Genomic DNA, 113,846 nt, shown 5'->3' on the forward strand with positions numbered 1-113,846 from the left:
GGGCAAAGCCCGCCGGTGCCCGGGCGTCAGTTGCGCCCATGATCACCACCAGGAACATCGCCGTCATCACCACTTCACTGACAAAACCCGCGCCCAGCGAGTAACCGCCTGGCGAGTGGTCGGCGTAGCCATTGGACGCCAGGCCCGCCGACAATTCGAAGCCGGCCTTGCCGCTGGCAATGAAGTAGATCACCGCTGCCGCGATGATCGCACCGATCACCTGAGCGATGACGTATGGCAGCAACTCTTTGGCCGGAAAACGCCCGCCCACTACCAGCCCGAAGGAAACGGCAGGGTTCAGGTGGCAACCGGAGATGTGGCCGATGGCGAATGCCATCGTCAGGACGGTAAGACCGAAAGCGAAGGCGACACCGAGAACGCCGATGCCGAGGGGAGAGCTGGCTGCGAGTACCGCACTGCCGCAGCCGCCGAGTACCAACCAGAAGGTGCCGATCAGCTCGGCACCCATACGTTTACCCAGAGACATGGTCATGGACCTTTCCTCAAGAAGTGGAACGCAACGGATGCGCAAGCCCAACTGCTTGATGAAGGTTTGCCCACAAGAATTTAGCAGACGTTTGAACAATGACCAGCAACAACGAGGGCCGCTTGGCGCCCATCGCCGGCAAGGCGACCCCCGCACAACCTCACGGGAGCCGAATTGCCGGCGACAGGCCGCGAAGCGGCCCCTCATTCAGCCAGGCAAACGATCAACCCTTCAGCGAGACCTTGGGCTTTTTCAGCAGGTGCGAAAACACCGCATGCAGGTCGTCCGAGGCGCTCTCCTCGTCCAGGTTGAGCTTGCTGTCGATATGGTCCATGTGATGCATCATCAGGCTGACCGCCTGCTCGGCATCACGCGCCTCGATGGCATCGATCAGTTGCATGTGCTCGTCATACGAGCAGTGCGAGCGGTTGCCGCTCTCATATTGGGCAATGATCAGCGATGTCTGCGACACCAGACTGCGCTGGAAACTGACCAGCGGGGCATTGCCGGCCGCCTCGGCCAACTTCAGGTGAAACTCCCCGGACAGCCGGATGCCGGCACCCCGATCACCACGCGAGAAGCTGTCACGCTCTTCACGGACCATATGCCGCAGTTCGTTGAGCTGCTCGACGGTGGCGTGCTGCACGGCCAGTTCGGTGATGGCGCGTTCGACCATGCGCCGCGAGAAGAACACCTGACGGGCTTCTTCGACCGTCGGGCTGGCCACCACGGCACCACGGTTGGGGCGCAGCAGCACAACGCTTTCGTGGGCAAGGCGCGACAGGGCACGGCGGATGATGGTGCGGCTGACGCCGAATATCTCGCCCAGCGCTTCCTCGCTCAACTTGGTGCCCGGTGCGAGTCGCTGCTCGAGGATCGCCTCGAAGATGTGCGCATAGACGATATCGTCCTGGGTACCGCTGCGGCCAGCCTTGCCGGCACGCGCAGGTTTCTTCAGAGGTTGCAGCTGTTCGTTCATGGGCTCTCGAGGCACGAAGGAAAGTATGGCGGCATTGTACACAAGCTGAGCCGTTTCTGCAGGTGGGGTTTTATCTATATAGCTGATGTGCGGCATATGATGCGTACAAAAAATAAAACATTATTTGCTTTCTTTGTACACAAAAGCATAATCCATCGGGCAACTTCTTGACCCGTAAGTCAACAAAGCGGCGTCAGACGTCTGCCATCCCTCGCGGAGCCGCCAAGTGCATTGCGCAGGTCACTGGCTCCAAGAACAACAAGAAAGACTTGAGGAGTATCGCTGTGGAAAGCCGCAAATCCGACGCACCTACGCTGGATCTCGCTCCACCGCTCGAAACGAGCTGGCTGGAGCGGATTTTCAAACTCAAGCAACACGGCAGTACCGTCAAAACCGAAATGATCGCCGGGGTGACCACCTTCATCACCATGGCGTACATCATCTTCGTCAACCCGAACATCATGGCTGACGCCGGCATCGATCACGGCGCAGCCTTCGTTGCCACCTGCATCGCCGCGGCGCTGGGCTGCCTGCTGATGGGCCTTTATGCCAACTGGCCAGTGGGGCTGGCGCCAGGCATGGGGCTCAACGCCTTCTTCACCTACACCGTGGTCGGCACCATGGGCTACAACTGGGAAACGGCACTGGGCGCGGTATTCGTCTCGGGCGTGCTGTTCATGTTCCTGACCTTGTCGAAAGTGCGCGAATGGTTGCTGAACAGTATTCCGGTCAGCCTGTGGCATGCCATGGGGGCCGGCGTCGGATTGTTTCTCGGGCTGATCGGCCTGAAGACCGCAGGCATCATCGTCGACAGCCCCGCCACGCTGATCAAGCTGGGTTCGCTGCATGAGCCTGGCCCTTTGCTGGCGGCACTGTGCTTCCTGTCGATTGCAATCCTCAGCTACAAGCGCGTGTTCGGCGCCATCCTGATCAGCATCATCGGCGTCACCCTGGCCGGCTGGGGCCTGGGCCTGGTGAAGTTTGGCGGGGTGATGTCGATGCCGCCGAGCCTGGCACCCACCTGGATGGCCATGGACGTGGCCGGCGTGTTCAACGTGAGCATGATCAGCGTGGTGCTGGCGTTCCTCTTCGTGCACATGTTCGACACCGCCGGTACCTTGATGGGCGTCGCCCAGCGGGCCAACCTGGTGGCGCCGGACGGCCGCATCGAAGGCCTGTCGAAGGCTTTGAAGGCGGACAGCGCGTCCAGCGTGTTCGGTGCCGTGGTTGGCGTGCCGCCGGTAACCAGCTATGTGGAAAGTGCCGCGGGCGTTGCCGCAGGCGGCCGTACTGGCCTGACCGCGGTGGTGGTTGGCCTGTTGTTCGTGGCGGCGATGTTCTTCGCACCGCTGGCCGGGATGATTCCAGCCTACGCGACTGCGGGTGCGCTGATTTACGTGGCCATGCTGATGATGGGCAGCATGGCGCACATCCATTGGGATGAAGCCACCGACAGCATTCCGGCGATCGTCACGGTGATCATGATGCCGCTGACCTTCTCGGTCGCAGACGGTATTGCCCTGGGTTTCATCACCTACGTGGCGCTGAAGGCCGGTACTGGCAAGTACAAAGAGATCTCGGCCAGCCTGTGGGTGCTGTGCGCGATCTTCATTGCCAAGTTCGTGTTCCTCTGAACTGACACATGCACCAGATCAGGGCGCTTCGGCGCCCTTTTTGTGCTGTCGGCTTGCCGGCGATGGGCCGCAAAGCGGACCCAGATGCTCGCGGGTCCCGCCGAGCGCGCTTGGGCTAATACAGGTCTGCTAAGGGGGCTGCTGCGCAGCCCATCGCCGGCAAGCCGGCTCCCACCACGACCGCGGTGTTCTTCAGGTCAGCGTTTTACCTGTGCAAGCAACGGTATTATCCATTTCTACAAGCCGCCGCAATCCAGGTGGGAGTCGGCTTGCCGGCGATGGGCCGCAAAGCGGACCCAGATGCTCGCGGGTCCCGCCGATCGCGCTTGGGCTAATACAGGTCTGCTAAGGGGGCTGCTGCGCAGCCCATCGCCGGCAAGCCGGCTCCCACCCCGACCGCGGTGTTCTTCAGGTCAGCGTTTTACCTATCGAAGCAACGGGCTTACCCATTGCTAAAAGCCGCCGCAATCCAGGTGGGAGCCGGCTTGCCGGCGATGAGGGCGCAGGGGAAAACACAAAATAGCAGACGAAAAAAAGCCCGCCAGTGTGAGAGCGGGCCAAGGACCTACTAAGATTCTTCTAGCGACCAACTAGCTCCCGCGATAGGTCGAATAGCTATACGGCGAGATCAGCAGCGGCACATGGTAGTGCTCCTGCTTCTCGTCGATGCCAAAGCGCAGCACGACAACATCCAGAAACGCCGGCTCCGGCAGTTGTACGCCGCGAGCACGGTAGTAGGCGCCAGCACTGAACTGCAGCTGGTAAACGCCAGTACGGTAATCGTCACCCTGCAGCAGCGGCGCGTCCACGCGGCCGTCACTGTTGGTCAGGGCGGTGTTGACCAGCTCAAGCTGCTGGCCTTCGACACGGTACAGCTCGACCTTGATCGCGCTGCCCGGGCAACCGTGAGCTGCATCCAGTACGTGTGTAGTCAAACGTCCCATTGCTTGTCGCCTCTTGTTCAATCTGTGGGCAAAAAATACACAGCCATCCGCACGGCAAACAACCTGCGACGGGCGGGAATAGCGTTATTAAGACATTTCATCGAAAGATTGTACACAATTTTTTGAGCCCTTCCGCTAAGGCCCGGTCAAACCGGTCAATAGTCGCAAAATCAAGCGCTGTGCCGTTGCCAATCTGATTAACTGACCAATCAGGCAGGTTTCTTGCAACAGTTTCTCAGGCGACAAATGGGAAGAAATGCGGAAAAACAGGCTTACAAATGATTTCAGAAGTTGTATACAATCAGCCCATCCGGTGGTGCGACATCCCGACGCGGCCCGCCCACACCCCGCACTAACGCACAAGAAGGAAGACTGCAGTGAGCGCTGACTACCCTCGCGACCTGATCGGTTACGGCAACAACCCACCTCACCCGCAATGGCCGGGCAATGCTCGCATCGCGCTGTCTTTCGTCCTGAACTACGAAGAAGGTGGCGAGCGCAACATCCTGCACGGCGACAAAGAGTCTGAAGCCTTCCTGTCCGAAATGGTCGCGGCCCAGCCACTGCAGGGCCAGCGCAACATGAGCATGGAGTCGCTGTACGAATACGGCAGCCGTGCCGGCGTATGGCGCCTGCTCAAGCTGTTCAAGGACAGCGGTGTACCGCTGACCGTGTTCGCCGTGGCCATGGCCGCCCAGCGCCACCCGGACGTGATCCGCGCCATGGTCGAGGCCGGCCACGAGATCTGCAGCCACGGCTACCGCTGGATCGACTACCAGAACATGGATGAAGCCCAGGAGCGCGAGCACATGCTCGAGGCCATCCGCATCCTCACCGAACTGACCGGCGAGCGCCCAGTCGGCTGGTACACCGGCCGCACCGGCCCCAATACCCGTCGCCTGGTCATGGAGGAAGGTGGCTTCCTCTACGACAGCGATACCTACGATGACGACCTGCCCTACTGGGAACCCAACAACCCGACCGGCAAGCCGCACCTGGTGATCCCTTACACCCTGGACACCAATGACATGCGCTTCACCCAGGTACAGGGCTTCAACTGCGGCGAGCAGTTCTTCCAGTACCTCAAGGACGCCTTCGATGTGCTGTACGCCGAAGGCGCCGAAGCCCCGAAAATGCTGTCCATCGGCCTGCACTGCCGGCTGGTCGGCCGCCCGGCGCGCCTGGCCGCGCTCAAGCGTTTCGTCGACTACGCCAAGAGCCATGACCAGGTCTGGTTCGCCCGTCGCGCGGACATCGCCCGCCACTGGCACACCACCCACCCGTACAAGAAAGAGAACGCCTGATGACCGCCTTCAAGACCCTCAAGCCATCGACCCTGGACCGTAACACCTTCGTCAAGGTCTTCGCCGACATCTACGAGCATTCGCCGTGGGTCGCCGAAAAAGCCTACGACCTGGGCCAGCTGGAGGAACTGAACGAGATCGAAGCGCTGCACCAGCGCATGAGCGACGTCCTGCTCAGTGCCAACCACGCCGACCAATTGGCGCTGATCAATGCTCACCCGGACCTGGCCGGCAAGGCCGCCATCCAGGGCGAGCTGACCGAATCGAGCACCAACGAACAGGCCGGCGCCGGTATCCACCAGTGCACCGCCGAAGAGTTCGCCCGGTTCACCGAGCTGAACGATGCCTACAAGGCCAAGTTCCAGTTCCCGTTCATCATGGCCGTCAAGGGCAGCAACCGGCACCAGATCCTCGCCGCTTTCGAAAAACGCATCCACAACGACAGCGATGCCGAATTCAAGGAAGCCCTGGCGCAGATCAACCTGATCGCCCTGTTCCGTCTGCTGCAGCTGTAACCGGCGCGGCAACGTCACAGCTTTATCCAGAACAACGAACATAGAAGAGATAACCGCATGCGCACCCTGATGATCGAGCCCCTGACCAAAGAAGCCTTCGCCCCCTTCGGTGACGTGATCGAAACCGATGGCAGTGACCACTTCATGATCAACAACGGCTCGACCATGCGCTTCCACAAGCTCGCCACGGTCGAGACCGCCGAGCCTGAAGACAAAGCGATCATCAGCATCTTCCGCGCCGACGCGCTGGACATGCCGCTGACCGTGCGCATGCTGGAACGCCATCCGCTGGGCAGCCAGGCTTTCATCCCGCTGCTCGGCAACCCCTTTCTGATCGTGGTCGCGCCCGTTGGCGATGCACCTGTATCAGGCTTGGTCCGTGCCTTCCGTAGTAATGGCAGGCAGGGCGTCAATTACCATCGCGGCGTTTGGCACCACCCGGTGCTTACGATCGAAAAGCGGGATGATTTCCTGGTGGTTGATCGCAGTGGTTCCGGCAACAACTGCGATGAGCATTACTTCACCGAGGAACAGATGCTGATCCTCAATCCCCACCAATAAGAAAAGGTCGATCATCGTTCGGTGATCGGCAGAGGTACATACTGTGGAAGCACACCTTCACGAATGGCTGAACCTGAGCATTCGCTGGGTTCACATGATCACCGGCGTGGCCTGGATCGGTGCATCGTTCTACTTCGTCTGGCTGGAAAACAACCTGAACCGGAGCAATCCGCGTGACGGGCTGTCGGGTGACCTTTGGGCCATCCACGGCGGTGGTATCTACCACCTTGAGAAGTACAAGCTGGCGCCGCCGAAAATGCCCGAGAACCTGCACTGGTTCAAATGGGAAGCCTACTTCACCTGGATGTCCGGTATCGCCCTGCTGTGCGTGGTGTTCTACTGGAACCCGACCTTGTACCTGCTGGCCCCTGGCAGCACCCTGAGCGGTGCCGAGGGTGTGGCCATCGGTATCGGTTCGCTGGTGGCCGGCTGGTTCATCTACGACCTGCTCTGCGATTCGCCACTGGGCAAACGCCCGGCACTGCTTGGCGCCGTGCTGTTCGTCCTGATCATCGCCGCCTGCTGGGGCTTCAGCCTGGTGTTCAGCGGCCGTGGCGCGTACCTGCACACGGGTGCGATCATCGGCACCATCATGGTCGGTAACGTGTTCCGCATCATCATGCCGGCCCAGCGCCAGCTGGTGGCTGCGATCGAGAGCAACACCACCCCCGACCCGCGCCTGCCGGCCAAAGGCCTGCTGCGTTCGCGTCACAACAACTACTTCACCCTGCCGGTGCTGTTCATCATGATCAGCAACCACTTCCCGAGCACCTACGGTAGCCAGTACAACTGGCTGATCCTGGCCGGCATTGCGGTAGCTGCGGTACTGATCCGCCACTACTTCAACACCCGCCACGACAGCAACAAGTACGCCTGGACCCTGCCGGCCGGTGCCCTGGCGATGATCTGCCTGGCTTACGTCACCGGCCCGAAACCGATGGCCGTTGACCCAGAGCAGGCCGCGGCGAAGATCGAGTACCAGCCGCTGCCCGCGACTGCAGTGGGTGGCAAGACCGCTGCCGAGCAGCGCGCCGAGGACGCTGCCAAGGCGGCCGAAGCCCCTGCCGCACCGGCTCAAGCCCCAGCCCAGGCGACTGCTCAGGCCGGCGGCGGCGCCTTCGACAAGATCCACACGGTCATCCAGGAACGCTGCACCGTGTGCCACTCGTCGAAACCCACCAGCCCGCTGTTCAGCACCGCCCCTGGTGGCGTGATGTTCGACACCCCGCAGCAGATCCAGGCTCAGGCCGCGCGCATTCAGGCGCAAGCGGTCGCCAGCCAGATCATGCCGCTGGGCAACATCACCCAGATGACCGTCGAAGAGCGCAAGCTCGTCGGTGACTGGATCGCCAAAGGCGCCCAGGTCAACTGATCGAAGCCGCACGCTTCAAGCCTCAAGCTGTAAGTCGTAGGTAACAAGCAAGCATCGAGCGTCAGGCTCCACGCGGACCACCAACCTTCTTCCTGAAGCTTGCCGCCTGGGGCTTGCCGCTTGGATCCGAGAATAAAAACAAAACTCGAGGTGCTGCATGTCCGAGTCACGCAAGGCGTACATTCCTGTGGCGCCACCGCGAGAACCTCTGCCCCTGTTCCAACTGATCCTGGTAGGCCTGCAACACGTTCTGCTGATGTACGGAGGCGCGATTGCCGTGCCTTTGATCATCGGCCAGGCAGCCGGATTGTCCCGTGAAGAAGTCGCTTTCCTGATCAACGCCGACCTGCTGGTCGCCGGCGTCGCCACCATCATCCAGTCGTTCGGTATCGGCCCGGTGGGGATCCGCATGCCAGTGATGATGGGGGCCAGTTTCGCTGCCGTCGGTAGCATGGTGGCCATGGCCGGCATGCCTGGCGTTGGCCTGCAGGGGATATTCGGTGCGACCATCGCCGCCGGGTTCTTCGGCATGCTCATCGCACCGTTCATGTCCAAGGTCGTACGCTTCTTCCCGCCGCTGGTCACAGGTACCGTGATCACCTCGATCGGGCTCTCGCTGTTCCCGGTCGCAGTCAACTGGGCCGGTGGCGGCCATGAGGCACAAGCCTTCGGCTCGCCGATCTACCTGATGGTCGCGGGCCTGGTGCTGGCCGTGATCCTGCTGATCAACCGCTTCATGCGCGGCTTCTGGGTCAACGTGTCGGTGCTGGTAGGCATGGGCCTGGGTTACATCCTGGCCGGCTCCATCGGCATGGTCGACCTGTCCGGCCTGAGCCAGGCACCGTGGCTGCAAGTGGTAACGCCACTGCACTTCGGCATGCCGACCTTCAGCCTGGCGCCGATCCTGTCGATGTGCCTTGTGGTGGTGATCATCTTCGTCGAGTCCACGGGCATGTTCCTCGCCCTGGGCAAGGTGACCGATCGTGAAGTCACGCCAGGGATGCTGCGCCGCGGCCTGCTGTGCGATGCCGGCGCGTCGTTCATCGCCGGCTTCTTCAACACCTTCACCCACTCCTCGTTCGCCCAGAACATCGGCCTGGTGCAGATGACCGGCGTACGCTGCCGCTATGTCACCGTGGTCGCCGGTGCGCTGCTGATCCTGCTCAGCCTGCTGCCCAAGGCGGCTTACCTGATCGCCTCGATCCCGCCTGCAGTACTGGGTGGTGCGTCCATTGCCATGTTCGGCATGGTCACCGCCACCGGGATCAAGATCCTTCAGGAGGCAGACATCGGCGACCGTCGCAATCAGCTGCTGGTTGCGGTCAGCGTCGGCTTCGGCCTGATCCCGGTGGTGCGTCCGGAGTTCTTCGCCCAGATGCCGCAGTGGATGGAACCGATCACCCACAGTGGTATCGCCATGGCCACGGTCAGCGCCTTGGTGCTGAACGTGCTGTTCAACATCCTCGGTGGTGCCGACCGCGCAGCGCACAACGACGCCTGTCACCAGCATTGAGCCAAGCGGGGCGGCGCCTGCGTCGCCCCGCGCCTATCCGTTGCAACTGCCACACCGTCGGCCCGCCGGAATGGGCCGCCCGGGGCGCCTGCGCGCCGAACAATCCGCCAACAAAAACAATAAGTCCGGGAATCACAACATGAAGCGCATCGCATCAACCCTGTTGCTGGGCAGCAGCCTGCTGGCCACCCTCCCCTCGCATGCAGGCGAATGGCTGCTGTGGCACGGCGAAAGCCTGACCTATCTGTATGGCAAGGACTTCAAGGTCAACCCAGACATCCAGCAGACCATCACGTTCGAGCACGCCAACAAATGGAAGTACGGCGACACCTTCCTGTTCGTTGACAAGATCTTCTACAACGGCAAGCCCGATGCTAGCAAAGGCGTGACCACCTACTACGGTGAGTTCAGCCCGCGCCTGTCGTTCGGCAAGATCTTCGACCAGAAGCTCGCTTTCGGCCCGATCAAGGACGTGCTGTTGGCCATGACCTACGAGCGTGGTGAAGGTGACAACGAGGCCTACCTGATCGGCCCGGGCTTTGACCTGAACATTCCCGGCTTCAATTATTTCACCCTCAATTTCTACCTGCGCAACACCGAAGGCGGCCGCCCTGGCGACGACGTGTGGCAAATCACCCCCGGTTGGTCCTACACCATTCCTGTGGGCAGGTCGGACATTCTGATCGACGGCTACATGGACTGGGTGCCCGACAACGACCAGAACCGCCGCGGCACCTATCACGCCAACCTGCACTTCAACCCCCAGGTCAAATACGACCTGGGCAAGGCCCTCAACCTGGGCGCCAAACAGCTGTATGTGGGCTTTGAGTACAGCTACTGGAAGGACAAGTACGGCATCGACAGCCGCGGCAATCTTCAGAGCAACCAGAGTGTCGCCAGCGCGCTGATCAAGGTCCATTTCTGAAAACCTGATCAAACGCCCAAGTTTGATACACACTGCTCCAGGAAGGAGCACTTGAGGCCAGGCGCGCAAGCCAGTAATCTGCGCGCCCCCTCGAACAGGGCAGGAGGGATTCTGCCCGCGTTTACTGACCGCTCAGTCAATGAATTCGGGCGGTTGGCCAACGTGTTGCCAGCCGGAAATACCCATTTTCAGCCGTTCAGAACGAGTCGAGCAGGCAGGTTGTAGCCAATCCGGAAAGTTGGCGCAGCTCTTGCCAAACAACTGTGGCCAATCGAAAAAAGCTGACTCAAAAGACAAAAAAGCGCCAATACCGAGCGCTGACAACAGACCAATCAAGGGAGCGACACTCGCAATGCGTACCATCAATAGCCTGATTCTCGCGGGCGGCCTGCTGGCCTGCGGCACCACCTACGCCGATGACCTGCTGCAGTGGCAGAACAACAGCCTGACCTACCTGTGGGGCAAGAACTTCAAGGTCAACCCAGCGATCCAGCAAACCGTCACGTTCGAGCACGCCGATGGCTGGAAGTACGGCGACAACTTCATCTTCGTCGACAAGATCTTCTACAACGGCAAGAAGGACTCGGGTAACGGCGACAACACCTACTACGGTGAGATCAGCCCACGCCTGTCGTTCGGCAAGATCTTCGACCAGAAGCTGGCGTTCGGCCCGGTCAAGGACGTGCTGCTGGCAATGACCTACGAGTTCGGCGAGGGTGATACCGAGTCCTACCTGATCGGCCCTGGCTTCGACCTGGACGTCCCGGGCTTCGACTACTTCCAGCTGAACTTCTACCAGCGCACCACCGACGGCAGCCGTGCCGGTGACAATGTCTGGCAGATCACGCCGGTGTGGTCGTACACCATTCCTGTGGGCTCCTCCGACATCCTCATCGACGGTTTCATGGACTGGGTGGTCGACAACGACGAGAACCGCCGCGGCACCTACCAGGCCAACCTGCACTTCAACCCTCAGGTCAAATATGACCTGGGCAAGGCGTTGCACCTGGGTGAGAAGCAGTTGTACGTAGGCTTTGAGTACGACTACTGGAAGAACAAGTACGGGATCAAGGATTCCGACGGGTTCACCACCGACCAGAACACGGCAAGCTTCCTGGTCAAGGTCCACTTCTGACAGCGGGCTGCGCTGCAGCCCAGCGCCGGCAAGCCGGTCCCACAGAAATGGCGCCGCGCCTGAGACAGGCGGGGACAATGTGGGGCGGCTTGCCGGCGATCCGGGGCTTAGCCCCGGCCCGGCACATCAGGTGGCAGGCTTCACCGCCCGCCACAACTTGCTCGCCAGCGCCACGACAGCGAGCACAACGGCACCCGCCACAATCCCCACACCACCATTGAGCAACGCGCCAGTAAGCGCCCCGCCCCGCCCTTCGCTGAAGGCCTCGATGGCATGATGCAATGGCGCAACACCGTGTACCAGAATCCCGCCACCGACCAGGAACATTGCCGCCGTCCCGATCACCGACAGGCTCTTCATCATGTAGGGCGCCGCCCGCAGAATGCCATTGCCCACCACCTGGGCCGTTTTCGAGGCCTTTTGAGTCATCCACAAGCCCAGGTCATCGAGCTTGACGATACCGCCCACCAACCCATAGACACCCACGGTCATGACGATCGCAATACCCGACAGCACGATGATCTGCTGAGTCAACGGCGCATCGGCCACGGTGCCCAAGGTGATGGCGATGATTTCTGCCGAGAGAATGAAGTCGGTGCGCACCGCCCCTTTGATCTTGCTCTTCTCGAACGCCACCAGGTCGACATTGGTATCGGCAACGGCCTCGCTACGCGCACTGTGCTCGGCAGCATCCTCTTCCTTGCTGTGCAAGAACTTGTGCGCCAGCTTTTCGAAGCCTTCGAAACAGAGGTATGCGCCGCCGATCATCAGCAGCGGAGTCACCGCCCATGGAATGAACGCGCTGATCAGCAGCGCCGCCGGCACCAGGATCGCCTTATTGACGAACGAGCCTTTGGCCACCGCCCACACCACCGGGATCTCGCGCTCGGCGCGCACACCCGTGACCTGCTGCGCGTTGAGTGCCAGGTCGTCGCCCAGCACACCTGCGGTTTTCTTCGCCGCGACCTTGGTCATCAGCGAGACGTCGTCGAGTACCGTGGCAATGTCGTCGATCAGTACCAGTAAACTGCTTCCTGCCATGTCTGCCTGTTTCCCGTGAAATGAATGGGCCGCAGTCTAGCCCAAAGTCGCTGCCTTGAGCCCCCATCGAGCCCGGTGCTACCATGCTCGATCCCTCTTAGAGGTGGCCAGACACGAGGAAGATCCCTGACCATGAGCACCATTCGCGAGCGCAACAAGGAACTGATCCTGCGCGCGGCCAGCGAGGAATTCGCCGACAAGGGCTTCGCTGCCACCAAGACCAGCGATATCGCGGCCAAGGCCGGCCTGCCCAAGCCGAACGTGTATTACTACTTCAAGTCCAAGGACAACCTCTACCGCGAGGTCCTGGAGAGCATCATCGCGCCGATCATGCAGGCCTCCACGCCGTTCAATGCCGACGGCGACCCCAAAGAAGTGCTCAGTGCCTACATCCGCTCGAAGATTCGCATTTCGCGCGACCTGCCCCATGCTTCGAAGGTGTTCGCCAGCGAGATCATGCACGGTGCACCGCACCTCTCGCCCAACCAGGTGGAACAGCTCAACGAGCAGGCCCGCCACAACATCGAGTGCATCGAGCGCTGGATCGAGCGCGGGCAGATTGCCAAGGTCGACGCGCACCACCTGATGTTCAGCATCTGGGCAGCGACTCAGACCTATGCCGATTTCGATTGGCAGATTTCAGTGATCACCGGCAAGGCCAAGTTGGCTGACAGTGATTACGAAGCAGCAGCCGAGACCATCATCCGGCTGGTGCTCAAAGGCTGCGAGCCCGAGGCAGCCTGATAGGGCGCAAGGGGCTGCTCTGCAGCCCTATCGCCGGCAAGCCGGCTCCCACATGGATTGCGCCGGCTTTAAGAAATTGGGCAAGACGGTTGCTGCCACAGATACACCACAGTTAACAGATCGTGGAGTACCTGTGGGAGCCGGCTTGCCGGCGATGAGGCCGGTACAGCCAACAGAAATTCAGGCCGCTACCCCGGCATCCGCCGTCAACCCCACCTCTTCGATCGCACTGATCGCACACTGCTCGTCGATATCCGACGTATCGCCGCTGATCCCTACCGCACCCAGCACCTTGCCATCCTGATCACGGATCAGCACGCCACCTGGCGCCGGCACCACCGGCCGCTCACCCACACCATTCAACGCGGCAAAAAACGCCGGCCGCTGCTGCGCATCCAGCGCCAGCAAGCGCGAACCCTTGCCCAAGGCAATCGCACCCCAGGCCTTGCCCGTGGCCACCCCAGGGCGAATCAGGCTGGCGCCATCTTCGCGCTGCAGCGCCAGCACATGCCCACCGGCATCCAGCACCACCACCGTCAACGGCGCAGCATTGATCTTGCGGCCCGCCGCCAGCGCCGCGTTCACCAGGCTGACAGCGACTTTCAGGTTCAAAGCGTTCATGGAAAGGTCCTCTTCTTGTTGTGAGAAGCCCGTAGGGCAGTTGAAAAACGATCCATCAAATAGAACACAAGTAAGATTGTTTTTGTATACAATAAATTGAAACGATCGTATGCGGTGACGCAAATCGCCGTTTTCATGGGCGCTCGGACGAAAGCAACCTCCCCCGATGAAAACCCATTGACCTAAACCGCCAGCCGTGAATACACTCTGGCACAAAGCAAGTTGTATACAATTACAAAATCGATGAGGCACAACCCATGAGCAAAATGAGAGCAATCGATGCAGCCGTTCTGGTCATGCGCCGTGAAGGTGTAGATACCGCGTTCGGCATCCCAGGGGCTGCCATCAACCCGTTGTACTCGGCCCTGAAAAAAGTCGGTGGCATCGATCACGTCCTCGCTCGTCACGTTGAAGGCGCCTCGCACATGGCCGAGGGCTACACCCGCGCCAACCCAGGCAACATCGGCGTGTGCATCGGCACCTCGGGCCCCGCCGGCACCGACATGGTCACCGGCCTGTACAGCGCGTCGGCCGACTCCATCCCGATTCTGTGCATCACCGGCCAGGCGCCACGTGCCCGCCTGCACAAGGAAGACTTCCAGGCAGTCGACATCACCAGCATCGTCAAGCCCGTCACCAAGTGGGCGACCACTGTGCTGGAGCCAGGCCAAGTGCCTTATGCCTTCCAGAAAGCCTTCTACGAAATGCGCACTGGCCGCCCAGGCCCGGTGCTGATCGATTTGCCGTTCGACGTGCAGATGGCCGAAATCGAATTCGACATCGACGCCTACGAACCGCTGGCCGTCAACAAGCCGTGCGCCACCCGCGTGCAGGCTGAAAAAGCCCTGGCCCTGCTCAACGACGCCGAGCGCCCACTGCTGGTGGCCGGTGGCGGCATCATCAACGCCGACGCCAGCGACAAGCTGGTAGAGTTCGCCGAACTGACCGGCGTGCCCGTGATCCCTACCCTGATGGGCTGGGGCACCATCCCGGACGACCACGCCCAGATGGTTGGCATGGTCGGCCTGCAGACCTCGCACCGCTACGGTAACGCCACCCTGCTCAAGTCCGACCTGGTGTTCGGCATCGGCAACCGTTGGGCCAACCGCCATACCGGTACCGTTGACGTCTATACCGAAGGCCGCAAGTTCGTCCACGTCGACATCGAGCCCACCCAGATCGGCCGCGTGTTCACCCCGGACCTGGGTATCGTCTCCGACGCAGGCCTGGCGCTGGACGTGTTCATCGAAGTAGCCCGCGAGTGGAAAGCCGCCGGTAAGCTGCAGTGCCGCAGGGCCTGGCTGGAAGACTGCCAGCAGCGTAAGGCGAGCCTGCAGCGCAAGACCCACTTCGACAACGTGCCGGTCAAGCCGCAGCGCGTTTACGAAGAGATGAACCAAGTGTTCGGCAAGGACACCTGCTACGTCAGCACCATTGGCCTGTCGCAGATTGCCGGCGCGCAGTTCCTGCACGTGTACAAGCCACGCCACTGGATCAACTGTGGCCAGGCCGGCCCGCTCGGCTGGACCATCCCGGCGGCACTGGGCGTGGTCAAAGCCGACCCGAAACGCAAGGTCGTGGCACTGTCGGGCGACTATGACTTCCAGTTCATGATCGAAGAGCTGGCCGTGGGCGCGCAGTTCAACCTGCCGTACGTACACGTGCTGGTGAACAACGCTTACCTGGGCCTGATCCGTCAGGCGCAGCGTGGCTTCGACATGGATTACTGTGTACAACTGGCGTTCGAGAACATCAACTCCACCGACGCCGCCACCTATGGTGTCGATCACGTCGCCGTGGTCGAAGGCTTGGGTTGCAAGGCCATCCGGGTATTCGAACCAGGTGAAATCGCCCCGGCCCTGCTCAAGGCTCAGAAGATGGCCGAAGAGTTCCGGGTACCGGTCGTGGTGGAAGTGATCCTCGAGCGCGTGACCAACATTTCCATGGGCACCGAGATCAACGCGGTCAACGAGTTCGAAGACCTGGCCCTGGTCGGCAACGACGCGCCAACCGCCATCTCGATGCTGGACTGATCGCCTGACGCCCCCGCGCTGCGCCCTGACCGAGGGCGCCGGGGGCCTTCATCGCAAGGAGACACATCATGCCTCGCTTCGCTGCCAACCTGTCCATGCTGTTCACCGAACAGGACTTCCTGGCCCGCTTCAAGGCTGCCGCCGATGCTGGTTTCAGCGGCGTCGAATACCTCTTTCCCTACGACTTCAGCGCTGCCGACATCAAGCAGCAACTCGACGCCCACGGCCTGACCCAGGTGCTGTTCAACCTGCCGGCCGGTGATTGGGGCAAAGGTGAGCGCGGAATCGCCTGCCACCCCGACCGCGTGGAAGAATTCCGCGCGGGTGTCGACAAGGCCATCGAATACGCCAAGGTCCTGGGCAACACCCAGGTCAACTGCCTGGCCGGCATTCGCCCGCAAGGCCTGCAGTGCGCCGACGTACGCAAGACATTCGTCGACAACCTGAAATTCGCCGCCGACAAGCTCAAAGCCGCTGGCATTCGCCTGGTCATGGAAATGATCAACACCCGCGACATCCCGGGCTTCTACCTGAACACCACCCAGCAGGCCCTGGAAATCCAGGCCGAAGTGGGCAGCGACAACCTGTTCCTGCAGTACGACATCTACCACATGCAGATCATGGAAGGTGACCTGGCTCGCACCATGCAAGCGAACCTGAACCTGATCAACCACATCCAGCTGGCCGACAACCCGGGCCGCAACGAGCCGGGCACCGGCGAGATCAACTATCGCTTCCTGTTCGAGCACCTGGACCGCATCGGTTACCAAGGCTGGGTAGGCGCGGAGTACAAGCCGCTGACCACCACCGAAGCGGGCCTGGGCTGGCTGAAAACCCATAACGCACTCTAAGAACGCCCGCAGAACCTGCGGGCTGCAGATCAGCCCTGGCAGGTTCCTGCGCCACTGAGACCGAGGGGCCGCTGCGCGCCCCTTTCGCGACACCCGGCCACTCCTGGCGGGCCCGGGTCGCCTGCTCACATAACAATGAAAGAGGTAATTTCTCATGGCTAAAATCGGATTCCTCGGCACCGGCATCATGGGCAAGCCCATGGCTCAGAACCTGCAAAAAGCAGGTCACAGCATTTTCGTTTCCACCCACCACGAGGCCGCACCGGCTGACCTGATCGCCGCTGGCGCCGTGGCGCTGGCCAACCCGAAAGAGGTTGCCCAGGAAGCCGAGTTCATCATCGTCATGGTGCCGGATACCCCGCAGGTCGAAAGTGTCCTGTTCGACCAGAACGGCGTCGCCGAAGGCGTGGGCCCGAACAAAGTCGTGATCGACATGAGCTCGATCTCGCCGACCGCCACCAAGGCCTTTGCCGAGAAGATCAAGGCCACCGGTGCCGCCTATCTGGACGCCCCGGTGTCCGGTGGTGAGGTCGGTGCCAAGGCCGCGACCCTGAGCATCATGGTCGGTGGCTGCCCGAAAGCCTTCGAGCGCGCCCTGCCGCTGTTCGAGGCCATGGGCAAGAACATCACCCGCGTCGGCGGCAATGGCGACGGCCAGACGGCCAAGGTCGCCAACCAGATCATCGTCGCCCTGAACATCCAGGCCGTCAGTGAAGCCCTGCTGTTCGCCGCCAAGAACGGCGCGGACCCTGCCAAGGTACGTGAAGCACTGATGGGCGGTTTCGCCTCGTCGAAAATCCTCGAAGTGCACGCCGAGCGCATGATCAAAGGCACCTTCGACCCAGGCTTCCGCATCAACCTGCACCAGAAGGACCTGAACCTGGCCCTGCAAGGCGCCAAGGAACTGGGCATCAACCTGCCCAACACCTCCAATGCCCAGCAAGTGTTCAGCACCTGCGTGGCACTGGGCGGCGGCAACTGGGACCACTCGGCGCTGATCAAAGGCCTGGAACACATGGCCAACTTCTCGATCCGCGGCGAGAAATAAGCTTCAAGCTGTAAGCCTCGAGCGGCAAGCAAAAGCAGGTCTGCTTTTACTTGTGGCTTGTAGCTTGAAGCTTGCAGCTCTGGGGACCGCCCCTGGTTCGGCCTGCACGGAGGCAGTTCCAGGGGCGTTTTCGATTCTGCAGAACAACAATAATTGGGAGCCTGCCATGTCGGTCGATCCGCAAAAACTTCTCCGCGACCTGTTCGACACAGCCATCGCTGCCGCCCACCCCCGTCAAGTCCTCGAACCCTACCTGCCCGCCGACCGTAGCGGCCGGGTCATCGTCATCGGCGCCGGCAAAGCCGCTGCAGCCATGGCCGAAGTGGTCGAGAAGAGCTGGCAGGGCGAAGTGTCCGGGCTGGTTGTCACACGTTACGGCCACGGCGCCAACTGCCAGAAGATCGAAGTGGTCGAAGCCGCCCACCCGGTCCCCGACGCCGCTGGCCTGGCTGTGGCCAAACGCGTGCTGGAGCTGGTCAGCAACCTGAACGAAGACGACCGTGTCATCTTCCTGCTCTCCGGCGGTGGTTCTGCCCTGCTGGCGCTGCCAGCCGAAGGCCTGACCCTGGCCGACAAGCAACACATCAACAAGGCGCTGCTCAAATCCGGCGCCACCATCGGCGAGATGAACTGCGTGCGCAAGCATCTCTCGGCGATCAAGGGCGGCCGCCTGGCCAAGGCTTGCTGGCCCGCCACGGTCTACACCTATGCAATCTCCGATGTCCCTGGCGACCTGGCCACGGTCATCGCTTCCGGCCCTACCGTGGCCGACCCAAGCACCTCGGCCGATGCCCTGGCGATCCTCAAGCGCTACAACATCGAAGCGCCCAAAGCGGTCATCGACTGGCTCAACGACCCGGCCTCGGAAACCGTCAAGGCCGATGACCCGGCCCTGGCCCGCAGCCACTTCCAGCTGATCGCCAAACCCCAGCAATCGCTTGAAGCCGCTGCAGTCCAGGCCCGCCAGGCCGGCTTCAGCCCGCTGATCCTCGGCGACCTGGAAGGCGAGTCACGCGAAGTGGCCAAGGTGCACGCAGGTATAACCCGGCAGATCGTCCAGCACGGGCAGCCGCTGAAGGCGCCCTGCGTGATCCTTTCTGGCGGAGAAACCACTGTCACCGTACGCGGTAATGGCCGTGGCGGGCGCAATGCCGAGTTCCTGCTCAGCCTCACCGAAAGCCTCAAGGGCCTGCCGGGCGTGTATGCACTGGCCGGTGACACCGACGGCATCGACGGCTCGGAAGAAAACGCCGGCGCCTTCATGACGCCAGACAGCTTCGCCCGCGCCGAGGCACTGGGCCTGTCGGCCAGCGACGAGCTGGACAACAACAACGGCTACGGCTATTTCGCGGCACTCGATGCGCTGATCGTCACAGAGCCTACCCGCACCAACGTCAACGACTTCCGCGCCATCCTGATCCTTGAGACTGCACAATCATGACGCCTGATAAGAAAGTCAAAATCCTCGCCACCCTGGGCCCTGCGATCAGCGGCATCGACGACATCCGCCAGCTGGTGGAAGCCGGGGTGAACATCTTCCGCCTCAACTTCAGCCACGGCGAACACGCCGACCACGCCCTGCGTTACCAGTGGATCCGTGAAGTCGAGCAGCAACTGAACTACCCGCTGGGTATCCTCATGGACCTGCAGGGGCCGAAGCTGCGCGTGGGCCGCTTCGCCGAGGGCAAGGTGCAATTGCAACGCGGCCAGGCCCTGCGCCTGGACCTGGACAAGACCCCCGGCGACAGCCGCCGGGTCAACCTGCCACACCCTGAAATCATCGCAGCCCTTGAGCCCGGCATGGACCTGTTGCTGGACGACGGCAAGCTGCGCCTGCGCGTCACCGCCAAGCACGACGACGCCATCGACACTGAAGTGCTCAACGGTGGCGAGCTGTCCGACCGCAAGGGCGTCAACGTACCGCAAGCAGTACTCGACCTCTCCCCGCTGACTGAAAAGGACCGCCGCGACCTGGCCTTTGGCCTGGAACTGGGCGTGGACTGGGTGGCCCTGTCGTTCGTGCAGCGCCCTGAGGACATCGTCGAAGCACGCCAGCTGATCGGCGATCGCGCCTACTTGATGGCCAAGATCGAGAAGCCATCGGCAGTCGAACAGCTGCAAGCCATCGCCGAACTGGCAGACGCGATCATGGTGGCCCGCGGTGACCTAGGCGTGGAAGTGCCGGCCGAGAGCGTGCCGCAAATCCAGAAACGCATCATCGGCACCTGCCGTCAGCTGGGTAAACCGGTGGTGGTGGCCACGCAGATGCTCGAATCCATGCGTTTCTCGCCGGCCCCGACCCGCGCCGAAGTCACTGATGTGGCCAATGCCGTGGCCGAGGGCGCCGATGCGGTGATGCTGTCGGCTGAGACCGCCTCGGGTGATTACCCACTGGAAGCGGTGCAGATGATGAGCAAGATCATCCGCCAGGTGGAGAACGGCCCGGACTACCAGGCCCAGCTCGAAGTTGGCCGGCCCAAGGCTGAAGCGACGGTGTCGGACGCCATCAGCTGCGCGATCCGCCGCATCAGCGGCATCCTGCCGGTGGCGGTGCTGGTCAACTACAGCGAGTCGGGCGCCTCGACCCTGCGCGCCGCACGCGAGCGGCCACGGGCGCCGATCCTCAACCTGACGCCGAACCTGGTCACTGCCCGCCGCCTGAGCGTGACCTGGGGCGTGCACTCGGTGGTCAATGACCGTTTGCGCCAGGTGGATGAAGTGGTCACCACCGCACTGGAAATCGCCCAGGCGCAAGGTATGGCAAGCCGTGGTGACACCTTGCTGATCACTGCCGGTGTGCCGTTCGGCAAGCCGGGCTCGACCAACAGCCTGCGGATCGAGACCTTGATCTGAGGGTGTCGGGGGCGCTTTGCGCCAGTTTCGCTAGCAGGGCTGCTACGCAGCCCATCGCTGGCAAGCCAGCCACCAGGTACGCGCAGGCCTCAAGAACTGCGCGGCCCTGGTGGAAGCTGGCTTGCCGGCGGCGGGCCGTGAAGCGGCTGCAAAGCGCTTGACTGAGTGGCTTCAAGCAACGCCCTCCCCTGGCACTGCAACGACAGACACGCGGAAAACCGAGGCCCAAAGAGGCCCACCGCTCTTCCATCAACCTTGCCGACTGCCCATGTACACCAAAAATTTCGTCAACCCGTGCCCCGACTGGGCCACGGCGCTGCTCAACGGCTTCAGCCAGGTGCTGCTGCTGCGCAATCCCCTGTGCGGGCTGTGCTGCCTGCTGGCCATTCTGCTGACCGCGCCCCACCTGGTCGGCGGCGCCCTACTCGGCGCCCTGGCCGGCCTGCTCACCGCCCAGGCCCGCGGCTACGACCGCGCTGACCGTCAGGCCGGGCTGTACAGCTACAACGGCGTGCTCATCGGCCTGCTGATCAGCGCCGTGCTGCCCTGGTCGGCCATTCTGCCGCCACTGATCATCGCTGCTGGCGGGCTGTCCAGCATCATTACCCACCAGTGGCGCAAGCGCGGCGGCAAGCTGCTGATTGCCTATACCGCACCGTTTGTGCTGCTGGGCTGGGCCGTGCTGCTGTTCGCCAGCCCCTCGCCCGGCGGCTTCGTCGAAGCCGACCCGCTATATGCCCTGGCGCGGGGAGTAGGTCAGATTTTTCTGCTCGACCAGCCATTGGCCGGCGTACTGATCATTGTCGGCATGTTCGTCGCCAATCCCTATGCCGCAATGTGGGCTGTCATCGGCTCGGCCATCGGTGGCAGCGTGGGCTTGTTCGCCGAAGCGCAATCTGCCTGGCTGGGTCTGCACGGCTTCAACGCCGCACTGGCCGCGCTGGCCTTCAGCAGACAGGGTGAAAAGCCCTGGGTGACCCTGCTGGCGATTGCCTTGGCGGTAGTGCTGCAATCGCTGTTCAAGCTGCTACCGGCTCCCGGCCTGACCGCACCGTTCGTCGCCGCCTGTTGGCTGATGCACTTGGGCAGCCACCTGGCACAACCCAGGCAACGCAATGCCAGCCGCTTGCACAGCTGAAACGCAACCCCTAGGCTCACCCCATTGCTTTTGTGGAACGAGCCCATGAATAACCCTATGAGCCTGCGCGAGCGGCTCTACGTCATCGTTTTCCAGACCGACACCGTCGCCGGCCGGCGCTTCGACAAGACGCTGCTGCTGATCATCCTGGCCAGCCTGGTCACCGTCATCCTCGACAGTATCGATGAAGTGCACCAGAACTACGCAGGCCTGTTGGCGGGTATCGAATGGGGCTTTACCGCGATTTTTCTGGCCGAGTACATCACCCGCCTGTACTGCTCTCCCAAGCCCATGCGCTACGCCTTCAGCTTCTATGGCCTGGTCGACCTGCTGGCGATCGTGCCCGGGATCCTCGCCCTGTACTACAGCGACGCGCAGTACCTGCTGATCATCCGGGTAATCCGCATGCTGCGGATTTTCCGGGTGCTCAAGCTCGGCCAGTACCTGAACCAAGCCAATTACCTGATGGCGGCACTGCGCGGCAGCAAGCAGAAGATCATCGTGTTTCTGCTCAGCGTATCGACACTGGTGACTGTGTTCGGCACCTTGATGTATGTGATCGAGGGGCCGGAGCACGGTTTTACCAGTATCCCCAAAGGCATCTATTGGGCGATCGTCACCCTCACCACAGTGGGCTTCGGCGACATCGTGCCCAAGACGCCGCTGGGGCAGGTGTTGTCTTCGCTGGTGATGATCACCGGTTATTCGATCATCGCCGTGCCCACCGGGATTTTCACGGCCGAACTGGCCAATGCCATGCGTGGCGAACAGTTGCACCATGACTGCCCTAACTGCCAGAAAAGCACGCATGGCCACGACGCGGCATTCTGCTCGCGCTGTGGTCAGGCACTGTTCGGCAAGCGCGACTGATCCTGCGCCAGCGCCTCGCGTGTCAACGCCAGCAGCACGTCGCTGCGCGCTGCCTGGCGCTCGGCGTGGACGACCCCGACCCTGGCCAGGTATTCGGCCTCGGGTACCGAATCGGCGCTCTCCAGCAATGCTTGCATGCGCGTGTGGAAGGGCGCATCGGCCGCCTCCAGGCGTGCTGCCTGCGTGCGTTGCAGATGCTCCTGCCAGAATTCGCGCTGAGCCAGTGAGACGGCGATCTGCTCATCTGTCTCGTTTGCCTGCACCCGCGCTCGCGCCGCCTCCACGCGTTCAGGCCCCACGCCGGCCACTGCGGTAAACAGCATGCTCCCAGGTTGGGCGGGCAGATCGAGTGCATCACGCAAGGCCACGCGATAGGCCAGGCCCACTTCGATCTCATCCGGATCGGCGCCTGCGGCGCGGCGAGCTTGAATGTCTTGCACAACGATGCGATCGACCTCATCCAGCCGCCAGAGTTGTCGGCCCAGGTGCAGCAAGGCGCCCTGCTGATCGCCACTCCCGGCCTCGATACGCGCACGCCAGACCAGCATGCTCAGTTCCAGGTTGCTGAAACACAACGCCACGCTGTCCTGGCAAGTGAGTTCCTGGTTGACCTGATGGAACAACATCTCTCGCAGGCTGGCGTGGTCCTGCATGGCCTGTAGCATGATGAACACCCGCTCCGCCAATGCTTCGCCGTTCTGCCTGAACTCTGCGGTGTCCAGCAAGCGGCCCAGCAACCGGAAGAAGTCGTCGCCACCGGGCTCCATCTCCAGCGCCTCCCAGCACGCCGACAGTTCGTCACGTGCCAGCACGTTGGCGCTGTCCAGCCAGCGCTGACGCAAGAACGTGGTCCCCGGTTGCGCTTCCATGTTCAGGTGTGGCATCGACGTCTGCAGGCCCTCAAGGTCGTGATCGTTCAACGGGTTGCCCCAGAGCATGAGCATGCGCCGGCTCCATACCGGTGCCCGATAATAGCTTGCAGGCAATGTGGCGATACGGTTGTCGCGCAAGTCGGCTTGCAGCAGGTCGGGGCAACGCAGTACCCCGGGCGGCAACTCCGTCTGGCCGGTATTGCGCAAATACAGCCGTCGCAGCCGAGGCAGCGCGCGCAGAGAAAAACCGCGGCCCAAAGGGTTGAACGACAGGTTGAGGTACTCCAGGGACTCGCAATGGGCGAGGATGCCCGCCTGTTCCGGGTCGAGCACGATGCGGTTGTTGAACAGGTCCAGCTCGTTCAGGCTGGGCATCTGGGCGATCGCCGCCGGCACGCGGCTCAGGCGATTGCCACTGAGCTCAAGGATGCGAAGCTCTGGAAAAGCGCCCAGGAATGCCACGGGAATGTCCTCTAGCTGCATCCCCAGCAACGCCAGTTCAAAAATATGGGAAAACCTGACGTGGGAGGGCAGTTCGGGCAACTGGCCAGGCATGGCAGCGAACATGGCAAAGCGGAAACTCTGCGGCGCCTGGATATCGTTCACCCCCGCAGTGATCCGCCGCTGCCAGCAGTCGATCAGGCAACGCCGGAAATAACGGCGCTCTTCTCGCAGGCCCCGTGATGTTGCCTGACGCTCCCACTGCTGCAGCCGTTCGCGCAACGCCGCAAGCTCGTTGCCCAGCCGGGTGATTTCCCCATGGACATCGCTGCCTGAGGTGCGCAGGCCTTCAATCCAGGCCAGTATCTGCTCGTCGGAGAAGCCTGGGTACAAATTGCGCACTGAGGCAAACAATCCTTGTGGAGGCCTTCCACGCCGCCCGCTCAGCGGGTACCCCAGACGCCCATCGGGCTGGCGCTGCGGCAGGCGAAACCAGCCGCGCGAGGGTGGCTCACCCAACAGCTGAGTGACCTCGGCGCGATGCGCTACGGCCTGGCGGCTGAGCAGTACGCGCAAGTTGTGGGCGAATGGCTCGCCGACCCCCAAGGTATCGCGCAGCTGATCGTCATAGGCAGAGGCCATGACCTCGAACAGCTCGCCAGCCTGGCCCAGCGGCTGGCCTGCGCCATCCAGGCGGCGAAACTGGCCATCTTCATGGCGGATAGCACATTCAGGGCCGCCTTCCCCGATGACCAGCAAGGGGGCACCGGCATCGCCATCGAACAAGGCCCAGCGCACGCCACCGCCCGCTGGCAAGTGCCTGAGCATGGCAAGCGCCACCCGGGCAAGGTCCAGCTGCTGCTCCACCTCCAGGTAGAACGCTTCGAACACCCTGACCTGACGAATCCGCCGGATATGCACGCGCGCCGCCTCAGCAAGCCTCAACGCCACGCGCCCGCTGTCGGCCAGCCGCTCGCGGTCTGCCAAGTGAGCAGTGCGCCACAACGCGCGTGCCGCCGATTCATGCAGGCTTGGAAAGACGCGACGCAGAACTGCGGTTTCTGCACTCGATGGAGGCTGGGTAGCGGCGTAGGCCTGCTGGAAGAGCAACCGACGGCGAGCGGCGGCCAGCTCGGCCAACGCCTGCTCGCCCAGCCCCTGGCCACCAGGCAATGCGCGTGCTTGCTGCAAGAGCGCAGCGTCGTCCACCGGCTGCCCGGCGCGCAGGCGCTCGATCAGTACGCTGATACGCCGGTCCAGCACGAAGCGTTCGGCGCTGTCGAGCAGCACAGCGTCGGGGGCCTGGCCCTCGACATGCAGGGCCCGCAGATGATCGGCGTGCAGGTCGTGGATCAGCAGAATCTGCTCGATCCGCTCATCATCCAACGCGTGCAGGCGTCCACCAAGCCGGCGAAACAAACCATAGCGGTCATCCCACTGCGCCGGTTGCTCGAACCACAGGCGCCACGCCCCCGCGCCGTTGTGGCGCAGCTGCGGGCCATACCCGTCACGCGGGCGTAGTTGCCACTCACCCTGTGCGCCATGCTGCACCACGGGGTAGCAGTGGCCCTCCATCTCGACCCAGGCGCGGCCATCGAGCCGATGCACGCCCTCTTCATCCACGTGCGCCTGCAGGGGTGGCACGCTGCGGTAGTCGGCCAATACCGGACGGCACAGCCGGGTACTACCGTCTTCCAGTTGCTCAGGTAGCAAGCTGTCCACCCTCAGCGACCGCCGCCAGGTACGCAGTGCCACCCCCACACCGACAGCAGTGGCGCCCATCACGGCAAGGTCGGTAGCGACATGGGTCACGTGATCGAGCGCCGCGCTGGTGTCGCCTTCATGCCAGGCCTCGACGCCATGGAACACTTCCTTGAGCAAGCCCCATGCAGTGAATGCCAGCAAACCTGCGCCGATCACCGGAATGAACAGGCCAGCCAGGTTCAGCAGCGCCCAGCCCTCTGCGGCCAGGCGTTGGTCGTGGGCCTGCTGCACGGCCCGGTCGATGCTGGCGACTGGGGCGGCGATCATCGCCGCGTCATCCTTGATCTGCGCGATACGCGCCGTGCCCAGGGTTTCGAACAATGGCAGGCGCAGGGCCTGCATGTGCTCATCGAGGTCGTAATTGGCCCAATCCGCCAGATCAGCGTAAGCCGGGATGATCACAGAGAAAAATGCCTGGCTGTCCCGACGCCGCACGAAGCGGCTGAAGAAGCGCTGGTAGTCACGCGTACGTAGCCGCCGCCCCAGGTCATTGGCCAGATGCCGCAGGCTGCTGGACACACACCACGGCCCATGGGGATCATCCGGCACGTACGCCAGCAAACGCCGGGTGGTGTTGCGAACCCAACCCTCATCGATAACGTCCAGCAGCACTATCTGCTCCAGGTTACAGCCCACCAGGCTCAGTTGCCTGGCCACCACCGGATCGCCTTGCAGGCGCGGCGGCGTGCCGTCGCGGCATAAGCCCACAATCATCTGCAGTTCGTCGTCGTCGAGTACACCCCTCTGCCTGGCCTTATAGGCCTCCACCAGCATTTGCAGGCGTTGGGCGGTACCCAACAGCATCGCGACGCTTGCGCCCTGGGCTGTCGGCGCCAGCAGCACGCTGTTGAGGTGAGCCTGATATTGACCGCCCAGGTCGAGGCTGCGACACAGCTTGGCAAACGCCACGGCCGACGGGGGTTTGGCAGCGCCTTTACGCGCACTGGTCAGCCGGTTACCCCGCGGTTGGCCCCCCTCCTCGGCTTGATCTTCAGTGAAATTGCGCAGCGCCGCTTCCAGCAGCGGCATGTCGTCATACACCAGTTCGGTAAGGTGCACGCCCACAGGCTGTGCATTGATCACCGGTTCACGGTGGCCGGCAATGAAGGACCAGAGATGCACGTTGAAAGGCTCGCCATCGGGCCCTTCCAAGGCCTGCTCCAGACGGCTTTTCGCGAAACTGTCGATACCTTCCAGGCGTGCAAGCACTGCACTGAGTTGCTGACGCACGGCCAGGCTCTGGCGCAACGCCTCACTCAGGCCCGGCAAATGTTCGGCGCGGGCTGCTCGCAGCCACTGGGGCAGGCGTGCGGCAATCAATTGATCCTGGAAGGCCTGTTCCAGGGCAAGTCCATCGGGCTGCGGGTCGGTTTGGTAAGTCATGGCGCGCTCCTCCTTCGGGAGGCGCGAGCTTAGGTATGGCCCAGGGCTGAAAGTGGTTAGATACCTAACACCCGGCTGGGCGCGCGCATAAGCAAAGAGCCATTCGGTCTTTAATCGCTGCGAAGCGAACGGCTATAGTCACTGGCACAATGCCAACCCTCTGAACCCTAACAAGGAATACTTCGTGAAAAAGCTATTCACCGCCTCGCTGCTGGCGGCCGGCCTGGCGCTGGGCAACTTGGCCCACGCCGCCCCGACCCTGTTGAATGTGTCCTACGACGTGATGCGTGACTTCTACAAAGACTACAACCCGGCCTTCCAGAAGCACTGGGAAGCCGAGCATGACGAGAAGGTCAACGTGCAGATGTCGTTCGGCGGCTCGAGCAAGCAGGCGCGCGCGGTGATCGATGGCCTGCCGGCCGATGTCATCACCATGAACATGGCCACCGACATCAACGCGCTTGCCGACATCGGCAAGCTGGTGCCGGACGATTGGGTCACCCGTTTGCCCAACAACAGCGCGCCGTTCACCTCGGCCACTGTGTTCATCGTGCGCAAGGGTAACCCCAAAGCCCTGAAAGACTGGCCAGACCTGCTCAAGGACGGCGTGCAGGTGATCGTGCCCAACCCGAAGACCTCGGGTAACGGCCGCTACACCTACCTGTCGGCCTGGGGCTATGTGCTCAAGCAAGGCGGTGACGAGGCCAAGGCCCGTGACTTCGTCGGCAAGCTGTTCAAGCAGGCACCGGTACTGGATACCGGCGGTCGCGCTGCTACCACCACCTTCATGACCAACCAGATCGGTGATGTGCTGGTGACCTTCGAGAACGAAGCCGAAATGATCGCCCGCGAATTCGGCCGCGACCAGTTCGAAGTGGTCTACCCGAGCGTGTCGGCCGAGGCTGAACCACCGGTCAGTGTGGTCGACAAGGTGGTAGCCAAGAAGGGCACCCAGGCCGTGGCCGAGGAATACCTCAAGTACCTGTGGTCGCCGGCAGCTCAGGAAATCGCCGCACAGAATTACCTGCGTCCGCGTGATGCAACGGTACTGGCCAAGTACACCGACCGCTTCCCTAAGGTCGATTTCCTGTCGGTGGAGAAAACCTTCGGCGACTGGCGCACCGTGCAGAAAACCCACTTCAACGATGGTGGCGTGTTCGACCAGATCTATACCAACCCGTAATCGCGTGCTGCCTTCACTTGAGCGCCATCATTGCGCCCAAGTGAAGCTTCCCGACTACATCAGGCTGGTGCTTCATCGCGAAACACCAAGGCCTTCAAGCCACCCGCCGGATCGGCATCCGGAAACTCCGGCGGGTTATCCAAACGCTCCACGAAAGCCAACGCTGGGGCCTGCTCCGCCATCCCGTCGATCAGAAACTGCGGCCCGATGCCCGGATCGTTCACGCACGCCAGCACAGTGCCACCCTTGGTCAGCAACTCTGGCAAGCGCCGCAGGATCTTCGCGTAATCCTGGGTCAGCACGAAACTGCCTTTCTGGAAGGTGGGCGGGTCGATGATGATCAAATCGTAAGGCCCGTACTTGCGCACCTTACCCCACGACTTGAACAACTCATGCCCCAGATACGCCACCCGTGATGCATCGTGGCCATTGAGCCGGTGGTTGTCGCGGCCACGCGAAAGCGCCGACTTGGCCATGTCCAGATTGACCACCTGCTCGGCACCGCCGGCGAGCGCCGCGACCGAAAAGCCGCAGGTGTAGGCGAACAGGTTGAGCACACGCTTGCCCGCCGACTGTTCACGTACCCATCGGCGGCCGTAACGCATGTCGAGGAACAGACCGTTGTTCTGCCGCACGCCCAGGTCGAGCAAATAGGTCAGGCCATCTTCGACCACTTCGCGCTGCTGGCACGGCTCGCCCCACAACCACTCACCCGGGCTGTCCGGCAAGTAACGGTGCTGGATGAGGATCGCTTGGCCGGTCCACTGCGGGCGCTCGGCGAGGGTGCGCAGCATGGCCTGCAGTTCAGCCAGCTGGCCTGCGGCTGGCTCACGGAACAGCGCTACCGACAGCACGCCCTGCAACCAGTCGACGGTGACCTGCTCCAGCCCCGGCCAGCAACGGCCGCGGCCGTGAAACAGGCGACGGGTTTCCTGCGGTGCGGGGTCGAGGGCGGTAAGCAGATGCTGTTCGAGGGTGTGGATCGGCGAAGTCATGGCGGGTCGCAAGCAAATAAAAGGAAGCATTCTACCCCGCGAGGCTGCTGGTGGGGCGCGCAACCGCGCCTCACTGGCCTTTGGCAGGGATCGGCGCCGAACGGAACCACCACCCCTGCTGCATGCCCGCCGCCGCCAGCAAGATCAACGCCACACCGAGCCATTGCAACGGCACCAGGCGGTGCCCAAAGGCCACCCAGTCGACCAGGATCGCGGCGATCGGGTAGATGAATGAAAGGGCGCCGGTCAATGCCGTGGGCAGGCGCTGGATGGCGCTGTACAGCAACACATACATCAACCCGGTGTGCACCACGCCCAGCATCACCAGGCTGGCCAAGGCCGAGGGCTCGCCAGGCAGACCGCCCGGCTTGACCCACGGCGCCAACAGCAACACCCCGGTCGCTACCTGGATCAGGGCGATAAGATGCGGTGGCGTGCCGTTCAGGCGCTTGATGATCAACGCGGCAATGGCATAAAGAAACGCCGCCCCCAGCGCCAGGGCAATGCCCAGCAGGTACTCTTCACCGCTGCCCTGCCCTGCGCCATGGGCGCTGACGATGGCCAGCATGCCGAGGAACGCCACGCTCAGCCAGGTGACCTTGGCCACAGTGATCTTCTCGCCCAGAAACACTGCCGCCAGCCCCACCAGCAGAAACGGCTGCACGTTGTACACCGCGGTGCCGATGGCGATCGACGCCCGCGAATAGGAGGCGAACAGCAACACCCAGTTGCCGACGATGGCCACGCCGCTGGCGATTGCCAAGAGCAAGGCCGTGCGGCTGATCACACCAGGTTTGAGAAAGCCGAGCGCCGCACAGACCAGCAGCAACGTGCCGGTGCCAAACACACACCGCCAGAACACCACTTCCAGGACCGGCTGCCCCGATACCAGCACGAACCAGCCGATAGTCCCGGAAATCAGCATGGCAGCGACCATTTCCAGCGAGCCACGGCGCAACGAACTGTCCATCTCACACCTCCCCTGACGATGACGGACAGTATGCAGAGGCTCGCAGTGGGCCCTCCAGCGGATAACCAAGGAAAAATGCCTCCTCAGCCTTTACTATCAAGGCAAACCAGCAATTGACCCTTATGAGGCGTATATGACCGATGCCATCGACCAGCTCCTGATCAACGCCCTGATGGAAGACGCCCGCCGCTCACTCAAAGCGCTGGCGCACATCAGTGGCCTGTCTGCACCCAGCGTCAGCGAACGCCTGCGCCGCCTGGAAGAGCGCGGCGTACTGCGCGGTTACACCGTGGATGTCGATCCGCGCTGCTTTGGATACCAATTGCAGGCCATCGTACGCATTCGCCCGCTGCCGGGGCAGCTGCAGGAAGTGGAACGGCAGATCATCGCGATTCCCGAGTTCACCGAGTGCGACAAGGTAACGGGCGAGGATTGCTTCATTGCCCGGCTGCATGTGCGGTCGATGGAACAGCTCGACACCCTGCTCGACCGTATCAATGTGCTCGCTGAAACCAACACGGCGATCATCAAGAAAAGCCCGGTGAAGCGGCGCTTGCCGCCGATGAATTGAAGCGCCGAAAAACCTGACTCACACCTGTACACACAAACGTCACCTTAAGTGCCATTTTTGTGTGCATAAGTGCTAGCACTGCCCCAATACGTTACATACGTTGCGCAACTAAATCTGACCAAATGATCAACTAATTATGCATGAATAAAATTAAACCTGTTCAATTGGTCAACTTATAGTTAATTCAATTCATCAACTTAGCTTTCAAAGCGATAGTTTTGAAGTAAATGCAACTTGATGTACGTTCTCCGCCTGGCATGGAACTCGCTTTTGTGTGTTCGTGTTTTGTATACAAGTTGAACTAAACATAAATACACAAGAACCCGCGACGCCGACCCAACCCGGCCGCCGCGCCCAGAACCCAGTGATGCCAACGCTGGACTGACGAGATGGCGAGCCCGTGCGCATGCCCGCTCATCGCAGTCCACGTGCATCAGGAGCCTGCCGGAATGAGTACCAGCCTCGACCTTGCCCCTGAACTATCCGTCGCCAGCACCCACCCCTCGTCCTCCCTGGCCGGCCATGCGCCGCAACTTGAACTCAGCCCGCGCCTGCATAACCGCGACCTGGCGCCGACGCGTATCGAAGGCCGCCGCTGGGGGCGCTACAGCATCTTCGCGCTGTGGACCAACGATGTGCACAACATTGCCAACTACTCCTTCGCCATGGGCTTGTTCGCGCTTGGCCTCGGCGGCTGGCAGATTCTCCTGTCCTTGGCGATCGGCGCCGCGCTGGTGTACTTCTTCATGAACCTTTCCGGCTACATGGGGCAGAAGACCGGCGTGCCGTTCCCGGTAATCAGCCGCATTGCCTTCGGCATTCATGGCGCGCAAATTCCCGCGCTGATCCGTGCTGTGATCGCCATCGCTTGGTTCGGCATCCAGACCTACCTGGCTTCAGTGGTGCTACGCGTGCTGCTGACGGCGGTGTGGCCGCAACTCGCCAGTTATGACCAAGACAGCATCCTCGGCCTGTCGAGCCTGGGCTGGGTGTGCTTCGTGGCAATCTGGCTGGTGCAACTGGTGATCCTCGCCTACGGCATGGAGATGGTGCGCCGCTACGAGGCATTCGCCGGCCCGGTGATCCTGCTGACCGTCGCCAGCCTGGCGGTGTTCATGTACTTCAAGGCCGATGCGCGTATCGCCTGGTCGGTGGCCGAGCCGCTGACCGGGTACGAGATGTGGCGCAACATATTCGCCGGCGGCGCGCTGTGGCTGGCGATCTACGGCACCCTGGTGCTCAACTTCTGCGATTTCGCCCGTTCCTCGCCATGCCGCAAGACCATCCGCGTCGGCAACTTCTGGGGCCTGCCGGTGAACATCGTGGTCTTCGCGCTGATCACCGTGGTGCTGTGCGGCGCACAGTTCCAGATCAACGGCCAGATCATCGACAGCCCGACCCAGATCGTTGCCAGCATCCCCAATACGGCCTTCCTGGTCCTCGGCTGCCTGGCCTTCCTGATCGTCACCGTGGCGGTGAACATCATGGCCAACTTCGTCGCCCCGGCCTTCGTGCTGAGCAACCTGGCGCCGCGGCACCTGAACTTCCGCCGCGCAGGGCTGATCAGCGCCACCGTGGCCGTGTTGATCCTGCCATGGAACCTCTACAACAGCCCGCTGGTGATCGTCTATTTCCTGTCTGGCCTGGGCGCCCTGCTGGGCCCACTGTACGGGGTGATCATGGCCGACTACTGGCTGCTGCGCAAAGGCTGCATCAACGTGCCGGAGCTGTACAGCGAACATCCGGCCGGGGCTTACCACTACAGCAAGGGCATCAACCTGCGTGCCGTCGCCGCGTTCCTGCCGGCAGCGCTGCTGGCCATCGTCCTGGCGCTGGTGCCCAACTTCCATGCCATCGCACCGTTTTCCTGGCTGATCGGTGCCGGCATCGCCGCCGCGCTGTACCTGCTGATCGCCCCTCGCAACCGTCAATACGCTGATGTCAGCGGCGAATGCATCGCCGTCGACCACAGCAGCCACTGATCAAGGAGCAGTGCTCATGCGTATTCTGATCGCCAACGTCAACACCACCGAAGCCATCACCGAGGCCATCGCCGAGCAAGCCCGCAGCGTGGCGGGCCCCGACACGCAGATCATCGGCCTGACCCCCTGGTTCGGTGCCGAGTCGGTGGAGGGCAATTTCGAGAGCTACCTGGCTGCCATCGCCGTCATGGACCGCGTGCTGGCTTATGAGGGGCCCTACGATGCCGTGATCCAGGCCGGCTACGGCGAACATGGCCGCGAAGGCCTGCAGGAACTGCTGAACGTGCCGGTGGTGGACATCACCGATGCCGCCGCCAGCACGGCACTGTATCTGGGCCACGCCTACTCGGTGGTGACCACCCTGGACCGTACCGTGCCGCTGATCGAAGACCGCCTGAGGCTTTCGGGGTTGTACGACCGCTGCGCCTCGGTGCGCGCCAGTGGCCTTGCCGTGCTGGAACTGGAGGAGGACCCACAGCGTGCAGTGCAGGCGATCGTCGAACAAGCCGAGCGGGCGGTGCGCGATGACAAGGCCGAGGTGATCTGTCTGGGCTGTGGCGGCATGGCCGGGCTGGATGAGCAGATTCGTCAGCGCACCGGGGTGCCGGTGGTCGATGGCGTGAGCGCGGCGGTGACCATTGCCGAGTCGTTGGTGCGGATGGGGCTGAGCACCTCCAAGGTGCGGACCTATGCCACCCCGCGGGCGAAGAAAGTCGTGGGCTGGCCGATGCGATTCGGCCGGTAAGCGCCAAGGCGCATTCCCGCCCCCACAGACCAGCAGCACCGCCGGCCCCTGGGGGCAGTCCAATTGCGCCGGCTTTCAGAAATTGGGCAAGTCGGTTGCTTCCACGGGTAACGCGCAGGCCTGAAGCACTGCGCGGTCGCGGTGGGAGCCGGCTTGCCGGCGATAGGGCCAGCGCAGTCGCCTTGTCATCCAGGCCAAGCGCCGAGCACCCCCAAGGCCGACAGACCAGCAGCTCCAAACCCAGCAGCATCAACACTTGCCTGATGTTTCAGCTTGGTTGCCAGGAAAGTGACCACGAATCAGGTCGGGCAGCTGTGCGCGCCGCCATCCAGGCCTTGGCGTACGTTGCGGCTGAGCAGGCTGGCCTTGCCGTCGCGCCAGGTCAGGGTCAGTACATACAGGGTGTCGAAATCGTCGCCCTGCCAGTCCTCGGTGATCACCCGGTCCTCACCCAGCGCCTTGCCGGCGACGGTATTGATCAGCTCCGGCAGATAACCATGGGACCAGGCAGTGTAGACAGTGGCGTTGCGGTATTTGCCGCTGAGCAACTCATCCGCGAGCTCATCGGTATCGTTCGCACCGTAATCGATATTCACCGGCAAGCCGAGACGTATCGCGCTCGGGGTGATGGTCATCAGTGGGCGGATGTAGCTGTAACGCTGGTCATCGACGCCTTCCTCGACCTCTCGCGTCGGGTTGGCGGCGAAGACGAAATCGGCTTTGCCGAAGCGCTCGGGCAGCAGCCTGGCCAGGTCCAGCGCGCGGTTGAGGCCTTGACAGTTCAACTGCCCCAACCCTTCGCCAGGTTTTTCGGCATGGCGCAGAAACACCAGGGTCTGGGTACCGTCGACAGGTTGAACGCGGTTTTCGACCACTTCCAGGGCCAAGGGCACCGCCGCAGCAGCGAGTGCGAGGCCCAACAGCAGATGGCGACGACGGCGAACAAACGTGGGCAACTTCATGAAGGCAGGCTCTTGTGGCAGACAATTTGGGTCGACCCGCCACACTGCCCTGAGGCCCAAGAGGCCCGGCATCCTTGTAGTGAATGCCATCCCTGGCCAACGAGTAGGGGTCAGAGTGCCCTCAACGCGTTTGGTTCCTCCCTGGGCAAGGCCTAGGGTAACCCACACATGTTGCGAAATTATTCCAAGCCTGCCAGCCGCGCCCGAGGCTCAGTCATCCCGCGTCAACACTTCGAGCAACTCGATCTCGAACGTCAGGTCCGAATTCGGCGGGATCGCACCCACGCTGCGCTCTCCATATCCCAGGTGCGCAGGCACCTGCAGCTTGCGTTTGCCCCCTACGCGCATACCCATCAGGCCTTGGTCCCAGCCCTTGATCACCCGGCCCGTGCCAATCACGCACTGGAACGGTTTGCCGCGCGACCGGGACGAGTCGAACTCGCTGCCATCGGCCAGCCAGCCAGTGTACTGGGTGGTGATCAGGGCGCCTTTGACGGCAGCTTTACCGTCGCCTTCGACGAGGTCGGTGATTTGCAGTTCGCTGTTCATGGGCATGCTCCAAGGGTGACATTCAAGGCCGCCCTTTTCTCAGGAATGCACGGCATTGGCAAGCACCACTCACCCCAATTGCTCGAACGCTTGCTGGCCCGTCAGCTCGGTAGTCTGGTTGGCAAAACAGTACCAGGCAGGTTTCTGCTCGACGAAGATCTGCAGGTCGAAATCCCAGGCCTCCTCGCCGTCCAGCAGGCCCACCGGCACCGCGTAGAAATCGTTGGCCTTGAGCCGGTAATACAGGTGAGTGCCGCAGTTCCCGCAAAAACCGCGCTGGGCCCAATCGGAAGAATCGTAGACACTGGGCGAACGCCCTTCGATGACCGGTGGCTGGCTGCAGTGAACGACCAGCAATGGCCCCCCGGTCCACTTGCGGCACATGCTGCAATGGCAAGCGCTGATGTGGGTAGTGTCGACGGTGACGTGCAGCCGGGTTTCCCCACAAAGGCAGCTGCCGTGCTTTTCCAGGGTCATGGTGAGGCTCCTTGCGTTAGGTGGAGGGCAAGTATAGATCGCCCCCGCACAACCGCTCGCAACCCCACCAGGCCGGTCAGACGAACACGTTGCCGCGTAGGTAGAGCGCCGCCCGCCCGCTGATGATCACTCGGCCATTGCCCGGCACTTCACAGTGCAGTTGGCCCTTGCGCGCACCACCCTGCTCACAGGTCAGGGTGCTCTTGCCCAACCGCTGCGCCCACAAAGGCGCAAGCGAAGTGTGCGCAGAACCTGTGACCGGGTCTTCATTGACACCCACTCGCGGGCCGAACCAGCGCGTGACGAAATCGTATCCGCGCCCGGGAGCAGTCACGGCGATACCCCGCACATCGAACGCCGACAAGGCGACGAAGTCCGGCTGCAGCGGGTCCAGAAGCGAGGCGTCATCGATCATCACTACATAGTCGTCGGACCGATACACCGCACTCGCCCCACTCAGCCCCAGTGCCTTGAGCAAACCGGCGGGCGCCTCGACGGCGGCCGGCTGCTTGGCCGGGAAGTCCATGGCCAGCAAGCCGTCGGCGCCTCGGCTTACCCGCAATTCACCGCTGCGGGTGTTGAAGCGCAGTACTTCAGCCTGCTCGCCCAACTGCTCGAACAGCACATAGGCCGATGCCAAGGTGGCATGGCCGCACAGGTCGACCTCCACCGCCGGGGTGAACCAGCGCAGGTCAAAGGTCTCCCCACTGCGCACGAAATAGGCGGTTTCGGAGAGGTTGTTCTCTTCGGCGATGCGTTGCAGCACGTCATCAGGCAGCCAGCTTTCAAGCGCAATCACGGCAGCCGGGTTGCCACCGAACGGTTCTGCGCTAAAGGCATCGACCTGAAAGATCTCGAGTTGCATGCGAACACTCCTTGTGGCCCAGCCAGCGCCGGGCAGAATTAAAAACGAACGTTACAGATGGACGGGTGTAAGTACCGGTTCGCCGGCAAAGAAGGCCTGTAGATTGCGCAGGACCAAGGCCACCGTGTCACGCGCCGCTTCAGGGGATTGCCCGGCCACATGCGGGGTGAGCACGGTATTGCCGAGGGCCTTCAAGGCATCGGGCACGGCCGGTTCGTCGTCGAACACATCAAGTGCTGCGCCTGCGAGTTGCCCGTGCTGCAGGGCACTTATCAGCGCCGGGGTATCCACAACGCTGGCACGGGCGATGTTCACCAGGTAGCCCTCGGGGCCCAGTGCCTCAAGCACCCGAGCATCGACCAGGTGGTGGGTATTGGTACCGCCCGGGGTGGCTACGACCAGAATGTCTACGGCATCGGCCAGGTGCAACGGGCTGTCGTACCAGGTGTAAGGCACGTCCTGGCGCGGCGTGCGGCTGTGATAGCAGACACTCATCTCGAAGCCCAGGCTGGCACGTTTGGCGATGGCCCGGCCAACTGCGCCCAAGCCGAGGATGCCGAGGCGCTTGCCACTTATCGAGGGGCTGATGACCCGGTTCCACGCACCGAGGCGGATACCGGCATCGGCGCGTGGAATGTCGCGCAGCAGGGCCAACAGTATCGCCAGGGTGTGGTCGGCCACGGCGGCGGCATTGGCACCGGCGCCATTGGTGACGGTGATGCCACGAGCAGCGGCGGCGGCCAGGTCGACCTGTTCGTAACCGGCACCGATCACGCAGATGATCTGCAAGTGGGGCAACGCTTGGATTTCAGCAGCGGTCAGGCCCAGCGGGCCGCGGGTAAGCACCGCATCGATTTCAGCGCCATGGCGGCGGATGGCGTCGCCACGCAGCTGCGCGGACGGTGCGCGAATCAGCCGGTAGCCAGCCTGCTCGAGCAGGGGCAGGTAATCATCGACGGTTTCCACCAACACCAGGACTGTCTTGCTCATGCACCCCTCCGGCTCTAATTCGAAGGGGCATTATGCGGAGTCGGCGGGCGGTACAGTCAATCGATAAATCGCGGGTAAACTGTACTGTATCGGTTGCTTGCTACTGGCCGTGCCGGCTTGCCGACGACACGGCCAGAAAACACAACGCGATTACTGAGCGAACGCCCGACCCAGCCCACCGGGTACACCACTGCTGTCGGTCTCCTGCCACGGGCCATCCGGGCTCAGAGACCAGCTCCAGCCATTGTCATAGCGGTAATAGGTGCGCTGCCGGTAGAACGTATTGGGTTTCTTCTCCAACACATAAACACCCAGTTTCGGATCCCAATGGCTGGCGCCCCCCGGTGGTGGGGCAAAGCTTGCTGAGGTCCGCGGCATCGGTTTGGGTGTCGCGGCCGGTTTGCTCGGCTGCGTGGAGGGTTGGCTACCCGGCAGCGGCTTGACCACCGGCCCCTTTTGCGCAGGCACCGTTTCGATCGGTGGGGCCGGCTGTTCGTACGGCTCGCGCACCGTACACGCAGACAAACCCACGGCGAGAGTGATCAGGGTCAGGCGGACGACGTTTCGCATGGCGGGTTCTCTTACCGGTCGGGGCTGTCGATGATCAGCAGTTGGGTGGCCTGGGTGGTGCTGGGCAGCGGTGCGCCTTGGCCGATCCACTCACCCTGGGTGGGCTGGCCAGCGCGCGATACCCGTGCAACCAGTTGGACTTCGGCAAAGTCGGACAGTTTCATCTGCGGCATCATCGCATCGGCGTCAGACAATTCGACCTCCAGCGGCAATTGGGCCACGGTCACCCGCTTGGCCGCCAGCGGCATGGGCGGGCCGTTGCTAGCCCGGGCGAAGATGAACACCGCATCGCCGGGCTGGACCTCATCCTTGAGCGCCGGGGCCAGCTCGACCCGGACCTTCAGGCGTGCTGCCAGCGGGGTCGCAGGCTTGCCAGCGTTGCCGCCCAGGCGCTCTGCCGCACGGTCGATGCCACCTTGCAAGGCCGCGCGCGAGGCGTCGCCTTCAGGCAGTTGCGCCAGCAGGCGGTTCCAGTAATCGATGGCTTCCTGGTAGCGCTCGCCTTCGAATGCCGCAATGCCGCGCAGGCCAAGGCTGGTCACTTCGTTAGGGTCGGCCTTGAGGGCCTCGTCGGTCAGCGCCTGCACCTGTGCGCTCCACTGCTTGTTGGCCGCGAAATACAGGGCCTGGGCCCATTGGCCCAGCAATTCTGGCTGGCGGCCGGCCAGGGCCACGGCGCGCTCGTAGGCTTTGGCGGCATCTGCCGGGCGCTGCTCGGCCATGTAGGCGCGGCCCAGGAAATACAGGCCCTCGGCCGAATCCGGCTGAGCCTGGACGGCGCGCTCCAGGCGCGTGGTCATTTCTTCCATCGTCTTGGGCGCCGCGGCGAACTCCTGGGTCAACTGCACTTTGTCCGCAGCACCAAAGTGCAGATACAGACCAAGCGCCACCACCGGCACCAGCACAGCGGCCAGCAGCGGAAGCACCCTGCCCAGGTGCCCCTGGCGCGGCGCTTCGGCGCCTTCGGTGTCGGCCAACAGTTCACGGGCGGCCTCATCACGGCCGCTGGCCAGTTGCGCGTCATCCAGCACCCCGGCGGCCTGCTGGGCAGCCAGTTCGGCGACACGTTCCTGGTACAGCGCCACGTTCAGCGCAGTACGGTCTTCTTCCTGCTGCTGGCGACGGCCACGCAGGATCGGGATCAGCAGAAAGCTGAGGGCGGCGAGCAGCAGCAGGCCCGCACCAAGCCAGAATTCAGTCATGGTTCTGTTCTTTTTCCAGCAGTTTGGCGAGACGTTCGCGTTCTTCGACGGACAGCTCCTGGGAGCCCAAGGTAGCTGGCACACGGCGCCGGCGGACAATCACCAACAGCACCGCAAAGCCACCGACCAGCAGAATGCCCGGGCCGAACCAGAGCAGCCAGGTACGCCCAGTGAGGGCCGGCTTGTAGCGCACAAAATCGCCATAGCGGTCGACCATGAAGTCGACGATCTGCTGGTTGCTCTTGCCTTCACCCAGCATGCGGAAAATCTCCCGGCGCAGGTCGGCGGCAATCGGTGCGTTGGAGTCGGCGATGTCCTGATTCTGGCATTTGGGGCAGCGCAGCTCTTTGGTCAGCTGCTGATAACGCTCACGCTCGGCGTCGTCGCGGAACTGGTAGGTATCGATCGCCGCCTTGGCCACGCCGGCCACGCTCAAAGCCAATACTGCGGCCGCAAGCCAGCGCTTCATGGTTTGGCCTCGTCGACCAGGCCCTGATACAGCGGCGCCAGTTGCTCGCGCCAGACGCTGGCGTCGACGACGCCCACATGCTTGTAGCGGATGATGCCCTTGGCGTCGATCAGGAAGGTCTCCGGCGCGCCATAAACGCCCAGGTCCAGGCCCAGGCTGCCCTGTTCATCGCGAATATCCAGCTGGTAGGGGTTGTGGAAGTCGGCCAGCCACTTCTGGGCGGCAGCATTGTCGTCCTTGTAGTTGATGCCGTAGATCACCACGCCCTGCCCGGCAAGCTGGTTCAGGTAAGGGTGCTCGACCTTGCACGACGGGCACCAGGTGGCCCATACGTTCACCAGCGCCGGGCGGCCTTGCAGATCAGCCTGGGTCAGGGTGCGATCACCTTGGGTCGAGGCCAGGGAAAACGCCGGGAACGGTTTGCCGATCATTGCCGAGGGCAGCTCGTCGGGCTTGAGGAACAGGCCTTTGTAGAGGAAAACAGCCACCAGCAGGAATACCGCCAGTGGCACCACCATGATCCAACGCTTCATGCAGCTGCTCCAGACACGCCCAGGACATCACGCACCCGGGTCTTGACCTTGACGCGATAGCGCCGGTCGAGGGCCGCCAGCAAACCGCCCAGGCCGGTCAATAGACCGCCCAGCCAGATCCAGCGGACGTAAGGCTTGATATGCACGCGCACGGCCCAGGCGCCGTTGTCCAGCGGCTCGCCCAAGGCGACATACAGGTCGCGGGTGAAACCAGCATCGATGCCGGCCTCTGTCATCATCGACTGCTGCACGGTATAGAGGCGCTTCTCGGGGTGCAGCGTGGTCACTTCACGGCCATCGCGGCTGACCACGACGGTGCCCTTGTCGGAACTGAAATTCGGCCCTTCGAAGTGCTTGGCGCCCTGGAACAGGAACTGATAGCCCGCCAGTTCCACGCTTTCACCCGGCGCCAGGCGCAGGTCACGCTCGGCACTGTTGTTGCTCGACAGCACCACGCCAAGCGCGCACACCGCAAGCCCCAGGTGCGCCAGTTGCATGCCCCAGTAGCTGCGCGTCAGGCCACGTACGCCTTTGGCCAAGCCCTTGTGGCGGGTCTTGTCGACAATGTCGCGCAACCCGCTGAGCACCACCCAGGCAGCCAGGGCAAAGGCGGTCAGGGTCGGCCAGTCGAAGTCGTCGACGATGAAACCGGCCACTGGCGCCAGCACTGCGCTGGCGATCAGTACCGGCGTCATCATGCTGGCCAACCACTTGCCAGGGGTGTCCTTCCAGCGCACCACCACGCCGACGCCGAGCACCACCATCAGCAGTGCCATCAGCGGCAGGAACAAGGCATCGAAATAGGGCGGGCCCACCGACAGCTTGGCCCCGGTCAGGGCATCGAGCACCAACGGGTAGAGGGTGCCGAGCAGGATCATCGCAGCGGCCACTACCAGCACCAGGTTGTTGGCCAGCAGCAGCGTCTCGCGCGACCACAGGGCAAAGCCCACCTGGCTTTTGACCACCGGGGCACGCAGGGCGAACAGGGTCAGCGAACCACCGACCACGAACAGCAGGAAGATCAGGATGAACACACCCCGTGACGGGTCGGAGGCGAAGGCATGCACCGAGGTCAGCACGCCGGAGCGCACCAGGAACGTCCCCAGCAGGCTCAGCGAGAACGCGGCGATCGCCAGCAGCACGGTCCAGCTCTTGAACACGCCACGCTTCTCCGTCACTGCCAGCGAGTGGATCAGAGCCGTGCCCACCAGCCAGGGCATGAAAGAGGCGTTTTCCACCGGGTCCCAGAACCACCAGCCGCCCCAGCCCAGTTCGTAGTAGGCCCACCAGGAACCCAGGGTGATACCCACCCCCAGGAAGGCCCAGGCGATGATGGTCCACGGCCGCGACCAGCGCGCCCAGGCAGCGTCCAGGCGGCCACCGAGCAAGGCGGCAATGGCGAAGGCAAAGGCCACCGAGAAGCCCACATAGCCCATGTACAGCATGGGCGGGTGGACGATCAGGCCGAAGTCCTGCAGCAGCGGGTTGAGGTCGCGGCCGTCAGTGGGCACTTGCGGCAGCAGGCGCTGGAACGGGTTGGACGTGATGATCAAAAAGCTCAGGAAGCCGACGCTGATCATGCCCATCACCGCCAGCACGCGGGCCAGCATCACCTGCGGCAGTTGCCGCGAAAACACCGACACGGCAAAGGTCCAGCCGCCCAGGATCAGCGCCCAGAGCAGCAGCGAACCCTCGTGCGCGCCCCACACGGCGCTGAACTTGTAGTACCAGGGCAAGGCGCTGTTGGAGTTGCTGGTCACATAGGCGACCGAGAAGTTGTCGGTCATGAAGGCATGGGTCAAACAAGCGAAGGCAAAGGCCAGGAAAGCGAATTGCCCCCAGGCCGCCGGCCGCGCCAGGCTCATCCACAGGCTGTCGCCACGCCAGGCGCCGAGCAGCGGCACACTGGCCTGCACGGCGGCGAAGCAGATGGCCAGGATCATCGCCAACTGGCCAAGTTCGGGGATCACCAGCGCTGCGTTCATGGTCTGGCCTCCGTACCGGTGGCGGCCTGGCCGCTTTCCTTCAGGGCCTTGGTGACCTCGGGCGGCATGTACTTCTCGTCGTGCTTGGCCAGTACCTCATCGGCCACCACCACGCCTTCGGCGTTGACCTTGCCCAGGGCGACGATGCCCTGCCCTTCGCGGAACAGGTCGGGCAGGATGCCGCGGTAGGTGATCGGCACCGACTTGTTGAAGTCGGTGACCACAAAGCGCACGTCCAGCGAGTCGGACGAGCGCTGCACCGAGCCTTTCTCGACCATGCCGCCAGCACGGATGCGGGTGTCCAGCGGCGCTTCGCCATTGGCGATCTGAGTGGGCGTGTAGAACAGGTTGATGTTCTGCTGCAGTGCGCTCAAGGCAAAGCCGACGGCAACCCCGACACCGACCAGCAGGCCGACGATGAGCAACAGGCGTTTCTTGCGCTGCGGATTCACTGGTTGTTCTCCCGGCGCAAACGGCGCGCCTCTTCTTGCAGATAGCGACGACGGGCCAGCAGCGGCGCGGCGACATTCAGCGCCAGCACCGCCAGGCAGATGCCATAGGCCGACCACACGTACAGGCCATGGTGGCCCATGGCGAGAAAATCACCGAAGGTGGCAAAGCTCATTGTGCGGCCCTCCGCCCCAGGCTGTTCAACACTTCGTCCTTGACCCAACTGGCGCGCGCCTCGCGCTTGAGCACTTCAAGGCGCATGCGCAGCAACAGCACGGCACCGAAGAAGCAGTAGAAACCCAACACCGTGCACAGCAACGGCAGCCACATTTCTGCGGGCATTGCCGGCTTTTCGGTGAGGGTGAAGGTGGCGCCCTGGTGCAGGGTGTTCCACCACTCCACCGAGTACTTGATGATCGGGATGTTGACCACGCCGACGATTGCCAGCACGGCGCACGCCTTGGCCGAGCTGTCACGATTACTGATCGCCTGGCCCAGCGCAATGATGCCGAAGTACAGGAAAAGCAGAATGAGCATGGACGTGAGGCGGGCGTCCCACACCCACCAGCTGCCCCAGGTCGGCTTGCCCCAGATGGCGCCGGTCACCAGCGCCACGGCGGTCATCCAGGCGCCGATGGGCGCGGCACATTGCAGGGCCACGTCGGCCAGTTTCATCTTCCACACCAACCCCACTACCCCGGCGACTGCCAGCAGCACGTAGCAGGACTGCGCCAGCATCGCCGCCGGCACATGAATGTAAATGATGCGGAAGCTGTTGCCTTGCTGGTAGTCCTGCGGGGCGAACGCCAGGCCCCAGGTGATACCGACCAGCAGCAGAAGCACGGCAGCGCCGGCCAGCCATGGCAGCATGCGGCCGCTGATGGCATAGAACCATTTCGGGGAGCCCAGCTTGTGGAACCACGTCCAGCTTATTTTCATCAGGGTACATCCAGGGTATTTGCCGGGCTTGAGAGCCCGGGACTCGTTATTCACCGACACTGATCTTCAGGCCGGCCGCTATCGCAAAGGGTGCCAGGGTTACAGCCAGGGCCGTCAGGCTGGCGAGCCAGAGCAGGTGGCCGGTGGCCGGCATATTCTGCAACGCCGCTTGCAACGCACCACTGCCCAGGATCAATACAGGGATATACAACGGCAGTATCAGCAACGCCAGTAACAAACCACCGCGCTTCAGACCGACCGTCAGTGCCGCGCCCACCGCACCCAGCAGGCTCAATACCGGCGTGCCCAGCAGCAGGGAGCCGAGCAGCACCGGCAGGCAATGGCTCGGCAGCCCCAGCATCAGCGCCAGCAGCGGCGCCAACAATACCAGTGCCAGCCCGGAAAAGGTCCAGTGCGCCAGCACCTTGGCCAGCACCAGCAACGCCAGCGGGTGCGGCGACAGCACCCACTGCTCCAGCGAGCCATCCTCGAAGTCGCTGCGGAACAAGCCGTCCAGCGACAGCAGCACTGCCAACAGTGCCGCTACCCAGACCAGCCCAGGCGACAAGGTTTGCAACAATTGGCTTTCCGGGCCAACCGCTAAGGGAAACAGCGCAACGACGATGGCAAAGAACACCAGGGGGTTGGCCAGCTCGGCAGGGCGACGGAACAGCAGGCGCGCTTCGCGACGCAACAGCGAAATGAATACGCTCATGCCGCCCATTGCCCCAGGTTCAGTTCACGGTAACCGTAGGGCTTGCGCTCCAGCGTGTGGTGGGTGGTCAGCACCACCGTGCCGCCCTGCTCGCAGTGGGCCGCCAGGTGCGCTTCCAACTGAGCCACCCCTTGCTTGTCCAGAGCGGTGAACGGTTCGTCGAGAATCCATAGCGGCGGGCAAGCCAGGTGCAGCCGGGCCAGGGCCACGCGGCGCTGCTGGCCAGCGGACAGGGTATGGCAGGGTACGTCTTCGAAACCGCGCAGCCCTACCGCCTCCAGCGCCGCCCAGATCGCCTCGCGGCTGGCCGGCTGGTGCAACGCGCACAGCCAGGTGAGATTTTCCTCGGCGCTGAGCAGGTCCTTGATGCCCGCAGCGTGGCCGATCCACAGCAGGATGCTGGCCAAAGCGTGACGCTGTTCGGCCAGTGGCTTGCCGCCCAGCAGAATCTGCCCGGCGGTAGGCTGCATCAAGCCGGCCAGCAGGCGCAGCAAGCTGGTCTTGCCGCTGCCATTGGGGCCGCTGATTTGCAGCATGTCGCCAGCGCCCAGCTCGAAATCGAGCTGCTCGAACAGCAGGCGCCAGTCGCGCTCGCAGGCCAAGCCTGCGGCTTGAAGGTGAAGGGTCACGGTTTCGCCTTATCATTGTCGGGCTTCGGGCCGGTGTTGGCTGCTACACGGGTGAACCCGCGTGGCAGCCAACACCGCTCCAGAGCCCTTGTGTCTCAAGTCGCCCCGCGCGCTGCCGTTATACTGGCAACCACCGGCGCGCGGCATTATTACACGCGCTGCCGCGCTGCCAAGAGGCCGGGCTCGACAGGTTGTATACAATCATGACTGAAATCAATAGTCTCGGCGCACAAACTGCGATCAACAGCCAAGCCATGAAGGCAGGCATGACCGGCGAGCTGCTGCGTCTGATCCAGGCACAGCCCGGCCTGCTGGCCCCCGGCGAGACCGCGCAGGCCGAGGTCGTGTCGATGCGCCAGGCAGGCCAGGAATTCCAGTTGGTGCTGCGCCTGATACAGGCCAACGGCGTGCAGACGCAATTGCAAGCCAATGCCAACCAGCCCCTGCCCCCCGGCAGCCAGGTCACCGTCACCCAGCCCGAAAGCAACCGCCTGGCAATCATGCTGCAGCAGGCCAACGCCAGCCAGATCGCCACCCTTACTCGCCTGGACACCAGCAAAGTACCCGTCGGGACCCTGCTGCAGGGCAAAGTCCTGACCAACCAGGCACTGGCCCAGGCGCCTGGCCAAGCGCCGATCTACCGGGCGCTGGTCAGCCTGCTCAACAGTGCACAGGCCGGCGCCACCTTGAGCGTCGACAGCCCGCGCCCACTGGCCATTGGCAGCCTGCTCAGCGCGTTGGTGCAAGGTGACCAGTCGCTGCGCTTCGTGCCGCTCAGTGGCAGGCAGGACCAACTGAGCATTGCCCAGCAGCTGCTGACCCAGCAAAACCGCCAGGCCTCGCTGCCCGGCCTGCTCAACGCGCTGCAACAGCTGACCCGCGACCCGAGCGCCGATGGCGAACTGCGCGCCAGTGCCGAACGCCTGTTGGCGGGCCTGCCGGACGCCCGGCAACTGAGCGACGCCAAAGGCGTGGCCCAGGCGCTGAACAACAGTGGCGCCTTTCTTGAAGCGAAATTGCTCGGCGGCTTCCCCGCCAGCATCGCCACAGACCTCAAGGCACACCTGCTGCGCCTGGTTGCCCAAGCCCCGGTCCTGCCGGCGGGCAGCCCCAACCTGGCACCCTCCAGCCTGGCCGTGACCATGCCGGCGCTGGCGCGCAGTGCCCTGGGCATGCTTGAACGGGTCAGCCCCAAGCCGCAGCCTGGGGCATTTCCGCTGCCATCGCGCTTGCTCAAGGCCTTGGAAGACGAAGGTGACCTGCAACAACTGCTGCGCCTGGCTGCAGCTGCCGTTTCACGCTTGCAAAACCATGCCATGAGCAGCCTGCAACAAACCGGCACGCTGGAAAACGGCAACCTGCAGACCACCTGGCAAACAGAAGTACCGATCCGCCACGGCCAGGAGTTCATCCCGCTGCAGGTCAAGATCCAGCGCGAGGAAACCCCGCAACAGCAGGCCGACCAACAGCAGGAATCGCAAGACCCGCTGCAAGCCCTGTGGCGCCTGGAGCTCGCGTTCGACCTGTCGCCCCTTGGCCCGTTGCAAGTACAGGCACAATTGAGCCAAGGCCGCCTGAGCGGGCACCTGTGGGCAGAGCGCGAACCAACAGCCAGGCTCATCGACAGCCAGCTCGGTGCCTTGCGCAGTCGCCTGCTGGAACGCGGCCTGGACGTCGGTGACCTGGAATGCCACCCGGGCATCCCCCCTCAAGGCCCGCGCACACGGGTAGAGCAACGCTGGGTAGACGAAAACGCATGACACAGAAACCAACACGCCAGGCCATTGCCCTGACCTACGACGGGCAGCAGGCCCCGACCCTCAGCGCCAAGGGTGACGATGCGCTGGCCGAGGCCATCCTGGCCCTGGCCCGCGAGCACGAGGTACCGATCTACGAAAATGCCGAGCTTGTGCGCCTGCTGGCTCGCCTTGAGCTGGGCGAACAGATTCCTGAAGCGCTGTACCTGACCATCGCCGAAATCATTGCCTTCGCCTGGCAACTGCGCGGCCGTGTGCCGGCAGGCTTCGCCGACGACCCGGCAGCGCCCCGTGACGTCACGCCAACGCCGCTGGGCCTGCCCACGGGTGGTAGCGTTACCTGACGCCGTTTGCCGCCCCGCTCCACCACCCTGTGCCCCTTCCTCGACAGAAGGGTAACCCCATGCAGCCCGCCCCCTCCCCCAGCCCGGCCCTGATCCGCCAGGCGTTGAAAGGTGTACCGCGCCCCGACCTGCTGGCCCAGCAGGTACTTACCGACTGGCTCACCCCCCAGCGCGTGGCGCAATCGCCATTGCTGATCGACGTGGTCACGTTCCATTACCGGACCGAACCGGCGGGTGAAGGCCGCGCCAGTACCTATACCAAAGCGGTCATCACCCAGAAAATGAACCTGGTCGAAGCATTGCTCGCCAACTGGCAGGGCGAATCCGCGGCAGGCTACGGAGGTTTTCACTATGGCGACTGGGCAGGCCTCCCGCCACAGGACCCGTTGACCATCGTAGACAGGCTCGAGCCAATCGACCCGCTCTCCAACGCCTCGCCTTACCAAGTGTTCAACGGCTTGTACACGCGCACCGAGCCTGCCCGGTACGCACCGGACACGCGCTTGCCGATACGCGCCGAGGACTTTCAGACCGCGGCCTGGAAGCTGAATTTTCACACCCTGTTCAAACAGCAACTCGACACCTACTGGGAGCAGCAGCAAGCCCAGTACCGGCGGGCCATTCACATCGCCTTCATCGCCGCCTGCAACCGCCAGGTGGCGCAGGGAAGCCTGTCCGACGCCCAGCGCCGTCTGGTCTGGCGAGCTTGCGGCTTGCTGCCTTACGGCGACCTCAGTGTGTCGTTGCTCAACGTCTACGGTTACACCTCGACCGACATCCTGTACATCCAGCAGGGCACCGGCAGTGAGACCCTCCTGTACATCCCCGGCAACTCATCGCCCTTTCATGCGTTCCCCGACGCGCAAGCCATGAAGCACTGGTTTGCCCGCCAGTGCCAGGCCCCAGACAAACGCAGGGCGATGCTGGGGCACTTCGCCCGCGCCGACTGGCCCGACGGCCTGGATTTCAGCGGCCTGCGCACGGCGTTGACGGGGCTGGGCCTGTACCCCGTCGCACATCGTTTCAGCGCCCATCACCCTGGCTTTGCCACCAGCGGCTACTGGGACCCGCAACAGATGATCGATTTCCGCCCAGATACCTATTCCCCTCCGATCACCAGCGACCTCTTCGAGCACCTTACCTTGCAGCGCAAGCAGCGCACCTATGCCGATGCCGACAGCCAGATCACCAGCAACCATGAGGTCGACAAGTCCCGATGGGGCAATTACCTCACGCTGGTCACCGCCCTGCTGGCGCCCCTGGTCATCGTCCTGCCCGAGCTTGCGCCGCTGCTGGTGATCGGTGGCCTGGGCCAATTCAGCCTGGGCCTCGACCAGGCCATCAATGGCAAGAGCCTGGAGAGCAAGAACGCGGGTGTCGCCGACCAGACGTTCGGCTTGTTCAACGCCCTGCCCGTGGCCGGGCAGGGCTTAGCCAGGGAGGCAGCGGTGTTTCGATACTCCCGTCCAGGGTTCTTCGGCTCCGCCCGCGTTGCGGATTTGCTGGGCGCCCCGGTCGGCGCGGCGCCTGTTGCCCAGGCGAGCGATGCGGTGGAGCTGGCATTCCGGGCCCCGGCGGTCGTGTCCTCCAATAGCCTGGCGGCCGTGGTGACGCGCGTCGACGACAACCTTGAGCACCGCTTCATGGCATGGCTGCAGACGCCCAAGGGCGTGGTCGGTGAATGGGTCGAGTATGAGTTTGCCAGCGACAGCTTCGTCCGCGCCCGAGACACGCACATGATCGCTCCGCTGCGCTGGCGGCTCGCCGACGGCCAGGACACAGCCCTGACCCTGTCCACCCAGCGGCATATCGCCACCGACGTACAGCGCACCACCACCCTTCGGGCATTGGGTATCGACCTGGAGGTGCCCATCGACTACGCGCCTTATGAGCAACTGCAACGCACGCCGATCCCCCGGCTGATCAGCAGTGTCTGGTTGGGCGACAGTGTGTTGCAAGGCGAATTCCTCGAAGCCCTGGTGCACAACACGCGCGTGGCCCGCATCACTGGTTACCGCTACCAGATACTGCTTTCGCAAAACGACCACCAGGTGTTTCAGCGCAACATGCTGCTGCTGCGCGCGCGCGCGGTAGGCGCACAGCTGCTGCCCCTGGAAACGCAAGGCTTCTTCCGGGAATTCGCCCATTCAGCCTATTACCCGCAATACCTGGCCGCCATCGCCGGCAATGGCGGCCCCGGCCGCAACCTTGCCTCCGCTTGCGACATCCTGCGGTACCGGTTGCTCAAGCACTATGGCGGGCTTTACCTGGATGCCGACGATCGGTTGCTGGACGCCAGCAGCGGCCAGTTCAGCCCTCCCCTGGCCAACCTGACACTCCAGACCACGGAGGATGGCCTGCTGCTCTCGCCACCGGTGTCGAACGACCAGTTGGGCATGTACGTCAAATTCAACAGCAGCATGATTGGCAGCCACCCGGGCAACCCGACGCTGGACGCAATTTCCGAAGAAATCCTGCGCCGCTACGGCCTGGAACCCGACTTCTACAACAGCCGCCCACACCCCCGCCAGGCGCCGCTGCTGTTCCAGGCCTATACCCGGCGCCTGAGCTTGTTGACCGGCCCAGCAGTGCTCAATGACGTAGTTGACCAACAGCTGCCGCTACTCAAACAGCTGCGGGAAATCTGCCATCTGCTGATGTCCCCGGTCTACGACATCCATGCAACGCTCAACCTGCGCCGGTTCCACGCAGTGCTGCAGCAGCACGTTCCGCTCGACAGGGTTGCGCGCATTGGCCGCGAGCATAGCTGGGCCTACACCTGAGCGATCCACTGGCGGTTCGCCCGACTCGGCCCGGTTTGCCCAGGTTAGCGAACCCTGCGATGTACCTACATAAATAGCGCCATTCCTACCTGCACGCAGGTCACCTTGGCCAGCCCTTACAGACTCAAAGGTGACCGTCATGACGACCCAGTACATCAATGCCAAGGGCACGCAATTCGTGCGCGACAGCCTTGCCGGCTTTCCACGCCCGGACCGCGCGGCAGCCGACGCCATACGCCAGTGGGCCCACCAGCGCGCCATGGACCTGGACCCGGACCGCGTCGACGCAGTGACCCTCCACTACCAGTTCAACCCCAAGCTCGGCTGGATTGCGATCGTCGCGCAAAAGATGACCCTGACCCAGGCCGTTCTCTCGAACTGGCAGGGCGAGTCGGCTAACAACTGGCTGGGGGCGGCGCTCCATGCCCCATGGGCTGGCGAACTGCCCGAAGGGCCACTGACCATCGTCCAGACGCTGCGCGAGCGCGGCCTGTTCGACTACCATGCCCCCTACAGCATCTACAACGGGCTGTTCAGGCACAGCGACCAGCCGCTATACAACGCAGATACGCATGTAGCGCTGGCGGCCGAGCAATTCCAGTCGTTCGTCTGGGGCCTGGACTTGCAGGTGCAGTACAAGTCGATGCTCGACCACTACTGGGATGCCAACCTGGACCGCTACCGTGTCAGCGCCAAGATCAACTTCATCGCCGCATGCAACAAGCAAGTCACCGAGGGCAGCCTGAGTGATGCCGGCAGACAGCTGGCCTGGCAGGCGTGCGGCGTGCAGGCTTCATCGCCGACGGCGCCCAGTGACGGCAAAACCAGCAGCAAACCGAGGCTGCGCGCCCGGTGGCTGAACGTCTATGGCTACCGCGCCACTGACCTGCTGTGCCTGTACGACGCCGTCAGCGGCCTGGTCTTGCTCTACATTCCGGGTAACGCCTCGCCCCTGCACGAATTCAGCGACAAACAAGCCATGCTGGACTGGTTTGCCCACCAGTGCCGCGACCCTCGCACGCGCGATGCCTTGCAGGACCACTTCGCCCTGGCCGATCGCGAAGACGGTTTGAGTTACAGCGGCCTTCACACCGCCCTATGCGGCCTGGGCAGCTACCCAGCCCCCTATCACCTCGACAGCAACCGCCCCGGTTTCACGGTGCAAGGCATCTGGCCCCCCCAGGACTACATCAACTACAAGGCCAAGGAATACAGCCCCCTGATCGAAGGCGACCTGTTCCTTTCCCTTGCCAGGCGCCAGAAGCAGCGCAGTTACCAAGACGCACACTTCATCATCACCAGCGACAGCGAAGTGACCAAAGCCAAATGGCGCGGCTACTTGAATTCGGCAATCAACCTGCTGGCCCCCTTGGCCCTGGTGGTGCCCGAGCTCGCCCCGCTGTTCGCCCTCGGCGGCATCGCCCAGTTTGGCCTGGGGTTGGACCAGGCCATCCACGCCAAGACCGCCCAGCAAAGCGCCGAAGGCGTCAGCATGTCGGTGTTCGGGGTGCTCAATGCAGCACCGCTGGTGACTGTCGGGCTGTCCAGGGCACCGGTGCTGCTGCGCTTGAAGCGTGACGGCTTTGTGGTGCCCAGCAGGGTCAACGAACAGATCGGCTACCCCTTGAGCCCCCTCGACCCACCGCATCTGGCGCTGGCCGATGTGGCGGATTTTCTCCAGACCACAGACCCGATTGCACCGCTGCCCGGTGGCGACGACGCTGTAGCCGGTGCCGTGGTGAGGATCCCGCGCTACGACGGTTCGGCCGACCTGCTTACGGCGATGATCGGCGGTTATCATGAGCATATGTTCTACGACATGCAGGCCGATGCCTTTGGCCTCGAGAGCGGCCTCAATGAGGTTGAGCCCACCTACTACATCGCAGCGCCAGGCTCGCTCAATCTGGTCGAGGTGGATGCCCGAACGCGGCAGGTTACCGATCAGATGCGCATGGCGACCCTGCGTGCATTGGGCGTCGATCTGCACCTGCCCGTCGCCCTGCCGGCCTTGCGCACCGAAGCACTGCGGCCCATCCCTAAACAGGTGATGAACCTTTGGGTGGGCGACAAGGTGATCGAGCAAAGCCTGATCGACACCATCGCCCGCAACGCCCGCACGCTGCAGAACACCCAGTATGTTCATCGCCTGTATCTTTCCAGGGCCGAGCCAGGTGCCTTCCAGGCCAACCTGCGGCTGTTGACGGCGCATGCGCCCGGGGTGGAGGTCATGCCGCTTGAGGACCAGCCGTTCTATAAACGCTTCAGCGAGAGTGCCAGCTTCGCCCAATACCAGGCGGCGATTCAAGGCAATGGTGGGGTGGCGAGCAACTTTTCGTCGGCGTCGGACGTTTTGCGCTATGCCCTGCTGGATCAGGAAGGTGGCCTGTACATGGACGTCGACGACACCCTGCTGGCGCCTGGCGAATACCCGGTGTCAATCGACGGCGCCCCCAGGGGCACGCCGGGAGAGCACTTGGATGACGTGGTACTCGCCACCACTGAAAATGGGCTGCTGCTGCACCCGGCGGTATCCAATGAAAGATTGGGCATGAACTGCCTCTACAACGGCAGCCTGGTAGGCAGCCATGCAGATAACCCGACGCTCAGGGCAATCCTGGAGGAAATGCAGGCGCGCTTCGAGCAAGCGCCGGGCTTCTACAACAGCAGGCCCTCCCTGCACACCGACCCGCAAGCTTTCTATGGTTATGCTCAGACGCTGAGCCGCCTCACCGGGCCGAGGTTGCTCACCGACGTGGTCGACCGGCTGTTGCCTGAGCTGGGCGTGATGCGTCAGATCATCAACCTGTATGCGTTCCCCCGCACCAACTCCTGGCAGTTCGTCAGCCTCGTGGAGTTTGAGGCAGCGCAGCGGCAGCTGCTTCCACTCAACCGCATCGCCAGGATCGGTGGATACAATTCTTGGGCCAGGCCCTGAGCGGCAGGCTCAGCAAGCACCTGCTGCCTCAGGTCCGATGCCAGCCAGGCAAGCGATTTGGGGCCGCTGTGCGGCCCATCGCCGGCAAGCCGGCTCCCACCGGGTGGTGACAGTCCTTGAGGTCTGTGCTGCATATCCCACAGAGTTGAACTGTGACAATCCTTGAGGTCCGTGCTGCATCTAACACAGGGTTGGGCTGTGACAGTCCTTGAGGCCTGCGCCGTATCTCCCAAAGGGTGGAATGCCGCAGTCCTTCAGGCCTGCGCCGTACCTGTGGGAGCTGGCTTGCCGGCGATGGGCTGCGCAGCAGCCCTGATTACGCCTACCGACTGGCACTCACCTCAGGTCGCCTTTTCACGCTACTCGCCACGATGCAACTTGCTCATCAGCTCGGCCTCGGCCTGGGTCAAACCGCAGCTTTCGGTCAGCTCCGACACACTCGCCCCCATCCCTACCAGTTTTGCCGCCTGGCTGAAGGTTACATCGCTCGGGTCACGTTGCTCCAGACGCTCCAGCCGGTCTGGCAAGGTCGCCACTACCGCGCGCAGCTCATGGATGGCTTCACCCATGCGCACGGTACCGTTCTGGTAATCATCCAGGCGCTTGGCCAGGTCCTTGATGCGCTGGTCACGCACGGCATCGCCCTGGGCCTGCTGGGCGGCGAGCTCGCGCTGGCGCTTGCTGTAGTTGAGGAAAAACCACAGGCTCAGCGCCCACAACAGCGCCAGGAAGATGACAGCAACCTCGAAAATCAACTCAGATGTTCTCCAGCTCGGACCACTCTTCCTCGGTCATCATCTTGTCCAGCTCGACCAGGATCAGCAGTTCGCCATTCTTGTTGCACACGCCCTGGATGAACTTGGCCGACTCTTCGTTCCCCACGTTCGGCGCGGTCTCGATCTCCGACTGACGCAGGTAGACCACCTCGGCCACGCTATCGACCAGGATGCCGACCACTTGCTTGTCAGCCTCGATGATGACGATACGGGTGTTGTCGGTCACCTCGGTAGGCATCAGGCCGAAGCGCTGGCGGGTGTCGATCACCGTCACGACATTGCCGCGCAGGTTGATGATCCCCAGCACGTAGCTCGGCGCACCCGGAACCGGGGCGATCTCGGTGTAGCGCAGGACTTCCTGCACCTGCATGACATTGATGCCGTAGGACTCGTTGTCCAGACGGAAGGTTACCCATTGCAGAATCGGATCTTCCGAACCTTGTGCAGACGACTTTTTCATTCCCCTAGCCCTCAAAATCCGCCAATGGCGGTGTGTTCGCAGTTATTTGTGTTTGGTATGCAGCTGCTTGACCGCGCCACTGGCGATCAGCTCGGCCAGTTCGGCCACGTCCAGCAGCGCACACATGTGTTCGATCACCGTGCCGGCCAGCCACGGTCGCTGACCACGCTGGCTGCGCCATTTGATCTCCGACGGGTCCAGGCGCAGGGAACGGCTGACCTGATGCACCGCCAGCCCCCATTCGTAGCCCTGAACGGAAATGACATAGTGCAAGCCCTGACGGAAATCGTCCCGGTAACGATCTGGCATGACCCAGCGCGCCGTGTCCAGCACCTTCAGGTTGCCCGCCTGGCAGGTGAGAATGCCAAGGAACCAGTCCGGCTGGCCGAACAGCGGCGTCAGTTCCTGGCCCTCCAGGCTGTAGATCGAGCCCAGGCACACTAGCGGCACTGCCAGCGTCAGCCCGGCGACGTCGAACAGCAGGCACTCGAAGGGCTCGGCCGCCCAGGCCGGGCGACCATCGACCGTGGCCGGTGGCACAGGCGCGCTCGGCGCGGGCAGGTTGACTTCAACCAACGGCGCGACGGGCTCGGGCGCCTGAACCTGGGTCAGTACTGGAATGGCGGCTTCGGCCACCACCTTGGCCTCGACCACCGCCACCACCGGCGCTTCGACCGGCAAGACAGTCGCAAGTACCCCGGCCTGCGGTTCGGCGAAAGGCCTTGCCGGGACGCTCACTGCAGGCTTCTGGGCCTGTGGCTGCGCGTCTCGGGCCTGTTCTTCGCGCACCGCCGCGGCAAATTCGTCCCTCGCAGCCGGCAGCTCGAGATTGGTTTCAGCCTCGGTGGCTTCCTGCAGCAGGCCGTCCAGGTAAGATTGCAAGGCCAGTTGCGGCCGCGTACCCGTCTTCACCGTCATGACGCCACCTGTACTGCAGCCTTGTAGGTGAGCAGGTGCTTGAGCAGCGCCCGGTAAGCGATCACGCCGCGGCTCTTGCCATCGAACTGTGACGGCGTGACGCCGTTGCGGCTGGCATCGCGCAGGCGCGTATCGACCGGAATGTAGCCCTGCCACACCTGATGTTCATAGGTATCACGCAATACTTTCAGCGTACCCAGCGAAGCCTGAGTCCGGCGGTCGAACAGGGTCGGCACGATCTGGTAGGGCAAGGCCTGCTTGCGCGAACGGTTGATCATGGCCAGCGTACCGATCATGCGCTCCAGGCCCTTGACCGCGAGAAACTCGGTCTGCACCGGGATCACCAGCTGCTGGCTGGCGGCCAGTGCGTTGACCATCAGCACCCCGAGCAGCGGGGGGCTGTCGATCAGGGCGAAGTCGAAATCCTGCCACAGTTGCGCCAGACTCTTGGCGATCACCAGCCCCAGCCCACTCTGCCCCGGAGACTGCCGCTCCAGCACCGCCAATGCGGTACTCGAAGGCAGCAGCGAGATACGCTGGTCGCTGGTCGGCAGCAGCAGCTGCCCGGGCAAGCCATCCGGCACCTGGCCCTTGTGCAGGAACAGGTCGTAACAGCTGTGCTCCAGCGCATCGGGGTTGTGCCCGAAATAGCTGGTCATCGAACCATGCGGGTCAAGGTCGACGACGACCACGCGCTTGCCCGCCTCGGCCAGCAAACCGGCCAGGGCGATAGTGGTGGTGGTCTTGCCGACCCCGCCTTTCTGATTGGCTACTGCCCAGACTCTCATAGGACAACTCTTGATTCATGGAGGCCGCTGAACCCTGTGCGATCCGGCTTTGCAGCCGCCACAGGGTTCGCGGTGACAGAGAATTGACGAGTCACTGCCCCGCCGTCGCTGCTGGGGTTGCCGGTGCACTTTGTGTGCCAGCGCGGCGCAGGGCGGCGTCCGGGGTGGTATTGGCACTGCCGGAGCCCGTCAGGCTGCGGCGCACTTCAAGGTTGCGCGAGATCACCAGCACCACCCGGCGGTTTCGCGCCCGGCCCTCTGCAGTGTCATTGCTGGCCACAGGCTGATATTCGCCATAGCCCACCGAGGCCATGCGCGCCGGGTTGACGCCTTCCATCGCCAGCAGGCGGACAATGCTTGCCGCCCGCGCCGAAGACAGCTCCCAGTTGGTCGGGTATTGCGCGGTACGGATCGGCAGGTTGTCGGTAAAGCCCTCGACGTGCACCGGGTTGGCGAACGGTTTGAGGATGTGCGCCACCTTCTCGATGATGTCGAACGCCTGGTCGCTGGGCATGGCATCGCCACTGCCGAACAGCAGCGAGGAATTCAGCTCGATCTCCACCCACAGCTCGTTGGCGCGAATGGTCATCTGGTCGGAGCTGATCAGGTCACCGAAGGCATCGCGCACGTCTTCACTGATGGCTTTGAGCGGGTCGACGCTGGTCTGCGCAAGGCCTGCGTCGGTCTGCTCACTGTCCTTGATCAACGGCTCGGCCGGCCTGACGCTGAGCGGTTGCTCATCGCCGATAGGGATTGGCTTCATGCTCCGCTCAGGGTCGTTGAACACCCCGAGCAGCGCTTGCGAAATGACCTTGTACTTACCCTCGTTGATCGAGGAAATCGAGTACATGACCACGAAAAAGGCGAACAGCAAGGTAATGAAGTCGGCGTACGACACCAGCCATCGCTCGTGGTTTTCATGTTCTTCAGTATGGCGACGGCGACGCATAGGTTACTCCATGAAGCCTTGCAGCTTCAGTTCGATCGAACGCGGGTTCTCACCCTCGGCAATCGACAACAGGCCTTCTAGCAGCATTTCGCGGTAGCGCGACTGGCGCATGACGATGGCCTTGAGCTTGCTCGCGACCGGCAACAGAATCAGGTTGGCACTGGCCACGCCATAAATGGTGGCAACGAACGCCACGGCGATGCCGTTGCCCAGCTGAGACGGGTCGGCCAGGTTGCCCATCACGTGGATCAGGCCCATCACCGCACCGATGATGCCGATGGTCGGCGCGTAGCCGCCCATGCTTTCAAACACCTTGGCAGCCTGGATGTCGCGGCCTTCCTGGGTCAGGAAATCGACTTCGAGGATACTGCGAATGGCCTCGGGCTCGGCGCCGTCGACCAGCAACTGCAAGCCTTTGCGGGCATACGGGTCGGGCTCGCCATCGGCCACACCTTCCAGGCCAAGCAGGCCTTCCTTGCGTGCGGTCAGGCTCCAGTTCACCACCTTGTCGATGCCGCCAGCCAGATCGACCCGCGGCGGGAAGATGATCCAGCGCAAGATCTGTAAGGCACGCTTGAACGATGACAACGGTGACTGCAAAAGCGCCGCCGCCAGGGTACCGCCCAGTACGATCAGGGCTGCCGGGCCATTGAGCAGCGCGCCGACATGGCCACCTTCGAGGAAGTTGCCACCGACGATGGCGACGAAGGCCAGGATCAGTCCGATCAGGCTAAGGACATCCATTACACACACGCCTCGACCAGGTGCTTGCCAATCTCATCCAGGCTGTACACCGCATCGGCCAGGTTGGCTTTGACGATGGCCATGGGCATGCCGTAGATCACGCAACTGGCTTCATCCTGGGCCCACACGGTGCTGCCGCCCTGCTTGAGCAGGCGCGCGCCTTCACGGCCGTCGGCGCCCATGCCGGTCAGCACCACCGACAGCACCTTGTCACCGTACGACTTGGCTGCCGAACCGAAGGTGATGTCCACGCAGGGTTTGTAGTTCAAGCGCTCGTCACCGGGCAGGATCTTCACCGTGCCCCGGCCATCGATCATCATCTGCTTGCCACCGGGGGCAAGCAGGGCCAGGCCTGGGCGCAGCACGTCGCCGTCCTCGGCTTCCTTGACGCTGATCTTGCACAGCTTGTCCAGGCGCTCGGCAAACGCCTTGGTGAACGCCGCCGGCATGTGCTGGATGAGCACGATCGGAGCCGGGAACCCGGCAGGCAATTGCGTCAGTACCCGCTGCAGCGCGACCGGGCCACCGGTCGATGTGCCGATAGCCACCAGTTTGTAGGGCTTGCGCTTGGGCGCGGGCGAATGGCTTGACGCCGGTGCAGCCGCCGCTCGGGCAGGCGCCACGCTGCGTGTGGACGCCGTGCTGGCCAGGCTGCTGGCGGGGGCGTGCGCCACGCTGGCAGGTGCCGGCGCAGGCGCCGCTGCGGTGCTTGGGTAACCACCGAAACGACGGTTGCTGCGCGAAAGGGTGTGCACCTTCTCGCACAGCATCTGCTTGACCTTCTCCGGGTTGCGCGAGATGTCCTCGAAGTTCTTCGGCAGGTAATCCACCGCACCGGCATCCAGCGCGTCGAGGGTCACACGGGCGCCTTCGTGGGTCAGCGAGGAGAACATCAACACCGGTGTCGGGCAGCGCTGCATGATGTGCCGCACGGCGGTGATGCCATCCATCATGGGCATTTCGTAGTCCATGGTGATGACATCGGGCTTGAGCGCCAGCGCCTGGTCGATCGCTTCCCTACCGTTGGTCGCGGTACCGACGACCTGGATCGTCGGGTCCGCCGAGAGGATTTCCGAGACGCGGCGGCGGAAGAAACCCGAATCATCCACCACCAGGACCTTGACTGCCATAAACACTCCATTAGGTGGCGCAGCCCCGCAGGGCGCGCCACCGAAATCAAATACGCCGCGCCGCGTAACGCTTGAGCATGCTCGGTACGTCGAGGATCAGCGCAATGCGACCGTCACCGGTGATGGTGGCGCCGGACATGCCCGGGGTGCCCTGCAGCATCTTGCCCAGCGGCTTGATCACCACCTCTTCCTGGCCCACCAGTTGGTCGACCACGAAGCCGATGCGCTGGGTGCCCACAGAGAGGATCACCACATGGCCCTCGCGCTGCTCCTCGTGCACCTGGCCCTGGACCAGCCAGCGCTTGAGGTAGAACAGCGGCAGCGCCTTGTCGCGCACGATCACCACCTCCTGGCCGTCGACCACGTTGGTGCGCGACAGGTCCAGGTGGAAAATTTCGTTGACGTTGACCAGCGGGAAGGCGAACGCCTGGTTGCCCAGCATCACCATCAGGGTCGGCATGATCGCCAGGGTCAGCGGCACCTTGATGACGATCTTCGAACCCTGGCCTTTGGCCGAGAAGATGTTGATCGAGCCGTTGAGCTGGGAAATCTTGGTCTTGACCACGTCCATACCGACACCACGGCCGGACACATCGGAAATTTCCGTCTTGGTCGAGAAGCCTGGGGCGAAGATCAGGTTGTAGCAGTCCGACTCGCTCAGACGGTCGGCGGCGTCCTTGTCCATCAGGCCCTTTTCCACCGCCTTGGCGCGCAGAATGTTAGGGTCCATGCCTTTGCCGTCATCGGAGATCGACAGCAGGATGTGGTCACCCTCCTGCTCGGCCGACAACACCACGCGGCCGGTACGCGCCTTGCCCGACGCTTCACGCTCTTCAGGCATCTCCACACCGTGGTCAACCGCGTTGCGCACCAAGTGCACCAGGGGGTCGGCCAATGCCTCGACAAGGTTCTTGTCCAAGTCGGTCTCTTCACCGACCAGTTCCAGGTTGATCTCTTTCTTCAACTGGCGGGCCAGGTCGCGGACCAGGCGCGGGAAGCGGCCGAAGACTTTCTTGATCGGCTGCATACGCGTTTTCATCACCGCGGTCTGCAGGTCGGCAGTGACCACGTCCAGGTTCGACACGGCCTTGGACATGGCCTCGTCACCGCTGTTCAGGCCCAGGCGCACCAGGCGGTTACGCACCAGCACCAGTTCGCCGACCATGTTCATGATCTCGTCCAGGCGCGCCGTATCGACGCGCACGGTGGTTTCCGCTTCGCTCACCGCGTGCTTCTCGGCAGCAGGTGCAGGCGCGCGGGCCGGCGCGGCGGGCTTGGCCGCCGCAGCAGGTGCAGGTGCAGGTGCAGGTGCCGGCTTGGCCACAGGCTGGCTGTGCGCCTTGGCGGCCACAGGGGTGGCAACGGCGGCGGGCGCTTCGGCGGTGACCGCATCGCCGGTGAACTTGCCTTTGCCATGCAACTGATCGAGCAGTGCCTCGAACTCGTGCTCGCTGATTTCATCGCTGCTACCGGCAGCTGGCGCTTCGCTGGCCACCGGAGCCACGGCAGCAGGCAGCGCATCCGCCTGGAACGTGCCCTTGCCGTGCAGCTGATCGAGCAGCGACTCGAATTCTTCGTCAGTGATCTCGTCGCTGGCTGGCGCGCTGGCAGAAGCGGCCACAGGCTCTGTGGCAACGCCTTCGGCCGAGAACTGGCCCTTGCCGTGCAACTGGTCGAGCAACGATTCGAATTCGTCGTCGGTGATCTCGTCACCCGAACCGGACAGCGTTTCGCCTTGCAGCTGCTGTTCGGCAGCGGCTGCCTGGGCTTTGACCGCATCGAGCGAGTCGAGCAGCTGCTCGAATTCGGTGTCGGTGATGTCGGCCTCGGCGGCAGGTTCGGCCGGCGCAGGCGCAGCCTCGACCACCGGCGCAGCCGCTTCAGGGCCAGCCGGCTCGGCCAGGCGTGCCAGGGCCGCCAGCAACTCGGGCGTGGCCGGGGTGACTTCACTGCGCTCGCGCACCTGGCCAAACATGCTGTTGACCGTGTCCAGTGCTTCGAGCACCACGTCCATCAGTTCCGCGTCGACCCGGCGCTCACCTTTGCGCAGGATGTCGAACACGTTCTCGGCGATATGGCAGCACTCCACCAGCTCATTGAGCTGGAGGAAGCCGGCGCCCCCTTTTACAGTGTGGAAACCGCGAAAGATCGCATTGAGCAGGTCGGCATCATCGGGCCGGCTTTCCAGCTCGACCAGTTGCTCGGACAGTTGCTCAAGAATTTCGCCGGCTTCTACCAGGAAATCCTGAAGGATTTCTTCATCGGCGCCGAAGCTCATTAAACGTGCTCCTCAAAAACCCAGGCTGGACAGCAGATCATCGACATCGTCCTGACCGGACACGACGTCTTCACGCTTATCGGCATGAATCTGCGGACCTTCACCCCGAGCCGGATATTTTTCTTCATCTTTTTCCGCGCGCAGCTGTTGGTGGTCATGTTCGATACCGGCAAAACGGTCGACCTGACTGGCCATCAGCACGAGCTTGAGCAGATTGCTTTCGACTTCGGTCACAAGCGCAGTCACCCGCTTGATCACCTGGCCGGTCAGGTCCTGATAGTCCTGAGCCAGCAGAATGTCATTGAGGTGGCCGGATACCTTGCGGTTACCTTCAGCGCTGTGCGTCAGGAAACTGTCGACACGCTTGACCAACTCGCGAAATTCCGGCGCAGCGACTTCGCGGCGCATGAAACGCTGCCAGTCGACACTGAGGCTCTGCGCTTCAGCAGCCAGGTCGTTGAGCACGGGCGTGCTCTCCTCCACCAGGTCCATGGTGCGGTTGGCGGCGCCTTCAGTCAGCTTGACCACATAGGACAAGCGTTCGGTGGCATCGGTGATCTGCGAGACTTCCTCGGCCTGCGGCATGCGCGGGTCGATCTGGAAGCTGACGATCGCACTGTGCAGCTCGCGCGTGAGCTTGCCGACTTCCTGATACAAGCCGCGGTCGCGGGTCTGGTTGAGCTGATGAATCAGCTGCACCGCCTCGCCGAACCGGCCCCGTTCCAGGCTTTCGACCAGTTCCTGAGCATGCTTCTTCAGGGTTGACTCAAACTCCCCCAAAGACGTTTGTGTTGATTCCATGGCGCCCCCTGACTTTGTTCAGCCGTTGACGCGTTCGAAGATCTTCTCGATCTTTTCTTTGAGCACCTGGGCGGTGAACGGCTTGACCACATACCCATTCACACCGGCCTGAGCCGCCTCGATGATCTGGTCGCGCTTGGCTTCGGCCGTCACCATCAGTACCGGCATACCCTTCAGGCGCTCGTGGGCACGTACCTTGCGCAGCAAGTCGATACCGGACATGCCAGGCATGTTCCAGTCGGTCACCAGGAAGTCGTAATGGCCGCTTTCGAGCATCGGCAACGCCGTGGTGCCGTCGTCAGCTTCGTCGGTATTGGTGAAGCCCAGATCACGCAACAGGTTCTTGATGATCCGCCGCATCGTCGAAAAGTCGTCAACGATGAGGATTTTCATGTCTTTGTTCAATTAGACCTCCAAGCAGTCTCAAACGCGCTCGGCCCCGAGCGCGCATTCAATCAATTCGGTACAACGTGAAAACGACTGCAACGACCCCGGGCTCAACGCGCCCGCCATTCCCCAAGACGGCTGCGCAAACGCGCGGCGCACTGGCTGTGCAGCTGGCTGACACGCGATTCGCTGACCCCCAGTACCTCACCGATTTCCTTGAGGTTCAGCTCTTCGTCATAGTACAGCGCCAGTACCAGCCGCTCGCGCTCCGGCAGGTTGGCGATGGCATCGGTCAGGGCGGCCTGGAAGCGCTCGTCTTCCAGGTCGCGCGACGGCTCGACCTGGCCACTGGCGCCCTCCTCGTGCAGCCCTTCGTGCTCGCCGTCCTGCAACAGGTCGTCAAAGCTGAACAGGCGGCTACCCAGGGTATCGTTCAAAATCCCGTAGTAATCATCGAGACTCAACTTGAGTTCGGCCGCAACTTCATGATCTTTAGCGTCGCGGCCGGTTCTTGCTTCCACAGCGCGCATCGCATCGCTGACCATACGCGTGTTGCGGTGCACCGAACGCGGTGCCCAATCACCTTTGCGTACCTCGTCGAGCATGGCGCCGCGGATGCGGATGCCGGCGTAGGTTTCAAAGCTGGCGCCCTTGCTGGCGTCGTATTTGTTGGCGACCTCAAGCAAGCCGATCATGCCGGCCTGGATCAGGTCTTCCACCTGCACGTTGGCAGGCAGGCGCGCCAGCAGGTGGTAGGCAATGCGCTTGACCAGCGGCGCGTAGCGTTCAACCAGATCGTACTGGGCGTCTTTGGACGCCTTGCTGTACATCTTGAACCCGCTCGCACTCATAGGACCGGCCCTGCACTGGTTGGCTGCACCAGGCGTTCGACGAAGAACTCCAGATGCCCGCGCGGGTTGGCCGGCAGCGGCCAGCTGTCGACCTTCTGGGCAATGGCCTTGAAGGCCAGCGCACACTTGGAACGAGGGAAGGCTTCGTAGACTGCCCGCTGCTTCTGCACCGCCTTGCGCACACACTCGTCATACGGCACGGCGCCGACGTATTGCAGGGCAACGTCGAGGAAGCGGTCAGTGACCTTGGTCAACTTGGCGAACAGGTTGCGCCCTTCCTGCGGGCTTTGCGCCATGTTGGCCAGCACGCGGAAACGGTTCATCCCGTAATCGCGATTGAGCAGCTTGATCAGCGCGTAGGCGTCGGTGATCGAGGTCGGCTCGTCGCACACCACCAGCAGCACTTCCTGGGCTGCACGGACGAAACTGACTACCGAGTCACCAATCCCCGCAGCGGTGTCTATCACCAGCACGTCGAGGTTGTCGCCGATCTCGCTGAAGGCCTGGATCAGGCCGGCATGCTGGGCTGGCGCCAGGTGCACCATGCTCTGGGTGCCGGAGGCCGCCGGCACGATGCGCACACCGCCCGGGCCCTGCAACAGCACGTCGCGCAGCTCGCAGCGCCCTTCAATGACATCGGCCAGGGTGTGTTTGGGGGTCAGGCCCAGCAACACGTCGACGTTGGCAAGGCCCAGGTCGGCGTCAAGCAGCATGACCCGGCGGCCGAGTTCGGCCAGTGCCAGGGACAGGTTCACTGAAACGTTAGTCTTGCCGACGCCACCTTTGCCACCGGTCACGGCGATCACCTGTACGGGATGCATGCTACCCATGTTCGTTGTTCACCTTGTCTCGCTTGGACCCAAGCCACACGTGGGGCATCACAGCGGTCCCCTTGGTGTAGGTATTTTGCATACGCTTGATCATCAACCCGCTCTCCTTGGGTTGTGATAGAGATCAGCGAACATGTCGGCCATGGCCTCTTCGCTGGGCTCATCCTGCAACTGCACATTGACCGCGCGGCTAACCAGTTGGTGCGCCCGCGGCAAGTGCAGGTCGTCAGGAATGCGCGGGCCATCGGTAAGATAGGCAACGGGCAGTTCATGACTGATGGCCAGGCTCAGCACATCGCCGAGGCTCGCCGTTTCATCGAGTTTGGTCAGGATGCAGCCGGCCAGGCCACAGCGCTTGTAGCTGTGGTAGGCGGCCGTCAGCACCTGCTTCTGGCTGGTGGTGGCCAGCACCAGGTAATTCTTCGCGGCGATGCCGCGGCTGGCCAGGCTTTCCAGCTGCATGCGCAGGGCCGGGTCGCTGGCCTGCAGGCCGGCGGTATCGATCAGCACCACGCGCTTGCGCAGCAGCGGCTCCAACGCCTGCGCCAGCGACTGGCCGGGGTCTACATAAGTCACCGGCACGTTGAGGATGCGCCCCAGGGTCTTGAGCTGCTCCTGGGCACCAATGCGGAAACTGTCCATGCTGACCAGGGCCACGTTCTGCGGGCCGTACTTGAGTACATAGCGCGCCGCCAGCTTGGCCAGCGTGGTGGTCTTGCCCATGCCGGCGGGGCCGACCATGGCGATCACGCCACCCTCTTCGATCGGCTCGATTTCCGGCACTTCGATCATGCGTGCCAGGTGCGCCAGCAGCATGCGCCAGGCCTGGCGTGGCTCCTCGATTTCGGCGGTCAGGTCCAGCAGCTCGCGGGCGATCGGCCCGGACAGGCCGATCCGCTGCAGCCGGCGCCAGAGGTTGGCCTGCGCCGGTTTGCTGCCTTGCAGCTGGTTCCAGGCCAGCGAGCCGAGCTGCACTTCCAGCAGCTCGCGCAGGCCCGACAGCTCAGAGCGCATCGCATCGAACAAGCGCGGGTCGACCGCTGCCGGCGCAGCAGGTGCTGCAGGGGCCGGCACGTCCACATGCGGTTCGATCAAGGGCTGCGAGGCGGTCAGCGACTGCCCGGCGAACAATTGGCGGCTGCCTTCGCTGGCATCACTGCGGTTGTCCAGCTCAGCCTGGGCAGTGGCGATGCGCGTCTGGGTCTTGCGCAGCTCTTGCTCGAGCTCGGCATTGGGCACGCGCGGGGCCAACGCGGACAGTTTGTAGTCCAGCGCGGCCGTCAGTTCGACACCGCCAGCGATGCGCCGGTTACCGATGATGGCGGCGTCGGAGCCCAGCTCATCACGGACCAGCTTCATGGCCTGGCGCATATCGGCGGCGAAAAAACGCTTAACTTGCATAACCCACTACCTCAGCCGTTGGGGCCCACGGTGGCAACGATGGTGACTTGCTTGTTATCCGGTATTTCCTGATACGCCAGAACATGCAAATTCGGTACAGCCAGGCGGCCGAAGCGCGACAGCATGGCACGGATCGGGCCGGCAACCAGAAGGATGGCCGGCTGGCCCTGCATCTCCTGACGCTGGGCCGCTTCAATCAACGAACGCTGCAGCTTTTCGGCCATGCTCGGCTCCAGAAGAACACCGTCTTCCTGACCTTGCCCGGCCCTTTGCAGACTATTGAGCAAAATCTGTTCCAACCTTGGCTCAAGCGTGATCACAGGCAGCTCGGACTCAACGCCGACAATGCTTTGCACGATGGCGCGACACAATCCGACGCGCACTGCCGCCACCAGCGCGGCGGTATCTTGACTCTTACCCGCATTATTGGCGATAGCCTCGGCAATGCTGCGGATGTCACGCACCGGCACCTGCTCGGCGAGCAATGCCTGCAGGACCTTGAGCAGGCCCGACAAGGAAATGACACCCGGCACCAGTTCCTCTGCAAGTTTAGGCGAAGCCTTGCCCAGCACCTGCAGCAATTGCTGCACTTCCTCATGGCCAATCAGTTCGTGGCAATGCTTCTGCAGGATCTGGTTGAGGTGCGTGGCAACCACGGTACTGGCGTCGACCACGGTGTAGCCCAGCGACTGCGCCTGGGCACGCTGGCCGATATCGATCCACACCGCTTCCAGGCCAAAGGCCGGGTCACGCGCGGCGATGCCGTTGAGGGTCCCGAAGACCTGCCCAGGGTTGATGGCAAGCTCGCGGTCCGGGTAGATCTCGGCCTCGGCCAGAATCACGCCCATCAGCGTCAGGCGATAGGCGCTGGGCTGCAGGTCGAGGTTGTCGCGGATGTGCACGGTGGGCATGAGGAAGCCCAGGTCCTGGGAGAGCTTTTTGCGCACGCCCTTGATCCGAGCCAGCAGCTGCCCACCCTGGTTGCGATCGACCAGCGGGATCAGGCGGTAGCCGACTTCCAGGCCGATCATGTCGATCGGCGTCACGTCATCCCAGCCAAGCTCCTTGGTTTCCATCGCCCGTTGCGGCGACGGCAGCAGGTCCTGCTGGCGCTGCGCCTCTTGCTGCGCGGCGACCTTGGCCTTCTGCTGCTTCTTCCACACCAGGTAGGCACCACCGCCGGCCACCAGCCCAAGGCTGAGGAAAGCGAAGTGCGGCATGCCTGGCACCAGGCCCATGACGATCATCAAGCCTGCCGATACCGCCAGCGCTTTGGGCGAATCGAACATTTGCCGGTTGATCAGCTTGCCCATGTCCTCGGAGCCGGAGGCACGGGTCACCATGATCGCGGCAGCGGTGGACAGCAGCAGTGATGGCAATTGCGCCACCAAACCGTCACCGATGGTCAGCAGCGCATAGACCTTGCCGGCCTCGCTGAAGGACATGTTGTACTGGAGCATGCCAATGAGCATGCCGCCGATGAGGTTGATGAACAGGATCAGCAGGCCGGCGATGGCGTCACCGCGCACGAATTTGCTGGCACCGTCCATCGAACCGTAGAACTCGGCCTCCTGGGCGACTTCGGCGCGTCGCGCCTTGGCCTGGGCCTGATCGATGAGGCCGGCATTGAGGTCGGCATCGATTGCCATCTGCTTGCCGGGCATGGCGTCCAGCGTGAAACGCGCGCTCACTTCAGAGATGCGCCCGGCACCTTTGGTGACCACCACGAAGTTGATGATCATGAGGATGGCGAACACCACTGCACCGACGACGTAGTTGCCGCCGATCACCACGTCACCGAAAGCCTGGATCACTTGGCCCGCGGCGCCATGGCCCTCCTGGCCGTGGAGCATGACCACACGCGTGGAGGCGACGTTCAAAGCCAGCCGCAACAGCGTCGCCACCAGCAAAATGGTGGGGAACGCGGCAAAGTCGAGCGGCCGCAAGGCATACACGCAGACCAGCAGGACCACGATCGACAGGGCGATGTTGAAGGTGAAGAACACGTCGAGCAGGAACGGTGGTATCGGCAACATCATCATTGCCAACATCACCAGCAGCAACAGCGGCACACCCAGGTTGCCCCGGCCCAGGCCGGCCAGGTTGTGGCGTGCGTTGTTGATTAACTGACTGCGATCCACCGAGAGCCCTCTTCAAGCAAAACTTTGACGCCCCAGGGGCGCTTGGGCGTGGCTCTGCAAGAAGCTTTCCAACTTTGACCTAGCCCACGCGAAACGTGAATCAGCCGAGCCCAATTGCGTTGGCTGACGGCTCATCAGCGGGCAATCAACAAGAGCAACAATACCTCCTACCCCACCCGCTTCAACGGCAATGACGCAATGCTTCACTCTTGAAAATCTACAGAGAGGCTGCCCAATGGAAAAACTCACACCGATATGCTCATGCAAAAAGCGTGGTTTCTATACCGACGCACGAGGCAAATGCCAGCTATAACGCCTCGAACATCAGCCAATGACTCGATTGGTAGCCCTAGTGAGTCTGTGGTACCTTCGCCAGCGTTTTGACTGCATCGCTTGACCCGGAGCATATGGTGGCAAACTCTCTCGATAGCTTTATCGTTCCTGACAAACATCGCCATAAAACCGCGATGGATTATGTAGTCGAGTCGCTACGCCAAGGCATACTTTCTGGCGCAATAGCCGAAGGCACGGCTTTGCGGCAAGAAGAGCTAGCCTCAAAATTCGGCTTGAGCCGAATGCCGGTAAGGGACGCCATAAGGCAATTGGAGGCCGAAGGACTTGTTACCTACGAAGTCCATAAAGGCGCATCTGTCGCGATCATGACGATTGAAGATATTGTCGAGATCTATGACATGCGGATCATGGCAGAATGCACAGCCCTGGACTTTGGTTTTGCCAACATTGTAGAGAATGATCTGGCGCAGATGTATGACCTCGTGTCTACAATGGAGCATGCAACAGACCCGCACCAGCTTAGCGAACTTAACGAAAAGTTTCATCACCTTCTGTATTCAAAAGCCAATCGCCCCAGGTTACTTGCGTTGATTAAGTCCCTTCATGACTCGGTGGATCGCCATCTTCGTTTTTTGTTGACAAATCTCGATTACCACAAGAAATCGCAACAAGACCACAAACGCATTGTGAACGCGTGCGCTCAGGGTGATCGCGAAGCCGCCAAGCAATATTTGGCCGAGCACCTTGCCGAGGGCCGAGATTCGATCGTTACGTTTCTTGAGACACGGCCACGACAGGACGTGCCGTAATACGGTCCTTCGATGCCGACGAGAGCGCATATTCCACTAGCGCTCCTACTAGCTTCACAGGGGGATAACCTGAGCACTCAAACATTTTCGGGTACATACTGGAACTTGTAAATCCAGGTAACGTGTTGACCTCATTGAGAATAATTGAACCACCCTCTGTCAAGAAAAAATCCACCCTGGCGTACCCCTTCAGATCAAGGCATCTGAATGCTTGAACGGATAATGCCTGAATGCGCTCGACAATGTCCGGCGGCAGTAGGCATGGCACACGAAGATCTGCTCCGCTGTTGCAATCATATTTCGCCTGATAATCGTAATATCCGTGCCCTTCTTTTTTGAGTATTTCACCCACTACCGAGGCCATCAAACCTCCCTCAAGTTCGAGCACTCCACACTCTATCTCTCTTCCACAGATTTCCGCCTCCACCAGCACCTTTGTGTCCTGACACGCTGCAATAGCAAATGCCTCAGCATATTCCAAGGCATTGGATACCTTAGAAACACCAATCGATGACCCCGAATTGGCGGGCTTGACGAAGAGCGTGCTGCTACCCAAGCACTCAACCAGTTCTTCCCACGGGCGCATGAAATTCATGGCCCTCCAAGGCCCCACAACCAGCCCAGAAGACTGGACCATCGTCTTCGTAACGTCCTTATCCATGGACATTGCTGAACCCAGCACCCCGGAGCCCACACAAGGCAAACTGCACATCGCTGCCAAGCCTTGAATCGTTCCATCCTCCCCCCACCGACCATGCAGTGCCGGAAAGAGCAGATCGATCGCAATCTCCACCGTGTCGCTCCCATGAGTTGTGTATGAGAGCGAAGGATGACCTGGACGTATCGAAATCAAAGGCGCCGACAGATCAACCTCGCCTGGAAACTGGCCAGGCTCCCCCTGATATCTCCAGTTGCCCTCACGATCTATCCCAACACAGTGCACACGCTGACCGAGGGCCATCAGCGCCGCGTGAATCGTAGAAGCGGAGCGGAGCGCCACTGAGTGCTCTGAGCTCCTCCCCCCAAAAACCAGTGCAATCACATTTTGTTTCATTTCGAGAGACCTCAGCCTGGAAATTTTGGCTACTGTATCCAATATCCAACAACAATAACAACGGCATGTGCCGATCTCCAGGAAAGGAAGACCATGGCTTTACAGATCACCAAAGGGGGGAGCCGGGGCGAGCGTTCTTGCGTGCGGCTGCAAATCAGGCAGGGCCTTGAACCAGCACTGACCCTGTCAGCCTATTTAACGCATGCCGCTGCGCGGCAAGCCTTGCGCAAGAAAGCAAAGGCGCTTGGGCAAACAGCAATTGGGGGGGACCTGACAAAAAGTTGAGAGAATACTTTTTGCTTATGCAATCAATGGATGAACTTGGAACGTTGCCTACACTGCTGACGTGAGACTAAGAAAACATTGCCTCACCGGGGGCTGCAGTGTGGTAGGTGATCTTTTCCGGTGGGCATCTATCAATCACGCGGTTAAGATTAAGCGCCGCGCAGGCGGCGTTTGATCTCGACACGTTCAAACACACAATGGCGCACCGTCTCCGCCATCAGCTATCACGCCGCAAATCCGGCGGTATCGGCAAATCTTCCTTCAATGGCTCCGGCCGTTTGCCCTTGCCGGACCGGTACTGGCGGATCTGGAACACATACGCCAGCACCTGCGCCACCGCCAGGTACAACCCTGCGGGGATCTCCTGTTCGATTTCGGTGGAGTAGTAGATCGCACGCGCCAGCGCAGGCGACTCGAGAATCTGCACCTTGTGCTCGACCCCGATCTCGCGGATTTTCAAGGCAATGAAATCCGTACCTTTGGCCAGCAGCAACGGCGCCACCCCACCCTTCTCCGGGTCATACTGCAGCGCCACGGCATAATGGGTCGGGTTGGTGATGATCACATCCGCATCGGGCACGGCAGCCATCATCCGCCGCTGCGATACCTCGCGCTGCAACTGGCGAATCCGCTGTTTGACCTCAGGCTTGCCTTCGCTGTCCTTGTACTCGTCCTTGACCTCCTGCTTGGTCATCTTCAGCTTCTTGTGCGTCTGCCAAAGCTGGAACGGCACGTCTGCCGCAGCCACCAGCAATAACCCGGCCGACATCCACAATGCACTCCACCCCACCACCTGAACGCTATGAATGATCGCCTGGTCCAGCGGCTCGTTGGCGATCGCCAGCAACGCCTGGCGGTCGTTGGCCAGCACCACCAACGCCACCACAAGGATGACGACGAACTTGGCAACGGCCTTGAGCAGCTCGGTCAGGGCATTCATCGAGAACATGCGCTTGATCCCCGACAGCGGGTTCATGCGGCTGAATTTTGGCTGCAGCAGGCTGCCGGAGAACAGGAAACCGCCCAGCGCGATGGGCGCAATGAAGGCCACCACGAACAGCAGGATCAGCACCGGTTGCACTGCCCAGATCGCCATCTTGCCCGAGGCCAGCAAGAAGGCGCCCATGGCACCCTCGTCGACGATCACTTCACGGGTCAGGCTGAAGTTGAGGCGCATCATCTCCAGCAGCGTCTCGGCCAGGTGCCCGCCGAACGCCAGCAGCCCACCCGCGCCCCCCAGGGTCACCGCCACGGTGTTCAACTCCTTGGAACGGGCGATCTCACCTTTTTCGCGCGCGTCGCGCTTGCGTTTGTCGGTGGGGTCTTCTGTCTTGTCCTGACCACTCTCGCTCTCAGCCATGCTCAGCGCGCCCTCGCCAGTTCACGCAGCCATTGCAGCGCTTCGCTGGCCAATGCCTGGTAGTGCGGAAGAATATCGGCAAGGCCGACCCAGAAGATGCCGATACCCAGCACCAGGGTCAGCGGGAACCCGATAGAGAAGATGTTCAACTGCGGCGCAGCGCGGGTCATCACGCCAAAGGCGATGTTCACCACCAGGAGCGCGGCGATTGCCGGCAGGATCAGCAGCAGACCGGCACCAAATACCCAGCTCAGGCGGCCGGCGATTTCCCAGAAGTGGTTGACCACAAGCGCGTGACCGACCGGCAAGGTGGTAAAGCTTTCGGTCAGCACTTCGAATACCACCAGATGGCCGTTCATCACCAGGAACAGTACGCTCACCAGCATGGTCATGAACTGGCTGACCACCGCCACGTTGACGCCGTTGGCCGGGTCGACCATCGATGCGAACGCCATACCCATCTGTATCGCGATGATCTGCCCGGCGATGACGAACGCCTGGAACAGCAACTGCAACGAAAAACCGAACAATGCCCCGACGATGATCTGTTCACCGCACAACAACATGCCACGCAAGCTCAGCGGGTCGAATTCCGGCAACGGCGGTAACGCTGGCACGATCACCACGGTAATGGCCACGGCTGCGTACAGGCGTATGCGCGCCGGCAGCATGCGGGTACCGAAGATGGGCATGGTCATCAGCACTGCGGTCACCCGGAACAGCGGCAGGATGAAGGTGGCGACCCAGGTGCCGATCTGTGCGTCGGTCAGCTCCAGCATGGCCGCCTCAACCGATCAGCTGCGGGATGCTGGTGTACAGGCCCGTGATGTATTCCATGAACTTCTGGGTCAGCCAAGGGCCGGCGACGATCAGTGTCACCAGCATCACCAGCAGGCGCGGCAGGAAGCTCAGGGTCTGTTCGTTGATCTGCGTGGCAGCCTGGAACATCGCAACCACCAGGCCGACCAGCAGGCTCGGCACCACCAGAATGGCCACCATCAGCGTGGTAAGCCACAGGGCGTCGCGAAACAGGTCGACGGCAACTTCAGGGGTCATGCAAGGCTCTCCTTGACGGCGTCAGACGCCGCCGAAACTGCCGGCCAGGGTGCCCATGATCAGCGCCCAGCCATCGACCAGAACGAACAGCATGATCTTGAACGGCAACGAGATGATCAATGGCGACAGCATCATCATACCCATGGCCATCAGCACACTGGCGACCACCATGTCGATGATCAGGAACGGGATGAAAATCATGAAACCGATCTGGAACGCGGTCTTGAGCTCCGAGGTGACGAACGCCGGCACCAGGATGGTCAGCGGGACCTGATCCGGGCCGGCAATGTCGGTGCGCTTGGACAGGCGCATGAACAGGTCCAGGTCGCTCTGCCGGGTCTGCGCCAGCATGAAGTCCTTGAGCGGCCCCTGGGCCTTGTCGATCGCCTGCTGGGCGGTCATCTGCTCGTTGAGGTACGGCTGCAGTGCATCCTGGTTCACCCGGTCGAACACCGGGGCCATGATGAACATCGTCAGGAACAGCGCCATGCCGGTCAGCACCTGGTTCGACGGTGTCTGCTGCAAGCCCAGGGCCTGGCGCAGGATCGAGAACACGATGATGATTCGGGTGAAGCTGGTCATCAGGATGACGAACGCAGGGATGAAACTCAGCGCCGTCATGATCAGCAGGATCTGCAGGCTGACCGAGTATTCCTGCTGCCCGTCCGGGCCGTTGGACAGGGTGATGGCCGGGATCGACAGCGGGTCGGCGGCCAGGGCCAGAGGCGCTGCCAACAGCAGCACCAGCATCAACAACAGGCCCGACAGGGTACGTAGCGCGCCGCTCATCACTTCTTGTCCTTATGATCCTTGCCCATCAGCTCCATGAGGCGCTGGGCAAACTCCGGCGTGGCCTGGCGGGCGCTGGCCGGCACTTGCACGGGCTCGGCCAGCACATGCAGTGCTTCGATGCTGCCTGGAGTGTGGCCGATGAGCAGTTGCTCCTTGCCCACCTGCACCAGCAACAGCCGGTCACGCGGGCCAATGGCGCGGCTGCCGATCACTTCGATCACCTGGCCGCCCTTGGGTGCTGCGCCCTGCATGCGGCGCAGCAGCCAGGCCAGAAAGAAGATCAGGCCCACCACCAGCAGCAGGCCCAGCACCATTTGCGCCAGCTGCCCACCCAGGCTGCCGGGCGCTGCGGCCGGCGGCGTGGCCACCACGGCCGGTGCGGCAGCGGCGATCACCACTTCGCTGGCGAGCAGCGCGGCAAGGGCCGTGACAGCCCGTATCGTGCCCTTCACTCAGCGCAGCTTCTTGATGCGTTCGCTGGGGCTGATCACGTCAGTCAGGCGGATGCCGAACTTCTCGTTGACCACAACCACCTCGCCGTGGGCGATCAGGGTGCCGTTGACCAGCACATCCAGCGGCTCACCGGCCAGGCGGTCGAGCTCGATCACCGAGCCTTGGTTGAGCTGCAGCAGGTTGCGGATGTTGATCTCGGTGCTGCCCACTTCCATGGAGATGTTCACCGGGATGTCCAGGATCACGTCCAGGTTCGGCCCTTCCAGGCTGACGTTTTCCTTGGGCCGGGGGGAGCTGGCGAACTCCTCCATCGGCAACCGGCCGGCACCGGCGCTACCGCCGTCGCCGCCGAGCAGCGCGTCGATGTCAGCCTGGCCGGCATCACCGGTTTCTTCCAGCGCCGCAGCCCATTCATCGGCCAGGGCCTGTTCATCCGGGGAGGTAATCTCGTTTTCGTTAGCCATGATGTCCTCGACAGGCATTCAATTCGTAGTGAGCGACCGGCACGCCGTCAGCGGCGTTCGATCGGGTCGATGATCTGCAACGCCAGGTTGCCCTTGTGCGAACCCAGGCGCGCCTTGAACGACGGCACGCCATTGGCACGCAGCACAAGGTGCTCGGGCAGCTCCACCGGGATCACGTCACCCGGTTGCATGTGCAGCACATCGCGCAATTTGAGTTGACGGCGGGCAACCGTGGCACTGAGCGGTACCGAAACGTCCAGCACGTCTTCGCGCAGGGCCTTGACCCAGCGCTCGTCCTGGTCGTCCAGATCGGACTGGAAACCGGCATCGAGCATCTCGCGCACCGGCTCGATCATCGAGTAGGGCATGGTCACGTGCAGGTCGCCGCCGCCACCGTCCAGTTCGATATGGAAGGTCGACACCACCACGGCTTCGCTCGGCCCGACGATGTTGGCCATGGCCGGGTTGACTTCAGAGTTCATGTACTCGAAGTTGACCGGCATGATCGCCTGCCAGGCTTCCTTGAGGTCGATGAAGCACTGGTCCAGCACCATGCGCACCACCCGCAGTTCAGTGGGGGTGAATTCGCGGCCTTCGATCTTGGCGTGACGACCGTCACCCCCGAAGAAGTTGTCCACCAGCTTGAACACCAGCTTGGCGTCCAGAATGAACAGCGAAGTGCCGCGCAGCGGCTTGATCTTGACCAGGTTGAGGCTGGTCGGCACGTACAGCGAATGCACGTACTCGCCGAACTTCATCACCTGCACACCCCCCACCGCAACGTCGGCGGAGCGACGCAGGAGGTTGAACATGCTGATACGGGTGTACCGGGCGAAACGTTCGTTGATCATCTCGAGGGTCGGCATGCGACCGCGCACGATCCGATCCTGGCTGGTCAGGTCGTAGCTTTTGATGCTGCCAGGCTCGGCAGCGCTCTCGGTCTGTACCAGCCCATCATCGACGCCGTGCAGCAGGGCGTCGATCTCATCCTGGGACAGCAGGTCCTGTACGGCCATTGCGGACTCCTACTGCAATACGAAATTGGTGAACAGCAGCTGGTCTATCACCGGCTTGCCGACTTCCTTCTGCGCCACTTCCTGAACCACTGCGGTGGCTTTCTGGCGCAGCATCTCCTGGCCCACGGAGCTGGCGGCCAAGGTGTCGAAGCCCTGCCCGGAGAACATCATCACCAGGTTGTTGCGGATCACCGGCATGTGCACCTTCAGGGCATCCAGGTCAGCCTGGTTGCGCCCTTGCAGGGTGATGCTCACCTGCATGTAGCGCTGGCGGCCGTTCTGGTTGAAGTTGACCACGAAGGCCGGCGCCAGGGGCTCGTAGATTGCCGCCAGCTTGACGTTGGCCGCTGCCGGATCGGCCGCTGGAGCCGACTCGCTCTTGTGCATGAAGAACCAGGTCGCGCCCACCGACAGGCCGACCGCCAGCAGAAGGGCCAGCACCAACAGCAGGATCAGCTTGAGTTTGCCTTTAGTGGCGGGGTCTTTCACTGCGTCGCTCTTCGCCATGCCAATAATCCGTCGTCCATCGGGGTTTCAAATGAGGATGACGTGGCTTGAGCAAGTGTTATGCCAGATTGGGGATTTTTTGCCGGGACCGGCCCTATCGCCTGCGACCGGCCATGGCAGAGAACAGCAACTCACGCATAGAAGTCGACGGCACTGTCGCCGACCACGACCTGATGCTCGACCGGCCGGGAGGCGTCAGCGAGCTCACCCTGCTCGCTACCACCGCCATTCTGGGCCCGCCGTGCGGCAACGCCGGACAACTGTGAACCGTCCTGCTGCGCTTGCTGTTGCTGCCCGCGCGACTGGTCAGCCACGTTGACGTCCGGCTGCGCCAGCCCCTGCTGGGCAAACAGCTCGCGCAAGCGATGCACCTGGCTGTCCAGCGCATCACGCACGCCTGCATGGCCGCTGATGAAGGTCACCTGGGTCGCCTGGTCGGCAGCGACGTTGACGCGGATATCCAGCCGGCCAAGCTCGGCGGGCTCCAACTGGATGTCCGCCGACTTCAGGTTCTGGCTGGACAGGTACATGACGCGGTTGACCAGCCCTTCAGCCCAGGCGTTCTGGTTCATCGACAACGGCTGGTGCAGCGGGTTGCCGGTCACCGGCACGGCATTGGCGGTCTTGGCCGTGGCAGCCTGGGTCAGGCTCGCCAAGCGGTTGGCGAAATCGTCGATCCGAGTGTCGCTGGAAGCGCTCTTGGTATCCTTGAGGCCATCGTCGAGCAACGCACCAAAGGCCTTGTCACCGGTTTCCGCTTGCCCTGCCTCGGCCTCGACCTTGTCGATCAAGTTCGCCAAGGGATTGACGGCAGGCTGACCATCCTCGGCACTGGCCTGGGAGGGGTCGGCGGCGTGGGCCGAGGTCGTGCCCTTGGCGTGAGCGCTTTGCTCCAGTGCCAGGCGCAGGGTCGGCAAGTTGGCCAACGGGTCGGCATCAGGGTCGAAGGCCTGCGCTGCCGGATCCTCGGGCAGCGCTTCGGTTATCGCAGCTTGCGGTAGCTGGCCCGCAGCCTGAAGCACCGGCGCCACCGCTTCAGCCTGGGCTTGCAGCAACTGTGCCCCCGGCTGCGCATCGGTCACCTGGCCCGCCACCAGGCTGGCGTCCAGCGAGGTCGAATCACTGCCAGGTGCGCTATCGGTACTGGCTTGCGCCTGATCGTCCGCTGGCAATTTATTGCCGTCATCGGCAGCCGCCGGTTTGTCGGCAGGCTCTTTCTTGCCGCCTTGGCCGACCTCATTCTTGTCCTCGGGCTTGGCCTGGGCAACCTTGTCATCTCGGACCTGCGCTTTGTCATTGCCCTGCCTGGCCATGACCTGACCGAAGCCGCCGCCCTGCCCGTCCGCCGCCTGCTGCGGCTTGTCCACCTGCGAGGAACCCGCACGCGACGGCTTGCTCAGCGTACTGGTTTGCAACAAAGGATTAGGTGCGACAGGCATTGAGGGGTCTCCGCGCCAGAAACAAAGGTATCGTTGAGGCACATACAGGCAAAAGTCGAGCCAACTGCCCGATCAGCCTGCGGAAACACGCTTGCGTTCGCCCTGATAGAAACGCTGCACCTCCAGATACTCCTGGTCGATGCGGTTGATCAGTTCTTCTATGCCATTGAACGAGCGCTGCTTGACCCGCTCCTCCAGCTGATGGCAAAGCTGCGCCAGCCCGACCGCGCCCATGTTGCTGCTGCTGCCCTTGAAACTGTGCGCGGCCACGCCAAGCTCATCGGCGTTCCGGGCGCCGTGAAGTGCGTCAAGACGCCGCCCGGAATCTTCCAGAAAGGTTTCAACCAGCTGCAGGTAGCCATCTTCCATGACCTCCTGCAGCTCACTGAGCACCCTGTGGTCAATATGTATGTCAGTCACTTGCTCACTCCCTGATCAAGCAGAATTATGCCTCAAGCGCCAAACAGCTCACCAATCGAACTGCACCCATGCGCAACGGCCACCTTCACGCCACCCGGCACGGCTGCCAAGGCGCCGCACCAGGTGCAACCCACGACCACTCAACCCGTGCTCACGGGCAGGACGCGCCAGCACCCGCTGCACATCGAACCCCGCACCACTGTCACGGACTTCGATCATCAGACGACCACCTCCGGCCATCGGTTCCACTTTCAGATCGATGCGCACGCTGCCCTCGGTCAACGCAGCGAGCCTGCGGGCGCGTTCCTGATAGTAGTCGGCAAACCCATGCACATCCCGCTTGAGCCGCGAATCCAGGCGCAGCACACCGTGCTCCAGCGCATTGGAATACAACTCGCTGAGCACGCTGTGCAGGGCGCCGGTGCGGGGCCGCAAACCGTGGATTTCCTGCAGCAACTGCACCAGGTACGGCACCGGGTTGAACCGTTTGAGGCTCTCACCACGCAACTCGAAGCCTAGCGACCAGTCCAACGGGCTGGAGCGCCCACTATCAGAATAGATGGTTGGCGCCGGCACCCGCTCCTGGGCGGTGAACATTCGGATATCGCACAGGCTGATGTCATCCCTGGGGCGCCCGCCGAAGCGCTCCAGCGCCTCCATCACCTCGTCGAAAAGCCGCGCCGGATCACGGTTGGCCGCCAGCACCGCGCGTAGGCGCTCGACACCGAACAACGTCTGCGCTTCATCGGCTGTATCCACAACACCGTCGGAGAGCAGCAACACCCGCTCCCCCGGCGCCAGCGGCAACACCTCGGTACTGTCATCGAAGCGTTCAGGCGCCAGGATGCCCAGCGGAAGGTGGCGCGAACCCAGCATCGAAAGCACCTCACCGCCAGGCGACAGGCGGTAGCCATCCGGCATGCCCCCGTTCCACACCTCCACCGAACCGCGTTGCACGCTCAGGCTGAGCAGCTGTGCGCAACAGAACATGTCCACCGGCAAGATGCGCTTGAGCTTGGCGTTCATCTCACGCAGCATGTGCGCCAGGCCGTAGCCTTTGGCTGTCATGCCATAGAACACTTCCGCCAAGGGCATGGCACCGATTGCGGCGGATAGCCCATGCCCGGTGAAGTCACCCAGCAGCACATGCATGTCGCCGGATGGGGTGAACGCCGCCAGCAGCAAGTCGCCATTGAACAGTGCGTAAGGCGACTGCAGGAAACGAATGTTCGGCGCCGTGATGCAGCCAGAATGGGCAACCTTGTCGAACACCGCCTTGGCCACCCGCTGCTCGTTGAGCAGGTGATGGTGATGCCGGCTGATCAGGTCGCGCTGCTCGAGCACCGTGGCCTGCAGCCTGCGCAGGCGGTCCATGGCGCGGATCTTGGCGCCGAGGATCACCGCACTGTAGGGCTTGGCCATGAAGTCGTCACCGCCCGCCTCCAGGCAACGCACCAGGGCCTCTTCCTCATTGAGCGAAGTCAGAAAGATGATCGGCACCAAGGCCTCGCCGGCCAGCACCTTGATCTGCCGCGCCGCTTCGAAACCGTCCATGACCGGCATCAGGGCATCGAGCAGGACCAGTTGCGGACGCTTTTCGGCGAACAGCTCAACGGCTTGCTGGCCGTTTTCCGCGGTATAGACGTGATGCCCCTGGCGCCGCACGATCTGAGCCAGCAACAGCCTGTCCGTCGCCCCGTCTTCGGCCACCAGCACGGTCAATGGCTGTTCGGCCGGCGTCATGACGCTCAACTGATAGCGAACAGTTTGTCGAAGTTGGATATGGCAAGGATCTTGCGCACGTCTGAACTGGCATGCACCACGCGCACGTCCGATTCATCGCCCCCGGCGTGGTCACGCAGCAGCAGCAACATGCCGAGGGCCGAGCTGTCCAGGTAGGTTGTGTCTTTGAGGTCGACCACAACCGAGTCCGGACGCTTGGGTTGACGCTCGTAAGCATCGCGGAACTCCTGATGCTTACCGAAATCGAAACGACCCTTGATCTTGATCGTCAGCTTTTTCTCGTCCTGCGAAAAATCGGTCTCGACTGCCATGCTAGCGATTCCTTCGATGATGGCGAATGCAACAGTTCAAGGTTTAGCAGGCAGGGGGCGGAGCTGCAAGCTGCAAGCTAGATGTGACCTTGCCTTGGCAATCGCTGGGACAATTCATCCAGCAAGCGCTGCTCGCGCTTGTCCTCGGCGCGGCGCGCCTCTTCCTGGTAACGCTGCACCAGTTTGCGCAGGCCCTCCACCCGGGCGTAGGCTTGCTGCCAGGTGCCCCTGGCGTTCTTCAGGTTGTTCTGGTGCCAAGTCAGGCTCTGGCGCTGCTGGGTCATGGCCGTTTCGAGCTGCCCGAGAAAGCGCTGGTAGTTGACCAGCCAGCTGCCATTGACGCCTTGGCCACCGCGGTCGATCCATTGCGCCTGATAGCCCTCACGGAACGACTCAAGTTCGGCCAGCTTGGCCTGGGCCTGAGCCACCAACTGCTGAAAATGCCCCAGCCGCTGGGCTGCCTTGCGCTCAGCTTCCTCGGCCATCTGCACCACTGGCAGCAGACGCGCGGCACGACCAGGCGTACTCATGGCCTATCAACCGTTCGCCGGAGGCGTGAAGATAGCCCCCAACTGCTGTCGGCTCTGCTCCATGCCGACATTTTCATCCAGCCCTTGGCGCAGCAAGTCCACCAGTTTTGGCTGCAGCGCAATGGCCAGGTCGGTTTCCGGGTCGCCGCCTGCCACATAGGCGCCGACACTGATCAGGTCGCGGCTCTGCGACAGGCGCGACCACAGTTGCTTGAATTTCTGCGCCTGGCGCAGGTGATCGGCATCGACCACCTGCGGCATCACCCGGCTGATCGAGGCTTCGATATCGATCGCGGGGTAATGGCCTTCCTCGGCCAGCCGGCGGGACAAGACGAAGTGGCCATCGAGCACGCCACGCGCCGAGTCGGCGATCGGATCCTGCTGGTCGTCGCCTTCGGACAGTACGGTATAGAAGGCCGTGATCGAACCACCGCCGGGCTCACCATTACCGGCGCGCTCCACCAGCTTGGGCAGTTTGGCGAACACCGATGGCGGGTAACCACGGGTCGCCGGCGGCTCGCCGATGGCCAAGGCGATTTCACGCTGGGCTTGGGCGAAACGGGTCAGCGAATCCATCAGCAACAGGACGTTCTTGCCTTTGTCACGGAAGTACTCGGCGATGCGTGTGCAATACATGGCCGCACGCAACCGCATCAACGGCGCGTCGTCGGCCGGGGATGCGACCACCACCGATCGCTTGAGCCCCTCTTCACCCAGAATATGCTCGATGAACTCCTTCACCTCGCGGCCCCGTTCGCCAATCAGGCCGACCACGATGATGTCGGCTTCGGTGAAGCGAGTCATCATGCCGAGCAACACCGATTTACCGACACCGGTACCGGCGAACAGGCCCAGGCGCTGGCCCCGGCCGACGGTCAGCAGGCTGTTGATGCTGCGAATGCCCACATCCAGTGGCTGGCTGATCGGGTCGCGGTTGAGCGGGTTGATGATCGGGCCGTCCATCGGCACCCAATCCTCAGCCTTCATCCCGCCCTTGCCGTCCAGGGCACGCCCGGCGCCATCGAGCACCCGGCCAAGCATACTCATGCCCATGGGCAAACGGCCGCTGTCGTCCAGCGGCACCACGCGCGCCCCGGGGGCGATACCGGCGATGCTGCCGACCGGCATGAGGAAGACCTTGCTGCCAGCAAACCCCATGACTTCGGCTTCGACCTGCACCGGGTGGTAGGAGTCGTCATTGATCACCAGGCAGCGTGCGCCCACTGCGGCGCGCAGGCCTTCAGCCTCCAGGGTGAGGCCGACCATGCGCAGCAGGCGGCCTTCGACCACCGGCTGCACGGGCAGCTTGATCGCCTCGGCGTAGCCACCCAGGCGTTTGCCGAAGCTGGTGCGGTCAAGGCGCATCGTCGGCGCCCAACTCGATCGATACATCCGGCGCCGCCGGGTGCAGGGCCTGGTCGTGCAACTGATCGAACAGCTGGGCCACGGCCTTTTCGATGCGGGTTTCCATGGTTGCGTCGATGCGGCTGTGCGCGGTCTCGATGCGGCAACCCCCTGGCAACAGGGCGTCATCCTCAAGCAGCTTCCAGCTCTCCTCATGGCGTTCGCGCAGGGCTTTGGCCAGTTCGAAATCCTGGGGGTTGAGGTGAATGCGGATAGTGTCCGCGCCCATGGGCAGCAGCTTCAACGCTTCGCGCAGTACCTGGGTGATCTGGCTGGAGTCGCTGCGCAGTTCGCGACCGATCACCTGCTGCGCCATGTGCGCCACCAGGTGAACGAGGGTCTTCTCGATCTGTGTATCCTGCTCGGCGATCGGCTCGAGCAGGTGCGCCATCAGCTGTTCCAGGTCGGCCAGCCGGGCATTGAGCGCCTCCTCGGCCTCCTGTCGCACCTTCAACTGGGTGCTGTGAAAACCTTCGCGCTCGCCGGTGGCGAAACCTTCGTTATAGGCCTCCTGCCGGATCGCTTCGAGCTCTTCAAGGGTCAGTGGCTGGACTTCCTCCAGCGGTACTTCCTCGACCTCTTCCTCGATGATTTCCGGTTCCGGTTCGGGCTCAGGTTCCGGCTCAGGGTCGAAGCTGGGCAGTGCCCACACATCGACGCCTTCCAGGTCACGTGCGCGAATCAGGTCGCTGGGGTGCTGTTCTTTGCTGGACATTGGCATGCCTGGTGTTGAAAGCGGGATGAGCTGCAAGCTGTGGGCTGCAAGCTGCAAGAAGAAGCAGGCTGTGCAGCGTCTGGCTTTCCCTTGTCGCTTGCAGCGTGTGGCTTGCCGCTTAAATCATTTCCTCGGCGCCCTTGCCGCCGAGCACGATCTCGCCGGCCTCGGCCATGCGTCGGGCAATGGTGAGGATTTCCTTCTGCGCCGTTTCCACGTCGCTGACGCGCACCGGGCCCTTGGCCTCGAGGTCGTCGCGCAGCAGCTCCGAAGCACGCTTGGACATGTTCTTGAAAATCTTGTCCTTGACCCGCTCGTCGGCGCCCTTGAGCGACACCACCAGCACATCGGAGGACACTTCGCGCAGCAGCGCCTGGATGCCGCGATCATCGACATCGGCCAGGTTGTTGAAGACGAACATCAGGTCTTCGATCTGCTCCGACAGGTCGTTGTCGACCTCGCGGATCGAGTCCATCAGCGCACCTTCCACGGAGCTGTCGAGGAAGTTCATGATGTCGGCGGCGCGCTTGATGCCACCCAGGGTGGTGCGTGCGGCATTGGAATTACCCGAGAACTGCTTCTCGAGAATCTGGTTCAGTTCCTTGAGCGCCGCTGGCTGAACGGTGTTGAGCGAGGACACGCGCAGGATGATGTCCAGGCGCACCTTGTGGTCGAAGTTGCTCAGCACTTCGCCAGCCTGATCAGGGTCGAGGTAGGCGACCACGATGGCCTGGATCTGCGGGTGCTCGAAGCGGATCACATCCGCCACCGCCCGCGGCTCCATCCACTTGAGGCTGTCCAGGCCGCTGGTATTGCCGCCCAGCAGGATGCGGTCGATCAGGCCGTTGGCCTTGTCCTCGCCCAGGGCCTGGTTGAGCATCTTGCGGATATAACCGTCGGACCCTACGCCCAGGCTGGTCTGGTCGCCGACGATCTCGACGAACTCGCTCATCACCTGCTGGACCTGCTCGCGGTGCACGTTGCCCATCTGAGCCATGGCCACACCGACCCGCTGGACTTCTTTGGGGCCCATGTGCCGCAGCACCTGGGCGGCATCGGTTTCACCCAGCGAGAGCAAAAGGATTGCCGCTTTGTCGGTGCGGCTCAGCTTGGCGGTAACGGCTCGGTTATCACTCATCGGCGTTGATCCACTCTTTCACGACCTGGGCGACACGGCCCGGGTCTTCGGCCACCAGGCCTTTGATTGCGTTGAGCTGTGCCTCGTAACCCTCGCTCGGGCTTGGCAACAGAATGCTTGTCGGGCCACCCAGGCTGACGCGGTCGTTGGCCAGTTCGCCATCCAGACCGATCATGCCGCCCAGCTCCATGTCGCTGTCCGTTGCAGCAGCCTGCTTGCCGCCGCCTGTGATGTTGTTGAGTACCGGGCGCAGCACGCCGAACACCAGTACCAGAATGAACACCACGCCCAACACTTGCTTGACGATGTCCCAGAACCACGGCTGTTGATAGAACGCAATGTCGGCGATTTCTTCGCCGCGGTCGGCAGCGAACGGCACATTGATCACCGTGACGCTGTCGCCACGGCTGGCATCGAAGCCCACGGCGTCCTGCACCAGGCGGGTGAAGCGCGCCAGGTCCTCGGCGCCCCACGGCGCGCGGGTGGTCTCGCCGGCGGCGTCGACCTTGACCTGGTCATCGACCACTACCGCCACCGACAGGCGGGTCAGGCGACCCTGCTGCTGGCGGGTGTGGCTGATCGAGCGGTCCAGCTCGAAGTTCTTGGTGGTTTGCAGACGCTTGTCGGCCGGGTATGGCGCGAGCATTGGCTGGCCGGTGGCCGGGTCCATGATCTGCTGGCCGTTGGCATCCACCAGCGGCTGGCCAGGCTGGACGGCACCGGCAGCAGGGGCTGCGGCGGTGGCGTTTTCAGGCGCTGCTGCACCTGCCGGCGGTTGGTTGCTCAGCGCGCCAGGCACACCTTGCGGCCCCGAGCTGCTGGCACGCTGCTCGTTGACCGATTGCTCGCTGCGCAGCGCCGGCTGGTCCGGGTTGAATTGCTCGGACGTGGATTCCACTGCACTGAAGTCGAGGTCGGCAGACACCTCGGCCTTGTAGCGGTCGTTGCCCAGTACCGGTTGCAGGATGTTGTGCACACGTTGGGTGAGCATGCCTTCCATGCGGCGGCTGTAGTCGAACTGCTTGCCAGCCATGGTCAATGCAGTGTCCTGCAGCTGGTCGGAGAGCAGGTTGCCCTTCTGGTCGACCACGGTGACCTGCGACTTGTCCAGCTCGGGTACGCTGGTGGCGACCAGGTTGACGATCGCCATCACCTGGCCGGCTTCCAGGGAGCGGCCGGGGTACAGTTCGACCAGGACCGAGGCGCTGGGCTTGCGCTCATCGCGCACGAACACCGAGCTTTTCGGGATCGCCAGGTGCACGCGTGCGGCCTTGACGTTGTTCAGGCTGGAGACCGTACGGGCCAGCTCGCCTTCCAGGCTGCGGCGGTAGCGAGTCGCTTCCATGAACTGGCTGGTACCCAGGCCCTGCTCTTTGTCGAGCAGTTCGAAGCCGACATTGCCGTCGCTAGGCGCAACGCCTGCGGCTGCCAGTTTCAGGCGCGCACGGGAGAGGTCGTCGGCCTTGACCAGCAGAGCACCGGAATTGGGCTCGACGTTGTAGGGGATGTCTGCAGCGGCCAGGGTATCCATGACCTGCTTGGTGTCCATACCGGCAAGGCTGCCGTACAGCGGCCGGTAATCGGGCTGCTGCGACCACAGCACCACGGCGAAGCCGATCGCCACGCTCGCCGCCAACCCGACCAGCAGGCCGATCTGACGCAGCATGGGCATCTGCGAGATGTTTTCCAGAAACGCCATGCCGAACAGCGGCGGCTTGGACGCTGGCGGGCCGCTTTTGGCGGGGACGTTATCGACGACTGCTTCAGCCATGACTTACTTCCGTCCTCAAACCGGCATCTGCATGATGTCCTGGTACGCCTGGACCAGCTTGTTGCGTACCTGGGTCAGCGCTTGCATGGAAACGCTGGCTTTCTGCGAAGCGATCATCACGTCAGTCAGGTCGACGCCGCTCTTGCCGATCTCGAACGCATTGGCGAGCTGGGTCGACGCCTGCTGGGTCTGGTGCACTTTGCCGATGGCTTGGCCGAGCATGTCGGCGAAGCTGCTCTGGCCTTCTGCCAATTCGGGCGCGGCGGTGGCTTTGGGCAGCGACATGGCATCGGCCTGCATGGCACGCATGTCCAGCATCAGACGATTGAATTCAACACCTTGGCTCATGAACTTCTCTCTCCGGCTGCCGCATTTTTTTGACACTCATGCGGCGGATAGCCCTTCTAAAGCAACAACAGTGCCAGCTAGCTGGAAGCTGCAAGCTTCAAGCTTCAAGCTGCAAGCTGGACTGCGGCGCTCTTGCTTGTAGCTTGAAGCTTGTAGCTTGAAGCTTGTAGCTTGAAGCTTGAAGCTTGAAGCTTGAAGCTTGAAGCTTGCAGCTTGCAGCTCGGCGCAGCTCACCCAAAAAGGCTGGCTTCCACGTCCAGTCCGGCATCGCGCATTTGCGCAAGCTTGTAGCGCAAGGTACGTGGGCTGATGCCGAGCCGCTCGGCAGCCTCCTTGCGGCGACCGCGCTCGGCGCGCAAGGTGTCGATGATCATCTGGAACTCGTGACGGCGCATGTCATCGCCCAGGCCACCGGCATCAGCTGCCGGCTCGACCGCGACGGGCAGCGGCGTGGCGGGTGCAACCGCCGACAAGGGAATGGCGCCGGCCAGACAAAAATCCGCCGCTTCGATCACCCCACCCTGCTGCAGGATCAGCGCCCGCTGCAACGCGTTGTCCAGCTCACGCACATTGCCCGGCCAGGCATGGGCCTGCAGGCAGGCCTTCGCCGCCGCCGACAGACGCACCGGCGCATGCTTCATCTTCGCCACGTGCCGCGCCAGCAGGCGCTCGGCCAAGGGCAGGATGTCGCCGGCACGTTCGCGCAACGGCTGCCAGGCCAACGGGAACACCGACAGGCGATAGAACAGGTCCTCACGGAAACGCCCGGCCGCCACTTCACCGGCCATGTCGCGGTTGCTGGTTGCCAGCACGCGGATGTTGAGGGTAATCGGCTTGCGCCCCCCTACCCGCTCAACCTCACGCTCCTGCAACACACGCAACAGCTTGGCCTGTAGGCCCAGAGGCATTTCAGAAATCTCATCGAGCAGCAGCGTGCCGCCCTCAGCCTGCTCGAATTTGCCGGCCTGCGCGGCAATGGCGCCGGTGAAAGCGCCTTTCTCGTGGCCGAACAAAGTGGCCTCGAGCATGTTGTCCGGGATGGCCGCGCAGTTGATCGCGACAAATGGCTGCGCCGCACGCGGCGACTGCTGGTGAATGTACCGCGCAAGCACTTCCTTGCCCGTGCCCGACTCACCCGAGATGAGCACGGTCGAATCGCTGCGCGCCACACGCGCGGCAAGCTCCAGCAGTTGACGGCTGGCAGCTTCGCAGGCCACCGGCCCATCGTCCTCGGCCGCACTCAGGCGCCCGGCGGCATGACGCTCGACCAGGCTCAGCAGCGCCTTGGGCTCGAAGGGTTTGACCAGGTAATCCACAGCGCCCTGGCGCATCGCCTCGACAGCGCGCTCCACGGCAGCGTGAGCAGTCATCAGCAGCACGGGCAATTGCGGGTGCTGGCGGCGCAGGTGCGCCAGCAACTGATGCCCATCCATGCCCGGCATGTTCACGTCACTGATGACCAGGCTGTAGCCGTCGCTTTGCACCGCCTCCAACGCTTCTTCAGCGCTGCCCACAGCACGGTAGGCAAAACCGCCGATCTCCAGGGTATCGCCAAGCGCTTGGCGCAGTACCCGGTCATCCTCGACCAACAACACCTTGATGAGCATCATGCGACCTCCGCAGGCTGCCCGCCGATCAATGGCAACTCCACCCTCACACAGGTGCCGCGCCCGACCCTGGAGCGCAGCTGCAACTTACCGTGGTGCGCCCGCACCACAGCCATGACCACGGCCAAGCCGAGCCCGGTGCCGGTAGCCTTGGTCGTGAGGAACGGCTCACCGAGCCGCCCCAGGAGCTCGGCATCGATGCCACTGCCGGCATCACTGATGCACAGGTGCAGGGTGTGTTCGCGCCGATACAGGTGCACTTTGAGCCGCGCAGCGCCAACGCTGGCCTGCAGAGCATTCTCGATCAGGTTGAGGATGGCGCCGACCAGGGTGTCGCGATTGCACAGCAACTCACCCAAGTGGCTGTCGCACTGCCAACGCACGGCATGGCCCTGGACATGAGGCTGGGCGGCTTGCTGCAAGGCCTGGAACAGGCCCTTTGGGCTCACCCGGTCACCCAGTGGCAGCTCGCCCCGGGCGAACACCAGCATGTCGCGCACCTGGTGTTCCAGTTCGTACAGACGCTCCCTGAGGCTGCCGGCGAAACGCCGGCGTGTCTCTGGCGCAAGCTCACGCTCGTCTTCGGCCAGGTGGCTGGCATAGAGCATGGCTGCCGACAGCGGTGTGCGTATCTGATGGGCCAGCGAAGCGACCATGCGCCCCAATGACGACAGGCGCTCATGGCGTGCCAACTGGTCCTGCAGGCGACGGGTTTCGGTCAGGTCATTGAGCAGCACCAACTGCCCTGGCTCGGCATCCAGCGAACGCGTGGCAATGGACAAACGGCGGCCATCGCGCAGGGACACCTCATGCCCGTCATCCTTGCGCGGGGCGAAGCTGCGGGCGATCACCTGGCGCCATAACTGGCCGAGCAAGGGCTCACCCAACAGTTCGCAGGCCGCCGGATTGGCTTCGCGCACCAGGCCTTGGTCATCGATGACGATCACCCCGCCGGGCAGCAGGGCCAGCAGGTTCTGCAAGCGATTGGCCAGGCGCTCTTTCTCGTTCAGCTCGGCCATGCGCTGGGCGCCGACTACCGCCAGTTCACCCTTGAGCTCACTGACGCGGGCCTCGAGCATGCTGTAGGACTGGTTGAGCTGGGTGGAGACCTGGTCGAACAGGGCGAACGCCTGCTCCAGCCCCTGTCGACTCTCCTGTTCGACGGGGGTAGGCCCCTGCGGATCAGGGACTCGGGAAAAGTGGGCGGCCTGGGGCATCGTGCTCTCTCGCGTGGCTGACCGTCATAAAAACGGTGTGATGCCAGCGGTGTAGCAATAGCCGTGCCGGGGCTGGGGGTTTGTGCTGCCTGCTCGGGCCCTATCGCCGGCAAGCCGGCTCCCACCGCGACCGCGCAGTTCTTCAGGCCCGCGCTTTACCTGTGCAAGCAAAATTTCTTAAAGCCGGCCCACATCCAAGTGGGAGCCGGCTTGCCGGCGATAGTGGCGGTACAGGCGAAGTCAATCTTCCGCCTGTTCCTCACCGCCCTGGCGACTCATGCCGTACTTGCGCATCTTCTCCACCAGGGTGGTGCGGCGAATACGCAAACGTTCAGCCGCCCGCGCCACGATACCGTTGGCATCGTCCAGCGCCTGTTGGATCAGCCCCTGCTCCAGGCTGCCCAGGTAATCCTTGAGGTCCAGCCCCTCAGGCGGCAGCATGGCATGGCTGGCAAAGCTCGGCGCATGGCCGTTGATAGCCACGCGCTCTTCCAGGTCACTGCGCAGGCTGTCGACCAACTGCTCGTCTTCATCGTCGACGTAGCGGAATTTCTTCGGCAGCTCCGACACACCAATCACCCCGTACGGGTGCATGATCGCCATGCGCTCGACCAGGTTGGCCAGCTCGCGGACGTTACCCGGCCAACCATGCCGGCACAGCGACATGATCGAAGCAGAGTTGAAACGTATCGAGCCACGCTTCTCATGCTCCATACGCGAAATCAGCTCGTTCATCAGCAGCGGAATGTCTTCCACACGCTCACGCAACGGCGCCATCTCGATCGGGAACACGTTGAGGCGGTAGTACAGGTCTTCACGGAAGGTCCCACCCTCGATCATGGTCTCAAGGTTCTTGTGGGTCGCTGCGATGATGCGCACATCGATGCTCTGGGTCTTGTTGCTGCCAACCCGCTCGAAGGTACGCTCCTGCAGCACACGCAGCAGCTTGACCTGCATCGGCAACGGCATGTCGCCGATCTCGTCGAGGAACAGCGTGCCGCCATTGGCCAGCTCGAAACGCCCGGCACGGCTGGTGATGGCGCCCGTGAACGCACCCTTCTCATGGCCGAACAGTTCGCTCTCCAGCAACTCGGCCGGGATCGCCCCGCAATTGACCGGCACGAACGGCGCTTCGCGGCGCTTGGAGTGGTAATGCAGGTTGCGCGCGACCACTTCCTTGCCAGTACCGGACTCACCAAGAATAAGTACGCTGGCGTCGGTGTCGGCGACCTGCTGCATCATCTGCCGAACATGCTGGATGGCGCGGCTGGTGCCAACCAGGCTGCGGAACAGGTTAGGCTCGCGCTGACGGCCGCGCTCACGGGCCTGGTCGTACATCTCGCGATAGACCTGAGCCCGGTGCAGGGAGTCGAGCAGCTGGCTGTAGCTGGGCGGCATCTCAAGGTTGGACAGCACGCGACGACGAAGCTCTTCCGGGAACTCCGCAGAAGAAATTTCGCCGATCAGCAACACCGGAAGGAACTCATCCCACCCAGCCACTGTCTTAAGCAACCCAAGCACATTGCCTGGAGCATTCACGGTTCCGATGAGCACGCAGAGCACTTCACGACTGGAAGACAACGCCCCCACCACCTGCTGCCAATCCTGGCTGGAGCAGGGCAGGTTTTCTTCGCCGAGAAAGTTCAGGACCACCGCCAGATCGCGGCGGCTGGCGCTGTCGTCATCGATCAGGAGAATCTTGGTTTCACGCCACATGCAATAGCAACTTCCCTAGTCATATCGGCGCCCGAAGGCGTGCGCGACATCATTCAGACTGAATGGTCAGTGTTCGGACGTCTGAAATTCGAAAACAGCCACTAGTAAAGTCAAAAAAAAGTATGCAGTCAAATTAATGGCGCACGGCTTTTAGGACATCTGTGGTCAAGTGAACAGATGGTATACCTTGGCGGCACTTTTCGCCTGACGGATTTGCGTCATCTCATCGACTATAGATTGACGTTCACCGCTTGCAACATCAATTAACTGCCCGTAGACCGCCAGTAGGCCCTCAAGACTTGAGCGTACCGCGTCTTCATTGCTGAGCGCTTCGGCCAGAACCTCCTCGATACAAAGACGACACTTCAGGTCAAGCTCCCCTACCGCTTCCCAGTCACGACTGGCCAACGCAGCAAGCAACGCGCTGCGGGTCCGCTCGATACCCTCGATCACCTTACTCATGAAACCTCCCGGGTCAGGGAACCATCGACTGCGGAGCGATGGCGTCCCAGCCTTCCTTGACAGTGCTCAGCAAGTCCCTGACCTCATCCAGAATCGCCGGATCATTCTGGATATTGGCCTCACTCAGACGGCGAGTCATATACAGGTAGAGACCATCGAGACGAATGAGCTCGTCGGTCATGTTGTCACGATCCAAACCTTCGCGCAGGCCACCAATGATGCCAATAGCCTTGCCGATCGCGATGCCTTTGCCGGCGATATCCTTGCGCTGCATCGCGCCGCTGGCCTGGGCAATACGGTCCAGACCACCTTCCATCAGCATCTGCACCAGGCGATGCGGGCTCGCTTCGGAGGTCTGCGCCTGGGCGCCAATCTTCTGGTACTGCCGAAGGGCTAACATTGGATTCATGGGTACCTCGTCACCGCAGGGTTGCTGTATGACCGGGCTATCGGCGCGGCGTCAAAAAACTTTAGGAAGAATACAAAAATGCCCGACTGAGCGTCACGCCTCGTCGGGCTTTTGGCGTTTGTTTGTCTTGCGTAAATCGTAGCACGGGCGCGGCATCGCACAGCGTGATGCCGCAGACCTGCCATGTAGCCCATGGCCGATCAGGAGTTCTTCTGCTGTGCTGCCATCGCTTCAAAGATGGAAACGACACTGTCGCGCTGAGCATTGAGTTGCCCGACCAAGGTGTCCATGGTGTTGTACTTCTTGGTCAATGACGCCTCCAGGTCCTTGATGCGGGCATCCAAAGAGCTCTGCTCCATGGTCAGGCTTTTCTTGGCAACCTCAAGCGACTTGTTGCGCTCATCCAGCACACCACCAGACGCGGAGAACGGCTCCATGGTCTTGACCATGCGATCGAGCAAGCCGCCGTCGCCATTGAACAGGTTCTGCACCTCGCCACCAAGCTTCTGATCATTGATCGCCTTGGTGAACTTGGTGCTGTCGAACTCCAGCAGGCCGCTACTCTGAGCGGTATTGATCCCCAACTGCGAAAGTACCGTCAATTGCCCCGAACCACCGGTACCGGAGACCACCAGCTCATTACGCATGGCCGACAGCATGCTGCGCACTGCCGGGTCACCCGACAGAGCCGGAGTGTTCCAGCTGCCGTCTGCCGCCTTGGTCGACACACTCACACTGTTTATCGTATTCACCAACGCGTTATAGGCATCGACGAACGACTGCACCGACTTTTTCAGGCCCTCAGTGTTGGCAGCCACGGTGACGCTGACCGGGCTGAGCGTTTCGGTCTTGGACAGCAGCTCGAAAGTCATGCCACTGATCGCGTTATCGACCTTGTTCGACTTGCTGGTGAGCTTCATGCCATCGATATCGAACTCGGCATCTTTTGCGACATCGCCAATACGGCCAGCACCACCCGCGTCGGTCATCTGCGTTGTCGGGTCGATGGTCAAATCAGCGATTCCCGAGGTAGAGATATCCGAACCTTCGCCCATGGTTTCGGAGCTCAACACCAACCGCGAACCGGTACCGTCGTTAACGATGTTGGCGGTGAAGCCCTTGCCACCCGCCTGGGCGTTGATCGCATCACGCGCCTGCTGCAGCGTAGCGTTGGCCGGAATGGTCACATCTAAGTCGACGCTATTCTGGGTGATGGTCAACGTACCGCCACTGGCGGAAACGACCGAGCTACTGTCGGTGAAGCGCTGACTGGCTACGCGCGACGCCGTGGCCAGCTGCGTAACCTGGATCGAGTAGCTCCCGTTGACCGCCGCACTGCCGGCAGTGGCCTTGACGTACTTGTCGTTGGAGGAGGCTGCCGTGGACCCGAGAAACGCAGGGTTGGCACTGTCGTTAAGCTTCTCCAGCGCCGTCTTGTAGGCGGTCAACGCACTTTTGAGGCTACCCACCGCCGAAATCGATGCGGTGTTCGCCGACGTGCGGCGGTCGAGCTGGCTCTGCTTGGGAGTCTTTTCGGCATCAACCAGGGCCTTCACAATGGCCGAGGTATCGAGACCGGAACCCAGCCCCAAACTCGGTAGAATTGGACTTGCCATTACATCCTCCTTACTGGTTAACGCCCAAACGCAGAGTTTCCTCATCAGCGCCGGCGTAACAATTCAACTGACCGACCAGCTTTCAGGCTTTCTCATCGAAGAGCAGACTGTTGAAATCTTGCAGGCTTCGGGCCAGTTCGAGCGCTGTTTCCGACGGGATCTGACGGATCACCTCACCGCTATCGCGGGCAACGACCTTGACGACCCACCTTCCGGTGGAATCATCCACCGAAAATTCCAGGTTGCGCTGCAACGACTGGACAAAATCTTGAATTTCCTTGACGGCCGAATGTAACTCGGCCTCGCTCTTGGGAGCGTCTTGCTGCAATGTCTTGCGCAACTGACCTGAAACCTTGTCAGCAGCTGTATTGTGCTCGGTGTTGCCAACCAGCGACGACACCGGATACGACGGGCTTGACTTGACGCTTATGTCCATCGCACATCACCTTTAAAAAGTAAAAAGCGAGAGAGCGCATGAGCACTCCCTCGCCAAACTTCATCGCGCTATTACTGAAGCAGTTTCAGTACGGCGGATGGCAGCTGGTTAGCCTGAGCCAGAACAGAGGTCGAAGCTTGCTGCAGGGTCTGCTGCTTGGTCAGCTGAGCGGTTTCTGCGGCGAAGTCGGTGTCCTGAACTCGGCCCATGGCGGCAGCCGAGTTTTCGTTCATGCTTTGCAGGTTGTTGATGGTCGACTGGAAGCGGTTCTGGATAGCACCCAGGTCCGACTTCTTGGTGTCAACGGTCTGCAGAGCAGCGTCGATCGCGGTAATGGCGGCGTCGACGGAGGTGTGAACGGCGGAGTCGGAAGTACCCGAGATCGCCAGGGTGCCAGTGCCGACAGCCAGGGTCGAAGCAGCGAACGAGGAAGTCATCGAAACGCTCAGGATCTGGCTGGTACCAGTCATCGCGCCAACCTGGAACTCCATGGTGCCAGCGGTGCCGTTCAGCAGTTGCTTGCTGGTACCGAAGGTGGTGGAGGTCGCGATACGAGTGATCTCGTCGGACTTGGCCGCGAATTCTTTGTTCAGAGCAGCGCGTTCAGTGGTGCCGTTGGAGTCGTTACGTGCCTGCAGAGCCAGTTCACGCATACGCTGCAGGATGTTGGTGATTTCCGACAGCGCGCCTTCAGCGGTCTGGGTGATCGAGTTACCGTCGTTGGCGTTCTTGATGGCAACGGTGGTACCGGTAACCATGGTCTGCAGCTTGTTGGCGATCTGCTGACCAGCAGCATCGTCTTTAGCGCTGTTGATACGCAGGCCGGAAGACAGGCGAGTCATCGAAGTGCTCAGCGCGTCGGAAGCTTTGTTCAGGTTCTTCTGCACGCCCAGCGAAGTGGTGTTGGTGTTTACGGTTAAAGCCATGACGAATTCCTCGTTGGATGGATACTGCGGCTTCCGGCCCTGGCGTCCGCCGGGTGTGGCCTAGAGAACCTTCGTAATGGTTATCGTCGGGTTTGCAAGTTGCTTTAGGGCTTTTCCAAAAAAAAATGCCATCACCACGCCACCCCCTTACAAACCGGGCTTTGCAGCCCTGCCGTGCGATATTTTCGCCAACCACAGAGTGTGATACAGATCACATTTCAGCGCGACGCCGCCTGCTCGATCAGATGCAGCAGCTCATATTCGAGGTAATCGGCCAGCGCCAGCCAGTCCTGGCGCTGCTGGGCATCGAGCATGGCCTGCATGACCACCGCCCCCGCTTTTGGATCGACCTGCGGCAATACCTCATCGAACAGCTCGACCATACGCAACGCCGCCTCCACATCCCGCCCAAGGCGTAACAGCGCGGCGCATTCGCGGGCCGCGCGCCCTTGATCGGCAGCATTCATGAACAGAACTCCGGATCGAAAGTGGTGCCGGCGATGTGCGCGCCGGCACGACTGGTGTTGTGGAACCGCACCTGGGGATGGCGCGCAATGAACCGCTCAAGCTCGATCAGGTAACTGCGGAAATTGAGCTGGGTACGCGCCCGCTGGCCATGGCCATCCAGCACCCAGTGCTGCGCCGCCGCAATCGCCGGGCCGAGTACGCCATCGTCCCAGCCTGTGTGGGTGCGACCACCCGGGAAGGCGAAATCAGCGCCGAAAAACGTAATGCGCACGGCCCCCATCTTCACAGCCAGGTCCGTAGCAGGGTGAATCACGCTTCCCCCAACGAACAACTCGGCGCGCGGTATGGCTTGGCGCACCTGTGCATACAGCGCACTGCCGGAATAGGCTGTGTAGCGTGGCCCACGCCAATTACCGAGCAGCTCGACGTCCAGCATCGGCATGTAGACCAGAGTGGTCGCAGCCGAGTCTTGCGGCGGCAAGTGATGGAGGCGGATTTTATGGTCGACACTGACCACGATGTCAGGCTGGATTCCGGCGCGCAGCAGGGGGATATAAGCGGTGTCGACGCAGATGAACAGTGGCCGCTCGGCCTGAGCGCGCACCCTTGCCAACGCAGGCAGGTGCCCGGCCAAGGTTGGCCCGGTGGCAATCACATAGCAGTCACGCCCGGCCTGGCTACCGAACAGCGTGGCCACATCGGGGTCGAGACGCAGCAATGGCAAACTGTCTTCGAGCAGCTTCTGCAAGCGCGGGTCGGCCACATCGAAAGCGCGATTGCTGTCTGCCAGGTGGGCCTCGCTGATCAGACGGTCGCGCACCTTCGCATTGAAGTCATCGGCCAGCACCCGTTCGGAAGGCAAGGCGAAGAACGGCAAGGCGATTTCCGCGCTGTCGCCGGCATAGGCCAGTTCGACGCGCGGGTCGGCAAGCCAGTCGGACTGATCCAGCAGTTGCAGCACCAGCTGGAACAGTGCGCCATTGAGCAGGTACACCTGCAACCGCACGAGCCCAGGCCGCTCCAGCAGCACACGCTGCAAGTCACCCAGCCCACTGCCATAGAGATGAAGAGTGGAACTGTCTTCAGGCAGGCTCGCGGCCTGCAGGCGAGCCTCGGCAATACGATCGTGACGACTTGTGAGCTGGATGCCACACACGCTCAGGGTAGACCCCAGCCCCTCCACCAGCTCGACCTCGAGCGCACTACACGCCTCGCCTTGCAGGCGCTCGTACAGTGCCGGCCAGCGGGCCTGCAGCACTTCAGCGTTACGCTGGAAAAACTCGCTCATGGGTTGAGCTTCCCTTACCTGCGAAACACCGAAGAGTACCCGACTGGCAGCGCTTATTCAGCCTTGTAGAGAACCGCCGAGCCCCACGACAGGCCGACACCGAAGCCGCTAATGGCCACGCGCTTCCAGGCACTGTCGAACATGTGTTTCTGCAACAGCAGCGGAACGCTCGATGACACGGTATTACCGGTCTCCAGCATGTCCTTGATGAACTTGTCGGCCTGGGACTTTTCCGGGTCTTCCTCGAAGCGTCGTGCCACGGCATCGACGATCGCCGCACTGCCCTGATGGATGCAGAAGGCGTCGATATCCTTGTTCTCCAGCCCTGACTCGCGCAGCAGCTCATGCAGATGCGCCGGCACCTTGATCAGAGCGAAGTTGAAGACCTGACGACCGTTCATGAAGAACTCGCCATCAGTCACCTTCAGGTGCGGCGCACCAGCACCATCGGTACCGAACTTCGCCTTGCCCAGTTGCCAGGTAGCGCCCTCACCCATCCAGGTGGCAGTGGCCGCGTCGCCGAACAACATGGTGGTATTGCGGTCTTCTGTGTTGACGATCTTGGAGTACGGATCAGCCGTCACCAGCAGGCCATTCTTCAGGCCTGCGGCTTCCATGAAGCCTTTGAGCGCGTAAATGCCATAGACGTAGCCGGAGCAGCCCAGGGAAATGTCGAAGGCCGCGACATGGGTCGGCAGACCGAGTTTGTGCTGGACGATGGCAGCGGTGTGAGGCAAGCCTTCCTCGTCACCGTTCTGGGTGACGACGATCAGCGCATCGATCGCCTCGCGCTTGAGTTGCGGGTTAGCGGCGAACAGGTTGTTGACCGCTTCGACACACAGATCGGAAGTCTCCTGCTCATCGTCCTTGCGCGGCAGGAAGCTTGCGCCGATCTTGCCGAACATGAACTCTTCGTCCTTGCCGAATTTCGCGCCTTGTACATAGTTGTCCAGGCCGGAAGCGGGCACATAGCTCGCGATGCTTTTAATGCCGATCATCATGGCTTCCCAATAAATAACAGCTCAATACCACCGCCCGGATGACTCGAGCGGCGCCTGAAGAACGGGATCTGCCGCCCAGGTGGAGTGGCGACAGGCAGGGTGGCAGGCGGCAATTGCACACCTGCCCCATTAACGGTTACAGAAGGAGATGCCCGCTCTGACCGATAGGTCACGAATATTTCAAGACAATCGCATATTTTGCCTGGCCGCGTCACGTCGTCATAGCGCTTGCGAGTTTGCCATGCAGGGCAAACCTGGCCCCGGCTGGAGCCAACTTTCAGTCGAGCAGTTGCCAGTCCAGGGGCGTACCGCGCTTGAGTGGTTGCCTGGCCTTGCGGCCAAGCACCGCATCGAGATGGCCTGGCGCCAGCCCCAAACCTGGGCGGATGGCGCGCACGTTGCTACGGTCGAAGATCTCGCCAGCAGCCATGTCACGCACTACATACAGCGAGCGGCGGAAACGCCGCGAGGCCTCCTCGGCCTGGGTCGCGCCATAGTGCACCCGCCCCAGCGACTGCCAGGCACGCTCGGTTTCCAGCACCAGCGCTGCCATTTCCTGGGGTTCCAGGGAAAATGCCGCATCCACGCCGCCATCGGCACGGTCAAGCGTGAAGTGCTTTTCCACCACCGTCGCCCCCAGGGCCACTGCCGCCACCGCAACCCCAACCCCCATGGAGTGATCCGACAGCCCGACCTGGCAACCGAAGAGCTCGCGCATGTGCGGGATGGTCAGTACGTTGCTGTTCTGCGGGCTGGCCGGGTAGGTACTGGTGCACTTGAGCAGTACCAGGTCGCGACACCCTCCTTCGCGCGCCACCCGCACGGTACGTTCGAGTTCCGCGAGGCTGGCCATGCCGGTGGAAATGATCATAGGTTTACCAGTGGCCGCCACTTTGCGTATCAGCGGCAGATCGGTGTTCTCGAAGCTGGCGATCTTGTAGGCCGGCACATCCAGGCTTTCGAGGAAATCCACCGACGTTTCGTCGAACGGCGTGGAGAACACCAGCATGCCCAGTTCACGAGCGCGCTTGAAGATCGCTGGGTGCCACTCCCAGGGGGTATGGGCCTTTTCGTACAGCGTATACAACGATGAGCCAGACCAGAGGCTGTTCGGGTCGGCGATGAAAAACTCACCATGCGCCAGGTCCAGGGTCATGGTGTCGGCAGTGTAGGTCTGCAGCTTCAGCGCATGGGCGCCGGCGGCGGCGGCCGCTTCGACGATCTCCAGTGCCCGGGCCAGCGACTGGTTGTGATTGCCACTCATCTCCGCGATCACCAGCGGTGGCTGGTCCGGGCCGACACAGCGGTGCCCGATGTTGAATCTGTTCATGGGCTACTCCTGGAATACCCGCTCGAACGAGCACGGCGACTGAGCGAAGCCGGCACCCGCGAATAATTGCAATGACGCCTGATTGTCGGGCAGCACCTGGGCCTCGATCGCACGCAGGTCCGGCCAGAACTCACGCACGCAGGCCTCGCCACGGGCGAGCAACGCTCTGCCCCAACCCAGCCCGCAACGCCCCGCGAAGAGATACAACGACACCTTCGCCCGCTGCCCGGGCAAGCGGTCGTAGCGAACACAGCCCACCGGCCCGTCGGCTGTCTCGGCGATCAGCAGCAAACGCTGCCGATCAGCCAGCGTAGCAGCCAGCCAGGCCAGATGCCCCGCCCAGTCCAGCTCCCGCGCCTGCTGCGAACGGCGCCGTACCTCAGGCGCGTTGCGCCCGTCGAACAACAGCCGCGCGTCTTCACTGCGAGCCGGACGTAGCGCAAGCCCTTCCCCCAGCAAGGCCACCGCCACCCGCTGCGCCCCCAGGCCATCGACCAGTGCCCGACTGCGCTCGGCGAAGCTCTGGCGCAGTGCCTGATTGATCAGCAACAGGGCAATCGCCTGGCGCAGCGCAGGCACCTGGACCTGCCCAGCCTCCCCCAGGTAAAGGTGCATGCCCGCCCGAGCCATGGCCTGGGCATTGGCCCGCTGGTTGTCTGCCACGCTCACGCACAGGCTCGGCAAGCCCAGCGCGGCGCGCTCCCAGGTAGTACCGCCTCCGGCGCCGATGAACAAGTCTGCCGCAGCCATCCGCATTGGCAGATCGTCGACATAGTCATGCAGCTCCCAACCCGCCCGCGCGTTGCACAACTGGGCCAGCAACTCACCCTGCCGATGCCTGAGCCCAGCGATGCAGGTGACCTGCAACCCTTCCAGCCCGGACAGCGCCTGCAAGGTCTTGGGCAGCATGCCAGCCACATCGTAGCCACCGAAACTCACCAGCACCCTTCTTGCCTGCAGGGGCGGCGATATCGCCACCCCCTGAAACGCCGGCCCCACCAGCGCATAGCGTGGCCCCAGCAAGCGCCGGCACTCCGTTGCCAGCCGCGGCGCGTAGAGCGCCTCGCTGGCACTGAAATTCTGATCCAGCAGCAGGTCGGCGGCATGATCACGATCAGCCAGGTCATCGATGACCGCGATGCGCCGGGCGAACGCCCGGGCTGCCTGCTCCCAGCGGGCGTCCAAGGCGTAATGATCGACGACCAGCCAGTCGAATCGGGCCTGTGCCGGCAGCACATCACGCAGCGCCGCGACATCCGCAGCCCAGGGTTCGATGCCCGGTTTTTCCTCGCGCTGCGGCCATGCAAAGACCTTGAAACCCTCCTGCTCGATGGCGGCCCGGCGATGACCGTCAAGCAGGCAACAGGCAAAGCTTACCTGCGCACCGAGCTCTCGGAGGGCCTTGCCCAGCGTCAGGCAGCGCGCCGTGTGGCCGACGCCAATCGATGAAGAGGCATCAGCACGTACCAGCACCTTCATGGCGCCAGCTCTCCGCCAGCCCTGAGCGCTGCGTACAGGTACTGTGCGCGCAACCAGTCTTCCTCGGTGTCGATGTCCTGAACCAGATGCCGAGGGATGATCACTGGCAAGCTCCGTTCGGAATGAAGAGCCTCGTTCTGCAGCCAGGCCTGCACCCGCCCCCAGTAAAATTGGCCGGCATCCTGATAGGCCGGCGCCAGGTCCTGAGACCGGGTATCACGATACTGTGGATATAGAGGTACCAGCGCACCTTGGTCATCGAGTGATAGCGCCCGCTGGACCGGGAAACCGAAGCTGCTCACCGAAAAAGCGAAAGAGCGCTCAGGGTGTTGCCGCAACAACGCCAACCCCTGCTGCAAGTAACGCTGCTGTACGAAAGGCGCAGTGGCGTAGATGCAACAGGCATGGGTCAGGACCTGGCCTTGGCTGGCCAGCTCCTGCAGGGCGTGGCTGACCACGGCCTGGGTGGTGGCATGATCGTCAGCCAGGTGCGCCGGCCGACGGAACGGCACCTGTGCACCGTATTCCCGTGCCACCGCCTCTATTTCCGGGTCGTCGGTGCTGACCACCACCTGTTCGAACAAGCCACTGGCCAGTGCCACGCGGATCGAGTGGGCAATAATCGGCAGCCCTGCGAACATCTTGAGGTTCTTGCGCAGGATCCGCTTGCTGCCTCCACGGGCCGGGATGATCGCGACACTGATTTCCATTCGCTCAGGCATGGACGCAGCCCACCGGAACCTGCAGCAACCCACGCAGACTGTCGATCACATGATCTTGCTGAGCGTCAGTCAGCTCTGGGAACATTGGCAGGCTCAGGGCTTGGGCATAGTAACTTTCAGCCTGCGGAAAATCGCCCGGATTGAAGCCCAGATCGCGGTAATAGGGTTGCAGATGAATGGGAATGTAATGAAGGTTGACCCCAACTCCTGCAGCCCGCATACCATCGAAAATCTCCCGGTGTGAACCCTGGAGACGATCGCCCTTAAGGCGCACCACGAACAGATGCCACGCAGATTCGGCGCCCTGCTGAGGCGCCTGGACGCTCACGGGCAGGTCAGCCAGCAAGCGCTGATAACGAGCCGCCAACTCACGGCGACGGGCAAGGAACGCATCCAGCCGAGTCAGTTGAGACAGCCCCAGGGCAGCTTGCAGGTCGGTGATGCGATAGTTGAAGCCCAGTTCAAGTTGCTGGTAGTACCAGGCGCCATGGCTTTCTTCGGTCATTTGACCCGGGTCACGGGTGATCCCATGACTGCGCAGCCTGCGCAAACGCAGGGCCAGATCCGCACGCGCGGTAAGCACCATGCCGCCCTCGGCCGTGGTGATGATCTTTACCGGGTGAAAGCTGAACACCGTCATGTCGGCATATTCGCCACAGCCGACCGCCTTACCCGCGTAACGCGCGCCGACCGCGTGGGCAGCATCCTCGATAAGGGTAAAGCCATACTGCCGGGCTAGCGCCGCGATCGAACGCATGTCGGCGCTTTGCCCGGCAAAGGCCACGGCGACTACCACCTTGGGCAGGCGACCTTCCCGGGCGGCCTGCTCAAGTTTCAGCGCAAGTGCTTGGGCGTCGATAGTCCAGGTGTGCGGGTCGATGTCGACGAAATCGACACCCGCACCGCAGTAGCGCCCGCAGTTAGCTGATGCAACGAAACTGATGGGGCTGGTCCACAGCCAGTCCCCGCTCCCCAGGCCGGCGGCGAGACAGGCAAGGTGCAGCCCCGCAGTGGCGTTGCACACAGCTACCGCGTGCGTTGCGCCACAACGCTGGGCGATGCCCTGCTCGAAGCGCTCGATCAGTGGTCCCTGAGTCAGCCAGTCGGATTGCAGCACCTCGACGACCGCGGCGATATCAGCCTGATCGATGCTCTGCCGACCATAGGGGATCATGCCGGCAACCCTGCGTGCAGGTCTGCCAGCTGGTCTACGGTGAGGAAGGCGGGATTGGTATCGGAACGGTACTCGAAATCCTCGGCAACCCAACGCCCGGTTTCACCCACGCAATCGACCGCAAAATCAACATCCGTATGGTTGAAACGGATCGACGGAACGATGGTGAAATGATCACCAAACTCGAGGGTCATCCGCGCATCGTCCAGTGGGATCATCAGTTCGTGCAGCTTTTCCCCCGGGCGGATGCCGACCACGTTCTGCGGCAAGTGCCCGGCCATGCCGCGGGCCAGGTCGACGATGCGAATGGACGGGATCTTGGGCACGAACACTTCCCCCCCGTGCATGCGGGCAAAGCTGTCGAGCACGAACTGTACGCCATGGTCGAGGGTGATCCAGAAGCGCGTCATCCGCGGGTCAGTGACGGGGAGCTCGCGGGCACCCTCCTCGATCAGGCGCTTGAAGAATGGCACCACCGAGCCCCGGGAGCCCGCCACATTGCCATAGCGCACAACCGCAAAGCGGGTGTCCTGTTGGCCGGCAAAATTGTTGGCGGCCACGAACAGCTTGTCGGACAGCAGCTTGGTCGCACCATACAGGTTGATCGGGCTGGCCGCCTTGTCGGTGGACAGTGCGACGACCTTCTGCACGCCATTCTCGATCGCCGCGGCGATGATGTTTTCGGCACCATTGACGTTGGTGCGGATGCATTCGGTGGGGTTGTACTCGGCCGCGGGCACATGCTTGAGCGCGGCGGCATGAACCACATAGTCGATACCGCGCATGGCCTGGCGCACGCGCTCGGCATCACGGACATCGCCCAGGAAATAGCGCATGCACGGCGCGTTGAAACGCTGCTGCATCTCATACTGTTTCAACTCGTCGCGGGAGAACACCACGACGCGCCGTGGGCGGTAGCGCTCAAGCAACCGCTCGATGAAGCGGCGCCCGAACGATCCGGTCCCCCCGGAGATGAAAATGGACTTGTCGTCGAACATACCTGGTTCCTAGGGGCGGCGCCGTCAGCTGACGAAGGCGCCCGATTGCACTGTAAGGCAGGGCGCACAGCGTACAGATTTCTGACTCGCGCCCCCAATGAACCAGCTCGAAGCAAGATGCAGGCCAGTGCCGCGTCAGGCGATCAGCCCGGCCCAGTCCAGTGCCGCCTTGCCGGGGGCAAGCACCTGGCTTTGGACTGTACCTTGCCACTGCGCCGACCATTTGGCGCGCAATGCCGCCAGCGCCGCCTCGTCCTCGGCGACCACGCCGGGGTGAATCACCTGCACCTGTGGCGTCCAGACTGTCAGCAGGCCGGCCGCGGCTGCTTTCAGGCACAGGTCGACATCACCATGGGCATGGGCGAACGTGGTTTCGTCGAGCCCCTCCAGAGCACGGAAGACTTCGCTACGGACCATCAGGCAGCTCGCCGAGACCGCTGGACAGTTCTGCTCGACCGCCAGCCGATTCAGGTAACCCATGGCATTTGCGGCCTCACCGGCAAAAGCTGGCGCAACTGCGCCTTCGGCGTCCAGCAGCAAGCCCGCCTGGGCAAGCTTGCCGTCAGTATCGAGCAGCTTGGCACCGACCACGCCTACTTCCGGACGCTGCGCCTGGTTGAGCAACGCTTCGATCCAGTTGGCATTGACCACTTCGGCGTCCGCCGCCAGCAATATCAGGTATTGCCCCTTGGCCTCGGCACTGGCAGCGTTGCATAGCGCTGCCGCGCTCAGGCGCTCGGCACTTTGCAGCACGCGCACCTTGCCAACTTGCTGCTGCGCCAGCCATTCGAGCAACTGCGGTGACTGACTGGCGTTGTCGGCGATCAGTACCTCGTAGCGCGCATAGCGAGTGCGCTGCAGGATGCTCTTCAGGCAGCGCTGCAGTTCGTCCAGATTGTCCTCGCTGCGCAGCACGATGCTCACCAGCGGCCGCTCGACATGCCTGTAGTCGATACGCAAGGTGCCAGGCAGCGGCGTACTGACCTGGGCCTTGTAGCCCCGGCCGGCCAAGTGTCGCATCAAGGCCTGGCGGGCATGCTCGCTGTCCTTGGCCTGCGGTGCCGGGGTGATCAGCATCGGCTCGTCGAGATGGGCCAGCCCATTGAGGCCGCCCTGCTCGATCAGGCGCAGCAGCAGGTCGAACTCCAACGCCTCGGCAAAGTCCTTATCGAAGCCACCCGCCTCCACCAGCACCTCCCGACGCAGCAGCCAATGGCGTGCCATCAGCGCGGGATTGGCCTGCAGCAGGTCCAGGTTTACTCCCGGGCGCAGCAGCTCTCGCCAGGCACCATCGGCCTGTTGCTGGATCTCGTCTACCGCGACCGCGCGGCAATCGGGAGCGTTCAGCAGCTCGAGGCTGGCGCGCAAAAGACCGGTGGCGGTGAAACGGTCACCCGCCTCAGCCAGCAACAGCCATTCGCAGGCCGTCTGCCGGGCGATCTGGTTGATCCGCTCGACGTAGTCTTCGCGGCTGACCTTGATGAAATGCAGGGTGTTCTGCAGCGAGGTGGCCACAGGCGGCTCGCCTGTGGTGAAGACCATGATCCGGAACGCCTTGCTCAGGCCGCCCAGCAGGCTGTCGAACGTGTCCTGGAGTTTGGCCATGTTGTTGTCCAGGTCCAACAGCAGGATGCCGAACTGCGGCCCCCCCTGATGCAGCGCCAGGTGCTCGTTGATGGTCGCTAGCGCGGCGGTGTCCGGCTTGCGCGCCTCCAGCCAGTCGAGCAGGCGACCCGAATGCATGCTCCCAAGCAGTTCGCGACCGCTTTGCTTCAATACGCCTTCAAGCCGTGCCAGCCAAGCGAACAGCGCCTCGCTCTCCTCGGTCTCATCACTGTCACGCAGGTGTCCGGCCAGGTGCCGCACCACCTCACGGTTGAACGCGTTGCACTGCAGTGCCTCCCACAAGCGGGTACGTACGGTGCCCGAAGTGTCGCTGGGCTGTGCCAGCAGCAGCTGTTCCTGGCGCAATAGCAGCGGCTCCAGTTGCTGCAACTGCAGGCGCCCGGCCGGCATGGCATGGATCAGAAACTCCAGTGCCGTAAGCTGATCGAAGAATGCCTGGTTGTAGAACGGCATTTCCACGTACTGGGACGGCTGGAAGGTACGCACCGGCGGGTTCAGCGGGTCTGTCCAGCTTGACTCCCAGATCAGCTCCAGGGTCATCGCCCGGCCTTTGAACAGCCCCTCGGCAGTGACTGCAAAGCTGTCCAGGGCCAGCTGGCGCCGCGCCTCGTGGTCCAGCCCCTCGATGGCGGTCGGCAGGCCGGCAAGGAAGTCGGCGAACTGTTCGCGCTCGGCCACCGACTTGGCGTCGGTGAAGGCCAGCACATGAATGACCTCGGTCTGATGCTCGGAGACACCGTAGTTGGTTTCACGTACCGCGTAGGGGATTGGCAGGATCCGCGCTTTGGCGTTGGTCAGCAGGAAGTACGCGTGGCCGATCTCCTGCCACTCGAAGCTCGTGCCCTCGGGCAGCAGCTCAAACCACTGGCGCAGCAATGCAGTGCGGGTGACAGCGAAGAAAGGTGGGATGAACTCACCCATGTAGTCCAGCAGGCGCTGTTCAGCGCGCGGAGCGTTGTAGTCCTCACGGACCTTCTTGTTACGCCGGTAGTACTTCACCTGGGTGGCTTCGGCCAGGTAGTTCAGACAGTAGCCATGGCACAAGCCGTAATCGGGGTTGGCCTCAAGGAAGTCCAGCGACTGGTTCAGCCCGTCGTACAGCAGGAAATCGTCATCAGCGGCGAAGGCCATGAACGGCGTGTTCACCCGGCCCACACCATAGGCCAGCTTGGCCTGGAAGCCCTGGTAGGAAAACTGTGGCAGGTGCAGGTACTCGACGCCGGGGTACTGCGCGGCCATCACCTCGGCAGATTCGCTCGAGGAATCCAGCACGAGGATCGAGCACCGATAGCCGCTGTAATACTGCAGCGTGCGCTGCAGGAACGCCGGCCGGTTGTGCGTCATCAATACCAGCGTGAACCGCTCGCGCAGTGTGGCTGCCTGGTCTGCCGAGAAATTGCCTTGCATAGTCTTACCCACCATTGGCGTTGCCGCCGAAGAAATCGAACTCTGTTGAATGTCTCAGCGAACCCGGCGCAGGTAGCCGTCCGGTGCCACGGTGACCAGCAGCTTGTTCTGCAGCTGATAGTCGATTTCGAAGCTGTCGTTACCCTTGAGGTATTCCCAAACTGCGGTCTTGGGGTTGTCGCCAGGCCCCCACGGGCGATCGGGGAAAAAGTCTGCCGGCATGTCCTCGACCACGGTGTCCATCACCACGCAGTAACTGCCCACGGCCACCAGCGGCGCATACAGCTCCAACTCCTTGAGCACGTGCTCATGCGTGTGGTTGGAGTCGAGCACCAGGACGACCTTCTTGCCTTCGGCAAGCGCCCTGACCTGCCCGGCGATGTCGGCATCGATGCTCGAGCCTTCGATCATGCGCACGCGCTTGCTCATCGGGTGCGCCTCGATGGCCTGGCGGTTGTGCGGGCGGATGTCGATGTCGATGCCAAGCACCTCACCATGGCCCTGCAGCTCCAGCAGGGAGGCGTAGTAGAGGATCGAACCGCCGTGAGCGATGCCGCACTCGATGATCAGGTCAGGCTTGACCTGCCAGACGATCTCCTGCATCGCCATCATGTCCTGGGGCAACTGGATGATAGGCCGGCCCATCCACGAAAAATGGTAGCTGTACTTGTGCTCGGCGGACTTGTTGAAGAAGTCGCGAGACAGTTGCTGCAGCTCCTTGTCTTCGCCCTGGGAGGCGATCTGCGCGTTGCACTCGGCTTCGAAGGCTTTGATCGGCGTGTCGGTCATGGTTCTTTACTCGGTTGGCTGGTCGGTGAAATCGGCATTGTCGACGGCGTGATAGACAAAACGGCCATCGGTCATGCGGCGGATTTCCTCGAGGTAATTGGAATTCATCACGAACAGGTGGGCGCCATCCGGCAGGCTTTGCATCGCCTCTTGCGGCGATGACACCCGCGCGCCACTTAACGGCAGGTAGCGACCCTGCTTGGCAGGATTGATGTCGATAACCTGGTCCACCGGAGCACCGGCACGCTGCAGGAACAGCGAATAGATCACGCCCTTGGACGATGCGCCCCAGATCGCCGAACCACGTCCGGCATCGCGGCGCACCAGACATGCGGCATGCTGCAGGCTGGCACTGAAATCGGCCGGCAACGACAGCGGCGGCACGGGCTCGAGCGTGGTCTGCAGGCTAGCAAGGTCGGCAACGATGTACAGGTACTGGCCATCGAACAGGTGGCCGGCCTCGGCGACCTTGCCGAACAGGCGGCGCAGGTCGGCCAGGCGGAAGTAATTGACATGCTCGTAGAACAGGTCGAACCACGCTTTGTGCTCGATGATCCAGTCCAGGCACGGCACTTCGATGTAGATCTGCCCTACCCCGCCGTTGGCATCGGCGATGGCGCCAAGGAACGTGATCGGGTCCTGAATGTGCTCGAGGACATGGCGCAACACGATGGCTTCGGCCTGGCGGTTCAACTCACGGGTGAAGGGCGCCTTGACCACGTCCGGGTTGTCGCCCTCGTAGGCCGGGTCGATGCCGGTGACGGCATAACCGCGCTCGCGCAACAGTTCGAGGAACCAGCCTTTGCCACAGCCCACTTCGATCAGGCGCTGGCCCCTGAAGTGACGGGCGATGACACCTTCGACATCGTCCAGATGGCGCTGGAAGCGCGCCGAATGCGCTTGCTCGTTCTGATAGTCGCTGTCGTAGTTGAGCTTGTCGGCATCGAAAGCATCGTTGTAAACCAACCCTGTGCGACTGTCCTGCACCAAGCGCATGTCTGCGCTGGCTGAGGCTCGGGCCGACTGAGCATCGGCGAATGTGCGGTTCTGCAGCACCGGCAGGCCGGTGGCGCTATACAACTCATGTTTCATGGCGTGCTCCCAGCAGAGCCTGCAACTTGCGGGCATCGCCCCAGAACGCCATGGGTTCGTGGGCAGGATAAGGGTAATGGCCAAGGTTCAGCGCAAGGGTGGCGTTGCGCTCGGCGATGCGGGCTTCCACCAGCTTGCGTACCGAAATCGGCTGGCCGCTGCAGCAATTGACCACGCCGCTGAAATCGCGCTGACCGAGCAGGTCGGCCAGGTATGTACTGGCGCTTTCGATGGCAAGGTAGTCGCGCAGTTGCTCGCCACCGGACATGTCGAAATGCGGCTGCCCCTGGTCGATTGCGCTGTCCAAGGCTGCCAGCAGACTGCCTGGGTTTTGCCCCTCGCCAAACAGGTAGAACAAGCGCACCCACTGCAGGTTGAACGGTTGCTGGCGGGCCAGGCTTTCGAGGAACAGGCGCAAGCTGTGCTTGGCCAGCCCGTAAGGGTTGGCCGGCTGGCAGGCCAGCGCCTCGTCCAGCGCGCCATTGCGCAGGCCGTATTCGAAACAGGTGCCGGCCACCTGCACCTGGCCGACACCGGCTGCGACGGCACGCTTGATGAAGGCATAGTCAGCCATCAAGTTGCGCTCCAGGTGGAACAGCCCTTGATAATTCGGCAGGCCAGGCCAGGCCAGGTGCACCAGCGCATCGATGCCGTCGCACAACTGATTGACGTCCAACTGCGGGTCATGCAGATCGGCGGCGACGAAATCGACCTGGCCGAACCACGGCATGGCTTGAGCCGGCTCCAGACGACGTGCCAGCGCACGCACCCGGTACCCGCGCGCCAGCAAGGCGGCGACCAGATGCCGGCCCACAAAGCCAGTGGCACCGGTGACAAGCACCTTCATCGCGGTCACAGGACGGTCAGCTCAGGCACGGCGATCACAAAGCGCCCGCCCCATTTGCGGATGTGCGCCTGCTGCTCGCTGACTTCCTTGAGCAGGTTCCACGGCAGTACCAGCACATAGTCCGGCCGCTCGATGGCCAGGCGCTCGGGGGCGACCACGGGAATTCGGCTGCCCGGCAGGAACTTGCCCTGCTTGTGCGGGTTGGCGTCGGCCACCCAGGCCAGCAGGTCGGGCTTCACGCCTGCGTAGTTGAACAGGGTGTTGCCCTTTGCTGCGGCGCCATAGCCAACCACTCGCTTGCCTTCGGCCTTGGCCTGCAACAGGAAGCGCAGCAGCTGGTGCTTGATCCGCTGCGCCGCCGGTGCAAGGGTGCTGTAGAACGCCGCCGTGCTGACACCGACCCGCGCCTCGATGCCAAGCAGGTCGTCGACACTGGCCTGGCGTGGGCGCGGGCCATCGGCGCGCTGCACGAAAACCCGCAACGATCCGCCATGGGTCGGCAGTTCGCTGACATCGAAGATCACCAGGCCGTTGCGGGCACAAAGCGTGTTGACCGCCGTCAGCGACAGGTAGGAGTAGTGCTCATGGTAAAGGGTATCGAACTGCTGCTCGGCCATCAGGCGCAGCAGGTGCGGAAACTCGAAAGTGGCCACACCATCGGCTTTGAGCAGGGTCGCGAAACCGCGCAGAAAATCGTTGATGTCCGGCACGTGAGCGAGCACGTTGTTGGCGGCCATCAGGTCAGCCGACCAACCTTCACTCGCCAGGTCATGGGCGGCCTGTTCGCCGAAGAACACCTCACGAATTTGCAGCCCTTTCTCCCGGGCCGCCTGTGCAGTGCTTCGGGTGGGTTCGACACCTAGGCAGGGAATGCCGCGCTCGGCCACATACTGCAACAGATAACCGTCGTTGGCGGCGATTTCAACCACCCGGCTCTCGCCGTTCAGGCCGAAACGCTCGACCATCTGCCCGACATAGTCGCGGGCATGGGCCAGCCACGAACTGGAATAGGAGCTGAAATACGCATAGTCGGCATCGAACAGCGTCTCGGCGCGGGTGTAATCCTCGGTCTGCACCAGCCAGCACTGCTCACACACCGCCACTTTAAGCGGCACCCAAGCCTCGGCCGCGGCCAGTTGGTCAGCGCGCAGGTAGGCGTTGGACGGCGGCGCAGTGCCAAGGTCGATCAGGGGCAGGCTCAGGCAGGTACCACAGCCACGGCAGTTCATGGACGCACTCCGGTAAACGACAGGTCCAGCCAGGGATGAGCGGCATCCCGGGCCGACAGATTCTTGACAGCAAGCGGCCAACGGATGGCCAACTTCGGATCGAGTACCGACAGCCCGCCTTCGCGGCCCGGCGCATAGTCGGCACTGTGCAGGTAAAGCAGCTCGGCATCCTCGCTCAGCACCTGGAAACCATGGGCAAAGCCGGCCGGTATCAACAGGCTGCGGCCATCGCCGGCCCGCAAGTGCTCGGCGTGCCAGTGCAGGAAGGTTGGCGAGCCTTCGCGAAGGTCCACTACCACGTCCCACACCTCACCGCGCAGGCAGGTGATCAGCTTGGCCTCCGGGATGTCGCCGGTCTGGTAGTGCAGGCCGCGTACGCTACCTGAGCCCTGAGTGTGCGAGTGGTTGATCTGGCGCACATGGAACGGCGCATCCAAGGCGCCCAGGCTGGATTCGCAGAACAGCCGCGCGAACTGCCCGCGGGCATCGCCATGGCGCTTGTGCTGGACACTGAACAGGCCACCCAGTGGCAAGGCTTGCAGCAGCAGATCAGTCACGGCAACTCCGTGTACAGGTTCAGCTGGTGCAGCGTGACGGCGCGCATGTTGTCGCCACGCTGCCACGCCAGGTGCCAGTCGAGCGTGTGCTGCAGGCATTCGTGCAACGACCAGCGCGTGCGCCAGCCCAGCACCTGGCGGGCACGAGAGCTGTCCAGGCGTAGCAACCCGGCTTCATGCAACTCGCTTGGCTCGACCCGCACCCCTGGTGCCTGCGGCCATTGCCGGGCCAGGCGGTCGACCACCTCACCGACGCTGCACATGTCGCCTTCGCTCGGGCCGAAGTTCCACGCACCGGCGCAGGCCGGCCCCTGGGTATACAGGCGCTCGGCCAACTGCAGGTAGCCGGCCAGCGGTTCCAGGGCGTGCTGCCAAGGGCGCACGGCCTGCGGGTAGCGCAGGGTGACCGGCGACCCGGCCGACCAAGCCTTGAGCACATCGGGGACAAGCCGCTCTGCGGCAAAGTCTCCGCCGCCCAGTACATTGCCGGCGCGCGCGGTGGCCAGGGCCACGCCGTGTTCGGCATGCTCGGCGGCCGGGAAGAATGACGCGGCGTAGGACTGCGCCAGCAGCTCGCAGCAGGCCTTGCTGCTGCTGTACGGGTCATGCCCGCCCAGGGCCTCGTTCTCGCGGTACGGCCAGGGCCATTCCTGGTTGGCATAGACCTTGTCGGTGGTGACCAGGACGCACGCACGCACCCCGCCAGCCTGGCGCACCGCTTCAAGCAGGTTAAGGGTGCCCATCACGTTGCTGGAATAGGTACCTAGCGGGTCACGGTAGGCCTCGCGCACCAGTGGCTGAGCCGCCAGGTGCAGGACGATTTCCGGCTGGGCCTGGGCCATCGCTTCAAGCAGCGCGCCGAGGTCGCGCAGGTCGCCGCGCACGTCGGCAATGTCGCTGCCGACCTGGGCAAGTTCGAACAGGCTTGGTTCGGTGCCAGGGTCCAGCGCGAAGCCTGTGACCTGAGCGCCGAGCTCATGCAACCAGAGCGCCAGCCAACTGCCTTTGAAACCCGTGTGACCGGTGAGCAGAACACGCTTGCCCTGCCAGAACGCTGGACTCAGGCCCACTGCTTCCATGGAGCCTCCCCGCTTTGCCAGAGTTGTTCCAGATGGTTCTTGTCACGCAGCGTATCCATTGGATGCCAGAAGCCATCATGCTCAAAGGCGTTCAGTTGCGACTCAGCGGCCAGGCAGGCAAGCGGCTCCGACTCCCAGGAAGTCTGATCGTTGGCGATGTAGTCGAGCACCTTGGGCGAAAGCACGAAGAAGCCACCGTTGATCCAGCCACCGTCACCACGGGGCTTTTCGACGAAACCGGTGACGCTGTCGCCGTCGCGTGCCAGCGCGCCGTAGCGCCCAGGAGGCTGTACCGCAGTAACGGTGGCGAGTTTGCCGTGGGCCAGGTGGAAATCCACCAGGGCGCCGATGTTCAGGTCCGAAACACCGTCCCCGTAGGTGAAACAGAAGGCATCTTCGCCCTCAAGGTAGCGAGCGGCGCGGCGCAGGCGGCCACCGGTCATGGTTTCTTCACCGGTGTCGACCAGGGTCACGCGCCATGGCTCGCTGTAGTTCTGGTGCACGTCCATGCGGTTTTCGCGCATGTCGAAGGTGACGTCCGAGGTGTGCAGGAAGTAGTTGGCGAAGAAATCCTTGATCGCGTAGCCCTTGTAGCCCAGGCAGATCACGAAGTCGTGGATGCCGTGAGCCGAGTACTGCTTCATGATGTGCCAGAGAATTGGCTTCCCACCGATTTCGATCATGGGTTTAGGCTTGAGGTGAGACTCTTCGCTGATACGCGTGCCCAGTCCACCCGCCAGAATTACCGCCTTCATGTCGTCCCCTCGTGTTCGTCACCAGCCATAAGTCGTGTGGCTGCACGATTTATGGCGATATGACGGGGGGCTTGCAGGAAACGCGCCAGAAGACGCTTTACTGGTGTCGTCCATACACCCCGCAGTCAGCCCGGCATCCAGCCGCTGTACCAATGCTGAACGTGCTCTTCGCGCAGCACATAGTCACGCAGCACTTCCTGCTTCAGACGGTCGCCCTGGCGGAAACTTTCGTCAGGGTCCGCCAGGTGCATGCGGATCGCCTCCAGCCACTCGGCGGTGCTGTTGGTCTTGATCCGCGTGCACGGCAAGTAGCCTTCATAGGCACGGGTATCGGTGACGATCACCGGGTACCCGCACGCGCCGTATTCCAGCAAGCGCAAGTTGCTCTTGCAGTCATTGAAGATGTGATACTCCAGTGGCGCCAAGGCCAGGTCCAGGTTCAGGCTGGCGAGCTTGGCCGGGTACAGCTCCAGCGGCACCGGCGGATGGAACTCGCTGATGTAGGGCCGCAATGCCGGCGGACACATACCGAAGAACACCCATTGGACTTCGTTCGCCAAGGTCTTGACCACCTCGGCAATCACTTCCAGGTCGCCGGTATGGCTGGTGCCACCGCCCCAACCCACCCGCGGCTTGCGCGCGCTGCGGCGCTGGCTACGCAAACCGGTCCAGAGCTGCTCGGCCAGCATGTTCGGCATTACCCGGATATCGCTATGGGTGTCATGCAGGGCATCCGCCAGCGCCTGGGTCGAGACCACCAGCCGATCACAGCGTTCGATACCTCGGCGCAGGGATTTTTCCAGATCTTTTGGCGTGTGCTTGAGGTGCCCGTTCTTCTTCGGCACATCAATCACGTAGTCGTCCAGCTCGTAGATGCAAAAGCCCTTGGAGAAGGTCTTGAGGCGCTCGATCTCCTTGACGAACCCTTCGGTATAACGCCCCTGCAGAATTGCCACATCCGGCGAGCTGCGTTCCAGCTCGACGTTGCTCGGTATCTCGAAGTACTGCTGCTGGGTCACCCAGCCAGCCTTCTCCAGCTCGACCAGCGGCTGGATCACCCGGTAATGCCCGACCGCAGTCTTGTTCATTGGCAATGCGAGCACATGGGGCAGTGGACGGCTGACGAAAGGCGTCCAGGCGGCCTTGAGGCCCGGATCCAGACAGAAGCTGGAGCCGTTCAGGGACAGGTTGATATTGTAAGCGGGGTCACGCGCCACCACCGGCATCCAGGCCTTGAAGAAGGCATCATGCTGTTGCGCCAGCCGGGCCTGGCGCTCGGCTTCAGCCTGCGCATCGATCGCCGCCGGCGCTGGCGGGTCAAGTACCAGCCGGGCATCCGGCGCCCACACCACGAGGTACCCGGCTTCGCCCAGGCGCAGGCCCAGGTCGATATCGCTGAAGGCCAGGCTGAAGACGCTTTCATTGAGCCCGCCCAACGACAGGAACAGCTCTTTGCGCACCAACAGGCAATCAGCGCCGACAGCAGAATAATTCTGCGCCACTTGCAAGCGCTGCATGTAACCGCCCGCCTCCATCGTCTCGCCCACGAACGGCGACCCCACGGCGCCACGCAGGCCCAGCACGCCGCCCGCATGCACGATCAGACCGTGGGCGTTGCAGAGCTTGGCACCCACCGCTCCGACTTCAGGGCGCTGGCCATGGCTGAGCAGTGCGTCGAGCCAGTCTGGCTCGGTGACCACAGCGAACGGGCTCAGCATCAGCAGGTATTCACCCCGGGCGTGTTGCGCGGCAAGGTTCTGCACAGCGGCGAAGCTGGCCTGCTCGCCCAGCATCAGGACCCGCAACTTGTCTTCGCCCAGCTGTTGAAGGGCGCTGAGCCAGGCGTGAGTCTCGGCACCTTGACTGGCATTGTCGACAATCAGCACTTCGTAGTGACCGTAGGCGGTCTTCTCAAGCACGCTTTCCAGGCAGCGCTCGAGGGCAGGCAACTGGTCCTGGGCACTGATCACCAGGCTTACCAGTGGCTGGGTGGCGTGCAGGTAGCGGACCTGGTTGATTGCCCCGCCACTGTTCTGCAGCCGGTAGGTCACGCCCAAGCGCCTGAGGTGGGCATCCAGCAGTTTCGGATTTTCCTCAACCACTGCCTGCGAAGACAGCCAGGCAGCGTAGCTGAACGCGCTTTCGGCCAGCACTTCCGGAATGTGCTCGATGGCATGGGGGCCGCGGCTTTCCACAAGACGCCAGAGCAGATCGTGCGGCGCCAGCTCGCGATATCCGGGCGTGAAACCGCCCAGTGCCCGCAAGGCGTCAAGCGAGAACGCCAGCATGCGACCGGTATAGGGGTAACCGCGCATCAAATCGAGGTTGAAGTCGGGCTTGAACACCGGCTCTACGGACGCCTCATCCCGCACGCCCCCCTCATCGCCATAGCAGCAGGCGATCTGCGGGCGCGATACGACCCGCTCGGCCAGGAGCATCAAGCTGAAGGCATTGAGCCGGTCGCCAGCACGCAGCAGGTAGATCCAGTCCACCTCGCCCAACTGGTCAATCGCTGTGTTCAGTTGTTCAGCCCAGTCGGCCTGCAATGGCTGGTGGACCCTGCGAACATCTGGGCCGCCTGGCAGCGGCGCGCTGGACAATACCAGCGTCATCTCTGCGCCATAG

Annotated in this window: 107 protein-coding genes (2 of these 107 cut by a window edge); 26 read left to right on the forward strand and 81 right to left on the reverse strand. The window is 62.6% G+C overall.

What is annotated here, in order from left to right:
• Together aqpZ and OSW16_RS18910 are read right to left on the reverse strand one after the other, a co-directional pair.
• Positions 1 to 493 carry the 5' portion of an aquaporin Z gene (aqpZ, locus tag OSW16_RS18905; protein ID WP_267817603.1) on the reverse strand. Its footprint begins 206 nt before the window's first position, so 493 of the gene's 699 nt are visible here — the first part of the coding sequence; the start codon lies at positions 491 to 493; the stop codon falls past the left edge of the window.
• 217 nt (positions 494 to 710) lie between these two features.
• A complete protein-coding gene (locus tag OSW16_RS18910) occupies positions 711 to 1,466 on the reverse strand; it encodes a GntR family transcriptional regulator (protein ID WP_241804518.1) in 756 nt (251 codons plus the stop codon).
• Positions 1,467 to 1,750: 284 nt separating this feature from the next.
• Here OSW16_RS18910 and OSW16_RS18915 point away from each other — a divergent pair, with 284 nt between their 5' ends.
• Entirely contained in the window at positions 1,751 to 3,100 is a 1,350-nt protein-coding gene (locus tag OSW16_RS18915) for an NCS2 family permease (protein WP_418942021.1), read from the forward strand.
• Between the two features lie 590 nt (positions 3,101 to 3,690).
• Here the strand turns inward: OSW16_RS18915 and uraH are convergent.
• Positions 3,691 to 4,044, reverse strand: coding sequence for a hydroxyisourate hydrolase (uraH, locus tag OSW16_RS18920; RefSeq protein WP_012315443.1), 354 nt, complete (start codon positions 4,042 to 4,044; stop codon positions 3,691 to 3,693).
• A gap of 377 nt (positions 4,045 to 4,421) precedes the next feature.
• On the opposite strand from uraH, the gene puuE reads away from it, so the two are divergent.
• The 7 genes from puuE to OSW16_RS18955 all read left to right on the forward strand — a co-directional run bounded on the left by puuE (position 4,422) and on the right by OSW16_RS18955 (position 11,369).
• Complete coding sequence (gene puuE, locus OSW16_RS18925; RefSeq protein WP_027592956.1) at positions 4,422 to 5,348, forward strand: allantoinase PuuE; 927 nt, start codon at positions 4,422 to 4,424, stop codon at positions 5,346 to 5,348.
• Positions 5,348 to 5,863 (forward strand): 2-oxo-4-hydroxy-4-carboxy-5-ureidoimidazoline decarboxylase, encoded by a 516-nt coding sequence (gene uraD / locus OSW16_RS18930; RefSeq protein ID WP_267817609.1) that lies wholly within the window; start codon positions 5,348 to 5,350, stop codon positions 5,861 to 5,863. Before puuE ends, uraD begins: the two co-directional genes overlap by 1 nt.
• 57 nt (positions 5,864 to 5,920) lie before the next feature.
• The gene (locus OSW16_RS18935; RefSeq protein WP_012315446.1) at positions 5,921 to 6,424 is read left to right on the forward strand and encodes an ureidoglycolate lyase; all 504 of its coding nucleotides are present in this window, start codon (positions 5,921 to 5,923) and stop codon (positions 6,422 to 6,424) included.
• A 43-nt stretch (positions 6,425 to 6,467) separates the two neighbouring features.
• Positions 6,468 to 7,796: a urate hydroxylase PuuD gene (locus OSW16_RS18940; RefSeq protein ID WP_241804520.1), complete on the forward strand. Its 1,329-nt coding sequence runs from the start codon at positions 6,468 to 6,470 to the stop codon at positions 7,794 to 7,796.
• 157 nt (positions 7,797 to 7,953) lie between these two features.
• Positions 7,954 to 9,309: a nucleobase:cation symporter-2 family protein gene (locus tag OSW16_RS18945; RefSeq protein ID WP_241804521.1), complete on the forward strand. Its 1,356-nt coding sequence runs from the start codon at positions 7,954 to 7,956 to the stop codon at positions 9,307 to 9,309.
• A 139-nt stretch (positions 9,310 to 9,448) separates the two neighbouring features.
• Positions 9,449 to 10,234, forward strand: a complete 786-nt coding sequence (locus tag OSW16_RS18950; RefSeq protein WP_267817614.1) for an outer membrane protein OmpK — start codon at positions 9,449 to 9,451, stop codon at positions 10,232 to 10,234.
• A gap of 352 nt (positions 10,235 to 10,586) precedes the next feature.
• Positions 10,587 to 11,369, forward strand: a complete 783-nt coding sequence (locus OSW16_RS18955) for an outer membrane protein OmpK (protein WP_267817616.1) — start codon at positions 10,587 to 10,589, stop codon at positions 11,367 to 11,369.
• Between the two features lie 126 nt (positions 11,370 to 11,495).
• Here the strand turns inward: OSW16_RS18955 and OSW16_RS18960 are convergent, their stop codons facing one another.
• Positions 11,496 to 12,410 carry a DUF808 domain-containing protein gene (locus tag OSW16_RS18960; RefSeq protein ID WP_267817618.1) on the reverse strand — a complete coding sequence of 305 codons (915 nt, stop codon included), beginning with the start codon at positions 12,408 to 12,410 and terminating at the stop codon, positions 11,496 to 11,498.
• A gap of 132 nt (positions 12,411 to 12,542) precedes the next feature.
• On the opposite strand from OSW16_RS18960, the gene OSW16_RS18965 reads away from it, so the two are divergent.
• The gene (locus OSW16_RS18965) at positions 12,543 to 13,154 is read left to right on the forward strand and encodes a TetR/AcrR family transcriptional regulator (protein ID WP_039604598.1); all 612 of its coding nucleotides are present in this window, start codon (positions 12,543 to 12,545) and stop codon (positions 13,152 to 13,154) included.
• Positions 13,155 to 13,334: 180 nt separating this feature from the next.
• Here the strand turns inward: OSW16_RS18965 and OSW16_RS18970 are convergent, their stop codons facing one another.
• Positions 13,335 to 13,775: a GlcG/HbpS family heme-binding protein gene (locus tag OSW16_RS18970; RefSeq protein WP_241804525.1), complete on the reverse strand. Its 441-nt coding sequence runs from the start codon at positions 13,773 to 13,775 to the stop codon at positions 13,335 to 13,337.
• 257 nt (positions 13,776 to 14,032) lie between these two features.
• Between OSW16_RS18970 and gcl the strand changes: the two genes are divergently transcribed.
• The 7 genes from gcl to OSW16_RS19005 all read left to right on the forward strand — a co-directional run bounded on the left by gcl (position 14,033) and on the right by OSW16_RS19005 (position 22,568).
• Entirely contained in the window at positions 14,033 to 15,808 is a 1,776-nt protein-coding gene (gene gcl / locus OSW16_RS18975) for a glyoxylate carboligase (protein ID WP_267817622.1), read from the forward strand.
• A 68-nt stretch (positions 15,809 to 15,876) separates the two neighbouring features.
• Positions 15,877 to 16,659, forward strand: a complete 783-nt coding sequence (hyi, locus tag OSW16_RS18980; RefSeq protein ID WP_267817624.1) for a hydroxypyruvate isomerase — start codon at positions 15,877 to 15,879, stop codon at positions 16,657 to 16,659.
• Positions 16,660 to 16,813: 154 nt separating this feature from the next.
• A complete protein-coding gene (locus OSW16_RS18985) occupies positions 16,814 to 17,707 on the forward strand; it encodes a 2-hydroxy-3-oxopropionate reductase (RefSeq protein ID WP_267817626.1) in 894 nt (297 codons plus the stop codon).
• A 166-nt stretch (positions 17,708 to 17,873) separates the two neighbouring features.
• Positions 17,874 to 19,148, forward strand: coding sequence for a glycerate kinase type-2 family protein (locus OSW16_RS18990; RefSeq protein ID WP_267817628.1), 1,275 nt, complete (start codon positions 17,874 to 17,876; stop codon positions 19,146 to 19,148).
• Positions 19,145 to 20,560, forward strand: a complete 1,416-nt coding sequence (gene pyk / locus OSW16_RS18995) for a pyruvate kinase (protein ID WP_267817630.1) — start codon at positions 19,145 to 19,147, stop codon at positions 20,558 to 20,560. The genes OSW16_RS18990 and pyk overlap by 4 nt, the downstream gene beginning before the upstream one ends.
• Positions 20,561 to 20,828: 268 nt before the next feature.
• Positions 20,829 to 21,698 (forward strand): urea transporter, encoded by an 870-nt coding sequence (locus OSW16_RS19000; protein WP_267817632.1) that lies wholly within the window; start codon positions 20,829 to 20,831, stop codon positions 21,696 to 21,698.
• A 45-nt stretch (positions 21,699 to 21,743) separates the two neighbouring features.
• Positions 21,744 to 22,568 (forward strand): ion transporter, encoded by an 825-nt coding sequence (locus tag OSW16_RS19005; protein ID WP_267817634.1) that lies wholly within the window; start codon positions 21,744 to 21,746, stop codon positions 22,566 to 22,568.
• Here the strand turns inward: OSW16_RS19005 and OSW16_RS19010 are convergent.
• The gene (locus tag OSW16_RS19010) at positions 22,541 to 27,028 is read right to left on the reverse strand and encodes an NEL-type E3 ubiquitin ligase domain-containing protein (RefSeq protein WP_267817636.1); all 4,488 of its coding nucleotides are present in this window, start codon (positions 27,026 to 27,028) and stop codon (positions 22,541 to 22,543) included. The genes OSW16_RS19005 and OSW16_RS19010 overlap by 28 nt on opposite strands.
• 184 nt (positions 27,029 to 27,212) lie before the next feature.
• On the opposite strand from OSW16_RS19010, the gene OSW16_RS19015 reads away from it, so the two are divergent.
• Positions 27,213 to 28,211, forward strand: coding sequence for a sulfate ABC transporter substrate-binding protein (locus tag OSW16_RS19015; protein WP_241804534.1), 999 nt, complete (start codon positions 27,213 to 27,215; stop codon positions 28,209 to 28,211).
• A 59-nt stretch (positions 28,212 to 28,270) separates the two neighbouring features.
• Here the strand turns inward: OSW16_RS19015 and OSW16_RS19020 are convergent, their stop codons facing one another.
• Positions 28,271 to 29,206, reverse strand: coding sequence for a class I SAM-dependent methyltransferase (locus OSW16_RS19020; protein ID WP_267817639.1), 936 nt, complete (start codon positions 29,204 to 29,206; stop codon positions 28,271 to 28,273).
• Between the two features lie 70 nt (positions 29,207 to 29,276).
• The gene (locus tag OSW16_RS19025; protein ID WP_267817641.1) at positions 29,277 to 30,176 is read right to left on the reverse strand and encodes a DMT family transporter; all 900 of its coding nucleotides are present in this window, start codon (positions 30,174 to 30,176) and stop codon (positions 29,277 to 29,279) included.
• A 133-nt stretch (positions 30,177 to 30,309) separates the two neighbouring features.
• Here OSW16_RS19025 and OSW16_RS19030 point away from each other — a divergent pair, with 133 nt between their 5' ends.
• From OSW16_RS19030 to OSW16_RS19040, 3 genes are all read left to right on the forward strand, one after another.
• Positions 30,310 to 30,747, forward strand: coding sequence for an Lrp/AsnC family transcriptional regulator (locus OSW16_RS19030; RefSeq protein ID WP_241804537.1), 438 nt, complete (start codon positions 30,310 to 30,312; stop codon positions 30,745 to 30,747).
• Between the two features lie 449 nt (positions 30,748 to 31,196).
• On the forward strand, positions 31,197 to 32,729 hold the full coding sequence (locus OSW16_RS19035; RefSeq protein ID WP_241804538.1) for an NCS1 family nucleobase:cation symporter-1: 1,533 nt from the start codon (positions 31,197 to 31,199) through the stop codon (positions 32,727 to 32,729).
• Positions 32,730 to 32,745: 16 nt separating this feature from the next.
• Positions 32,746 to 33,474 carry an aspartate/glutamate racemase family protein gene (locus tag OSW16_RS19040; protein WP_241804539.1) on the forward strand — a complete coding sequence of 243 codons (729 nt, stop codon included), beginning with the start codon at positions 32,746 to 32,748 and terminating at the stop codon, positions 33,472 to 33,474.
• 299 nt (positions 33,475 to 33,773) lie between these two features.
• Here OSW16_RS19040 and OSW16_RS19045 read toward each other — a convergent pair whose 3' ends face one another.
• The 15 genes from OSW16_RS19045 to ccmA form a co-directional block, all read right to left on the reverse strand.
• A complete protein-coding gene (locus tag OSW16_RS19045; protein ID WP_267817644.1) occupies positions 33,774 to 34,436 on the reverse strand; it encodes a histidine phosphatase family protein in 663 nt (220 codons plus the stop codon).
• 210 nt (positions 34,437 to 34,646) lie between these two features.
• A complete protein-coding gene (locus tag OSW16_RS19050) occupies positions 34,647 to 34,985 on the reverse strand; it encodes an FKBP-type peptidyl-prolyl cis-trans isomerase (protein ID WP_241804541.1) in 339 nt (112 codons plus the stop codon).
• A gap of 69 nt (positions 34,986 to 35,054) precedes the next feature.
• Positions 35,055 to 35,462, reverse strand: coding sequence for a GFA family protein (locus tag OSW16_RS19055; protein ID WP_267817647.1), 408 nt, complete (start codon positions 35,460 to 35,462; stop codon positions 35,055 to 35,057).
• A 76-nt stretch (positions 35,463 to 35,538) separates the two neighbouring features.
• Positions 35,539 to 36,327, reverse strand: coding sequence for a PhzF family phenazine biosynthesis protein (locus tag OSW16_RS19060; RefSeq protein WP_267817649.1), 789 nt, complete (start codon positions 36,325 to 36,327; stop codon positions 35,539 to 35,541).
• A 51-nt stretch (positions 36,328 to 36,378) separates the two neighbouring features.
• Positions 36,379 to 37,317 (reverse strand): 2-hydroxyacid dehydrogenase, encoded by a 939-nt coding sequence (locus OSW16_RS19065; RefSeq protein WP_267817652.1) that lies wholly within the window; start codon positions 37,315 to 37,317, stop codon positions 36,379 to 36,381.
• A 150-nt stretch (positions 37,318 to 37,467) separates the two neighbouring features.
• On the reverse strand, positions 37,468 to 37,887 hold the full coding sequence (locus OSW16_RS19070; RefSeq protein WP_267817654.1) for a hypothetical protein: 420 nt from the start codon (positions 37,885 to 37,887) through the stop codon (positions 37,468 to 37,470).
• 11 nt (positions 37,888 to 37,898) lie between these two features.
• A complete protein-coding gene (gene ccmI / locus OSW16_RS19075) occupies positions 37,899 to 39,089 on the reverse strand; it encodes a c-type cytochrome biogenesis protein CcmI (protein ID WP_267817656.1) in 1,191 nt (396 codons plus the stop codon).
• Entirely contained in the window at positions 39,082 to 39,558 is a 477-nt protein-coding gene (locus tag OSW16_RS19080; RefSeq protein WP_267817658.1) for a cytochrome c-type biogenesis protein, read from the reverse strand. The genes ccmI and OSW16_RS19080 overlap by 8 nt, the downstream gene beginning before the upstream one ends.
• A complete protein-coding gene (locus tag OSW16_RS19085) occupies positions 39,555 to 40,091 on the reverse strand; it encodes a DsbE family thiol:disulfide interchange protein (RefSeq protein WP_267817660.1) in 537 nt (178 codons plus the stop codon). The genes OSW16_RS19080 and OSW16_RS19085 overlap by 4 nt, the downstream gene beginning before the upstream one ends.
• Entirely contained in the window at positions 40,088 to 42,061 is a 1,974-nt protein-coding gene (locus OSW16_RS19090; protein ID WP_267824043.1) for a heme lyase CcmF/NrfE family subunit, read from the reverse strand. The genes OSW16_RS19085 and OSW16_RS19090 overlap by 4 nt, the downstream gene beginning before the upstream one ends.
• Positions 42,062 to 42,072: 11 nt before the next feature.
• Positions 42,073 to 42,528, reverse strand: coding sequence for a cytochrome c maturation protein CcmE (ccmE, locus tag OSW16_RS19095; protein ID WP_241804549.1), 456 nt, complete (start codon positions 42,526 to 42,528; stop codon positions 42,073 to 42,075).
• Positions 42,525 to 42,701 (reverse strand): heme exporter protein CcmD, encoded by a 177-nt coding sequence (gene ccmD, locus OSW16_RS19100; RefSeq protein WP_012273475.1) that lies wholly within the window; start codon positions 42,699 to 42,701, stop codon positions 42,525 to 42,527. Before ccmD ends, ccmE begins: the two co-directional genes overlap by 4 nt.
• Complete coding sequence (locus OSW16_RS19105; protein WP_241804550.1) at positions 42,698 to 43,465, reverse strand: heme ABC transporter permease; 768 nt, start codon at positions 43,463 to 43,465, stop codon at positions 42,698 to 42,700. Before OSW16_RS19105 ends, ccmD begins: the two co-directional genes overlap by 4 nt.
• A 46-nt stretch (positions 43,466 to 43,511) precedes the next feature.
• Positions 43,512 to 44,180, reverse strand: coding sequence for a heme exporter protein CcmB (gene ccmB / locus OSW16_RS19110; protein WP_241804551.1), 669 nt, complete (start codon positions 44,178 to 44,180; stop codon positions 43,512 to 43,514).
• The gene (gene ccmA, locus OSW16_RS19115; RefSeq protein ID WP_241804552.1) at positions 44,177 to 44,809 is read right to left on the reverse strand and encodes a cytochrome c biogenesis heme-transporting ATPase CcmA; all 633 of its coding nucleotides are present in this window, start codon (positions 44,807 to 44,809) and stop codon (positions 44,177 to 44,179) included. The genes ccmB and ccmA overlap by 4 nt, the downstream gene beginning before the upstream one ends.
• A 203-nt stretch (positions 44,810 to 45,012) precedes the next feature.
• Here ccmA and OSW16_RS19120 point away from each other — a divergent pair, with 203 nt between their 5' ends.
• The 4 genes from OSW16_RS19120 (at position 45,013) to OSW16_RS19135 (ending at position 52,628) form a co-directional block, all read left to right on the forward strand.
• Positions 45,013 to 46,569: a flagellar hook-length control protein FliK gene (locus tag OSW16_RS19120; protein WP_267817666.1), complete on the forward strand. Its 1,557-nt coding sequence runs from the start codon at positions 45,013 to 45,015 to the stop codon at positions 46,567 to 46,569.
• Entirely contained in the window at positions 46,566 to 46,910 is a 345-nt protein-coding gene (locus OSW16_RS19125) for an EscU/YscU/HrcU family type III secretion system export apparatus switch protein (RefSeq protein ID WP_241804554.1), read from the forward strand. Before OSW16_RS19120 ends, OSW16_RS19125 begins: the two co-directional genes overlap by 4 nt.
• A 59-nt stretch (positions 46,911 to 46,969) precedes the next feature.
• On the forward strand, positions 46,970 to 49,693 hold the full coding sequence (locus OSW16_RS19130; protein WP_267817668.1) for a dermonecrotic toxin domain-containing protein: 2,724 nt from the start codon (positions 46,970 to 46,972) through the stop codon (positions 49,691 to 49,693).
• Positions 49,694 to 49,832: 139 nt separating this feature from the next.
• Complete coding sequence (locus OSW16_RS19135) at positions 49,833 to 52,628, forward strand: dermonecrotic toxin domain-containing protein (RefSeq protein ID WP_267817670.1); 2,796 nt, start codon at positions 49,833 to 49,835, stop codon at positions 52,626 to 52,628.
• Positions 52,629 to 52,987: 359 nt separating this feature from the next.
• Here the strand turns inward: OSW16_RS19135 and OSW16_RS19140 are convergent, their stop codons facing one another.
• The 14 genes from OSW16_RS19140 to flhA all read right to left on the reverse strand — a co-directional run bounded on the left by OSW16_RS19140 (position 52,988) and on the right by flhA (position 67,082).
• Positions 52,988 to 53,383, reverse strand: coding sequence for a DUF2802 domain-containing protein (locus OSW16_RS19140; protein ID WP_241804557.1), 396 nt, complete (start codon positions 53,381 to 53,383; stop codon positions 52,988 to 52,990).
• 1 nt (position 53,384) lies between these two features.
• Entirely contained in the window at positions 53,385 to 53,864 is a 480-nt protein-coding gene (locus OSW16_RS19145) for a chemotaxis protein CheW (RefSeq protein ID WP_003254393.1), read from the reverse strand.
• Positions 53,865 to 53,906: 42 nt separating this feature from the next.
• On the reverse strand, positions 53,907 to 54,782 hold the full coding sequence (locus OSW16_RS19150) for a CheW domain-containing protein (protein WP_267817672.1): 876 nt from the start codon (positions 54,780 to 54,782) through the stop codon (positions 53,907 to 53,909).
• The gene (locus tag OSW16_RS19155) at positions 54,779 to 55,570 is read right to left on the reverse strand and encodes a ParA family protein (protein ID WP_241804560.1); all 792 of its coding nucleotides are present in this window, start codon (positions 55,568 to 55,570) and stop codon (positions 54,779 to 54,781) included. The genes OSW16_RS19150 and OSW16_RS19155 overlap by 4 nt, the downstream gene beginning before the upstream one ends.
• Positions 55,571 to 55,661: 91 nt before the next feature.
• Entirely contained in the window at positions 55,662 to 56,519 is an 858-nt protein-coding gene (gene motD, locus OSW16_RS19160; protein WP_241804561.1) for a flagellar motor protein MotD, read from the reverse strand.
• A 3-nt stretch (positions 56,520 to 56,522) separates the two neighbouring features.
• A complete protein-coding gene (locus tag OSW16_RS19165) occupies positions 56,523 to 57,263 on the reverse strand; it encodes a flagellar motor protein (RefSeq protein ID WP_241804562.1) in 741 nt (246 codons plus the stop codon).
• Positions 57,263 to 58,393: a protein-glutamate methylesterase/protein-glutamine glutaminase gene (locus OSW16_RS19170; RefSeq protein WP_267817677.1), complete on the reverse strand. Its 1,131-nt coding sequence runs from the start codon at positions 58,391 to 58,393 to the stop codon at positions 57,263 to 57,265. Before OSW16_RS19170 ends, OSW16_RS19165 begins: the two co-directional genes overlap by 1 nt.
• A gap of 46 nt (positions 58,394 to 58,439) precedes the next feature.
• Positions 58,440 to 60,671, reverse strand: coding sequence for a chemotaxis protein CheA (locus tag OSW16_RS19175; RefSeq protein ID WP_267817679.1), 2,232 nt, complete (start codon positions 60,669 to 60,671; stop codon positions 58,440 to 58,442).
• A gap of 12 nt (positions 60,672 to 60,683) precedes the next feature.
• Positions 60,684 to 61,472: a protein phosphatase CheZ gene (locus OSW16_RS19180; protein ID WP_267817681.1), complete on the reverse strand. Its 789-nt coding sequence runs from the start codon at positions 61,470 to 61,472 to the stop codon at positions 60,684 to 60,686.
• Positions 61,473 to 61,490: 18 nt separating this feature from the next.
• Positions 61,491 to 61,865: a chemotaxis response regulator CheY gene (locus OSW16_RS19185; RefSeq protein WP_133328372.1), complete on the reverse strand. Its 375-nt coding sequence runs from the start codon at positions 61,863 to 61,865 to the stop codon at positions 61,491 to 61,493.
• Positions 61,866 to 61,969: 104 nt separating this feature from the next.
• Entirely contained in the window at positions 61,970 to 62,710 is a 741-nt protein-coding gene (fliA, locus tag OSW16_RS19190) for an RNA polymerase sigma factor FliA (protein WP_012315498.1), read from the reverse strand.
• Complete coding sequence (gene fleN, locus OSW16_RS19195) at positions 62,707 to 63,540, reverse strand: flagellar synthesis regulator FleN (protein WP_011534890.1); 834 nt, start codon at positions 63,538 to 63,540, stop codon at positions 62,707 to 62,709. The genes fliA and fleN overlap by 4 nt, the downstream gene beginning before the upstream one ends.
• 93 nt (positions 63,541 to 63,633) lie before the next feature.
• Positions 63,634 to 64,941, reverse strand: coding sequence for a flagellar biosynthesis protein FlhF (gene flhF, locus OSW16_RS19200; RefSeq protein ID WP_267817685.1), 1,308 nt, complete (start codon positions 64,939 to 64,941; stop codon positions 63,634 to 63,636).
• 11 nt (positions 64,942 to 64,952) lie between these two features.
• Positions 64,953 to 67,082 carry a flagellar biosynthesis protein FlhA gene (flhA, locus tag OSW16_RS19205; protein WP_267817687.1) on the reverse strand — a complete coding sequence of 710 codons (2,130 nt, stop codon included), beginning with the start codon at positions 67,080 to 67,082 and terminating at the stop codon, positions 64,953 to 64,955.
• A gap of 407 nt (positions 67,083 to 67,489) precedes the next feature.
• On the opposite strand from flhA, the gene OSW16_RS19210 reads away from it, so the two are divergent.
• Positions 67,490 to 68,185 carry a GntR family transcriptional regulator gene (locus OSW16_RS19210; RefSeq protein WP_267824045.1) on the forward strand — a complete coding sequence of 232 codons (696 nt, stop codon included), beginning with the start codon at positions 67,490 to 67,492 and terminating at the stop codon, positions 68,183 to 68,185.
• Here the strand turns inward: OSW16_RS19210 and OSW16_RS19215 are convergent.
• On the reverse strand, positions 68,145 to 69,239 hold the full coding sequence (locus tag OSW16_RS19215) for a D-alanine--D-alanine ligase family protein (protein ID WP_267817689.1): 1,095 nt from the start codon (positions 69,237 to 69,239) through the stop codon (positions 68,145 to 68,147). The two genes, OSW16_RS19210 and OSW16_RS19215, sit on opposite strands and share 41 nt — an antisense overlap.
• A 93-nt stretch (positions 69,240 to 69,332) precedes the next feature.
• On the opposite strand from OSW16_RS19215, the gene OSW16_RS19220 reads away from it, so the two are divergent.
• Entirely contained in the window at positions 69,333 to 69,524 is a 192-nt protein-coding gene (locus OSW16_RS19220) for a hypothetical protein (RefSeq protein WP_267817692.1), read from the forward strand.
• A 217-nt stretch (positions 69,525 to 69,741) separates the two neighbouring features.
• Here OSW16_RS19220 and flhB read toward each other — a convergent pair whose 3' ends face one another.
• The 43 genes from flhB to OSW16_RS19435 form a co-directional block, all read right to left on the reverse strand.
• Entirely contained in the window at positions 69,742 to 70,884 is a 1,143-nt protein-coding gene (gene flhB, locus OSW16_RS19225) for a flagellar biosynthesis protein FlhB (RefSeq protein ID WP_267817694.1), read from the reverse strand.
• 2 nt (positions 70,885 to 70,886) lie between these two features.
• A complete protein-coding gene (gene fliR, locus OSW16_RS19230; RefSeq protein ID WP_241804568.1) occupies positions 70,887 to 71,663 on the reverse strand; it encodes a flagellar biosynthetic protein FliR in 777 nt (258 codons plus the stop codon).
• 7 nt (positions 71,664 to 71,670) lie between these two features.
• Positions 71,671 to 71,940 (reverse strand): flagellar biosynthesis protein FliQ, encoded by a 270-nt coding sequence (gene fliQ / locus OSW16_RS19235; protein WP_012315510.1) that lies wholly within the window; start codon positions 71,938 to 71,940, stop codon positions 71,671 to 71,673.
• 21 nt (positions 71,941 to 71,961) lie between these two features.
• Positions 71,962 to 72,729 carry a flagellar type III secretion system pore protein FliP gene (gene fliP, locus OSW16_RS19240; protein WP_241804569.1) on the reverse strand — a complete coding sequence of 256 codons (768 nt, stop codon included), beginning with the start codon at positions 72,727 to 72,729 and terminating at the stop codon, positions 71,962 to 71,964.
• Complete coding sequence (fliO, locus tag OSW16_RS19245) at positions 72,729 to 73,184, reverse strand: flagellar biosynthetic protein FliO (protein WP_241804570.1); 456 nt, start codon at positions 73,182 to 73,184, stop codon at positions 72,729 to 72,731. The genes fliP and fliO overlap by 1 nt, the downstream gene beginning before the upstream one ends.
• Positions 73,185 to 73,649, reverse strand: a complete 465-nt coding sequence (gene fliN / locus OSW16_RS19250; protein ID WP_267817700.1) for a flagellar motor switch protein FliN — start codon at positions 73,647 to 73,649, stop codon at positions 73,185 to 73,187.
• Positions 73,650 to 73,696: 47 nt separating this feature from the next.
• A complete protein-coding gene (gene fliM / locus OSW16_RS19255) occupies positions 73,697 to 74,665 on the reverse strand; it encodes a flagellar motor switch protein FliM (protein ID WP_012315514.1) in 969 nt (322 codons plus the stop codon).
• Positions 74,666 to 74,674: 9 nt separating this feature from the next.
• A complete protein-coding gene (fliL, locus tag OSW16_RS19260) occupies positions 74,675 to 75,172 on the reverse strand; it encodes a flagellar basal body-associated protein FliL (RefSeq protein WP_241804572.1) in 498 nt (165 codons plus the stop codon).
• Between the two features lie 131 nt (positions 75,173 to 75,303).
• The gene (locus OSW16_RS19265) at positions 75,304 to 76,611 is read right to left on the reverse strand and encodes a flagellar hook-length control protein FliK (protein WP_267817703.1); all 1,308 of its coding nucleotides are present in this window, start codon (positions 76,609 to 76,611) and stop codon (positions 75,304 to 75,306) included.
• 72 nt (positions 76,612 to 76,683) lie between these two features.
• Positions 76,684 to 77,031, reverse strand: coding sequence for an Hpt domain-containing protein (locus OSW16_RS19270; protein ID WP_241804574.1), 348 nt, complete (start codon positions 77,029 to 77,031; stop codon positions 76,684 to 76,686).
• Between the two features lie 48 nt (positions 77,032 to 77,079).
• A complete protein-coding gene (locus tag OSW16_RS19275; RefSeq protein ID WP_267817705.1) occupies positions 77,080 to 78,774 on the reverse strand; it encodes an ATP-binding SpoIIE family protein phosphatase in 1,695 nt (564 codons plus the stop codon).
• A gap of 5 nt (positions 78,775 to 78,779) precedes the next feature.
• The gene (locus OSW16_RS19280) at positions 78,780 to 79,085 is read right to left on the reverse strand and encodes an STAS domain-containing protein (RefSeq protein WP_012315519.1); all 306 of its coding nucleotides are present in this window, start codon (positions 79,083 to 79,085) and stop codon (positions 78,780 to 78,782) included.
• A 77-nt stretch (positions 79,086 to 79,162) separates the two neighbouring features.
• Positions 79,163 to 79,615 carry a flagellar export protein FliJ gene (fliJ, locus tag OSW16_RS19285; protein WP_241804576.1) on the reverse strand — a complete coding sequence of 151 codons (453 nt, stop codon included), beginning with the start codon at positions 79,613 to 79,615 and terminating at the stop codon, positions 79,163 to 79,165.
• 6 nt (positions 79,616 to 79,621) lie between these two features.
• Positions 79,622 to 80,980 carry a flagellar protein export ATPase FliI gene (fliI, locus tag OSW16_RS19290; protein ID WP_267817709.1) on the reverse strand — a complete coding sequence of 453 codons (1,359 nt, stop codon included), beginning with the start codon at positions 80,978 to 80,980 and terminating at the stop codon, positions 79,622 to 79,624.
• Entirely contained in the window at positions 80,970 to 81,734 is a 765-nt protein-coding gene (gene fliH / locus OSW16_RS19295) for a flagellar assembly protein FliH (RefSeq protein ID WP_267817711.1), read from the reverse strand. The genes fliI and fliH overlap by 11 nt, the downstream gene beginning before the upstream one ends.
• A 118-nt stretch (positions 81,735 to 81,852) precedes the next feature.
• A complete protein-coding gene (gene fliG / locus OSW16_RS19300; protein ID WP_012315523.1) occupies positions 81,853 to 82,872 on the reverse strand; it encodes a flagellar motor switch protein FliG in 1,020 nt (339 codons plus the stop codon).
• Entirely contained in the window at positions 82,865 to 84,643 is a 1,779-nt protein-coding gene (gene fliF / locus OSW16_RS19305) for a flagellar basal-body MS-ring/collar protein FliF (RefSeq protein WP_241804579.1), read from the reverse strand. The genes fliG and fliF overlap by 8 nt, the downstream gene beginning before the upstream one ends.
• Before the next feature lie 15 nt (positions 84,644 to 84,658).
• Positions 84,659 to 84,991 (reverse strand): flagellar hook-basal body complex protein FliE, encoded by a 333-nt coding sequence (gene fliE, locus OSW16_RS19310; protein WP_012315525.1) that lies wholly within the window; start codon positions 84,989 to 84,991, stop codon positions 84,659 to 84,661.
• Between the two features lie 230 nt (positions 84,992 to 85,221).
• The gene (locus tag OSW16_RS19315; RefSeq protein WP_267824047.1) at positions 85,222 to 86,598 is read right to left on the reverse strand and encodes a sigma-54-dependent transcriptional regulator; all 1,377 of its coding nucleotides are present in this window, start codon (positions 86,596 to 86,598) and stop codon (positions 85,222 to 85,224) included.
• Positions 86,598 to 87,815 (reverse strand): sensor histidine kinase, encoded by a 1,218-nt coding sequence (locus OSW16_RS19320; RefSeq protein ID WP_267817715.1) that lies wholly within the window; start codon positions 87,813 to 87,815, stop codon positions 86,598 to 86,600. The genes OSW16_RS19315 and OSW16_RS19320 overlap by 1 nt, the downstream gene beginning before the upstream one ends.
• Positions 87,816 to 88,055: 240 nt before the next feature.
• Positions 88,056 to 89,531, reverse strand: a complete 1,476-nt coding sequence (fleQ, locus tag OSW16_RS19325) for a transcriptional regulator FleQ (RefSeq protein ID WP_267817717.1) — start codon at positions 89,529 to 89,531, stop codon at positions 88,056 to 88,058.
• Positions 89,532 to 89,696: 165 nt separating this feature from the next.
• Positions 89,697 to 89,993: a flagellar protein FliT gene (locus OSW16_RS19330; RefSeq protein WP_241804582.1), complete on the reverse strand. Its 297-nt coding sequence runs from the start codon at positions 89,991 to 89,993 to the stop codon at positions 89,697 to 89,699.
• Positions 89,994 to 90,006: 13 nt separating this feature from the next.
• Complete coding sequence (fliS, locus tag OSW16_RS19335; protein WP_241804583.1) at positions 90,007 to 90,402, reverse strand: flagellar export chaperone FliS; 396 nt, start codon at positions 90,400 to 90,402, stop codon at positions 90,007 to 90,009.
• A 200-nt stretch (positions 90,403 to 90,602) separates the two neighbouring features.
• On the reverse strand, positions 90,603 to 92,018 hold the full coding sequence (gene fliD, locus OSW16_RS19340) for a flagellar filament capping protein FliD (protein ID WP_267817720.1): 1,416 nt from the start codon (positions 92,016 to 92,018) through the stop codon (positions 90,603 to 90,605).
• Positions 92,019 to 92,100: 82 nt separating this feature from the next.
• Complete coding sequence (locus OSW16_RS19345) at positions 92,101 to 92,454, reverse strand: flagellar protein FlaG (protein WP_267817722.1); 354 nt, start codon at positions 92,452 to 92,454, stop codon at positions 92,101 to 92,103.
• Positions 92,455 to 92,525: 71 nt separating this feature from the next.
• A complete protein-coding gene (locus OSW16_RS19350) occupies positions 92,526 to 93,380 on the reverse strand; it encodes a flagellin domain-containing protein (protein ID WP_012315533.1) in 855 nt (284 codons plus the stop codon).
• Positions 93,381 to 93,598: 218 nt separating this feature from the next.
• The gene (locus OSW16_RS19355; RefSeq protein ID WP_241804586.1) at positions 93,599 to 93,847 is read right to left on the reverse strand and encodes a hypothetical protein; all 249 of its coding nucleotides are present in this window, start codon (positions 93,845 to 93,847) and stop codon (positions 93,599 to 93,601) included.
• On the reverse strand, positions 93,844 to 95,136 hold the full coding sequence (locus OSW16_RS19360) for a motility associated factor glycosyltransferase family protein (protein ID WP_267817724.1): 1,293 nt from the start codon (positions 95,134 to 95,136) through the stop codon (positions 93,844 to 93,846). Before OSW16_RS19360 ends, OSW16_RS19355 begins: the two co-directional genes overlap by 4 nt.
• Before the next feature lie 53 nt (positions 95,137 to 95,189).
• On the reverse strand, positions 95,190 to 96,134 hold the full coding sequence (locus tag OSW16_RS19365) for a ketoacyl-ACP synthase III (protein WP_119689077.1): 945 nt from the start codon (positions 96,132 to 96,134) through the stop codon (positions 95,190 to 95,192).
• Positions 96,135 to 96,414: 280 nt separating this feature from the next.
• Complete coding sequence (gene pseI / locus OSW16_RS19370; protein ID WP_267817729.1) at positions 96,415 to 97,467, reverse strand: pseudaminic acid synthase; 1,053 nt, start codon at positions 97,465 to 97,467, stop codon at positions 96,415 to 96,417.
• A gap of 3 nt (positions 97,468 to 97,470) precedes the next feature.
• On the reverse strand, positions 97,471 to 98,946 hold the full coding sequence (gene pseG / locus OSW16_RS19375) for a UDP-2,4-diacetamido-2,4,6-trideoxy-beta-L-altropyranose hydrolase (RefSeq protein WP_267817731.1): 1,476 nt from the start codon (positions 98,944 to 98,946) through the stop codon (positions 97,471 to 97,473).
• Positions 98,943 to 99,668, reverse strand: a complete 726-nt coding sequence (gene pseF / locus OSW16_RS19380; RefSeq protein WP_267817733.1) for a pseudaminic acid cytidylyltransferase — start codon at positions 99,666 to 99,668, stop codon at positions 98,943 to 98,945. Before pseF ends, pseG begins: the two co-directional genes overlap by 4 nt.
• Entirely contained in the window at positions 99,661 to 100,842 is a 1,182-nt protein-coding gene (gene pseC, locus OSW16_RS19385) for a UDP-4-amino-4,6-dideoxy-N-acetyl-beta-L-altrosamine transaminase (protein WP_267817735.1), read from the reverse strand. The genes pseF and pseC overlap by 8 nt, the downstream gene beginning before the upstream one ends.
• Positions 100,839 to 101,840 carry a UDP-N-acetylglucosamine 4,6-dehydratase (inverting) gene (gene pseB / locus OSW16_RS19390; RefSeq protein ID WP_012315541.1) on the reverse strand — a complete coding sequence of 334 codons (1,002 nt, stop codon included), beginning with the start codon at positions 101,838 to 101,840 and terminating at the stop codon, positions 100,839 to 100,841. Before pseB ends, pseC begins: the two co-directional genes overlap by 4 nt.
• A gap of 135 nt (positions 101,841 to 101,975) precedes the next feature.
• On the reverse strand, positions 101,976 to 104,873 hold the full coding sequence (locus tag OSW16_RS19395) for a TIGR00180 family glycosyltransferase (RefSeq protein ID WP_267817738.1): 2,898 nt from the start codon (positions 104,871 to 104,873) through the stop codon (positions 101,976 to 101,978).
• A gap of 54 nt (positions 104,874 to 104,927) precedes the next feature.
• On the reverse strand, positions 104,928 to 105,662 hold the full coding sequence (locus OSW16_RS19400) for a cephalosporin hydroxylase family protein (RefSeq protein WP_267817740.1): 735 nt from the start codon (positions 105,660 to 105,662) through the stop codon (positions 104,928 to 104,930).
• 6 nt (positions 105,663 to 105,668) lie between these two features.
• Positions 105,669 to 106,754, reverse strand: coding sequence for a class I SAM-dependent methyltransferase (locus tag OSW16_RS19405; protein ID WP_267817742.1), 1,086 nt, complete (start codon positions 106,752 to 106,754; stop codon positions 105,669 to 105,671).
• Positions 106,744 to 107,601, reverse strand: coding sequence for an NAD-dependent epimerase/dehydratase family protein (locus OSW16_RS19410; RefSeq protein ID WP_267817743.1), 858 nt, complete (start codon positions 107,599 to 107,601; stop codon positions 106,744 to 106,746). Before OSW16_RS19410 ends, OSW16_RS19405 begins: the two co-directional genes overlap by 11 nt.
• Before the next feature lie 5 nt (positions 107,602 to 107,606).
• The gene (locus OSW16_RS19415) at positions 107,607 to 108,830 is read right to left on the reverse strand and encodes a class I SAM-dependent methyltransferase (RefSeq protein WP_241804594.1); all 1,224 of its coding nucleotides are present in this window, start codon (positions 108,828 to 108,830) and stop codon (positions 107,607 to 107,609) included.
• Positions 108,827 to 109,387 carry a dTDP-4-dehydrorhamnose 3,5-epimerase family protein gene (locus OSW16_RS19420; RefSeq protein ID WP_267817745.1) on the reverse strand — a complete coding sequence of 187 codons (561 nt, stop codon included), beginning with the start codon at positions 109,385 to 109,387 and terminating at the stop codon, positions 108,827 to 108,829. The genes OSW16_RS19415 and OSW16_RS19420 overlap by 4 nt, the downstream gene beginning before the upstream one ends.
• A complete protein-coding gene (gene rfbG, locus OSW16_RS19425; RefSeq protein ID WP_267817747.1) occupies positions 109,384 to 110,466 on the reverse strand; it encodes a CDP-glucose 4,6-dehydratase in 1,083 nt (360 codons plus the stop codon). Before rfbG ends, OSW16_RS19420 begins: the two co-directional genes overlap by 4 nt.
• Positions 110,448 to 111,221: a glucose-1-phosphate cytidylyltransferase gene (rfbF, locus tag OSW16_RS19430; protein ID WP_119687558.1), complete on the reverse strand. Its 774-nt coding sequence runs from the start codon at positions 111,219 to 111,221 to the stop codon at positions 110,448 to 110,450. The genes rfbG and rfbF overlap by 19 nt, the downstream gene beginning before the upstream one ends.
• Positions 111,222 to 111,346: 125 nt before the next feature.
• Positions 111,347 to 113,846: the 3' portion of a glycosyltransferase gene (locus OSW16_RS19435; RefSeq protein WP_267817751.1), read on the reverse strand. It continues 1,082 nt past the right edge of the window; 2,500 of the gene's 3,582 nt are visible here — the last part of the coding sequence; its start codon lies off the right edge, out of view — the gene reads right to left on this strand; the stop codon is at positions 111,347 to 111,349.

The sequence above is a fragment of the Pseudomonas putida genome (assembly GCF_026625125.1).
Taxonomy (GTDB): domain Bacteria; phylum Pseudomonadota; class Gammaproteobacteria; order Pseudomonadales; family Pseudomonadaceae; genus Aquipseudomonas; species Aquipseudomonas putida_X.

Excerpts from the sequence above, each read along its gene's own strand:
- OSW16_RS18910 (WP_241804518.1), bottom strand. The coding sequence starts at position 1,466 with ATGAACGAACAGCTGCAACCTCTGAAGAAACCTGCGCGTGCCGGCAAG.
- uraH (WP_012315443.1), bottom strand. The coding sequence starts at position 4,044 with ATGGGACGTTTGACTACACACGTACTGGATGCAGCTCACGGTTGCCCG.
- uraD (WP_267817609.1), top strand. The coding sequence starts at position 5,348 with ATGACCGCCTTCAAGACCCTCAAGCCATCGACCCTGGACCGTAACACC.
- OSW16_RS18935 (WP_012315446.1), top strand. The coding sequence starts at position 5,921 with ATGCGCACCCTGATGATCGAGCCCCTGACCAAAGAAGCCTTCGCCCCC.
- OSW16_RS18945 (WP_241804521.1), top strand. The coding sequence starts at position 7,954 with ATGTCCGAGTCACGCAAGGCGTACATTCCTGTGGCGCCACCGCGAGAA.
- OSW16_RS18950 (WP_267817614.1), top strand. The coding sequence starts at position 9,449 with ATGAAGCGCATCGCATCAACCCTGTTGCTGGGCAGCAGCCTGCTGGCC.
- OSW16_RS18955 (WP_267817616.1), top strand. The coding sequence starts at position 10,587 with ATGCGTACCATCAATAGCCTGATTCTCGCGGGCGGCCTGCTGGCCTGC.
- OSW16_RS18960 (WP_267817618.1), bottom strand. The coding sequence starts at position 12,410 with ATGGCAGGAAGCAGTTTACTGGTACTGATCGACGACATTGCCACGGTA.
- OSW16_RS18965 (WP_039604598.1), top strand. The coding sequence starts at position 12,543 with ATGAGCACCATTCGCGAGCGCAACAAGGAACTGATCCTGCGCGCGGCC.
- OSW16_RS18970 (WP_241804525.1), bottom strand. The coding sequence starts at position 13,775 with ATGAACGCTTTGAACCTGAAAGTCGCTGTCAGCCTGGTGAACGCGGCG.
- gcl (WP_267817622.1), top strand. The coding sequence starts at position 14,033 with ATGAGCAAAATGAGAGCAATCGATGCAGCCGTTCTGGTCATGCGCCGT.
- hyi (WP_267817624.1), top strand. The coding sequence starts at position 15,877 with ATGCCTCGCTTCGCTGCCAACCTGTCCATGCTGTTCACCGAACAGGAC.
- OSW16_RS18985 (WP_267817626.1), top strand. The coding sequence starts at position 16,814 with ATGGCTAAAATCGGATTCCTCGGCACCGGCATCATGGGCAAGCCCATG.
- OSW16_RS18990 (WP_267817628.1), top strand. The coding sequence starts at position 17,874 with ATGTCGGTCGATCCGCAAAAACTTCTCCGCGACCTGTTCGACACAGCC.
- pyk (WP_267817630.1), top strand. The coding sequence starts at position 19,145 with ATGACGCCTGATAAGAAAGTCAAAATCCTCGCCACCCTGGGCCCTGCG.
- OSW16_RS19000 (WP_267817632.1), top strand. The coding sequence starts at position 20,829 with ATGTACACCAAAAATTTCGTCAACCCGTGCCCCGACTGGGCCACGGCG.
- OSW16_RS19005 (WP_267817634.1), top strand. The coding sequence starts at position 21,744 with ATGAATAACCCTATGAGCCTGCGCGAGCGGCTCTACGTCATCGTTTTC.
- OSW16_RS19010 (WP_267817636.1), bottom strand. The coding sequence starts at position 27,028 with ATGACTTACCAAACCGACCCGCAGCCCGATGGACTTGCCCTGGAACAG.
- OSW16_RS19020 (WP_267817639.1), bottom strand. The coding sequence starts at position 29,206 with ATGACTTCGCCGATCCACACCCTCGAACAGCATCTGCTTACCGCCCTC.
- OSW16_RS19025 (WP_267817641.1), bottom strand. The coding sequence starts at position 30,176 with ATGGACAGTTCGTTGCGCCGTGGCTCGCTGGAAATGGTCGCTGCCATG.
- OSW16_RS19030 (WP_241804537.1), top strand. The coding sequence starts at position 30,310 with ATGACCGATGCCATCGACCAGCTCCTGATCAACGCCCTGATGGAAGAC.
- OSW16_RS19035 (WP_241804538.1), top strand. The coding sequence starts at position 31,197 with ATGAGTACCAGCCTCGACCTTGCCCCTGAACTATCCGTCGCCAGCACC.
- OSW16_RS19040 (WP_241804539.1), top strand. The coding sequence starts at position 32,746 with ATGCGTATTCTGATCGCCAACGTCAACACCACCGAAGCCATCACCGAG.
- OSW16_RS19045 (WP_267817644.1), bottom strand. The coding sequence starts at position 34,436 with ATGAAGTTGCCCACGTTTGTTCGCCGTCGTCGCCATCTGCTGTTGGGC.
- OSW16_RS19050 (WP_241804541.1), bottom strand. The coding sequence starts at position 34,985 with ATGAACAGCGAACTGCAAATCACCGACCTCGTCGAAGGCGACGGTAAA.
- OSW16_RS19055 (WP_267817647.1), bottom strand. The coding sequence starts at position 35,462 with ATGACCCTGGAAAAGCACGGCAGCTGCCTTTGTGGGGAAACCCGGCTG.
- OSW16_RS19060 (WP_267817649.1), bottom strand. The coding sequence starts at position 36,327 with ATGCAACTCGAGATCTTTCAGGTCGATGCCTTTAGCGCAGAACCGTTC.
- OSW16_RS19065 (WP_267817652.1), bottom strand. The coding sequence starts at position 37,317 with ATGAGCAAGACAGTCCTGGTGTTGGTGGAAACCGTCGATGATTACCTG.
- OSW16_RS19070 (WP_267817654.1), bottom strand. The coding sequence starts at position 37,887 with ATGCGAAACGTCGTCCGCCTGACCCTGATCACTCTCGCCGTGGGTTTG.
- ccmI (WP_267817656.1), bottom strand. The coding sequence starts at position 39,089 with ATGACTGAATTCTGGCTTGGTGCGGGCCTGCTGCTGCTCGCCGCCCTC.
- OSW16_RS19080 (WP_267817658.1), bottom strand. The coding sequence starts at position 39,558 with ATGAAGCGCTGGCTTGCGGCCGCAGTATTGGCTTTGAGCGTGGCCGGC.
- OSW16_RS19085 (WP_267817660.1), bottom strand. The coding sequence starts at position 40,091 with ATGAAGCGTTGGATCATGGTGGTGCCACTGGCGGTATTCCTGCTGGTG.
- ccmD (WP_012273475.1), bottom strand. The coding sequence starts at position 42,701 with ATGAGCTTTGCCACCTTCGGTGATTTTCTCGCCATGGGCCACCATGGC.
- OSW16_RS19105 (WP_241804550.1), bottom strand. The coding sequence starts at position 43,465 with ATGAAAATAAGCTGGACGTGGTTCCACAAGCTGGGCTCCCCGAAATGG.
- ccmB (WP_241804551.1), bottom strand. The coding sequence starts at position 44,180 with ATGAGCGTATTCATTTCGCTGTTGCGTCGCGAAGCGCGCCTGCTGTTC.
- OSW16_RS19120 (WP_267817666.1), top strand. The coding sequence starts at position 45,013 with ATGACTGAAATCAATAGTCTCGGCGCACAAACTGCGATCAACAGCCAA.
- OSW16_RS19125 (WP_241804554.1), top strand. The coding sequence starts at position 46,566 with ATGACACAGAAACCAACACGCCAGGCCATTGCCCTGACCTACGACGGG.
- OSW16_RS19130 (WP_267817668.1), top strand. The coding sequence starts at position 46,970 with ATGCAGCCCGCCCCCTCCCCCAGCCCGGCCCTGATCCGCCAGGCGTTG.
- OSW16_RS19135 (WP_267817670.1), top strand. The coding sequence starts at position 49,833 with ATGACGACCCAGTACATCAATGCCAAGGGCACGCAATTCGTGCGCGAC.
- OSW16_RS19145 (WP_003254393.1), bottom strand. The coding sequence starts at position 53,864 with ATGAAAAAGTCGTCTGCACAAGGTTCGGAAGATCCGATTCTGCAATGG.
- OSW16_RS19150 (WP_267817672.1), bottom strand. The coding sequence starts at position 54,782 with ATGACGGTGAAGACGGGTACGCGGCCGCAACTGGCCTTGCAATCTTAC.
- OSW16_RS19155 (WP_241804560.1), bottom strand. The coding sequence starts at position 55,570 with ATGAGAGTCTGGGCAGTAGCCAATCAGAAAGGCGGGGTCGGCAAGACC.
- motD (WP_241804561.1), bottom strand. The coding sequence starts at position 56,519 with ATGCGTCGCCGTCGCCATACTGAAGAACATGAAAACCACGAGCGATGG.
- OSW16_RS19165 (WP_241804562.1), bottom strand. The coding sequence starts at position 57,263 with ATGGATGTCCTTAGCCTGATCGGACTGATCCTGGCCTTCGTCGCCATC.
- OSW16_RS19170 (WP_267817677.1), bottom strand. The coding sequence starts at position 58,393 with ATGGCAGTCAAGGTCCTGGTGGTGGATGATTCGGGTTTCTTCCGCCGC.
- OSW16_RS19175 (WP_267817679.1), bottom strand. The coding sequence starts at position 60,671 with ATGAGCTTCGGCGCCGATGAAGAAATCCTTCAGGATTTCCTGGTAGAA.
- OSW16_RS19180 (WP_267817681.1), bottom strand. The coding sequence starts at position 61,472 with ATGGAATCAACACAAACGTCTTTGGGGGAGTTTGAGTCAACCCTGAAG.
- OSW16_RS19185 (WP_133328372.1), bottom strand. The coding sequence starts at position 61,865 with ATGAAAATCCTCATCGTTGACGACTTTTCGACGATGCGGCGGATCATC.
- fliA (WP_012315498.1), bottom strand. The coding sequence starts at position 62,710 with ATGAGTGCGAGCGGGTTCAAGATGTACAGCAAGGCGTCCAAAGACGCC.
- fleN (WP_011534890.1), bottom strand. The coding sequence starts at position 63,540 with ATGGGTAGCATGCATCCCGTACAGGTGATCGCCGTGACCGGTGGCAAA.
- flhF (WP_267817685.1), bottom strand. The coding sequence starts at position 64,941 with ATGCAAGTTAAGCGTTTTTTCGCCGCCGATATGCGCCAGGCCATGAAG.
- OSW16_RS19210 (WP_267824045.1), top strand. The coding sequence starts at position 67,490 with ATGGTGGCAAACTCTCTCGATAGCTTTATCGTTCCTGACAAACATCGC.
- OSW16_RS19215 (WP_267817689.1), bottom strand. The coding sequence starts at position 69,239 with ATGAAACAAAATGTGATTGCACTGGTTTTTGGGGGGAGGAGCTCAGAG.
- OSW16_RS19220 (WP_267817692.1), top strand. The coding sequence starts at position 69,333 with ATGGCTTTACAGATCACCAAAGGGGGGAGCCGGGGCGAGCGTTCTTGC.
- flhB (WP_267817694.1), bottom strand. The coding sequence starts at position 70,884 with ATGGCTGAGAGCGAGAGTGGTCAGGACAAGACAGAAGACCCCACCGAC.
- fliR (WP_241804568.1), bottom strand. The coding sequence starts at position 71,663 with ATGCTGGAGCTGACCGACGCACAGATCGGCACCTGGGTCGCCACCTTC.
- fliQ (WP_012315510.1), bottom strand. The coding sequence starts at position 71,940 with ATGACCCCTGAAGTTGCCGTCGACCTGTTTCGCGACGCCCTGTGGCTT.
- fliP (WP_241804569.1), bottom strand. The coding sequence starts at position 72,729 with ATGAGCGGCGCGCTACGTACCCTGTCGGGCCTGTTGTTGATGCTGGTG.
- fliN (WP_267817700.1), bottom strand. The coding sequence starts at position 73,649 with ATGGCTAACGAAAACGAGATTACCTCCCCGGATGAACAGGCCCTGGCC.
- fliM (WP_012315514.1), bottom strand. The coding sequence starts at position 74,665 with ATGGCCGTACAGGACCTGCTGTCCCAGGATGAGATCGACGCCCTGCTG.
- fliL (WP_241804572.1), bottom strand. The coding sequence starts at position 75,172 with ATGGCGAAGAGCGACGCAGTGAAAGACCCCGCCACTAAAGGCAAACTC.
- OSW16_RS19265 (WP_267817703.1), bottom strand. The coding sequence starts at position 76,611 with ATGCCTGTCGCACCTAATCCTTTGTTGCAAACCAGTACGCTGAGCAAG.
- OSW16_RS19275 (WP_267817705.1), bottom strand. The coding sequence starts at position 78,774 with ATGACGCCGGCCGAACAGCCATTGACCGTGCTGGTGGCCGAAGACGGG.
- OSW16_RS19280 (WP_012315519.1), bottom strand. The coding sequence starts at position 79,085 with ATGGCAGTCGAGACCGATTTTTCGCAGGACGAGAAAAAGCTGACGATC.
- fliJ (WP_241804576.1), bottom strand. The coding sequence starts at position 79,615 with ATGAGTACGCCTGGTCGTGCCGCGCGTCTGCTGCCAGTGGTGCAGATG.
- fliI (WP_267817709.1), bottom strand. The coding sequence starts at position 80,980 with ATGCGCCTTGACCGCACCAGCTTCGGCAAACGCCTGGGTGGCTACGCC.
- fliH (WP_267817711.1), bottom strand. The coding sequence starts at position 81,734 with ATGTCCAGCAAAGAACAGCACCCCAGCGACCTGATTCGCGCACGTGAC.
- fliG (WP_012315523.1), bottom strand. The coding sequence starts at position 82,872 with ATGAGTGATAACCGAGCCGTTACCGCCAAGCTGAGCCGCACCGACAAA.
- fliF (WP_241804579.1), bottom strand. The coding sequence starts at position 84,643 with ATGGCTGAAGCAGTCGTCGATAACGTCCCCGCCAAAAGCGGCCCGCCA.
- fliE (WP_012315525.1), bottom strand. The coding sequence starts at position 84,991 with ATGAGCCAAGGTGTTGAATTCAATCGTCTGATGCTGGACATGCGTGCC.
- OSW16_RS19315 (WP_267824047.1), bottom strand. The coding sequence starts at position 86,598 with ATGCTCATCAAGGTGTTGTTGGTCGAGGATGACCGGGTACTGCGCCAA.
- OSW16_RS19320 (WP_267817715.1), bottom strand. The coding sequence starts at position 87,815 with ATGCCCCAGGCCGCCCACTTTTCCCGAGTCCCTGATCCGCAGGGGCCT.
- fleQ (WP_267817717.1), bottom strand. The coding sequence starts at position 89,531 with ATGTGGCGTGAAACCAAGATTCTCCTGATCGATGACGACAGCGCCAGC.
- OSW16_RS19330 (WP_241804582.1), bottom strand. The coding sequence starts at position 89,993 with ATGAGTAAGGTGATCGAGGGTATCGAGCGGACCCGCAGCGCGTTGCTT.
- fliS (WP_241804583.1), bottom strand. The coding sequence starts at position 90,402 with ATGAATCCAATGTTAGCCCTTCGGCAGTACCAGAAGATTGGCGCCCAG.
- fliD (WP_267817720.1), bottom strand. The coding sequence starts at position 92,018 with ATGGCAAGTCCAATTCTACCGAGTTTGGGGCTGGGTTCCGGTCTCGAT.
- OSW16_RS19345 (WP_267817722.1), bottom strand. The coding sequence starts at position 92,454 with ATGGACATAAGCGTCAAGTCAAGCCCGTCGTATCCGGTGTCGTCGCTG.
- OSW16_RS19350 (WP_012315533.1), bottom strand. The coding sequence starts at position 93,380 with ATGGCTTTAACCGTAAACACCAACACCACTTCGCTGGGCGTGCAGAAG.
- OSW16_RS19355 (WP_241804586.1), bottom strand. The coding sequence starts at position 93,847 with ATGAATGCTGCCGATCAAGGGCGCGCGGCCCGCGAATGCGCCGCGCTG.
- OSW16_RS19360 (WP_267817724.1), bottom strand. The coding sequence starts at position 95,136 with ATGAGCGAGTTTTTCCAGCGTAACGCTGAAGTGCTGCAGGCCCGCTGG.
- OSW16_RS19365 (WP_119689077.1), bottom strand. The coding sequence starts at position 96,134 with ATGATCGGCATTAAAAGCATCGCGAGCTATGTGCCCGCTTCCGGCCTG.
- pseI (WP_267817729.1), bottom strand. The coding sequence starts at position 97,467 with ATGAACAGATTCAACATCGGGCACCGCTGTGTCGGCCCGGACCAGCCA.
- pseG (WP_267817731.1), bottom strand. The coding sequence starts at position 98,946 with ATGAAGGTGCTGGTACGTGCTGATGCCTCTTCATCGATTGGCGTCGGC.
- pseF (WP_267817733.1), bottom strand. The coding sequence starts at position 99,668 with ATGCCTGAGCGAATGGAAATCAGTGTCGCGATCATCCCGGCCCGTGGA.
- pseC (WP_267817735.1), bottom strand. The coding sequence starts at position 100,842 with ATGATCCCCTATGGTCGGCAGAGCATCGATCAGGCTGATATCGCCGCG.
- pseB (WP_012315541.1), bottom strand. The coding sequence starts at position 101,840 with ATGTTCGACGACAAGTCCATTTTCATCTCCGGGGGGACCGGATCGTTC.
- OSW16_RS19395 (WP_267817738.1), bottom strand. The coding sequence starts at position 104,873 with ATGCAAGGCAATTTCTCGGCAGACCAGGCAGCCACACTGCGCGAGCGG.
- OSW16_RS19400 (WP_267817740.1), bottom strand. The coding sequence starts at position 105,662 with ATGACCGACACGCCGATCAAAGCCTTCGAAGCCGAGTGCAACGCGCAG.
- OSW16_RS19405 (WP_267817742.1), bottom strand. The coding sequence starts at position 106,754 with ATGAAACATGAGTTGTATAGCGCCACCGGCCTGCCGGTGCTGCAGAAC.
- OSW16_RS19410 (WP_267817743.1), bottom strand. The coding sequence starts at position 107,601 with ATGAAGGTGCTTGTCACCGGTGCCACTGGCTTTGTGGGCCGGCATCTG.
- OSW16_RS19415 (WP_241804594.1), bottom strand. The coding sequence starts at position 108,830 with ATGAACTGCCGTGGCTGTGGTACCTGCCTGAGCCTGCCCCTGATCGAC.
- rfbG (WP_267817747.1), bottom strand. The coding sequence starts at position 110,466 with ATGGAAGCAGTGGGCCTGAGTCCAGCGTTCTGGCAGGGCAAGCGTGTT.
- rfbF (WP_119687558.1), bottom strand. The coding sequence starts at position 111,221 with ATGAAGGCGGTAATTCTGGCGGGTGGACTGGGCACGCGTATCAGCGAA.